The sequence below is a fragment of the Nitrospira sp. ND1 genome (genome assembly GCF_900170025.1).
GTDB lineage: Bacteria > Nitrospirota > Nitrospiria > Nitrospirales > Nitrospiraceae > Nitrospira_A.
On the sequence record NZ_FWEX01000005.1, the window covers coordinates 115,343 to 230,685 of the forward strand.

Here is a 115,343-nt window from a genome sequence, read left to right on the forward strand (position 1 = left end):
AGGACCCCGCCGTTCGACCAGCCCAGGAGATGATAAGGTCCCTGCCGTTGACGCTCACGAATCAGCCGGGCCTGTTGTTCGGCGAGCTGGTGAATGGAGACATCCTGCCAACGCATGGTGAAGAGATGGCTCAACGACAATCCATAGACGGGACGTTCATCCGCCATCGAGAGCGCGAGCGGGCGGTAGGCCTGAACATGCGTGCCGGTCGGGTCAAAGCAAAACAGCGGCGGCGCGTTGCGTCCTTTGCGCAGCACGAGGATCTCCGGCGAGGTGTCACGACGCTCCCCTTCGAGGTGCTCAGCCAAAGTCGCCAGCGTGGGAAACTGGAACAACTCCATCAAGGCCAGCGGTCGATCGACGACTTTCTGGATGCGGGCGATCAGCTGGACGGCGAGAAGGGAATGTCCGCCTAAATCGAAAAAATTATCATGGAGGCCGATCCGGCCGACAGCCAGCACCTCGCTCCACATCACGGCCAACTGGCGCTGCAACGGCGTTGCTGGAGCCACATACGATTGCCGGCTGACGCCCGACCAGTCCGGCGCAGGTAAGGCCCCTCGATCCACCTTGCCACCCGGTGTCCGCGGCAGCTCGGTCAGCGGGAGGATCAGGAAAGGGAGCATATAATCCGGCAGGGTCGAGGCGAGCCAGCGACGGAGGTCCGGCTCGTCGAACTGTGCGTCCTCTCGAACCACGACATAGGCCACAAGCCTGGTCCGTCCCTCGGCATCTTCCCGTGGAACGACGAGACCGTCTCGCACATCCGGGTGCCGGCGCAACCGCTCTTCGATCTCCCCCGGTTCGATACGGAACCCGCGCAGTTTGACTTGATCGTCAAAACGGCCATGGAATTCGATGGTGCCGTCGCTCCTGACCAATGCTCGATCTCCCGTCCTGTACAGTCTTGCGCCGGGCCGTCCCCCGAAGGGGTCGGGAATGAACAGGCCGGCGGTCCGTTCCGGATCGTCGAGATAGCCGCGGCCCAGCGTCTCGCCCCCGATATACACTTCGCCGGGCACGTCAAACGGCACCGGCTCGAGGTGCCGGTCGAGGACGTACATCGACCGGCCCGGCAACGGCCTTCCGATCGGAACCGTATGAAGGGCAAATTCTTCCACTGACAGCGGAGGCTCATACAGGCTCGCGGTAATGATCGTTTCCGTCGGACCATAGGCATTCAACCACCGTACATTCCTGCCGACCTGTCGTCGCCATCGATTCAGATCCGATGATGCCACCGGCTCGTTCCCCACGATCAGCAGGCGCACACGTGAGGGCACGGAGCAATCGGCTTGCTCGAACGCGTCCACCCACTGGTGCCAGTAAGAGGCCGGTAACCCTGCGACCGTGACGTGCCGGCGATCGAGAAAGTCCAGGAATGCCGGGATGGAATCGAAGAGACGACAGGGTTGCAGCACCACTGCAGCCCCCGAGATCAAGGTCGTCCACAATTCTTCTGAGGCCACGTCAAAGCTGACGGCCGCGAATTGCAGCACCCGGTCCGACGGGACGAACTCATAGGCAGCCCCAGCAGCAAGGATATGCTGAGACAGGGCTCCATGGGAGACCACGACGCCTTTCGGTTTGCCGGTCGAGCCGGATGTGTAGATCACATAGGCGGCTTGGTCCGCCGAAATCGGCCTGTCGAGGTTCTCCCCGCTCAGTGTTTCCAACTCTGCATTCAGTCGGTCGAGCGACAATACCGGAACAGGGAATGTATCGGGGTCAGGCGTGGCGGTCCCTTGCGTGAGGACCAGATCCACGCCCGCATCGACTGCCAGAGTGTGTTGCCGCCCGGCCGGGTACGTCGGATCGATCGGCACATAGGCACCGCCCGCCTTCATGATCCCGAGTAAGGCAACGACCATGTCGAACGAACGCTCCAGACAAATCCCGACCCGCCGTTCCGACTCCACGCCTCGACTGCGAAGCCATCGCGCCAGGCGGTTACTCTTGTCGTTCAGGTCCCGATAGGACACCACATGGTCTTGCAACACCAGGGCCGGCGCATCCGGCGTCTGCGCCGCCCGACGTTCGATGAGCGCCGGCAGGGACTGCGACGGACCACTCGACGCATGCGTCCGGTTCACCGTCAGCACCGCTTGTCGCTCCTGCGCGCTCAGCAGATGGATCGAGCCTACTCCGATTCGCATGTCCCCCGTCATTCCTGCCAACACCTGCTGATAGCGGTCCAACAGGCGTTCGATAGTCGACGCCACGAAGAGGTCGCTGTTGTATTCCATCGCGACGAGCAGCCGGCCGTCTTGATCCTGAACCGTCATCGATAGGTCAAACTTGGCAGTCGTGGTATCGATCTCGATCGGCTGAAACTCCAAGCCCTGGATGTTCAATTCTGAGACTGGGGCGTTCTGCAGGTCGAACATCACCTGAAAGACCGGCGACCGGCTGACATCGCGCTTCGGTTGCAATGCATCCACGAGCTTTTCGAACGGCATGTCTTGATGGGCGTAGGCGTCCAGACAGGCTTCACGCACGTTGGCCAGCACGTCGGCCATGCTGGAATGTCCGAACACCTTGGTTCGTATCGCCAGCGTGTTGACGAAGAACCCGATGAGGCCTTCGGTTTCCTTCCTGGTCCGGTTGGCGATGGGCGTCCCGACGATGAGGTCGGTCTGTCCTGTCATGCGGGCCAACAGGATGAAGAAGGCGCTCAACAGCGTCATATACAACGTGGCGCCCATTTTGCGGCTCAACGCCGAAACTTTCACCGAAAGCTCCGCCGGGATGGTGACGCTCGCCATCGCGCCTCGCGATGTTTGCAGGGCAGGTCTGGGCCTGTCAGTCGGCAATTCCATGACCGGCAGATCGCCACCCAGCGATGTCCGCCAAAACTCCAACTCCCGCTTGAGGACGGTCCCGCTCAACCAGGCACGTTGCCACTGGGAAAAATCTCCATACTGCAGAAGCAGGTCGGACAGTGACGAGGCCCGCCCGGCCGCAAAGGCGTCGTAGAGCGCCGTCACTTCCTTCACCAGCACATGGGCGGACCAGGCGTCCGACACGATATGGTGCAACGTGAGCAACAACACCTGTTCGTTCGGCTGGAGGCGGATGAGACTGACCCGCAGGAGCGGCCCGTATCGGAGATCGAATGGACGCTGAGACTCGACGCCGGCCAACCTGACGGCAGCCTGGTCACGCGCTTCGACAGGAAGATGTTGCAGGTCGATCACCGTCACGGTCAGCGTCAGAGAGGAAGCGACCACCTGCACCGGCACTCCATTGAGACTTTGAAACGTCGTACGCAACGATTCATGGCGCCGGACGACTTCGTTGAAACTCCGTTCCAGGGCTGCGACATCGAGCGGTCCGGTGACGCGCAAGGCGATGGGAATGTTGTAGGCCACGCCCTCCGGATCCAACTGCGCCAGCACCCACAAGCGTTCTTGTGCGAAGGAAAGCGGGAGCGAACCGGTTCGCGGCCGGGGCTGCATGGGAGGCGGTTGGTCGCCCCCCGCGATCCCCTTGGCCGCGTCGATCACCCGGGCTAATTGCGCGATGTTGGGCGCCTCAAAGACGGTCCGCAGAGGCAGATCCACGCGAAACGCCTGCCGCAGCCGCGACATGACCTGCGTGGCCAGGAGCGAATGGCCGCCCAAGTCGAAGAAATTGTCATGGATGCCGATCCCCTCTCGTTTCAACACCTCACTCCAGATGGCGGCCAGGATCTCTTCCGTGGCCGTTCCGGGAGCCACGAACCGTATCGTTTCGCTCCCCTCGCGGTCCGGCTCCGGTAGGGCGCGCCGATCGACCTTGCCGTTTGCCGTCAACGGCAACGCCGGCAGAGAGCTCACCGCCGTCGGAACCATGTAGTCCGGCAGGTGCGAGCGGAGAAAGTCCTGGATCGCCTGCCTGTCCGGCTCCGCCCCCCGCGCCACGAGGTATGCAGCCAGATACAGCTCCGCATTCCCGTCCTCCCGTGCCGTCACCACGGCATCCTGTACCGCAGGATGCTGTCGCAGCACCGATTCGATTTCGCCGAGTTCGATCCGAAACCCGCGGATCTTGACCTGGTGGTCCACCCGCCCCAGGAATTCGATCGAGCCGTCCGGCAAACGTCTCGCGAGGTCGCCGGTTCGGTACAGGCGTGCGCCGGGTTGCAACGCATGGGGGTTGGGCAGGAACCGTTCGGCCGTGCGATCCGGTTGCTCCCAGTAGCCGCGCGCGACACCCGCACCGCCCAGATACAGCTCTCCCGCTGCGCCGACGGGCACCGGCTCCTGCCGTGCGTCCAGGATGTAGGCTTCGAGGTTGTCGATGGGACGGCCGATGGGTACCGTGCGGGCGAGAGGCGCATGCTCGTTGTCGCTCACGACCGTGGTCAAGGCGCCGACGGTGGTCTCTGTCGGGCCATAATGGTTGATGACGATGCAGGCCGCTTGCCGCCGCACCTGCTCGACCAAGTCCCACGACAGCGCTTCACCGCCGAACAGGAGAAACTTTCGTGGCCACAAGGCCTGCCCGTCGGCAGTGGCCACGAGGGCCTTGAAATGCGACGGCACGATTTTCAACACGTCGATGGGATGCTCCGAGAGATAGGAGGCGAACAACCGACCATCCGTCGCGGTCTCGTAGTTGATGACATGGAGACAACCGCCGGAGGTCAGGGCGGGAAAAATCGCCGTATGTCCCAAATCGGCGCTCAAGGTGGAGACGGTGGCAAACTGCAAGGGTTCCCGAAGATCCAGCTGTCGCAATATGGCCAAGGTGTAGTTGGCGAGGTTACGATGGGAGACGGCAACACCCTTGGGCTGACCGGTCGAGCCGGACGTGTAGATAACGTAAGCCAGGTCGTCCGGCGAACGCGCCAGATTGAGATTGCCGTCAGGCTCGTTCGCAACAGCCTCGCCGACGTCCAAGATCACGCCGTCGAAGAGCGGCCGGGCCTGCTCGGATACACTCTGCGTCACGAGAAGCCTGGCGCCGCTTTGCGCCATTTGCGGCGCGAGCCGCACAGCCGCATGCGCCGGATCGATCGGCACATAGGCTGCACCGGCCTTCAGCACCCCCAACATGGCGACGATCATGTCGGCAGACCGATCGAGACAGAGGCCGACCCGGTCGCCGGGTTGCAGGCCGCGCCGCCTCAGCCCATGCGCCACCTGGTTCGCCTGCCGGTTCAGGTCGTCGTAGGACAACCGTCGCTCACCGGCGACGAGGGCGGGAGATGACGGCCGCCGCGCTGCCTGCGCTTCGATTAAACGGTGCATCGGAAAAGAAGGGCCTAGCGGTCTGGCCGTCTGGTTCAACTCTCGCGTCAGCCTGGTCCGCTCCCGAGTCCCTACGATGTCCAAGTCGTCGATCGCCGTCGCGAGACGGCCTGCAATGGCGCGCAACAACTCCACATAACGATCGGCCAGGGACTGGACCATCTGGGAGGGGATGCGTTCCCCGTCGATATGCCAGGTCAATGCGAGATCCGCCTCGTCTTCAAGACAGGCTAGCCTGAATTTGAACGGCTCCGCGCAGAATGTGCTCTCGGCGAGTGTGATGACGCCGGCGGCCGTCCGGCTGGGCTTCGCTCGACGACCATATTCGAATCCGATCCCCTCCCGCACAGCCGCCGCGTCCTCATCGTCCTGTTCCGCCGGGTAATAGTGTTGCCAATCCTCCGCTTGCCCCTGCTCCTGCGCAGCCAAGGACAACAGGTCCCGCAGCGCCATATTCCCCTCGATTCGAAGGTGCAGCGGCAACCAGCGCTCGAACAACCCGATGCCTCCCTGCAACTCCTCATAGGGGCGCCCATCGGCTCGCCACCAGCAGACCAGGTCGCGACGGCCCGTCAGCCGATAAAGAAGCGCCGACCAACAGGCATACAGAAGGACCGGTAGGGAAACCTGCGCCGCGGCGGCAGCGCCCCGCAATCGCTCCGTCTCCGTAGACGAGCAGATACGATGGACCGGGCGAGCCGCGGCCTGCCGGCCTTCCGGACGGCCCGCCTGTTCGAAGGGCAACGGCACGGCGTGGTCACCGGTTGGTCTTCGTCGAGCCCACCAGGCCTGTCCTTGTTTCGCCTCTTCTCCATCCAGCAGCTCATAATGCCACTCGGAAAATTGTCCATACTGAACAGGCCGCTCATCCTTCCAGTCGGCGCTCACTCCATCCAACAACTGACTCAGTTCTGCCGCCAGATTCGACAGGGACCAGGTGTCGGCGCAGAGACCGGGCAGGTCGAGAACCAACCGCGCGTGGTCGTCCGTCAATCGGCACAGGGTGGCCCGTACCAACGGCCTCGCCTCCCAATCCCGGTCGTCCGTTCGACGCGCCGCTTCACCGGCAGCCTGTTCGCGTTCGCCCTCGTCAGGCAGATGACGAAGGTCGACCCGTCGCCAGAGAACGTCGCTCTCCTCGTTGATCACCTGGAAGGGAACCTTCATGCCGGATTCCCGATAGAACGTCGTGCGAAGACTCTCGTGGCGGGCGATCGCGTGACGCAGCGCCTTCTGCACCGCCTCATCGTCAAAGACACCGTCCAGCCTGAACAAAGCTCGCGCCTGCCCGACATGACCGCGTGACTGCCACAACCAGAGTCGCTTCTGGTGCGGCGAGAGCCGGAGCCCTTCAATCTCAATGTCCTGATGCATGCCTCCCCCTATGACGTCATGGAGTGAACGGCCGATTGCGCGATCATGTCACCCATCGCCACCACGATCTTGCGGGGTCCCACGAAAGGATCGCGGGCATGGGCCACCAGCATGTTGTCGAGCATGATGAGATCCCCCTCCTGCCAGGGAAACCGCACGGCAGTCCGTTCGTACAACAGGCCGATCTCCTCGACGACCTCGTCTTCGAGCGGAGTGCCGTCACCGTAATAGACGTTTCGCGGGAGGGAATCGATACCGAGCATCGACAAGAGCGAGTCACGCACCGCCGGCTCCAAACAGGAAACATGGTGGAGCTGGATCTGGTTGAAGAAGACCGATTCGCCGGTGTCGGGATGTTCGATGATCGCCGGACAGACCTGCTTGGTGCGCAGGCCGCCTTTTTCGAGCCATTGCCAGTCCATGCCGTTCTTGGCACACAGGGCTTCCACTTCGGCCTTGCCGGAGGTGCGAAAGAAATCCTGCCAACTCACATCCACAGCCGGAACAAAGTTGCGGACGTACATCAGCTGCTTCTCGCGCAACCGCTCGCGCAGGTCCGGCCGGAGCCCCTTGAACATCAACCGGCCGTCCACGATCGGCGTCTGCCCCCCTTCCTGCGCGGCCTGCAGGCAAAAGAAAAACTGCTTCTGCGGCCAGCGATGCATGTGGGAGCTTTCGTTGTGGAAGAGAATCGGTTTGTCCGGCGGATAGGGTGTCGATCCGTAGACATGGCGCCCGCTCTTTTCCCGCGGCAGATCGCCGTAGTCACCGAACAACTCGCCGCAGAAGGCCTGCGCGACAGACTCGAAATCCTGCACGGTCTTCAGCGCGAACCCGCGGAACAGCAAGGCGCCGGACTGCAGCAGTTCGCGCTGCAGTCGCGAGCGCTGTTCCCGGACCCATCCGGCCAGGTCGACATCGTCCACCGCCGGTGTATAGAGCCACGGCATCGCACGGCCGTCCACGAGCGGCCGACCGCTCACCAACGTGCGCTGGGCCAGCGCAACCGGTTTCGGTTTGATGGCCTTGAACCGTTGCAGTCGCTCGTCGTTTCGCTGTTTCGTATCCATCCTGCGCGCCTCCTTGACATCCGCATCATCCATCTCAAGGGTCTCGATCCCGCATTCCGGCGAGAGACCGATCTGCTGCAACAATCGAAGAAACCGCTGCGTCCATCCGGCGATCGTCTGGGGCTCGAACAGGTCACGGCTGAACTTCCACAGCACGGCGCAGCCATCTTCCGTTTCTTCCATGAAGAGCCCCACGTCGAACCGCGACACCTCGTGCTCGAACTCCAGCGACTCGACATTCACGCCGGCCAACTGCAGCGAGGGCGGCGGCACGTTTTGCAGCACGAACAGAACCTGGACCAGCGGGTTCCGGCCGAGATCCCGCGTGAGCTTGAGCGAATCCACGATCTTTTCGAACGGCACATCCTGATGGGCGTAGGCGCCCAAGGCTGTCTCCCGCACCCGCCCCAGGAGCTGAACGAAGGACGGGTTGCCGCTGAGATCCGTGCGCAGGGGCAAGAGGTTGACGAAGAACCCCACGAGTTGTTCCGTCTCGGCGCGGTTCCGGTTGGCCACATCCGTACCGACCAGAATATCGGTCTGTCCCGAAAACTTGGACAAGAGCAGCTTGAAGGCAGCCAGCAGCGTCATAAACAGCGTCACACCCTGACGCCGGCTCAAACGCCGCAGCGGTTCAAGAATTTCTCCCGACAGGTGGAACGCGAGACGGCCGCCCCGATAACTCTGCCGCTCAGGCCGCGCATGGTCGGTCGGCAGCATCAATTGCGGCGGCGTGGAACCAAGCCGCTGCTTCCAGTAGCCGATCTCCCGTTCCAACAGGGCCCCCTGCAGCCATTGCCGCTGCCAGACCGCGAAGTCGCGATACTGGACCGGCAAGGCGGGCAGCAGGGTTTCCGGCTCATCCCCGGATTGAATGCCGGCTCCCTCGACCTCATTCGCCAGGGCGTTGTAGATCGTCGCCACCTCGTGAGTCACCACCGCGAGCGACCAGGCATCGGCCGCAATGTGGTGAACCGTCACGAGCAGGATATGGGCGTCGGCACTCACCCTGAGCAGGAGCGCGCGGATCGGCAGGTCACGATCCAGGTGAAACGGCCGCTGGGTTTGAGCTTCGGCATAGCGACCGATAGCCATGCCCCGCTCCGACTCCGACAGGGCCGTGAGGTCCTCCACCGGAATCGCAAAACGGTCGACCTCGACGACCACCTGCCTCGGCTCCCCCTCCACAGCCGGGAAGGTGGTTCGCAGGGATTCGTGCCGGCGCACGAGCGCGAGAAAACTTCGTTCCAGGATTCGATGATTGAGCGCTCCGCCAAGACGAAGGGCGAACGGCAGATTGTACGTCCCGCTCTCCGGGTCCATTTGCGTCAGGAACCAGAGGCGTTGCTGCGCGAAGGAGAGCGGCAGATGATCGGTCCGCGAGACCGGCATGAGCGGGGGAATCTGTCCGCCGTCCCCTTCGAGCCCGGCCCGGTCGATGGCCGAGGCAAAGGCCTCGACCGTCGGATGGTCGAACAGCGTTCGCAAGGGCAGTTCGATGCGAAACGCCGCGCGCACGCGGGACATGACTTGCGTGGCGAGAAGCGAATGGCCGCCGAGTTCAAAAAACTGATCCCGCCGCCCGATGCGTTCAATCCCCAGAATTTCCGACCAGATTCCGGCTACGAGGTCTTGCGTCGGCGTCGCGGGCGGTTCGAAATCATCGGCCAGCCGGTCCGCGTCCGGTGTGGCCAACGCCTTCCGGTCGATTTTTCCATTCGGTGTGAGCGGTAAGGAGGGAAGCAACAGGAAGGTGGCCGGCACCATGTACTCAGGCAGAGTCCGTCGCAGGAACAGCCGCAGCCGGTCGGCGTTCACGGTCGCCGTCGTCGCCACATAGGCCACTAACTGCTTATGTCCCGGTTGCCACTCGGCCACGACGACCACACAACGGTCCACGTCGGGATGCTGCGCCAGTCTCGCTTCGATCTCGCCCAGTTCGATGCGGAACCCGCGTATCTTGACCTGGTGATCACGACGTCCCACGAATTCGAGCGCCCCGTCCGGCCTGTGACGGACCAGATCTCCCGTCCGATAGAGCCGGCTCCCAGGCCGGGATGAAAATGGATCCGGGACGAACAGAGCGGCCGTCTTCGCCGGGTCACTCAGGTATCCACGACCCACCGCCACTCCGCCCACGCACAACTCTCCGGCCACTCCGGCCGGCATGAGGTCCAGACGGCGATCCAGGACATACAACCGCACCCCCTCGATCGGCCGCCCGATCGGCATCCTAAATTCAGCCTCGGCAGGCTGCTCGCGAATGCAGGCAAGCGCCACATCGTCGGAACATTCCGCCGGACCGTAGGCGTTCACGAGCGGCACGGTCGGGTAGCGGGCGAACCATCGACGCGACAGGTCCGGTGACAGCGTCTCTCCCGTGGGCAGCAACCACCGCAGTCGCGGCAGGGGCAACGACGGGCCCTCCAAGAGGCCGCCCAACAACGAAGGCACCACCTCAAGCACCGACACGCCGCGAGCCGAGACCTCAGCCAACAGGCGTTGCGGATCGCGCACCACCTCGTCGGGAATGATCTGGACCTTGGCGCCGCAGAGCAGCGGGGTCAGGAATTGCCACACGGAAATATCGAAACATTGTGAAGCGGTCTGAGCGACCACATCGGCGGGACCAAGCGCGAGTGTCGGAATCTTCGTCAAGAGGTGATTCATCATTCCCCGGGATTCGACCATCGCCCCCTTGGGCACCCCGGTCGATCCGGACGTGAAGATGACATAGGCGAGACGTTGCGGTGCCGTCACTGGACTAGGATTGCTCTCCCCTTGCGCATCCCTCTCGAGGTTTTCAACTGAAACGAACTCCGGTCCGACACCCGCCGGCAGCATGGTCGCGACCGTCTCAGCCAAGGCCGCCTGCCGGTTCCCGAATATCACAGCCTTCACGCAGGCGGACGCCAGGATCTGCGTCAGCCGCTCAGCCGGGTGATGCGGATCCAACGGCAGATACGCACCACCGGCCTTCAGCACGCCCACGATCATCGACAGCAGCGCCGGCCCCCGGTCGTCCAGCAGCGCAACGACGTTGTCCGTTCCCACACCGCGCCTGCGGAGTCCATGGGCAATCCGATTGGCGGAGCGGTTGAGTTCGTCGTAGGTGAGACGGTCGTCGCCGCATTCCACCACAACGGCCTCCGAGGTTCGTCGCACTTGGGCTTCGAACCGGGTGGAAAAATCCGCGGCCGCCGGCTCACTGCCATCTCGCCCGTTCCACTCCACCAGCAGACGTTGTCGCTCGGCGTCATCCAGCATCGGCAGGTCTTGGATCGCCGCCTCGGGAGACGCCGCCATGGCCTCGAGCAATCGCTTGAGATGGTCCAGCATGCGGGCCACATCCGCGCGCTCGAAGAGCCGTCGGTCATACGACAGGCGCACTCCCATGGACTCGCCCGGATACCCGACCACGGTCATTGGGTAATTCGTGTGAACGCGGTCCTGGTCGTACGAGAGGGACCGATCGTCCCGTTCTTCGCCGAGACGCGCGTCCTTCGGGGCATTCTCGAACACGAGCAGACTGCGGAAGAGCGCCTGTCCGGACGGAACCTCACTCCATTGTTGAATGCGCACCAGCGGCGCGTATTCGTACTGCCGGATGCGATAATTTTCCGCCAACAGGTGCTGAAGCCACGTCATCACCGACTGATCGGGCGACAGGGTCACGCGAAGCGGCAGGGTATTGATGAAGAGCCCTACGATGTCCTCGACACCGGGCAGGTCAGTCGGTCTCCCGGCGACGGTCACGCCGAACAACACCTGTGCCTCCCCGCTGTAGCGCGACAGCAGAATGGCCCAGGCTCCCTGTACGAAGGTGTTCGGGGTCAGGTGATGCTGCTGAGCCAAGGTTCGCAGCCGCTCGGACACCTCCGGTGATAACTCCATGAACTCGTCGCCCACTTCGGACCCGGTTGCGGAGGTATCGGGGTCGAGCCGTTCGATCCCAAGCGGGGTCGGCGTGGTGAAGCCGGTCAACTCCTGTTTCCAAAATTGCTTCGCCGCAGCCTGGTCCTGACGTTGCAGCCAGGCGATGTAGTCTCGATACGGGGCCGGGTCGGGCAGGTCCGGAATCTGTCCCTGCACACAGGCGTCGTAGTGGGTCAGAAAATCCATCATCAGCAGCGAGAAACACCAGTCGTCGGTGAGGATATGGTGGAAGCTCCGCACGATGGCGTACCGGTCCTGACCGCGGCGGACCAGTCGAATGCGCATGAGCGGCGCCTGTTCGAAATCCAGCCCTTGTTTCAATTCCTGCACCAGCAACTCCCCCATGCGGATGTGTTGCTGCTCGTCACTCATGTCCGCCCAATCCAGGTCTTGAATCACGTCCTCCGCAACGACACGTCGATGGACGACCTGAAGGGGCGCCTGCAGATCCTTCCACATGAAAGAAGTGCGGAGCATCGGGTGCCGGTCGATGACGCGCTGCCAGGCGCGGCCGAAGGCCTCCCGATCCAGACGCCCTTCCCATGCGTAAAACTGCTGCATGAGGTAGATGCCGGAAACGGGGTTCATCAACGTATGGAACAGCATGCCTTCCTGCATCGGCGACAGCGGGTAACAGTCTTCGATCTCCGCCCAATCCTCACGTCGACCCGCCAGCTCCTCCGGCGTCAGCCCGGTGAGCGGGAAGATCGGCATGACGGGCGCCGTGGCCTCCGGCGTCGCCTGTGGTGGGCTGTGAGCGCCTGCCGCCGGCCGGGCCTCGTCTTGCACGGGCGATTGCATGGCTTCGATCGGCGTGGCCGGTTTCACCTGCGCCACCGCCGCGGCGGCCGCCACGGTTTGATGTTCGAAGAGTTGCTTGGGCGTCAGTTTCACCCCTTGCCGGTTGGCTCGGGCAATGACCTGCAGCGTGCGGATCGAGTCGCCTCCCAGCGCGAAAAAGTTGTCGTGCACGCCCACTCGTTCGACCTGCAACACGGTTTGCCAGATGGCGGCGAGGATTTCCTCGGTCCTGTTGCGCGGCGCCACGTAGGTCGTCAGCGCGGCAGCACTCAGCTGTTCCGGATCGGGCAAGGCAGCCCGGTCGAGCTTGCCGTTCGCGGTCAGAGGAAAGGCGTCGAGAGGGACAAAGTGTTGCGGCACCATGTACTGAGGGAGGCGAAGCGCAAGCCTGGCCCGAATGCCGGCCACATCCAGCATCGAGGGTCCGGCCAGATAGGTTACGAGTTGCTGCGTGCCGTCGCCGGTCTCGCGGACCACCGTGACGGCATCGGCCACCCCCGGCTCCCGTCGCAGTTGCGCCTCGATGTCACCCAGTTCGATGCGAAACCCGCGCAGCTTGACCTGATGATCGATGCGTCCCAGAAATTCAACCGTGCCGTCGGCTCGCCGTTTCGCCCGGTCGCCTGTACGGTACAGCCTGGCTCCAGGCACATGGCTGAAGGGATCGGGAATGAATCGTTCCGCCGTCGCCTCGGGTCGGCCGAGATACCCACGCGTGACTTGCTGCCCGCCGATGTAAAGTTCTCCCGGCACACCGATCGGGACCGGCTGTCCATCGATGTCGAGCACATGGGCTTGGACCAATGAGAGTGGGCGGCCGACCGGCACGTCGCCCTCGGCATGGCCCTGTGATGCTTCAACCAGATGGGTCAACACGCCGACCGTCGTTTCGGTCGGGCCGTAGTGATTGACGATCGCGCAGCCGGGCGCGAGCCGCCGGATCTCTTGCACGAGGTCACCGCGCAGGGCTTCGCCCCCAAGGATGAGGCAACCGGTTGGCAAGACACGTTCGGGGTGGGCCGCGTGCAGAAGTCCCCGGAGGTGGCTCGGCACGATTTTCAGGACCTCGACCTGCCGCCCATGCATGGCGGCGGCCATCGCGTCGGGGTCGAAGCCGTCCTCCGTCGAAAGCAGATGGAGGGTACGCCCCGAACAGAGCGCCCCGAACAGGGCCGTGTTGCCGAGGTCGGCAGCCACCGTCGAGACGGCGGCCATGCTCGCACCGGCGGCCACCGGCTCAAGTTGCAGGATCGCGCGGACATAGGCCGTCACCTGCCGATGTTCCACGGCCACCCCTTTGGGACGACCGGTGGAACCGGAGGTATAGATCACATACGCAAGGTTCGACGGCGACAGCGGGACGGAGGCTGGCCCTTCGCAACATCCTGCGATCTCCTCCGCTTGACGATCGAGCAGGATCAGCCGTTCCGCAAAATCAGATAAGCCCTGCGCCTGGTCGCCCCGGGTGATGATGAGGCGAGCCTGGCTATCGGCGACCATCGCGGCCAGCCGCTCACGGGGATAGGTCGGGTCGAGCGGGACATAGGCGCCGCCGGCCTTGAGCACGGCAACGATCCCGACCACCAAATCCAACGAACGGTCCAGACAGAGGCCGATCCGGTCATCCGATCTCACACCCTGCGCCAGCAGATATCGCGCCAGAGCAGCCGCGCGCCGGTCAAGTTCCTGATAGGTCACCTGCTCCTGCTTGGTCACCACCGCCGTGACCTCCGGCCTTGCCTCCACTTGGGCGGCGATCAGGTCATGGATGCAGCGTTCCCCGCTCTCGTCGGACGTGAAGGCCCCGTTCCACTCGATCAGTTGATTTCGTTCGTCATCCGTCAACAGAGACAGGTCTGCCAACCTCGCCTCGAGTGCCTCCGCCATGGCTGCGAGCAAGCGATCGAGATGACCGAGCATGCGGGTGATCGCCGCATGCGCAAACCTCCGGTGGGCATAACAGACGATAAGGCGCAGATCCCGCCCCGGTTCCACCATCAACGAAAGGGGATAGTTGTTGCGTCCCGGCGTCAGCGTATAGACGTCGCCCGACCGAACGGCCAAGGGCTCGACGCTCAACGACGGCTGCTCACCGCCGTCCGCAGCCTCCGGATAACTTTCGAACACGACCAGGCTCCCAAAAAGAGGCGTCCCGTTAGGAACGTCGCTCCATCGTTGGATGTCGCTGAGCGGGGTCCATTCATATTGGCGCAACGCCGCGTTCCGCTCCTGCAAGTCACGCAGCCAGTCCCCGAGCGACTGGTCCGGTCGGAAGCTCACTCGAATCGGCAGGCTGTTGATGAACAACCCGACCATCTCCTCGACGCCGGTCAGCTCCGGGGGCCGCCCCGACACGGTCGCCCCGAACAGAATGTCCTGCTCTCCGCTGTAACGATGGAGCAAGAGGGCCCAGGCCCCCTGCAGCAGGGTATTCACCGTGACCTTCACCCGCTTCGCCAGGGATTGGAGCGCCTCCATCCTCTCCGCCGACAGCCTCAACGACTGCTCGGCAAAGGACAGGGTCTCCGCTGAAGCATTTTGCGACGGCGCTTCGAGCGCGAGGGGTGTCGGTCGCTGAAACCCTGCCAGCATCGTGCGCCAAAAGGTTTCGGCTTGGACCAGATCCTGCCGATTCACCCAGCTGATGTAGTCGCGGTAAGGCCGCGGCGACTCGACTGTCGGAGCGGCCCCCCGCACCAGCGCCTCGTAGGCCCTCAAGACATCGCGAAGCACGAGCGCCATGCTCCACCCATCCAGAAGGATGTGGTGATGACTGTTGACCAACAGCCATTCGCGCTCCGCCTTGCGAATGACGTGCAGTCGCATGAGGGGCGGCCGCAATAGATCGAGACCGGCGGCGCGATCGCAATCCAGGAGAGTCCCGAATCGCAACCGTTGCTCTTCCTCCGGCACGCCGCGCCAATCATGCCGCTCGATGGGCAGAGACGTCTGCCGACGCACGACTTGCAGCGGCTTCTCAACTCCCTCCCAGACGAACGCCGTGCGGAGCACCGCATGGCGCTCCACCACATGGCGCCAGGCTCCCTCGAAGGCGTCGAGCCGCAGGTCGCCCTGCAGCCGGTAGGCATATTGATAGAAGTAAGGATCGGCCGTTGCGTCGGCAAGACGGTGAAACAAGAGTCCCTGCTGCAGCGGGGACAGATAGTACATGGCTTCAATTTGCTGTTTATCGCGCATGATTCCGTTCCATGATCTCAAGAATGTTGTCGAGGGCACCCTGTTCGATTTCAACGTCCGGAAAATCAGACGGGGTATACCCGCCGGCGTCCGGCGCGCAGCAATGGGCGATCAGGTCGCGCAACCGCTGCCGATACGAGGCAGCAAGCATCTCGATCGTCGCCGGTTTGATCCGTGCGCGGCTGTGAGTCCAGCTCACGCTCAGCCGCCCCTCCGTGACATCCGCGTTGATGCTGAGTTCATATCGCATCCGATTCGAGGAACCGTGTTCCCGTCCCGTGGGCTCCGGCGCCAATGCAAATAGGGTCTGTTCGGCCCCGCCTTGATCGAGTTGGCCCAGATAGTTGAAGCAGACCTGCGCGGCGGTCTGACGTCGAAGGCGCTCCGTCTCAGGCGAACGGGTCAGATACCTCAAGACTCCATACCCTACCCCGCCGGAGGGTACGGCCCGCAGTTGCTCCTTGATGTCCTTTACGACCTCGCCTGTCGAGCCGCCCGGAAGCCGGAGCAGGAGTGGAAAGATGCTTGTGAACCATCCCACAGTGCGCGAGAGATCGGCCCCTGGAATCAACGGCTCACGGCCATGTCCTTCGAGATCCAGCAGCAACTCTTCCTTGCCCGTCCAGCGATGGAACGTTTGAAGCAAGGCCGCCAACAGGAGATCGTTTACCTGAGTCCGGTAGGCAGCCGGCGCTTGCCGCAACATGGCTTCCGTCTCTTCCCTACTGAACCCCACGTGACAGATCTCCGCCGAGGCTTCCGTCCGTTCTCCCGCCGGATCATCAAGCGGCAACGAACGATCCGTCGACCGGTCCTGTTTGGCCCAGAAGTCCAGCTCACCCAGGAGCGCTCCGGATTCAGCCAAGGCCTGTGCCGCTTCGGTCCACTGTTTGATCGAGGTGGTCTTCGGTGGAACGACCAAGGCACTCCCCTCCTCCGCCAGATAGGCCTGCTCAAGGTCCTCCAGGAGGATGCGCCACGACACCCCGTCAACCACGAGATGGTGGGCGATCAACAGGAGCCTGCCGGGCCGGTTCGGCCCGAGATCGAACAGCACCGCCCGAAATAGAGGCCCTTGCTCCAGATTGAGGCTCTGCTGGTACCGTTCGGCCTCGTTGGAGACGGCGGCCGCTAACTCTTGGTCGGAGACCTGACTGAGATCGACGGACAACAAGAGATCCTCACATGGGACGATAGCCTCGATACGTGCGGTCAGACCGTTCGAGAGGTCGAAGCGGGTGCGCAAGGCATCATGCCGCTCGATCACCGTCCGTAGCGCGCGGGCCAACCTGGCCTGATCCGGCGCTTCCGACATCGTGACCATGAGCGACTGGTTCCAGTGATGGGGTTCGGACAGCTGTTGTTCGAACAACCAGTGCTGGGCCGGAGTCAGCGGCAACACTCCCGACACCAAGCCCTGCTCCGCCTGGATTGCAGGCATGGCAGGCGACTCCAGATTCACCACCGCCGCGAGGCGCTCGACCGTTTGCTGCTGAAACAAATGTCGCGGCGTCAGCGACAGGCCGATTTCCTTCGCCTGCGTGATCACCTGCAGCCCGAGGATCGAATCCCCGCCGAGTTCGAAGAAGTTATCGTGGCGGCCGACCTGCGCGAGGCCGAGCACCTGGGCCCAGATGGCGGCCAGCTGCTGCTCGGTCGCCGTCGTCGGCTCGGCATAGGCCTGTGTGCGCGGCGCCTCGACCTCCGGCGCAGGCAGGGCCCGGCGGTCCACCTTCCCGTTCGGGCTCAGGGGCAGCCGCTCCAGCCGTACGATCACCGCCGGCACCAGATACTCCGGCAGCGTCTGCGCGAGCGCCTGCCGCAAGCCTGCCGCGTCGAACGGGGGCGTCGGGTCGGTCGTCACATAACCGACGAGCCGGGCCCCGCCGGGGCCGTCCCGGCGCGCCAGCACCACGGCCTCCCGGATCGCCGGCTGCTGCCGCAGGGCCGCCTCTACTTCGCCCAACTCGATGCGCACGCCCCGGATCTTGACTTGATGGTCCAGCCGCCCCAGGTATTCGATGGCGCCGTCGGGCCGGTACCGCACGAGATCGCCGGTCCGATAGAGCCGCTGCCCGGGCTGGTCACTGAAGGGATCCGGCACAAACCGCGCCGCCGTCAGGTCCGGCCGCCGGTGATAGCCCCGCCCCACGCCGATCCCGCCGATGTAGCATTCGCCCGGCACGCCGATCGGCACCGGCTCGCCCTGCGGATCCAGCACATAGATCTGCAGATTGGCGATGGGCCGCCCGATGGGCACGGTGGGCGCGGGCGGGGTCGGACAGGTCCAGGCGGTCACGTCGATGGCGGCTTCGGTGGGGCCATAGAGATTATGCAGGGCGACGCCCGGCAGCACCTGCTGCACCCGCGGCGGCAACGTGGCCGGCAGGGCTTCGCCGCTACAGAGGATCTGGCGGAGGCTCCGGCAGGTCTCGACGCCGGGCTGGTCCAAAAACGCCTGCAGCATGGGCGGGACAAAGTGCAGGGTGGTGATGCCCTGCTCCACGATGTGCTGGATCAGCCGGGCCGGGTCCTTGTGGGCGTCGGGCTCGGCCATGACCAGTTCGGCGCCGACGAGCAGCGGCCAGAAGAATTCCCACACGGAGACGTCGAAGCTGATCGGGGTCTTCTGGAGGACGCGGTCCGCCGGCGTCAGCCTATAGGCCTCTTGCATCCACTGGAGCCGGTTGCGGAGCCCCGCGTGGCTGTTGCCGGCGCCTTTCGGCTGCCCGGTGGAGCCGGAGGTGTAGAGGACGTAGGCCAGCTGCGTCTCGGTGGTCGCCAGCACCGGCGGGGTCGAAGGAGACCCGTCGAGGATGGCGCGGTCGCGATCCAGGCAGAGGGTCGGGCCGTCGTGCGCCAAGCGCGCGGCTTGCGCGGCGTCGGTCAGCAGCAGGGCGGCCTGGCTGTCCTGCAACATGTAGCGCAGTCGCTCGGTGGGATAGGTTGGATCGAGGGGCACGAAGGCGGCACCCGCGTACCAGGTGCCGAGCAGCGCCACGACCAAATCCACCGACCGTTCCAGCGCCACGGCCACCAGACATTCCGGCCCGATCTTGCGCGCCTGGAGCGCCTGGGCCAGTTGGGCGGCCTGCGCGAGTAAGGCCGCATAGGTCACCGTCGTCTGGCCGGCCCGCACGGCGACGGCCTCCGGCGTCCGCGCCGCCTGCGCCGCAATCAGCGCCGGCACCGCCACCGCCGGATACGCCCGCCCCGTCCGGTTCCACGCCCCCACCACCTGCGAACACTCCGCCGACGCCAGCAGGGGAAGGAGACCCAGGCGTGCATGAGGGTTCTGTGTCATGGCCGTGAGCAGCGTCTCGAGCTGCCGCACCATGCAGGCAGCAGTCTCGTCGCGGAACCGGTTCCGGTGATACCAGAGTGAGAGCGTCAGTTCCTTTCCGGGTAACACGTTGAGCGTCAGGGGATAATTCGTCTGTCCTTGCAGCGCGACGCCTTGAATGGTGAGCTCGGTCGCTTTCTCCAACGACTCATCCAGCGGGTGGTTGTCGAAGACGATCAGACTCTCGAAGAGGGCTTGCCCGCGAGGCACATCGCTCCAGCCTTGGATCTGCACCAGCGGCGTCTGCTCGAATTGCCGTAGTTCGCTATTGTGCTCCAGCAGAGCTCGCAGCCATTCGGAGAGGACGGCGTCTGGAGCCACCCGTACCCGCAGCGGAAGGGTGTTGATGAACAGACCGACCATCCGTTCGATCCCGGGTATGTCGGCGGACCGGCCGGACACGGTCGTACCGAACAGCACCTCCGATTCTCGACTGTACCGGCTTAACAACAGCGCCCACGCGCCCTGCACGAGGGTATTGAGCGTCACATGATGCCCCTGCGCGAACGTGCGCAACTGCGCACTGGCCTCGGGCGAAAGCGTGATGGCGGCCGTGCCGCTTGAGCGGTGTTGACCGGCCTCTTCAGGCGCGACCTCTTCGCCCAGGACCGTCGGCGTCGTCACTCCCTTCAGGGCCTTGCGCCAAAATCGCTCGGCCTCGGCCTGATCCTGTCCGAGGAGCCGAACGATGTGATGGCGATAGGGCGCGACCGGTTCGAACAACGGAGCCGCTCTTCGCCGCAGGGCTTGGTATGCGGTCAACACTTCCTGCAACAGAATCGGCAGACACCATCCGTCCATGAGGATGTGGTGGTGCGTCCAGAGCACGTCGTAGGTGTCCCGGCCGACGCGGAACAACAGGATCCGCATCAAGGGCGGCCGTTCGAAGTCGAAATCCGTCAGCCGATCTTCCTCCACTAACCGGCTGAACCGGGCCGCCTGTTCGCTTGACGCACAATCCCGCACATCCACCTCGCGCCAGGGCAATGCGGCAGCAGGCAGCACGATCTGAATCGGCGTCGATACTTCTCGCCACAGGAACCTCGTCCGCAACAGCGGGTGACGATCGACGACCTGCTGCCACGCCTCGCGGAACAGCGGCACGTCCAGTTCGCCCGCCATCCGCCAACTCATCTGCTCGATATAGACGCCGGAGGCCGGGGCATACAGACTGTGAAAGAGAAGCCCCTGCTGCAAAGGGCTCAGTGGATAGACATCCTCATGGTTCGGACAGGCGGCCTTCGCCGCCGCGGCGGTCGCAGCATCAGGCAGCTCAGCCAAGAGCTCTTCGTCAGTAATCACCGGAGAGACGTCGCTCGGCTGCGCCAACAGGGCCGCCAGTTCCGCGACAGTCTGATGTTGAAAGACCTGCCGCGGCGTCAGGCTGAAACCGGCCTGCCGGGCCCGGCTCACCACCTGCAGACTTAGAATGGAATCGCCGCCGAGCTCGAAAAAGTTGTCGTGGATTCCGACTCGCTCCCGTTGCAACGCCTCCGCCCAGATCAGCGCCACCTGCTCTTCGACTGAGTCACGGGGAGCTGCGTAACCCCCGTCGCCCGGGTCGTCGGGAACCGGCAACGACGCTCGATCCACCTTGCCGTTCGGCGTGCGGGGCAGGGTATCCAGTTGGACGAACCGCGACGGGATCATCACTTCAGGCAACTGTGACCGGAGTGTGGCGCGCCATGTCTCGACCGATGACGCCGCCTGCTCGCTTGTCACGACATAGGCCACCAAGCGTTTCTGGCCCGGCCGATCTTCTCGCACCACCGTGACGGCGTCCCGAATTCCCGCCAGCTCCCGAAGGCGCGCATCGATTTCTCCCGGTTCGATCCGCACCCCGCGCAATTTGATTTGATGGTCCACCCGGCCCAGAAATTCCAGGCTGCCATCTGTTCGACGGCGCACCAGGTCTCCGGTTCGGTAGAGGCGCGCACCAGGCTCCGTTCCGAAGGGATCGGGCACGAAGGCGGCAGCCGTGCGACCAGGATCCTGCAGATAGCCCCGTCCGACCCCGACGCCACCGATGCAGAGTTCACCGGAAACCCCGACCGGCACCGGCGCCAGCCATCGATCCACCACCACGAGCCGCATCCGTTGGATGGGCCGTCCGATCGGCATAGAGACCTCATCGGCGGCCGGAGGCGAGGCGATCGTCGCCGTCGCGACGTCATCGGCACATTCGGCCGGGCCATAGGCATTCACCAGCGGCACATGGGGATACCGTCGCAGCCACTCGCGGCAGAGCTGCGGCGGCAGCGCTTCACCCGTGGGCAACAGCCACCGTAACGATCGCAAGGGAACGTCGGCTGCTTGTGGGCCATCCACCATGCCCTTGAGCAGCGCCGGCACAGTTTCGGCGACGGTGACCGCATCGCGTTCGAGACAGGTCAAGAGCTGCACAGGATCACGGGCCTCGTCCTCCGGCACGATCAGGGTCCGCCCGCCGCAGATGAGCGCGGCCAGGTGTTGCCAGACGGAAATGTCGAAACAGGCCGAGGCCGTCTGCGCCACTACGTCATTCGGGCCCAATCCCAAGGAATCGCGCTTGCTCCAGAGGTGGTTCATCAAGCCCCGCTGCGTGACCATGGCGCCCTTGGGAATACCGGTCGAGCCGGACGTATAGATGACGTAGGCCAATTGGTCCGGCGAGCAGGTGTGAGGATGAGGCGGCGCATTGTCCGGCCTTCCGACGACGTCCTCCAGGGCGAGGAGAATCGCGTCGCCGGATGCGAACCGTGGAGAGGCCTCCCCCACACGAGCGCGATAGGACTCACTCGCCAGGACGACGGACGCCGTGCTCGAGTGAATCAATTCGCCCCAACGGGCCGGAGGGTGAGAGGGATCCAGCGGCAGGTACGTCCCGCCCGCCTTCAACACCCCCACGATGGCTGTGAGGAGACCAATGCCGCGGTCGAGCAGCAGGGCGACGATCTTGTCCGGGCCGATGCCGGAGGTGGTCAGTGCGCCGGCGATCCGGTCGGCCTCTCGGTTCAACTCGGCATACGTCCTGGTTTCCCTCCGGCATTCGACGGCGACGGCACCCGGACTGCATTCGACTTGGGCCGCGAATACGGCGGCGAAGTCGAAGCACTCGTCTGTGACGCGGTCATCAGGTCCGACCAGCAGAGCCTCTTGCCACTCTTCGACCGACAGAAGCGGTAACTCATGCAGTCTGCAGTCCGGCGTCGCGACGATGCCGGCCAACAGGGTCTGGAAATGTCCGGCCATGCGGGCAACGGTCGCCGCATCGAACAGGTCGGTGTTGTATTCGAAGGCTCCCTCCAGGCCCGCCTCCGTCTCGGCCATGTCCAGCGAGAGATCGAACTTCGCGGCTGCCGCATCGACCTCGGTGATCTCGACGTGCAACCCGGGCAAACGAACGGCTTCGGCCAGCGTGGTCTGCAGCGCAAACAGCACTTGAAAGAGCGGAGAGTGGCTCAGGGCCCGCGCGGGCTTCAGCGCGTCGACGAGTTCTTCGAACGGCAACTCCTGATGCTCCTGCCCGCCGAGAACGACTTCACGCACCCGTTCGAGCAACTGCCGGAAGGTCGGATTCTGCGAAAGGTCCGTACGCAGGACGAGGGTATTCGCGAAAAAGCCGATGAGATCTTCCGTCTCGCGTTTGGTCCGGCAGGCGATGGGGGTGCCGACACAGACATCGTCGATGCCCGTATAGCGCATGAGCCAGGTCTGGAACACGGCCAACAGGGTCATAAAGAGAGTCACGTTGTGGCGCCGGCTGAGTTCCCGCAACCCCCCGGCCAGGGCCTGCGGCAGAGTAAAGACATACCGGCTGCCCGACGACGTTTGGACGGCCCCGCGCGGGCGGTCTGTCGGCAGTTCGATCACCGGGAGGTCTCCAGCCAGTTGCCGAGTCCAATAGGTCAGGTGCCGATCAAGCACCTCTCCCTGCAACCACCCGCGTTGCCATTCCGCATAGTCCGCATATTGGATGGGGAGCGCAGGCAAGGCTGCATCGGTCCCCTCCACCGCCTCGACATACAGCTGCGCAAATTCCCGCGCCAGGATCTGCGCGGACCATCCGTCGCACACGATGTGGTGCAGGGTGACGACCAGCAGGTGGTCGTCGTCTGTGATGTCGAACAGACGCAACCGGAGCAGCGGCCCCCGCTGAAGATCGAAGGGACGTTGCGCTTCGTCACGCGCCGCGGCCAGGATGGCTTCCGGCTGATTCGTCACCAGGTCGGTCTCCAGTGTGACTCGACCGACGGTCGCGATGATCTGAACCGGCTCCCCGTTTTCGGTGCTGAAGCTCGTGCGCAGGACTTCGTGCCGTTCCACGATCCGGTTGAAAGAATTCACCAGGAGCCGGCGATCCACCCTCCCCTTCATCCGCACGGCGATGGCCGTGTTGTAGGAGGCGCTCTCCGGTTCCAACTGCGAGAGAAACCAGAGCCGCCGCTGCCCGAAACTCATAGGAAACAGGTACTGCGCCGGCTCCGATCCGAGGACATCGGCCGGCCTGTCTTGCGTCTGGTCGTGAGGCATCAGCATGGATGACCGGCTCTGCAAGGTTCCGCCATAGCCACCAGAATCTGCCGCCGGCCCTTAAAAGGCGTGCGGCCATGGGCGGCCAGCATGTTGTCGAGCATCATCACATCGCCCTCCTGCCAGGAGAATTGCACGGCCACGCTCCGGTAGACGTCGCGAATTTCATCCAGCAGATCAGACTCGATCGGGCTGCCGTCTCCGTAACAGGCATTTCGGGGCAGGTCTTCCTCCGCCACGACGGCCAGCAGGTCCTCACGCACCGCCGGCTCCAGATTCGAGACATGAAACAAATGCGCCTGATTGAACCAGACCGTTTCGCCCGTCAGAGGATGGACCGCGATCGCCTGCGCCACCTGCCTGGTGCGCAATTCGCCGTCGGCTTTCCACTCGTACAGAATTCCATTGGTCCGGCAGAATGCTTCCACCACTGCAGGGTCTTCCGTGTTGAACACCTTTTGCCAAGGCACATCCAGACCGTTGCCATAGTTGCGCATGTACATGACCTGCTTCCGGTTGAAGTGTTCCCGGATGCAGGCTGGAATCCGCCGATAGACCTCGCGGCTGTCCGCGATCGGGGTGTAGCCTCCCTCCTCGGGTGCCTGCCCGCAATAAAACCAGATCTTCATCGGCCATTCCCGCGTGTAGGCCTGCTCGTTGTGAAGCGGGATATGTTGATGCGGCGGGTATTCGGTCGAAGTGTAGACCTGTCGCTGCACACGCGACCGGGGGGTCGAGCCGAATTCGTAGGACACCAACGACGACGTGAACCCACCGACGAACGACTCGAAATCAGCGACCGATCCGATCGGCAGGCCGCGGAAGAGCAGGCCGCCGCTGGCCGGCAGAAATGCCTCGGCATAATGGCGCGCGGCGGCGAGATAGCCGTCCAAGGTTCTGCCCTCTACCGGTGTCACCACCAGGGGAAGGCTGCCGTCGGACGAGAGGGGCTCGATCATGAGGCCACCGTTCCGCGTCACTATGCCGTTCACTCCGGGACGCGTTCCGCAGGACGATCCTGATTCATGGTTCATCGAATACCTCCCACTCATGGTTGAATGCGTGTGTTCTACCGACCATCTGCATCACAGCCGCAGCGACATGTATGGTTGCAGGAGCAACATCACGGCCTCCACCACCGCCGCTTGAGCGGTGCGGACAAAAAAGTGATCGCCTTGGAACAGCCACAGTTGAAATCCCCCGGTCGTATGCGCGCTCCAGGGATTCAGCTTATCGACTCCGACAGCCCGGTCCGCCATGCCGCCGAATGCCGAGATCGCACAACCCAACGGCGATTCCGTGCGATGGCGGTAGGTATCGCGCAAGGAGAAATCTGCACGGAGCGTCGGCAGGACCAACTCCATCATTTCGGCATGCTCCAGGATTTCACGCGGCGTGCCGTTGAACCGTCGCATCCGTTCGAGAAACTCCCCGTCCGGCAACTCGCTGAGGCGTTCGTCGTCGGTCAACTCCGGTGCAGGACAGCCGGAGACGAAGAGGTGCACGGGTTCGATGCCATAGCGTCGACGCAGTTCACGCGCGAACTCGAAGGCGACCAGTCCCCCTACGCTATGACCGAAGAGGGCGAAAGGCCGGTCGAGAGACGGTTCGATCGCATCGGCCAACTCCACCACCAGCCGACGAAGGTCGCCGATCGGCGGCTCCTTCATCCGCGCCTCCCTGCCCGGCAGTTGCACGGCACAGACCTCGACCTGCTGAGAGAGCTCCAACGGCCAACCGCGGAACAGCGATGGCCCGCCCCCCGCATAGGGGAAGCAGATCAGCCGAAGACCATCACCGCGACGGCAGGTGACGATCCATGGCCGCCGATCCGCCGCCGTCAGCATGGGGCCGCCGTCTTGCCCGCCTGTTCGGCCTGCTCCGCCATCCATTTGCGTAAACTCAGCGGCCGCATGTCCGTCCAGACGTCTTTGATGTAGGACAGACACTCATCCTTCAGGCCGGTCTTGCCGGCGTCCTGCCATCCCAATGGATTTTCGCGATAAGAAGGCCAGATCGAATACTGTTCTTCGTGGTTCACCACGACCTTGTACACCGTCGTATCTTCCTGCTCGTCCTGTCCCATGATGCCTCCTTGTTGGTGAGAATGAACTGCGACGCTATGACGCCCCGCCACGATCCGACGGCTGCAACGTCAGGTTGTGGGTCGGCCTTCCTGCGAGCAACGGCGTTGGAACCCCCTCGCTCCAATTGCGCTGTTGATCCCGGTAATGTGCCGACATGGGATGCCCCGATTGGCCCCCCGGCATGTGAAAGATGGCATCAGAATGGTGCGAGGGCGACACCACCATCCGCTGACTGGCCGCAAGGCTTCCGCTGAGCACCCGCACGCATTGCCCGCAACCGGACGCTTCCTCATCCGTCATATCCAGCCAGCGCCCTAATCCGGGAATCGCCTCGCTCAAGGGATGGGTCATACGCACGCGATTCATGATTCCCCACGTCAGGTCGTCCGGACTGAGCAGGTCGTAGTCGGTCGTGAGTGTTTCCACGGTTTGCTTCAGCTGTTGGAGGAGGAACGTGTTCCAGTCCGCAAATCGAGCCGGGTCGGGCAGAACGGCAGGAGCCTGTTCCGTCAGCAATGTCCTCAGAGGGGTGTCGAGGTCGCCGTCATAGACGAACCCCGCGTCCTGTTCCCGGCAACTTTGTAAGAACGGTGCGAAGACGGACGCCGCTAACGTCCGGCGGAACGCCACCAGCAGGCCGAAGCCTTTGCTATCGCTATCGGCCCTGCCCTCCCAAGCCTCCACGGCACGGCGCACGTCGGCCAGATCGGGGGTTCCCTCGATGACGGACTCGTTCAGCAGACGTTTCACAAGGTCTCGATAAAATTCGTACAACTGGGCCGTCGTATCCAATTGCAGCGCCAGTAAATCCGTCTCATGGAAGCGGTCCTTGTCGCGCAATCGTTCCGTGATGCGATAGGCCCGGTAGCCGTTTGCGAAGGCATGACCGATGACATGGGGGTATTCTTCTCCCACCATGCGGTGGTTGGCACTCACGAGGTAACCCGATGGCGGATCGACGATCCGCGGCAGTTCGTCCGGCGCGATGAATCCATTCCAGCCCGTCCGTCCATCGGCCCAGGACACACTGACGGATCCGTCGAATCCGCGCCTGACCGGAATTTTTCCCATGAACGTCCAGGCAATGTGCCCATCGGCGTCCGCGAGCACCACATTGTTCGGAGGCCCGCCGGCGCGATTGGCGACCGCGATCGCATCCCTCACCGTGCGAGCCTGATCCATCTGCAGGAGGCCGAGGTCCACCGCATCAGGATCGAGGGCGATCCAACGTAGCGCGACGGGATGTCCCATCAATGGCTTCTCGGCCACGGGCCCCCAGAGCGTCTCTTTGATTTCCACCACCCGGTCTCGATCGCCCTTGACGGCAATGGTTTCGTTGCGGATCGTGAACCGACGCCAGCCGTCAGGGGTCGCATACTCGTCCGCATTGTTCGGATTGAGATCGAGGCGCACAAGGTCGAGAAAATCGCCCTCGACATTGGTCATGCCCCAGGAGACCAGGCCATTGGACCCGGCGATCACCACGGGAATCCCCGGCACGATCACGCCGGCCACTTCGACCCGTCCATATCTCAACTGAACCCGATACCAGATGTTCGGCACCCCGACGTCGAGGTGCATATCGTTGGCCAGAATGGCGCGACCGTCTTCGGTTTTCGCGCCGGCCACAGCCCAGGCATTCGAGCCCAGCTCCCGTTTCCGGCCTGGTACGACTGAGGTCTGAACGGCACGGCTTTGTCCGCCCGCTTGACGCAATGACGCCAAAGCTTCGACCGGCACGGAGGCAGGCGACCGTTGTGTCATGTTCCCCGTAAACAGCCGTGCGGTGTAGGAATCGAGCGGCGGCAGGAGGAAGGCCGCGACTTCCTCGGGAAGCGAAGCCTTCATTACCGTGCGCATCCGTTCGTCGTCCTCATATCCGTTCAACATCTGAAACATGGCCAACACCAGCAGGATGCTGTCCGTCGGGCTCCATCGAGCGGGCCGATACCCCAGCAACAGAAATTCAAAAGGAGGAACCGTCATCTGTTCCAGAAACGCATTCACGCCTTCCGCATAAGCCTCCAGGACGGCTCGTTGTTCCTCCGGCAACCGTCTGAGCACCGCCTCTGCGACCGGCGACAAGCCCAAATTCCGCTGCCTGAGATCGACCTGCAGTCCGGACTCCCCCAACACTTCGGCCAGTCGTCCCGCGCTGTTTCGCCGGAGCAGGTCCATTTGAAAGAGCCGGTCCTGGGCCGTCACATACCCGAGTGCTCGCATGGCATCGAGCCGATCCCCGGCCGCCACGACCGGGATTCCATACGCATCGAAGGCAACGGCCACCGGCGCCTGCAACCCCGGCAGCTTTAGGACGCCGTCTCTCATCGGCAGGGACGCGGAACCTGCAAACAGGAGGGAGACAACCCCGAACCCCAGAATGACCCCGACGGCTGCGAGGACACGTCCTCTGCTGATCATGCGACGCCCTGTTCCTCCGCTGCTTTGACCGCTTCCGAAAAAATGGTCGCGATCGTATCGATCTGTTCCGCCGTGACGATCAGCGGCGGCAGAAAGCGAACGACGCAGTTGTGTCGCCCGCCGAGTTCCAGGATCAGACCGCGACGCAGGGCCTCGTGCTGAATCCTGGACGCGAGTCGCGGCGCCGAGGGATGGCAGCCCGGCAGTTCGATCGGCGCATCCCGATCCACGATCTCGACGCCGATCATGAGGCCCCGTCCCCGCACATCCCCCAGGCTCCGGGCTTCCCCCTGGATCTGCCGAAGACAGGCAAGTAGCCGCTCACCCATCCGGGCCGCATGTTCGTCGATGCGCTCTGCGGTGATGAACTCCATGGTGGCCAGGCCCGTCGCCATCGCCAACTGGTTGCCCCTGAATGTTCCGGCATGCGCTCCCGCCGTCCACTGGTCCAACTCGGGACGGTAGACCACCACGCTGAGCGGCAGCCCGCCGCCGATGGCTTTCGACAACACCACGACGTCCGGCACGATGTCCGCATGTTCGAACGCAAACAACTTCCCGGTCCGGCCGAGCCCGGTCTGGACCTCATCGACGATCAGCGGAATGCCGCGCTCGTCGGTCATTCGCCGGATCTCCTGCAGCCAGGACTTGGCCGCCGGTATCACGCCCCCTTCTCCCTGCACTACCTCGAGAATCATGGCAGCCGGTTCCACCACGCCGCTGTTCGGATCATCGAGCAACCGTTCGATGTAGGCGGCGGACAGGCGACTGCCCTCCTCCCCCCCGACGCCGAAGGGGCAGCGATACTCATAGGGAAACGGCAGGAAGTGTACGTCTGGCATGAGCCCGCTCAGAGCCTGCTTCGGCGCCAGATGACCGGTGAGTCCCAGCGTCCCGTGCGTCATGCCGTGGTAGGCGCCGTGAAATGCCAGGATCGTGCGGCGTTCACGGGCGATTTTCACCAGCTTGATCGCCGCCTCCACCGCATCCGCCCCGGAGGGTCCGCAAAATTGGATCTTCGCGCCATCGGCAAACGCGGGCGGCAGACAGTCGAACAGCATGCCCACGAATCCGTCCTTGACCGGCGTCGTCAAATCCAGGGTTTGAAACGGAAGGCCGTCCCGCAACATCCGGTTGATCGCCTCGACGACGACCGGATGGTTATGCCCGAGCGCCAATGCGCCGGCGCAGGCCAGACAATCGATATAGGTACGCCCGTCGGTATCCTGAACGTAGATGCCCTTGCCCTTGCTCAACGCCAGAGGCAAACGCCGCGGATAACTCCGGGCATTCGACTCCCGAGCGACCTGCCTCTCCAGATAGGGATTCGCAAGCGACAGCTCTCTCGGGGGAACACATCCGGTCGGAATGGCTTGCCACATTTCATCGACATGAACCGTCATCAGATCTCCTCCTCGTGACAGACACACGTCCTCTCACTTGCCCGCTCCTGCAACTCGCGACGGCGCGGACAGGCCGCCGTTCGCTCCCGCCGCCCCGTCCTGTTCGCGACACTCGACCAGCCGGCCGAAGTCCATGCGAAGACAGCGATCGGCCATCGAAAAATACCGGTCGTCATGCGTGATCACCAACACCGCTTTTCCCCGCGCTTTCAAGTCGGGCAACAACTCCGAGTAAAACACCTTGCGGAAGAGAGGATCCTGGTCGGCTGCCCACTCGTCGAACAGATAGAATTGACGGTCTTCCACGTAGGCCGTCAGCAGGGCGAGCCGTTTACGCTGTCCCTGCGAGAGGGCCTGCGTCGAAAACAGTCCTCTTTCGATCCTGACTTTGGACTCGAGCTGCAATCGCTCCAGATAGACGCGCGCCACCCCGTCCAGATTCTCCTGTTCCAGGCCGAGCAGCGAATCGAAGAGATGAAAATCGCAGAAGACCGTGGAGAAGAGTTGCCGATAGGTGTCACGATTGGCGTCGTCGATCGGCACACCGTCCAGGAGAATGCTGCCGGATTCCTGCTGATAGAGCCCCAGCAGCAACAGGGCCAATGTGGTCTTGCCGCTCCCATTGCCGCCGACCAGAAAAGTCACCTCGCCGGGGCGGAAAGTCAGATCGATGGGACCAATTCGGAACGGCCTCTCATCTCCTTCGGGCGCATGGTGATGCGTAATGCCGATCAGGTCGAGCCGGCTCCACCGACGGATATCCAGCTCGGTCCCGGCCTGTCGCCCATCTGCTTCGCGACTCGGTGTCGATGCCGCGAGGGACAAGCCCAGCGCATCGATTTTGTTCAACGCCACATTGGCACGCCCGAGACCGGGCAGCAGCTCGACGATCTGAGAAAAAGGACCCATCATGTACAGCAGCACCAGCGTGGCGCCGACCACCGTATCGATGGACACCGGCCGCCACGACGGCCACAGGAACAACAGCGCCCCGATGGCGGCGTAAAACAGAAACAGGCCCCAGCTGGAAGCGATGGAGTACACCGTCATGCCGCCGACGAAATCCCGTTCGTACGCCTTCACCGTTCGATGGAGTAGCGTGGTGAGGAACGCATGCCGCCGCTCGCGGTGCAGCTTGAGCTCCTTGATCCCTGCCATGATCGAACGGAAATGCCGGAACAGCGCGTCACTGGTCTCCCGGGATTGTGTGAAGAGCCGGATGGCCTTCCGCTCCTGTAACTGAAAAGTGAGGGCACCGACCGCCATGAATCCCCCCACGAGCAGCAGCATCGGCCAGGATAACCAGCCCAGGTAAGCCAGGCACCCGATCGTGGTCGCCACATTGATGCCGATGAGCGGGAGCTGCACATATGCCTGCGCGATCACGTCGGTGTCCTCGCTCAGCGCAGCCAGCAAGCGATGATGGCCCAGTTGTTCGAGCTGACTCAGCGGCGCATCGAGGATGCGCCGGCTCAACTGAAATCGGAGTTCGGAAATGGTCGACTGCCCGAGCCTGGTCAGGAGAATCTCCGACAGGGCTTTGCAGGCGGCGACCGCCAGAGCCAAGACCAGAAAACTCCACGCCAGCGTGGACGACACCTGTGTCTCGTTCATCCCACGATGGATGACGGCGATGAGGCCTGCTCCGGCCAAACCGCTCACCAGTCCGGCAACGACCGAACAGAGCACGAGCCGCCAGGATTTTCGTAGTAAGAATCGAATCAGATCCATCGTCGTATTGTTCTTTCCAAGGACTCGGGCCTCGCCTAGGCCGAGACGCCCCGGAGACGTCTACCTTCCCGCGGGACCGGAACAATGCCTTGTTCTTTCCGTCGCCCTGCCGCCTGTGCCGTCCGGATCTGTCCTGCCAGTCCGTGGATGGTGGGCGCGGAGAGGAATTCCCGCAGCGACAGCTCCACGTGGTGCAGTTCCTGAATACGGTTTAAGATTTGCAGGGCACTCAGGGATTCGCCCCCCAGTTGAAAGAAATCTCCCTCAAGGCCCACGTGTTCCAGCCCTAAGACCTGTCGCCACAGTGTCGCGAGTTGCGCCTCCAGTCCCTCTATCTCCACCTCGCCGAAGGAGCCTGGGAGCAGTTCGTCGGGAGACTTGTCCTTCTGTGAGAAGCCTTCGCGATCGAGTTGACCGAGGTGTGGGACGGAGGCCATCACCGCAGGCAAGTCTCGAATCGATTGCACCACCTGTGCGAGATCCGGCCCCGCGATGATGCGGCGGAGGACCTCCTGCCCTTCCACCGCATCCATTCCATCCAAATCGAATTCAGCCGCGCCCAATGCCCGGAGCGTGGCCTCGGCCTGTCTGGCCATGCCGAGGTGACGCCAGCGATCGAAATTCACGGAGATGACCCGACGCGCTTCTCTCCGTCCTGCATGGGCAAGGGCATCCAGAAAGGCATTCGCCGCACAATAGGCACTTTGGCCGACTCCCCCGGCCACCGCCGTCAGTGAGGAACAGAACAGCAACAACTCCAACGGTTGATTGCGGAACAACGCGTCGATGACAGCCGCCCCCTGCACCTTCGCTCGAAACTCTTCCCACACCGCGTTCGGCGTCTTCAGGGCCAGGAGTCCGCCGCCTGCCACTCCGGCCGAATGAACCACCGCATGGATCCCACCGAACCGTTGATGTGCCTCATCGATCACCCTCTGCATCTGCGCGCGATCGGCCACGTCTGCCCGGCACACCAGCACCTCGCTCCCGAGACGCTCCAGGGCTGCCACGGACTCGCGCTGTTCCGCCGTCGGTTGCGATCGCCCTACCAGGACCAATCGCGCCCGCACGGTTCGTATGAGATGTTCCGCCACACGGAGGCCGACTCCGCCCAAGCCGCCGGTGATCAGGCAGACACCACCCTGACGAAACGGCAACCGGTCTCCATCCTTCGCATCAAGGCAAAGCGGCTCGAAGGTTCGCACCCACCGATGCTGTCCCCGGTACGCCACCACGCGATCGCCGCCGGAACGCCCGGCTTCCGTCACCAGCCGCTCACCCCAGTCATTCACGAACGGAGGCTGAAATGCCGTCCGGTCGAGATCGATCAGGCGGCAGGAGAGCCCGGCGTATTCCTGCGGTATCACCAGACAAGCGCCCAGCATGGTGGTCCATTCCGGACGCAACAACTCATCGCCGGTCACATCATGGAGTCCCTGGGCCAGCACCAGGATCGAACGCCGGCTGTCGCGCCGCGCTCCGAACGTTTGTGCCAGGATCACAAGGTGGAGGAACCCTCGTTCCTGAGCCGTACGCATCCGCGCATCGGCAGACGTGTCTGTCCCAGTCGATTCGAGCCCCCAGACATGCAGGAGGCAATGTGGAACCTGGCCCCTGGCCGCCAGCTCTTCGAGCAGCTTTGCATGATCCTCACGAGAGTGCGGACGCACTCGATAACTCCCATCCGCGTGACGTTCGAAGCCGGTTCCCGGGAATACGGTGGTCACGGAGGCCACGCGCGACTCGAGTTGGGAACGAAGCACGGATTCGGTCTCTCGATCGCCGACAAAGACCAACCAATGGTCATGGCTTCGACGGGACGATGTCGGGACGAGCGCCGACCGTTTCCAGGACGGTTCATAGAACCATTGCGAGAGATCGGCGCGGCGCCCACCGTCCGCGACGGAATCGGGCCGGTCCTCACGAGGGTCGAGCCAGTAGCGCTGCCGCTCGAACGGATAGGATGGCAAGGGCACCCGTCTGGGAGGACGCTCGCGTTGCAGCCCGTTCCACTCAACCGGCACTCCGGCCCCCCAGAGCGATCCCAACGTCATCAACAGGCCGGCCATTTCGTCCTGCTCCCTTCCACTGAAGGAGGCGAATGAGGAAACAGCCGTCGAACCGGAGTGGCGCTGGGCCAAGGCCTGTAACGTCCGCCCCGGCCCGACTTCCAAGAGCACCGGGGGCTGGTCATCGAGCAACGTGCGCAGTCCATCGGCGAACCGAACGGTGGCACGAACGTGACGGCTCCAATAGGCGGGATCGGTGGCGTCCCCGCGTCGGATCCAGGTGCCGGTCACATTCGAGACCCAGGGAATCTGCGGCTCCTGCGATGGCAGGCTCGCCAGAAAGGATTCGAAACGTGCGAGCATGGGTTCCATCATGGAGGAATGGAAGGCATGGGACGTCACGAGGCGACGCATCTTGATGCCCCTGGCGGCCAAGTGGGCCTCAAAGGATTCGAGCCGGTCGTGGGGCCCGGACACGACGCATTGGGCTGGAGCATTCACCGCCGCGAGATCGAGTCCGGCGGACAGCAGAGGAACTACTTCCGCCTCCGTCAGAGGAACAGCTGCCATTCCTCCCGCGGGCAGGGCTTGCATCAACCGCCCCCGCATGGCGACGATCGCCATCGCATCGTCCAATGAAAAGACACCCGACAGGCAGGCGGCGACATACTCCCCGATGCTGTGACCGATCATTGCGACGGGGGAGAGCCCCCAGGATATCCAGGTCTGCGCGAGGGCATATTCCAACACGAACAAGGCCGGCTGGGTCAGCGCCGTTCGATGGATCAATTCCGCATCCCCCGGCGAACGGGGAAACAACACCTGCCTGATATCCCGTCCGAGGTGCCGGGACAGGAGAGAGGCGCACTGATCGACATGCCGACGGAATGTCGGCTCCTGGTCGTAGAGCGACCGGCCCATCTGCGGATATTGCGAGCCTTGGCCGGAAAACATGAAGGCCACCTGACGGGCTTCGCCGGTCGGCCCGGCCGTGCCGGACATCAGAAACGGATGTGCCAGAGCCTGTCGAGCCTCCTCGATCGTTTTCGCTACCACCCACCGCCGATGCGCAAAGGCCTTGCGCCCGCACTGCAGCGTGAAGGCCACGTCGTCGAGATTAACTTTGGCCGGCGTGGCAAGATGTTCGGACAAACGCTCCGAAACCCGGTCGAGGGCGGCGTTCGAACGGGCCGACAGGATCAACAGGCGCCACCGTTCATCATCGGGAGACAGGCGATGTGTCGCTGCGGGAGCTTCCTCGATGACCACATGGGCATTCGTCCCCCCGAGGCCGAACGAACTCACGCCGGCCCGGCGCGGAGACGAGCCGCCGGCCCACTCCGTCAACGCTGTCTGCACATAAAAAGGCGTCGTCGAAAACTCGATGGCGGGATTGGGCGCCGCGTAGTGCAGGCTCGGGGGAATGCGTCGATGGACGAGTGCGAGCACCGTCTTGATCAGACCGGCGATGCCCGCCGCCGCATCGAGGTGACCGATATTGGTCTTCACCGACGCGATGGCACAAAACCCCGTCCTGGAGGTGGACGCACGAAAGGCCTGGGTCAAGGCCGCCACTTCGATGGGATCTCCCATCGGCGTGCCGGTCCCGTGAGCCTCGATGTAGGAAATCGTATCCGCCCGAACGCCGGCCGCCACGTGGGCGGCCTCGATGACCTGCGCCTGGCCCTCGATACTGGGTGCGGTATAACCCACCTTTGCAGCCCCATCGTTATTGACGGCGGACCCCTTGACGACGGCCAGGATGTGATCGCCCTCATCCAGCGCATCCTGCAGCCGCTTGAGAAGCACGAGCCCCACCCCGCTGCCGCCGACGGTGCCTTCCGCTTTTGCATCGAAGGTGCGGCAGTGTCCGTCCGGGGAGACGATGCCGCCTTCCTGATAGAGGTAACCGACTTTTTGCGGCACCGTCACGGACACGCCGCCCGCCAGCGCCATGTCGCATTCGCCGCTCAGCAGGGCCTGACAGGCCAGGTGCACGGCCACAAGCGATGTGGAGCAAGCCGTCTGTACAGCCAGGCTCGGTCCGCGCAAATTCAATTTGTAGGAGAGTCTGGTCGCCAGCGTGTCTTTTTCCACCCCGAGCATCGCCGACATCTCTGCGGGCGACTGCAACAACACCCGGCGCGGAAACAGGTGATAGAGATAGCCGCTCGTGCTCGAACCGGCATACACCCCGATCGACCCCTTGTAGCGGGACGGATCGTAGCCGGCATGTTCCAACGTCTCCCATGCGCATTCCAGCAAGAGACGTTGCTGTGGATCCGTCGTCTCCGCTTCTTTCGGCGTCATACTGAAAAAAGGCGCATCGAAGAGATCGATCCCCTCCAGCACGGCGCGCGCCCCTACGTAATTTGGACGCCCGGCCGTCTTCCGGTCGACGCCCGCCTCGGCCAATTCCTGCGGAGTCAGGCGCGACACCGACTCCACCCCGGCGCAGAGATTGCGCCAGAACGCTTCAAGGTCTGGAGCACCGGGAAAGCGCGCAGCCATGCCCACGATGGCGAGATCCAACCCATCGCGCGGCTCGGTCTGGTCGAATTCCAAGGGAGAATGGCTCATTCGTTCCTCGATGCGATCTGCTTGGTTCGCCGCTGCTTCATCCGACGCGCTCCCGCGTCGCGTGTCTCTTTCAATTGACGGCTGCCGACTCCATCGGCTTGTGTATCGTGAGATCCGGCGAGAGCGGCGGCCAGCGCATGGACGGTGGGATATCGAAACAGGTCCACCATCGACACCTCCCGGTCGGTCATTGCCCGCACCTTCGTCAACACCTTAGGCAACAGCAGGGAATGCCCTCCGAGGTCGAAAAAATTATCGTGGGCACCGACGCCGCGAACCCCCAGGACCTCTTCCCATATCGCCGCCACCGCCCGTTCGCGGTCGTTGCGCGGCGTTCCCGACGCCGACAAAGCTTCTGGTTTGGATCGCCCCGTCGCCCGCAACGCCTTCCGGTCGATCTTTCCACGAGACGTCATGGGAAAGGCCTCCAGGAAGACCCAGCTGCTCGGCACCATGTAGTCCGGGAGCCGTTGCGCGAGAAAGCCGCGAAGGTCCTGTCCCGTAACCCCGCCGGTCGTGCGGGGAACGATGTACCCCACCAACCGGGCTTCGGTCGCCCGCGCCTGTCGTCCCGCGCGCAGCCCCAGCAATCGGCGCTGGGCATCGCTCAACCGTTCGATCCGCTGGAACCGCTCCTCCATGTCACTTCACCGCCTTGACGACCGCCATGGAGTCGGCCCACCAGTAGTGGCAGTCGTCCGGAGGGAGAAGCGACCGGACGATGCTGAGGGTGAACGACCCGAAATGATCGAGCAGGAAGCGTTGATGTCGCCGGCTGAACGAATCGATCTCGTTGGTGTAGTACGTGAAGACGCCGCCCGGACGCAGAAGCTTGGCGGCCATCGGAATGAACCCTTCGGCGAAATTGATGCTGTTGATGACGTACTCTTCGAATTCGACCTCGCTAGCCGGGTAGGTATCGAAGAACACCCCGTCGAACAGGCCGATGTCCTCCACGACATCCTGCCACCGTCCCTGCACGAGCCTGATGTCGCGATCCGGGTACTTGTCCGTCCATTCCGCGAAGGCGCGCATGACATCCCGGTTACACTCGATGATGGTATGCGAGCGGGGCCGGCCCGCCTGAATGTACGACGCCGAAATCCCCATACCGAACCCCACCTCAAGCACATCGCCGTGCCCGTCGGTCACGATGTCGGCCATGGCCTTCATCAGCGGCGCTTCCCAATCCTGCATGACCTGCTGCCCTTCGATGATGAGTTCCGACGGGTTGTACTCCGCCCGGCTCTCGGCCCAGCCGCGTTCGATGTCGGCCCGATCCGATCCTGAGACGAAGCGTTTCGACGCCTCATCGAGGGCCAAAAGATCATCAGAGAACTCATCGAGGGCGCGGCGCAGCAGCCAATTCCGTTGGTTGGCGCGTGGAGGCGTCAAAAATTCTTCCTTGTTGATCTTGAGATACACCTCGAACTCCGGCTTCCGTTGAATCACCGTCTTCCTCCGTTGTTCTCCATCCGACTCCAGGTCGTACAACCAGCGCGCTTCCGCAGCCGACAGGGCTTCCACCTCCCGCACCAGCCGGTCTTGCTCCTCGTCACCGAGACTGGCCAGGACCGCGGTCCAATCGCCGGGAGCGTCGGATTCCAGAAATACGCGCGCGTCTTTGACCTCGGGATGGGCGCGCACGTGGCATTCGATCTCTTGTGGTTCCACGCGGAACCCACGAATCTTGACCTGCTCATCGACACGCCCGAGAAATTCAAGATTTCCGTCCGAACGGCGGCGGGCCACATCGCCGGTGCGATACAGGCGCGCCCCCCTGTCATGACTAAAAGGATGGGGAATAAATTGTGCGGCTGTCAGCGCCGGTTGCCGATGATAGCCTCGCGCAAGGCCTGGACCGCCGATGTACAGGTCGCCGGGAACCCCGGCCGGCACCGGGTGGAGATGGCGATCCAGGACATACATCTCCACGTTGGCGATCGGCCGCCCGATCGGAATGGTCTGCAAGACAGTGCCATCCTGAGCCGGTCCGGGCCGGTAGGTACTCGCGGTGATCGTGGCTTCAGTCGGCCCATAGGAGTTACACCAATCAACCTGCTCTCCAGCCGCCCGTCGCCACCGCCGGAGGTCGTCCGGCAACGCTTTTTCGCTTCCTACGATGACCAGTCTGACCGATGATGGAATGGCCGCAGCCGTGCGCTCACTCTCCTCGGCCCAGCCGGCCCAATAGGGAGTTGGCAGGTTCAGCACCGTCACCCCCTGGGCATGTAAGAAAGCCTGGAAATCGCCATAGGCTGGAACCGGCTCATTAGGGCGCAGGACGACTGTCGCCCCGGCCAGCCAGGTGGGGAAACATTCTTCTGCCGCGACGTCAAAACTCACAGAGGCAAACTGCAACACGCGATCCGCCGGGGACAGGTCATAGGCCTGAACCATCGCAAGGCCGTGGTTCACCAAGGCCCGATGAGTAATCCCGATGCCCTTGGGATTCCCTGTGGTGCCGGACGTATAGAGCAAATACGCAAGGTGGTCCGGATTCGGGCCGGTGACAAGATTATCGTCAGGCAAACCGGCGACAGCCGGCCATCCGGCATCAAGCGCCAAGACAGGCGCTGTGTGCTCGGGAAGGCTTTCGAGATGTCTTCCCTGAGTCAACAAGAGGTGAGGCTGCGCATCCCTGAAAATGGCCGCCTGCCGTTCAGCAGGATAGGAGGGATCGACCGGTACATAGGTCGCGCCGGCCTTGAGACAGCCCAGGATGCCGACGGCCATCTCCAGCGAGCGGTCCACGCAAAGCACGACAGGCGCCTCAGGGACGATCCCCTGCACTCGCAGATAACGGGCGAGTTGGTTGCCCAGGCGGTTCAACGAATCATAGGTGATGGGGCCTCGGTCGCATTGCAGCGCAACCGCATCCGGTGTCTTGCTCGCCTGCGCTTCTATCAAGCGATGGAGCGAGGCTTCCTGCGGATAGGCCTCCCGTGGACTGCGACTATCGGCAAGCTCCAAGGCCTGCTCGCCGGGCGAGAGGATCGACAACTCACTCACCGATGCCTCCGGCGAGGCGACGATCTGTCGCAGCAGTGCTTGCAGATGCCCGGCCATCCGCGCGATTGTGTCCGCGGCAAAGAGATCCGTACTGTATTCGAAGACCGCATCCAGGCTTCCATCGGTCTTCTGCGCCATCTCCAGCGTGAGATCGAAGACGGAGGTCCCCGTGCCGACGTTCAGCCGGGAAGCCTCAAGGTCCGCGAACCGACGGACGTCCGAGGGGCTATCCTCCAGCACGAACATCACCTGAAAGAGGGGCGTGTGGCCGAGATCCCGCACCACACCCAGTTCGTCGACCAAACGCTCAAAGGACAGGTCCTGATGGCTCTGCGCCCCGAGCACCATCACGCGAACGCGATCCAGCAGAGCCGGCAACGAGGGATTGCCGGACACATCCATCCGGAGCGCGACGGTGTTGACAAAACAGCCCACCAGTTGTTCCGCTTCGCATCCCGCGCGGTTGGCCACCGGGGTGCCGATGCAGAAATCGGTCTGGCGGCTATACCGAGACAAGAGGAGACCGAGGGCAGAGACCAACAACATGAACGGCGTGGCGCGGTAGCGGGCCCCCACTTCATACAGGCGACGCGCGAGCTCCGGTTCCAGCGTCCACGGATGACGGGCGCCTCGATGACCTTGGATGGCCGGTCGCGGATAGTCCCAGGGCAGGTTCAGCAACGGAGGCGCCCCCTCCAATTGATTCGCCCAATATTCAAGCAACCTTCGATCAGCTGCGCCCTTGGGTCTCTCTCGCTGAGCGGCGATCAGATCGACATATTGAATCGAGAGAACCGGCAGCGGTGACGGGCGACAGTCCTTGAAGGCCTCATACAAGGAGGCCAATTCCCGCCTGAGCACATCCATCGACCAACCGTCCGCCACGATGTGATGCAAGGTCAGCGAGAGCACGTGATTCATATCGTCGAGCCGGAAGAGGCAGCCACGAATGAGCGGCCCATTGGCAAGGTCGAACGGGCGACAGGCTTCTTCTCCGGCCAAGCGCAGGATCTGCGCCTCCCTGTCAGGCTCAACCGATGTGCGCAGGTCTTCGATATCCAGAGCGAGGATAAGTTGGGGCACGATGATGTGTGAGGGACGGCCGTTGCGCAACGCGAAACATGCGCGAAGGATCTCGTGGCGCTGAATGATCTCATCCAGCGACCGGCGTAACGCCTCCACGTCAAGGGCACCGACAAGCCGCAAGGCGACCGGAATGTTGTTGATCGAACTGCCTGAAGACAACTGGTCCAGAAACCAAAACCGTTCTTGCGCGAAAGACAGCGGCAGTGTTTCGTCGCGTGACACCCGCCGGATCGATTCGATCGGGGCACCTGGATCGGCCGGCAAACAGGTCTCGACATGAGCCGAGAAAGCGGCAAGCGTCGGGTGATCGAACAGCGCGTCCAAGGGAACATCGAGTCCGCGGACCTCCCGCACCCGCGCCACCACCTGAAGCCCGCGCAAGGAGTCGCCGCCCAGGGCGAAGAAGTCGTCACCCGACTCGACGTTGGGCCGGTTCAACACCTGCGACCAGATGTCCGCCAGCACCTGCTCGAGGCCGTCCTCGTCCCCGACTGTTGCAGGCTCCTCCTCCACAACGACTGCTGCGGAGGAATCCCTCAGCACCGACTCTTCGACCGCGATCAATTCCCGGGCGAGAAATTTGTCACGGCACAGACTTCGCTGAACCTTTCCGCTCGAGGTTTTTGGAAGCGTCCCTGCCTTGATGAGCACCACTGCAAAAACCGACACCTCATGCGCCTGCGCCACCGTCTGTCGGATGGCAGTGGTGACCGCTTGCAGATCGAGGGCCTGGGAGCGCGGCTCCATCTCCTGCACCACCACAAGTTGCTCTTCATCCCCTTCAGTGATCGCGAATGCCGCTCCGGCTCCAGGCCTGAGCGCCGGATGGCACTCCTCGACTGTCCGTTCGATGTCGTGCGGATAGTGATTGCGGCCCCGGATGATGATGAGGTCTTTCAATCTGCCGGTGACGAACAGTTCCCCGTTTTTGAGGAACCCGAGATCTCCGGTCCTGAGGAAGGGCCTCTCTCCTGTCCCGGCAAGTGATGCCTGAAAGGTCTCCCGGGATTCTGCTTCCCTCTGCCAATAACCCTGAGCGACGCAAGGTCCACCCACCCAAATCTCCCCCTCCTGACCATCCGCACAGGCGATTCCGGAGTCGGGATGGACGATGCGGATCTGACGCCCTGATCGGTCGACACCGCAGCTCACCAGGAGATGGCTTGCCGAGCCGGATGCAGACGCCGTCGGCTCAGACCGGAGTCGGGAGCGCTCGAACGGCTGCACGAGGGGTCCCGCTCCACGGGTTCCACCCGAGACCAGCAGCGTCGCCTCGGCCAATCCATAACAGGGATAAAAAGCCTCCTTGCGGAATCCACGGGCTCGAAACCTGCCGGAGAACCGTTCGATCGTCGCGGCGCGAACGGGTTCGGCACCGTTGAAGGCCAGGGTCCACGAACTCAAATCCAGCAATTCCCGCTGCACCTCGGTAATCTGCCGCACACAGAGGTCATACGAGAAATTCGGCCCCCCGCTGGTCGTCGCGCGGTACCGCGTGATCGCCGACAGCCACCGTACCGGCTTCTGAAGAAAATGCACCGGAGACATCAAGATGCAGGAGGCGCCGAGGTAGAGGGGTTGCAACACATTGCCGATCAACCCCATGTCGTGATACAGCGGCAGCCACCCGACGATGACGTCTTGCGACGTATGGCCGAAGGCCTCCTGAATCAGGCGCTGGTTATGCAACAGATTGGCATGACTGACCATCACGCCCTTCGGAAGGCCGGTTGAGCCGGAGGTGTATTGCAGAAAAGCCAGCGTCTCCGCTGTAATGTCCGGCTCACTCCAATCTTCGTCGACACCCGACGGCACGTTGTCGGTATTGAGCCACTGGAGCGTCGCCAGACTCCCGTACCCGTCCTCCTTGACGGAGAGCCGGTCGATCACCCGCGCGATGCCGCTCGTCGTTAATGCGTAGGCCGCTTGCGAATCTGCAAGTATCGCTCGAACTCTCGGCCAGCCGCGTTGCCGCTGCGGCGGATAGGCCGGCACGGCCACCACTCCGGCATAGAGACAACCGAAAAACGCGGCCAGATAGTCGAGCCCCGGCGGGTACAGCAACAGCGCCCGCTCTCCTGCCGCGCCACACGACTGCAACCACGCCGCGATGGCCCTGGCGCGGCGATCCAACTCGCCATAGTCCCACGTCAGCGCATCCGTCTCACCGTCGCGAAGATACGTATACGCATGTTTGGATGGGGCGTCCGACATCCGCACACGAAGGAGTTCGACGAGTGTCTGGTATTGACAAGCGTTGCGCAGCATCTCGAATCCACCCTGCCTTCCCGACCGTTGCGTGAATTTGTGTCTACTCTACAAGACGCACCTCATCGAAAATCTTGCATGTTCACATTCCGGATCCTGCTGCTCGATCACCAGATCCGCCCCATCGATGGAAACAATTCGTGTTGGACGTCGAAGAAGAAGGGCCTATGGACGATGACGGAAAGATGGGGAGGGCCCGCGAATAATCCAGTGCAGGAGGTTGGGAAATCGGTCTGCAGCCGCTGGTTGAATCATCACGCGGCTGCGAGTGCAGTCGTCATGAGTTGCTCACAATTCACGGCAGCCCCCCATTCGAGGGACACCTCTCGCGGAATGACATCGTTCGATCCCGGCATATACTTGGACCATAACGAGACATGAGGGGCTCACCTAACCAGGAGGCATTGTGAAACAGCGATACACCAAGCGCGAACCGGTCCAGAGCACTTGTATCCTCTCCTGTGAAGGAATGATGGGGCAGGGACAGCTGCTGAATCTCTCCGTGCCGGGTTGCCTGCTGAAAACCAGTATGAAACTCAAGGTGGGGCAGTATGTGGACCTGCGCCTATCCTTCCCGACCAGTGCGACGGCCCTGCAAGTCAAATTGGCGGCTGTTCGATGGGCGAAGAACGGGCAGGTCGGGCTCGAATTTATCCGGATGTCCGAGACCGACCAGACCCGGCTCCGTTTCCTCTCCGGCCATATCGAGAAACGGACGCCTCAACAGGCTTGGAGTGAGCGGGTTGTCTGCGTGGGCACCACCGCGGGATAGCCGGTTGGAGCCCGATCAGCATCCGCCATGGGCATGGTCTCCACTCTAACCGTCCCGCATCAAGAGGCTCCTCTCCACGATGGGAATGCGCCCCGGAGGTGCATTCCCATCTCCCCCCATATCTCCACCTCCGAACAACTACGGACTTGCACGACCACCTGACGGCATGGTTGACTGAAAAAGGGTGAAGGTGTCTGCTTTGGTTGTGCCCACCCAGGGCGGCAAGAGGTCTCGACATCCTCCTGGCGGGATCTGCCTTCACCCCCGAATTTATCTTCCTATTCTCTCTGCGGTCCCGGCGTATTCAGAGCCATCCCTTATCTTCAGCTTCCTGACCCTGAAAATATCTCTCAAATCACATCATCTATATCTCATATGTATTTGATATTTAAATATTACTAGATACAGGCACAAAGGCAATATTTCCGCTTCACCGCACCCCCTCCTTAGATCACAACCCCTCCCCTCCTCCACGGTATTCTCAGCATCCCGCTTGCTGGGTATTGTTGAGCATGCACGAGTCATTACAAACCCTGCCCCAATCCCCCGGCAGGCTCCCCCAAATGACTCTCCCCTTTCACCGGAGGCACTATGCATAAACAAGTCGGAAGAATCGGATCCGTGCGCCGAGAACTTCATGGCAAGGCCTGCCCGTTCTGCGGAGGACACAAGTATCAATTGGTACTCCGTTCTCAGACCTCACCCGGCACCGACGGCCTCTTCGCCCGCTGCAGCCAATGCCAACGAGCCAAGGAACTCGACGAAGATCTGGGCCGTATTCTGTGGATGTAGCGATCTTCGTCCACCCGGTGTCACGACCCACACATACTGCACCACGAGGATTCATGGCCAGTTCGAAAAAGGTGATACGCAAATCATCCCAACAGAAAGCGCATGCGCTGCGAATGCTTCTGACCAGCGGGGTGATCCGATCCGCCGAGATCGATCCCCCGGGCATGGGAACTTCACACGCACAGATGAGTCCGTCTCGGACCTTGTCTCCGGGGAGATCAGTGTATGGAAAGCGCGTTCACACCACAGACCACAAGCGACACATGGGCCTGCTCGCCCAGTGGCAGACCACTTTTCTCGATATCCTGAAGGAATTCGGAAAAAGATAGTTGAAGATCGCGGCACGTCCCCACGTCCACCTCACTCCGCTAAAAGCCGGCCGCTCCGGCGTCAAAATCATTCGCGAGAATTACTTGAGTGCGCTCCATGCTCTGGGGTATGATCCCACCTCTTCTTCGAGAGGGTTCGTATTCGAAGGATCTAGGCGGGGGAACTCAATACAAATTCTGCGGGTAGCGACTTGCGGAGAGGTGGCCGAGTGGCCGAAGGCACCGGTTTGCTAAACCGGCACAGGTCAAAAGCCTGTCGCGGGTTCAAATCCCGCCCTCTCCGCCACGTCGAACATCAAGAGTTGATTTTTCTTCGGTGATCCTGTAGACAGAAACCCCTCCAGCATCCTGCCGAAATGCCGAGGTAGCTCAGTTGGTAGAGCACAGCCCTGAAAAGGCTGGTGTCGACAGTTCGATTCTGTCCCTCGGCACCACATTTCGCATACTTAGAGATTGTTCTACGTAGGATGGTGGCACCTGAGTGGCAGTAAGTGGCACCTGAGCCGTTGTTTCGGCATTCAGGAGAGCCCGAGTGAACGCCTCCAAGCGCGTCACCGCATCTCGTAATCGTCCATCCCAGTTGTGAATGTAGTACTTTGCTGAGCCGGGAAGCGGTTCGCCTTTCAGTGTCTGGATCACAGCATAGTCAACGCCACACTGCGTCAGCCAGGTGGTGAAGGTATGCCGGAGATCGTGGAAATGCAGATCCTGGACTCCTGCCCGTTCGCAGGTTTTTGTCCAGGTATGTTTGATTGAATTCCCATTCTTCCATTGACTGAAGAATCGCCCCCCAATCCGTGAAAGCCTACCAAACAAAGCTTCATGAGCCAGCGTATTGAGTGGAATCGTCTTGGGAACGCCCTTGATCTTTGTCTGGCCTGGAGCCGGCGCCATCCACCACCCATCTCCACGCTGCATCAGCCATTCTTCATGAGTCTCGATGAGCTTGTTCTCTCGTAGACCGATCTGAAGCGCCGCCATGATAAGTCGCCATACATTCGGGGAGGCGGCTTCGCGAAGCTTCACTAGTTCCCACCCTTCCAGTACTCGTTCACGTTTCACATACTCCGGCACAGGTAGACGCTTCAGCCGATTCTTGTCCAGTCGGTCCATGTCCACAGCCAGGTTGAGCACCGCCATGATGACTGCACATTCTCGTTCGATCGTCCCCTCCGCAACCTGTCGTTGCTTGTCCTGTGGCCCAGTGACATCGCCTCGGCGTTTCGCTAAATAAGCAAGTCCGTCCTCAAGACGAATATCTAAGAGCCTCATATTCCCGAAGTACGGAGCGATGTGCTTGGTGAGGATTACTTCGTTTCGACCGTCATTATTGGGGCGTTTAGCTTTGAGATACTGAAGATAGATTGGAATAAATGCCGAAAATGTGGAATCGGTCGGAGCAGGAGATAGGGGTGCCTCGCTGAGGGACCTCGGTCGCTGCGCAGTGTTCGCATGAATGGCTGTGATGATCTGGAGGGCGGCTTCACGCTCCTGATCGGTGGTGAGATTATAGCCCAGCACCGGACGATATCGAATGCCTTGATACCAATACGTGAGAATGGATTTCGTTTTCGCTGACTTGAAGACGCGTCGAATGTTCATGGCGCGCTACTTATGCCGAACCGACACAAAAAGTGGATTTCGATGGTAGACGTTGAAAGGAGCGGCGTCAACTGGCGCACGAGAGATTTCTTGCTGATCACTGCTACTCACCATAGGCCCCTCGCAGCGCATTCTAATCCATTTCTCAAGATCCTCCTTCACGTACATGACTCGATGCCCATATCGTACACGAGGAATATCATTGCGTTTGTAAAGAGTTCGTTTCGTTAACCGCAAAAACTTAGCAGCCTCGGTGATTGTAAGAAGCGTCATACCTTCCCCTATCTATGCCCACCAAGTAAATCGGATACCTCTGAGCGTCCGGAATCCGTGAATTAACCAGAGAAATCGCACGACACCCCATTCCCCCCACTGCGTGCCCGCACCTTCTCTCCGCGAGGAGTAAATCCCTCAATGGGTGCGGCCCGGTGCTGGGGAGCAGCGGAGCAGGCCTTCCCACCTCTCCCCGATTCGGTCTCCGCCCCTCCAGGCCTGCCCGCTGCGAGAGCCCCCGTGCCGCCACTTCTTCTACGCCCCACCCTTGGTTTGTGAAGGGTGGGGCTACATAGAAATGAAGAAGGAGGCGGACATGCCTGTTGATGGTTCTCACGGTTCCTCGAACAGTTCACGGCAATCGAACCCGAAATTGCGATACGGAATCCCTCGGTACCGTGTCACCCTCGTGCGCGAGGGCCGTGCCATTCCAGCTACGGAGTCGATCCAAACTTCGGAGGGAGCCGCGCGGCTCCTTCGGCCCTTGTTTGCAGGTTTGGACCGGGAACAGTTCCTGATCTGTGGCCTGGACGCGAAGCATGGGCTCATCGGCATCAATGTCGTCTCGACTGGATCGCTCACGTTGGCCATCGTCCATCCCCGCGAAGTCTTTAAGCCCCTGATCCTCATGAATGCCGGCGCGTGGCTCTGTGCCCATAATCATCCCTCTGGCGATAGCACCCCGAGCCCAGAAGATCGCGTCTTGACCAAACGACTGCGAGAAGCTGCCGATCTGTTCGGTATTCCGCTGCTCGATCATCTCATCCTGGCTGAAGAACGCTACTACAGCTTCGCCGACCACGGCTGGGCCGGCGCTTAGCGGAGAAGCCGCAACACCCAGGCCGCTCCTGCGGCCACGAGCGCGAGCCCGATTGCCGCCGTCCCCCAGGCGACCAGGTCAGTCGCGAGCGCATTGCCGATGGTTTGAATCTGTTGCCCCGTCATCCTTAAACTCCTTTGCATCACACTCCTCGTGCTATCACGTGCTGCGAGAAAGGAGGCAGGCTGCTGCCAGCCTGCCTCGATGGGCCCTACCCGCCCACAATCGCCTTCACGCGTTTAAACGCATAGATGGCCAACGCCACCCCAATCAGGGCCGCCGCCCATAAGAGCAGATCGGCCCGCACCGTGGCCACATCTGCGGAGACTGGAAACAACTGCGCGAATGACAACGCCGGTACCCCCAACGCGAAGACCAACGCTGTCAGGAACCCCGTGAGTCCCTTCACCCATCCCACACCCTTCATAGAGCACCTCCTTGTGCTAGTGGTGGATCGTCCACCCACGCCGTCGAAATCCTCGCCGACGGTCGAGCGCCTCAGTGACTCTGAGGCAGAATCAGTTTAATAATCAGCCCCACGGCAAACCCGCCGAGCCAGAAGATCGCCGTGAAATACGTCATCGCCTCAATCGCCGGCAGGTCCATAGAACACTCCTTCGCCAATCACCCGCATCGATCCATCCTCGTAGACTTCTGAGACCGCTATTCCATAGCGTCCGGTAATTTGTGCCGCCGTCAGAATCTCGCCGCTGTCCAACAAGTAGCGCCAGCCTTGACGGTTCGCCGATGAGCCCGCCCCACCAAGAATGCGCACCGGGCGTTTAGGAGTTGGCGGCATGGCAACTGACGAGACCGGCGCACTCGATGGATTCACCAGGCTTCCCGGCGCCGATGCAGGCAGGGACAGGGATAGAGTCGTGGTCGCGTTAGCTGCAGTCGCCGGAGTTCCCTTCGTGTTGCTCAATGACGACCAGGGCCGCCAGGCCATGAGGATAATGGCGAACAGGCCCGCTGCAATCCCGATCGCGATTCGCGCTGATTTGAAGATCGTATGACTTCGCTTCTCTTCCTGGATCGCCGCCGAGGCATAACTGGAATAGTAGGCGTAGATCGCAGGCGAGTACGTCCCGACGAAGGCGCGGATAGTCTCATGATCTTCCGGGTTCCCTCGCACCTTGCCCTGGTACTTCTTCGACAAGCCGACAAAGGCCAATTTCCGAAACTTCACCGTCGCTTCGATCAGTCGCGTCACGCCTTGCGACATTTGCCGAAAATCCTGACTCATGAGCAAAATATCCACGCCGTAATGCCGATGGGTTTCGAGCCAGCGCAACAGGCCGGCTTCCACCTTTTGCATCGAACGGAAGACGGTTTGGGCCTCGTCGATAATGACGGCTGAACCGGGCTCGACATGGGGAAAGGCCTGGAGGACTTCGGCCGAGTCTTTCCAGATAGTGATCTGTTGTTGGAGGGTTTCCAGGTCGATGCCCGTAAAGAGGGCGAGCCGATCCAGATAAATCCCATCCACCGAGATATAGAGTCGTCGTCCTTGCCGGACCCAGGGTAAGAACTTCTCGCAGATCGCGTGATACGACTTTCCGGAGCCCGGCACGCCTTCATACAACTCGATCATCGCACACGCCTCCAGAGTAGCCAGATCGTGCCGGCCAGGATCGCCGTCCATCCATAGGCTAAATTCGACGGTATCGTTTTCATGAGCCCCACCGGACAAACGGAATGGTTTGCAGTATGAAGCGGGTTCCCATGGCGCTCGCCACAATGGCCAGCGCCTGACTCATGCCCGTCGCGCCCAGCACCCACGCATATTGATCGGGGATCACCGGCAGGGTGAGACCTGCCGTGCCAAGGGTAGCGAGCGTGCTGTCCGCCACGGAAAGCAGGGAATCCCAGATGCCGAGGCCCCAATCGGTCAGCAAGAAGAAGAACTCCTGCAGCCAGCAATAGATGAGGGTCAGGATGGCGGTCATGTGGTCTGTGCTCCTCCCACAAAGATGATGCGATAGGCGGCGAAGGAGGCAATGGCAATCACGAGTGTGCGGAGCACGGTGAAGAACCAAGCCCATTGATTGAAGTCCACCTGCTGATTTCCGAACAAGGCCGAGGGGAGCGCAATCACCGGCAACGTCGACGGCCAGGTCAAGGACTTGAGCAGGTTTAAAGTACTGAGCAGACCACTCGTCGCCCAAATGGTCTGATGCGCCTGCAAGACCGTCCCAAACGTCCGGTTCTCATGCGTGCCTGCCGTACACGACGTGGTGGCTTCCGTCTCCTCTTGTTTCGTCGTCGAGCCGTCTGGATTCTGAGTGGTTGTCGTCGTCGTGGTCGTCGTCTGCTGTTGCGTGTTCTGCTGCGGTGTACTAGCCGGAGGCGGAACGCTGTCAACGACGACGATGTCTCCGGCGGGCACGGGCTTCGGCTTGACCGTCGTCGGCATATCACTCGGGGACACAGGCTGCGAGACGGTATTGTCCGCCGGTTGCGTGGTGCCGGTCGTCCCGACGGGATTCGTATGGGCTTCGATCGATTTGGGATCACTCGCCGGCAGTCCCGTTACATAGTTGGCCGCTTGCTGGGCAGTCGGTGGGATGAGGGCGTCTTGTAAGGGAGCCGTTGATCCAGGAATGCCTTTGCGGTGGCAGACATAGAGGCTCTGGCCTCCGATTGCCGGACCATTCACGAAGAAGTTGCCGCTAAAAAACACCGCCGTGCTGACACTCTGAAAGGGCCCGACGACCCAATCATGCAGATACTCGGTATCGACCGCGCACAGCGGCACATTCGTGGCGCTGAATTGAATGGAGGCATTGGGGTAATTCGCATTGGCCGGGGTGTTGGTCCCGAGCCCCGGAAAGGTCTGGGTGCCGGCATTGGTACTCTCCACTTGCCAGCCGCCCGGCGTGGAGGAGGCGGTTTTGATAGCTGCAAGATCGGGCTGCGAATAATACATCTGGGCCAGGACCAATCCCGCGCCGACACCCAGCGCCGCCCACCCGACTGGACCGGCCACCAACCGGATAGCAAATGAACTGGCGGAAGGGGCGAGCGCGGCCGTGGCAACTTGAGATGCGAGTGTCGACCGTTGCGCAGCGAGATAGGCAATCCGTTCGGCTTGGGCCACCACACGCGCATATTGCGTGGTCTCCAGAGCGAGAGACTCGGCTGGTGCGAGACAAAACGACACGAACAGGAGCCAGATCAACCCGAGATAACTCATGAGAGAACACAGTTTCATAACCGTCCGACTCCGAGGCCGGTGAGGAAGGCCAGTAACAAGACCGCCACGAGAATAATGGTGAGATCCACTGACCTTCCTCCCTCTGCCGTTATTTCAACACTTCCAATCCATAGAGGTCGAAGAAGACTCGTCCGGTCTGCTCGAATTTCCGCACTTCGATCGAGACTTTCGCTTGCTTGCCTTCGGCTTGCTTGCAGGCTTCGATCAAGGGCATCTGATCGTCCGGAATCCCCAATCGAAGCACCCCCGGATCTCGGCCCTTCACATAGAGATCCACCGATCGGTACACTTTCCCCTCTCGGCTTCTCCGTTCCACATACCCCTGTACCGCTCCCTCCGCTTTGACTTGCATCGTCGTCCCTCCTCCAGTGATGAACACAATCCGGGTCAGCCAAGCGCCTGACCCACACGCCCCAGTCTTCAGACCGGGTATCTGGTCGCATACAAAAGGTCGAATCACAGGCTTTGCAGCTCAGATACAACGCGCCCGCGTTCCACTTGCATCGACAGCCACGCGTGCCACAGCCGGGACACATCCGTTGCCATCCTCCGTCACGAAACTCCAAGGACATAGGGCGTCCCTCTCCTCCGTTCCTTCAGCAGGGCGTAGTGCTTCTGCTTCCATTTTTTGGTCCCGGCATAGATCAGCTCGGTCAAAAATTGATCGCCTCGACAGGCCACCACGACCGCGAGCATCGACGCGACGGATTGTGCGAGCCAGGCCGCCACGTCATCCAGCCGTTGCTGAATCCGTTCGACCACGAGCCGGCATCGCCTGAAGCCTTCCGTCAGGGCTTCCCACCAACCCAACAGAGGAGCCCGATACTTTTCGTACGATTCCGCCTCTCGGGTGGTCTCTCGGAAATCGACATAGGAGCGGAGTACGCCCACCAGAAAAGCGCGCCAATCTTCCGCATCGAGTGTGAGGAGTGCTTTCGCGCAGGCTTGGGCCCGATCCTGTTTGAATTCCATTTCCCACCGGACGCCGTATGAGGCCGCGTCTTCCCGGCCTTTGGCCTGCAACTCCAGTCGTTTGTCATAGACCCGCAGCATGCTTTGGCTTTCGCGACTGCCGAAATACAGGGTCTCGCCGGTACGGACGCCTTCACGATGATTGGAAGCCTGAATCACTTTGAATTGCTTGGATCGGCTCACGAGTTGTCCGGCTTCCACGGCCAGCCGAACGGTCTCGACTGCGACAGTCGCCTCCCGGTCATCCAGGGCCACATCAATGCGAGTGACATGGCCCTTCTGCGTGAAAATCCAGGTCAGGACCGTCTTGAGCTTGGTCTCATCCCACTGGGAGACAATCCCAGCGGACAGATCCACATGCACTTCTTTCGGATTGCGAGGAGCACCCGTCCCCAATTTGCCGACGCCAGTCTTACCCTGCGTCATAAGTCTCGCGACGGGATACCCACGAAACCCTGTCTCACTCTGGAACCAGTCCCCACCAATCGTCTTGATGACCTCGTCCACGTCAGCCTTCGGGAGTGTGAAGGCCAGCCAATCGATGGTCTGGGTGAATCCTCCAGAAGCCGTCATTTCTTCCTCCTTGGCGTCCGTGCGATAGACGCCCCCGTCTTACCAAGTCGGGGGCTGGTCGGCTGCGCGCGCCGCCGGCTTTCACCGCCGGTCGCGCGCAAGCCGTCATCGGTCCCGGCGAGAGTGAATCCGTTACGGCGCATTGCATCTCGTACTTTTTCGAGGTCAAACAAATACATTTTGCAGAGGCGTTCATACGGAATCCGCCCCGTACGATACGCCCGTCGAACTGTCGAGATATGCACATCCAACTCATGAGCTAACTCTTTGGCCGTGAGTAACATCCGTCGGACCGCTCCTTTCTCAATCACCCAACATGCTGGAGACACTACGCGAGCACCGTGACCTTGGGAACTATGCATATTTATGCTTATGTGCGCTTTTGAGCGCTTTCCTGTGCTTTCGTGCGCATCGACGCCTAAGAAATGTCATTGGGTCGGCACGACAGAGGGCGGCATTTAACGTGAGTGGAGAGAAAGAACACCAATAGGCCGCACTGATCGGAACAATAGGCCGCGATTATCGGTGTAGAAGGACGGACACCAATGCGAACAAACCAAGAGGAATGGTGAGCATTGAATATGGCTTCAATATTGAGGGCTGGGAGAGATAAAATGGCTCCGTACAATAAACGGAGGCATAGTAGGGCCAGGTGGCCCTGAAGCCAATCGCTGAAGCAAAACTTAACCCAATTACGTTCGTCCCAAAAACCAGGCTGATGTATCACGGACGATTCGCTGACACACCGACGCTGTCCGCATTACACAAAGATCGCTGTCGTGTTATTTTGTGCGAAGATGGCTGAAGATTTATGAGATGAGAGAACTTTAAATTTGCGAAGTGGATAGCAAATAGCAGAAGGTCCAAACGAGTGACCTTCGCTCGTTGCGATGATTGTGGGACCACCCTGGTGAACTTGAGAGGATCTTGATTTAAGTTACATGGGTACGCGCCTCAAATGTGTTTACTGCCCGGATAAGGCAACAACCAATGACCATGTCATACCTCGATGTTTGCTGGAGAAACCTTACTCGCCCAATCTTCTGACTGTCCCGAGCTGCCGCAATTGTAATGTGGGGTTCAAAAAAGATGAGGAGTACTTTCTCGCTGTTATGGCACAGTCAGGGTGCGTGCCCTCGTTGATAACAAAAATCGAGGAGCAAGGCATAGTTGATCGAATGCTCAAGAAAAGCATCGGTCTAGACGTGCGCCTTCAAAACTCCATGCACGTCTCTAAAGACGGTGGTGTGTATATCGCACCAGATGAACCTCGAATAGCTAGTATAACCCGCAAGGTGGCGTTCGGCCTTTACAATCACCGGTACACTCCCAAAATCCTGCCGTCTCTGGATGACTTTTTCCCATTCAAGCCGGTTCACAATCTCGACAACACAAACTTCATTGTTATAATGGCGCACAACGAGAAATTCCAACCGCGCCGGTGGAAACACATTCAGACAATAATTGTACCAGGTCACGGCAAGGTGCAGGTGTTCGACTACATGTTCGTACGTAACTGGATCTGGGGAGATTTCGGCCGCTTATTCTGCATCATGCGGTTCCATGAGACCATCTGGGCCGCTGTCCGGTGCCCTCACCCACCCAACCGTAAACACCGCAAACGTCGCATAGCTCCTTTATACTCAGGCCATCAACAGCCTCTTCCCTTCTGATCGTGCTTCCTTCCTCACCAATCAAAACTGAAAGCAAGGACGTATTGGCCATCTGGGAATCGCAGCTGTGGCCACCAGACCTCGGCCTCGCCGGCCGCATTAGCATTCGCCTGATACATGAACAATGTCGGCGCGTCGGTCGGTGCCAAAGTCGCTTCGCTGCTTTGAATAATCCCGTGACGCTCCGTGCGAACGGCCTTCAGTTCACGGTTCCGTTTCACCACGAGGTACGCCTTATCGGTCTTGTTTTTGTCCTCCAGAACAGTGAGAGCGGCACGAATGGCTTTGATATCCCAAAGCTGCGCCCCATGCTCGGGGTCCACATCAACCTTCTCGATCAACTGCAGCAAGCGCGCGACTGTGATGATCACGCACGGCGGAGAGTCATTCACGGTCTTCAATTGCTCACTAACCCAATCCGTGTTTTTCTTCGACTCCTTCGTCCGCAATGGGTGCCGGGGAGTATAGCTACTCCCCTCAACGTAGTAGCCAATCGTGTTCGGATCCAGCACATTGCTTCTCGTGGCGGTCCACGTCCCCGAGATGTACAGCCCTTCGAAACAACCGTCCGCATATTTCTTCAGGAGATCACGGAGCGACTTTTCCATCTCGTGGATCGACGTGAAATGATCGGCAAGCCGCTGAGGGAGAAACAGCCTCGTAACACCAAGGTCTTCGCTTCGGTAGCCATACATGCGCGCATGCTGAAGGACAGTGTCCGCCCGTGGCGTCCTTGGATTTCTGCCATAATAACTGACCAGGAGATTCTTGATCGTAACCCCTCGCCCTAGCTTGTTCCCACCCACAAAAATATTGAAAACTGAGTCTAGCTTGATCTCATCGCTGGTTGTGGCGTTGATCAGCTTTATATTGCTGCCAGGAATATAAAATTCAATCTTCGCGACGATGTCGGCGAACGACGGTATAGACTGCTCCGTGGATGCCAAGTCGGCATAGGCCTCTTTAAGTCCCTTCTGCAACGCCGTATAGGGTGCAGAAGTTTTGCTTTTGAAGGCGCTTATGGTCGCCGCCTTAAAATCGTCTAAGATCTGTCTGGTGTATTCATGATCTCTCGTGATCATGCTGACATGACAGAGAAAGGCGAAGTTATCCGCGGGCCGCGCTATAACCTTTGCGGCTGCTCCAACAAGAAACGTGTAGAGCGCCTTTTTGAGACCCGCTGGTATGGCACCGGTTGGCCTTGGCTGATTGGAGGCCCTCAGTCGTGCGACTTCGTTGATGTCGACCTGGCGAAGCATCCGTGCGGTACCGGATCCAAAGAATTCATCGCCTCCGACGTATCCGGGTCCCGGCTCTGTCAGCACGGTAAATGTCGGGCGATAACGATGTCCAGGGCGCTGCAGAAAAAGCGCCTGTGGCGTTGCAGTCACTTGCAAATACGTAGTGGTCGGAAAGTAATTACGGAAATCAGTGATCACTTGGTTGATCGTGCTGACTTTGCCGCTTGGCTTCCCGGTGAACGTATTCAAACTCGCCTGATCCGCCTCGTCGTCGATAATTAAAACCGAAAGCCCCTTCGCTTTTGCTTTCCGAAATGCCTCCAGGAGACTTTTTAGCATGCTGCCGTTCTTTGAGCAGACAATGCCGAAAGGCTTCATTTTTACCTGATTCCCGAACCGGTCAGGATCCTTCCAATCCTTCTTGCCCAGGATAGTCAGAGCGCGCAAGGCCGCCTTTACCCGGTCGAGAGTTTGCTCGTAAAGCGGATCGTTGTCTGTCGTGAGCACGAGAATGCAATCGAAGCCGTTGTCTACCGCCATTGCCGCGGTAACCGTCAGGATGCTGGTCTTGCCGCTCTGAATTAATCCATAGAGCAGACCGTCAGACGGTTCCGGAGGAGGACCGTCATCAGGGTTCACCGAAAGCTCTATGATCTTCGAGGCCTTTTGGACGGCTGCATTAATACCATTTTCACCTAAATCCTTAACGAGGACCTTGAGCACCTCAGTAGTATGGGGGCCGTCAACCTTAATCGAACGTTGGGCTTTTGCTGAGCTCAATTAGTCTCCTTCCCGTCGAATACAATGCCTGGCCATCTGTTCATAGCGATTTTCCCCTTCAGTGTGCCCGCAGGGCCACTCACGCCGTAGCAGCCCGCAAATCCACGTTTCGCGGAAATCCCGCCGGGTGCGTTTCCCAGCAAATCCGCCACTGTTGCCCAAGAAAGAGCGCAAACACCGTCACCGCCGCATACGAATGCAATTAGGCAGCCGCCGAATTCGTACTCAGCCCCCTGAAGCCGTTCGATGTCATCCCGTGAAAAAGTGAAACCCCATGGCGAAATGGCTCTCGTCGAGTACTTGATCGCCACAAGCCGCTCCTGATTAACGCGATATCCATACGCGTGCTTGCCGATCGTTTCACAGCGAGGGTCCTCGATCAGACGCACAAGCGCGGCGCCATGGTAGAATTCGAGTTTATCGATCATTGACCAGTCCTGACTTTCGTGGGAGGAGGTTACACGGGCAGCCACCTAGCAGGCATTAGTCGCGGGTCTCTTTAAGGATGGTGTATGATCGAGCAGCGCTCTCTTCATTCATCCTCCAGAAAATTCTTTATCCTGAAACCGATCATGCGGCTGTCCTTTAGCTCACATTCCCACAGTATCAGGACTCGCCAGCCTAGCGTTCTCAAAGATGCCTGGGTCGCTTTATCGCGCTCCTGGTTGCGAGCAACTTTGTTGGTCCAGTAAGCATTATTATGGATCGGCACTCGCGCACCTCGCGAGCAGTCGTGGCCGTGCCAGAAACAGCCATGCACGAAAAGTGTCTTGTGAAGCCTGGGAAACACGAGATCTGGTTTCCCGGGAAGGTCACTGCGGTGCAGCCGAAACCGGTACCCCATGCCGTGCACCAGGCGGCGCACCGTCCATTCCGGTGCGGTGTCTTTGCTTTTCACCGCCTGCATGGTCCGCCGCCTGACTACAGGAGATTCCATTATGATCTTCTGATAGCCGTTAACTTAGATTCCCGAACAATTGCGCCACCACGCCAAATCCGCGTTTTTCGCATCGTTTCAATGCCACGGTGCTCGACCTCGAAATCAACGTAATTCACTTCCTCTTCTTTCCCGACAAAACACTCATGAAAGGCTTTCAACAATTGAACGTCATTCAGACTTTGCGCAACGGGATTCGGATTGTTTCTTGGACTTGCAATAGTGGCCGGCAGCACGTAGATGCACGGTGGGGGCAGCATGTAATGGGCGACCGTGGTCGCACGATCCGTCATCCCTCCTAGCTTTGGACATGGCCTGCCGATGGTCCCGCACGCCATATCCCAGATTATGACTCCATCAACTCTTTGTTGCCGCGAGATAATTTCTGCACTCAGCCGCGTGTGGATCCCAGACCAGGCATTCAACCTGGGATTTGCGCCGGGATTCGTGCAAATACTCCAGATCAAAAATTCCTGCGCATTCGCCGGTCGCTCAAAAATGTTCGTATTATTGCCGTCAAGACAGCCCTTGAGCTCGATTGCGGCCACCCGCCCGGTCTTCAGTCTGACTATATAATCATGACGATTGGCTTCCCCCGCCGATTCCCAATCCTGAATGAAACCCTGATCCTGCATGTAGTTCAATATATGACGCCCGAATTCGCGCTTTTCTCGCATCGTCGCGGAGAACTGCCCACGTGTTCTTTCAATCGCTCCCCGAAATAGCCCACTATTGTAGAACTCCTCCTCACTGAGCCCGTGCGTTCCAAGCTTGTGAGCCTCAGTTTTTAGCACTTCTACGTAATCTAGAATTAACTTCTGAAGTTCTTTATTTTGTTGGCAGGGAAGAATACTCATGCGGCAACTATTGTGCGGCCTTCAAGGTCACTTAACAAGGGCTGGAAGATATGCTTTGCCAAATGTCGCACCACAGGAACTACCACGCCGTCGCCCGTCAAATGGTATGCCTCGTTGTAGTTTTCCGGAAGTCTATATTCATCCGGCAATCCCATAAGTCGTGCCGTCTCTCTGCTCGAAATTAACCGGGCTTTCACAGATTTTCCCTCTACCACCACTACCAATTGTCGACTCGACCCGCCCGCTGGTGTCCGCAAACATCCTGAGACATCATCGAAACGTATTTCCGCGCGCTGCACTTTCTGTCCTTTTTCATCCGGCCGCGTCCGCTTGTAGACGCCCCCGACAATTTGGCGCCCCTGCCGCTTCGCATTCAGAACCTTCTCCCGGTTAATATCGCTCATCATGGCAAGCAACTGGCGCGTTTCGTCCGCCGAGAACCAAGTCGCGCTCTGCGGACTTTCTTCGATAATATCCGCAAACCCGATAGAGCGTTTCGGCGGAAGAGGGAGCTTCCACCATAGCCATCCGGCCTTCGTTTTTGCTGAAAGCTTTTCGTAGGCTGTTTTAAGCGTCCCAGTGTGCCACGGCGACAAAGGCCCGTCAGTTGTCATGCCCGCCGGAATTCTAATGTCCTGATGGACGCCAATGACGAACAGTCGGGGCCGCGACTGCGGTACGAACAACGCGGCGTCTACTACCACTGCACCAACAGCGTATCCCGCGTGCTGAAAGCCACCGCAAATCGTCGCGAAATCTTTTCCGTCATGGGACGTGAGAGTTCCGCATACATTCTCGAGCACGATTAGACTCGGAGCACGCTTCTCTTTAACCAAGCCCTTCATCAGGTTCCAGAACGGCCAGAACGTACCCGATCTATCTCCCTTCAGACCAGCTCCACCCCCCGCAAGCGAAAGATCCTGGCAGGGAAACGACGCCCATGCCATGTTTGCTATGCCCGGAATATCCTTGGTCGTCAGCGATCCGATATCCGCAGTCTTCAACTCCGCGCTACCCCAATTTTCCCGGTAAATTCGCCCCTTTTTATGGTCGAAATCATTCGCAAAGATGCAGCGCCATCCTTCATCCAATCCGGCACGCACCATCCCGCCTCCCGCAAAAAACTCATAGAATGTCAGCATCACTCATTCCTGCCTTTGAAAAAGCGGCCATTGATCCGCCACATATTTTTCAGCGGCCTCCCTCACCACCCACGCCAGAGACACCTTCTTCTGCTTCGCCATCTTTTCCAGTGTGCGATAAAGCTCTGGCGGAAACCCCACAGACGCACGTAGGGCACACTTGCTTTCCATCTTCATGCTTCCTTTTATTTTACTCGCCATCATCCGTTATCTTGATTTGCACCACTTTACACCAGTTCGATGCAACAAGGAATAGGTTTTGTTGGACGCCCAATGCATGCAGATCCGCCTGAACGGCCTCAGGACGATCCTGTTGGAATTCTAACCCCCGTTCCAAGAAGATCTTCGACAGTACTCAAGAAAACCTTGCTGCCGCCTTGCTACTGCAATGTACCAGACCGTCCCAAATAACATGACCTATTCGGCACCGAGGGTTCTTTGTTTTGCACTGGATACATCACCTTGGTTGGTTATGTCGCGAGCTTGTAAACAGCAAGTTGGAGGTTGATTTCCCTTCACTAGCTCTCAGGTTTCTGAGACTATCCGCACTGAGGGTTCAAACAAATTAATGAGACGCGGTTATTGCTAGCCGGGATTGTCGGCACCAGCCACGCAGTCAAGGGAAACGAATTGGAGTCAAGTGCCACTAGTGGCACCTGACACTGTAACTCCTTGAATTTTTATGGCACAGAATGTTATTTTCTGCATCGTATTTTTCTCGCAACTGCTTGATTCTGTTGATTTTGAGTCTCCCCTGAAAAGGCTGGTGTCGACAGTTCGATTCTGTCCCTCGGCACCATAAAATCGATACTCTAGAAACTCACGGTATGAACGACTGTGCGCGGCCCTCAACTGCTCACGCACTTCCCGGTTTCCCTCCCGACTTCAAATGGTTTCCGCAGCAAGACAGTGACAAGTCTTCATGTGGGCCACTCGGTCGAGATTCTCTGCTCCTAACACCCCCCGCCATTCCCTGTGGACGCGAAACGTTTCAAGTACGGCACGGTCAATTCCCATTCAAGCATAGAGACCGCACCAACAGTACTTAGATTTGACAATGGCACGATCGAATGCGCGACCCGGCCGACACACACCTTAGCCTCAATCAGTGATCACAATTTGCTAGCGCGACAGGCGACGCGAGACACTGACCTCACGAAGACCCATCGGTTGCTTCTGGTCTAACGGATGGGACACGGTTGAGGGGACCTGACAATTTCTCCGAGACTGTTCTCAGAAACCGGAAAGAGCGGGCGCCCACCATTTCCCGGCAGAAATGAACCAGGCACACGAGAGAGAGAGAGAGAGAGAGAGCATGTATCGGCGTTCTGCGATTAATCCGAAAGTGGATCCGACGGGAGGAGTTTTCACACTCGCAAGGTTGGGGAGAACTTGGAGGAACGCAAATGGGGCCGGTCGTGGAGGAAAAGCGTTGGCGTTTTGGTGCGGGAGGCGGGACTTGAACCCGCACACCTTTTACAGTACAGGATTTTAAGTCCTGGGCGTCTGCCGATTCCGCCACTCCCGCAGTAGAAACTGCCGGGGCGAAATCTAACATCGGGCTCCCGGGGGGTCAAGCTGCCCGGACGAACATCTGCTCACATGCAAACGGCCTGTCCCTCAGGAGACAGGCCGCTGCAGTATGCCTCTTTTGTCAGAACCGGTGCCGGCAAACCACCAGGCTTACGCGGCTTCTTTATGATCGTCCCTCTTCACCAATGCCTTGCTACGTTCCACCATGGTGGAAACGCCACTCTTCACGGAACGACTGAAACGGGTGGCCTGGACTTGCGCCCGCTTGGCATATCGCGCAACATCCCGCCTCGTTTCCGCCCCGGTCTTCGGAGCCAGGAGTAATCCCAGCGCCGCCCCCACAACTGCGCCCCCTCCGATGATGGCTGCAATCTTCGCTGCTTCACGCCCCTTGGTAGACATCGTGACATCCTCCCTTTAGCACCACAAGGTTTACTGTCCACTGACTTCCGGCGAGAGCTACCGATGAGTACAGCATCAACCGTGCCACAGCCGCACGATGCGGATTCGTTGGGATTTCTGCGCTACGGCGACACCGGGTTAACGACTTCTCATAAAGGGTGCTGTTTTGTGAACAACGGAAGGAGACAACCGTTTCAGAAAAGCGACAGATGTGCGTAGGGAAAACAGCTGAACCGGCTGCAGGCCTTGCCAGGCGCCGCTTCGCGCCCTGCCTTGCATTGCAGAACAGGCTCACATAAGATCGCGAAACTATGTGGAGTCCTACTATGCTGTCCTGGTTGCACGCCATCCCCTATCCCGACATCGACCCGGTCTTCCTGCGCGTAGGGCCGCTTCAGTTCCGGTGGTACGGCCTGATGTATCTCATCGGCCTCACGCTGGCCTATTTCATCATCGCGGCCCGGGCCAGGGCGCAGAAGCTGCCGATGAACAACGATCAGGTCTACGACATGATCGTCTATGCAGCAGTCGGCGTCTTCGCCGGGGGCCGGTTGGGTTACGTGCTGTTCTATAACCTGTCTTACTACCTGGAGAATCCGCTCAAGATTTTTGCCGTCTGGGAAGGCGGCATGTCGTTTCATGGCGGGCTGATCGGCACCATTGTGGCGTTGATACTGTTTGCCAGGCGGCAAAGTATGACGGTTCTGACCATTGCCGACCTCGCCGCCGGTGTGACCCCGGTGGGTCTCGGACTGGGGCGAATTGGTAACTTTATCAACGGCGAACTCTACGGCCGCCCCACAGATGTGGACTGGTGCATGGTGTTCCCGGCCGGCGGTATGGCCTGCCGCCACCCGTCACAGCTCTATGAAGCGTTCCTGGAAGGGCTCCTGCTCTTTACCGTACTCTGGCTGATCACCCGACGCCTGCCGCCATCGGGCACCGTCTTCGGCGCCTTCCTGATGGGCTATGGGATCTGCCGGATTGTGGTGGAGTTCTTTCGCGAGCCGGATGCGCAGATTGGATTCCTCGTCGGTACGATTTCGATGGGACAGATGCTCAGCATTCCCATGATCGTGGCGGGAGCGGTGATCCTGGCGATCGCGGCCCAGCGGAAACGTCCGCTTCAGCCGGACTCAGGTACAGCCGCCCCGCTCTGAAGCGTGGGCGGCCGTTACGGCACTGCTACTTGGGATTGGCATCCATCCAGGATTTTCTGTCCAATCCGATCTCGCGGTCATATTTCCGAAGAGGCGGCGCATCCCAAATCACCTTGTTCCCGGGAGCCAGGTTGGCCGCGGCGACATAGTGTTTCCTGGCTTCCGCTTTCCCTCCCAATCGCTCCAGCGTCAACGCAAGATTGTAGTGGGCTTCCGCCAGCGTCTGGTCTGCCTGGATCGTCGCCAGATACACCTGCTGAGCCCCAGCCCAGTCCTGTTGTGCAAACAACTGATTGCCCTGCTCCAACTGCTGACTCACCACCGCGCTGGTCCCGGCCGCCGCATGCAGCGGCCGCACCTCCACCTTATGTTGACTCGCACAGCCGACGACCGCCATCATGACCAACACCGCCCATCGAAACGCCCTCATGCCACCCTCCTTTGCACTCAGACCGTGACCGCCACTCCATGTCGCAGGAAAATGAAGTCAAAACCCGCCACCGGTTCGCCCGACGACTGTTCGACCGCCGCCCGATACAGGCGCGCCTGTTCCCGATAGAGCTCAGCCCTTGCCGCCACCTGGTCGGCCGGGATCATATCCGTCTTATAATCGGCAATCCAGAGCGCGCCGTCGATCCGGTACAGCAGATCGATGACCCCTTCCATGATCTGACGACCGCCGTTCCATGGCACGAGAAACGGGACCTCGCGCCCGATCACCGTCGCCCGCCGCAGTCGATCGTAGGCCGCAGATTGGGCGAAGGTTCGCAACAGGTCCCGTACCTCCTCGATCACAGCCTCCTGCATCGCCGTATCCGGTTCATCGAGCGCCAGCGAAGTGTGGTCGATCGACGCTACCTGTGACGCCACATCGGCGGTGAAATCCCAGTATTGCAGAAGCCGGTGGACGATGGTCCCCACGGTCTTCCCCGGCGTCACCCGTCTCACCTGCCCTGGTTCCCTCTCGGATGCCGGGGCCGGTTTCTGAATGAAGTCCGACGGAGAGACCAGCCATGGTTCCGATTGCTGCGCCTGCCAGTTCCGGTCGCGCTGCATCCAACGTTCGGAGAACGCCCGGTCCATGACCGCACCTTCTAATGTGACGGGCCGTTCGCGCTGCCTGGCGGGCGGACGATCATCGCCCTGCAGAACGATCTGACGCAATCCGACAGCACCGACCGGAATGTCCTGCTGTTCGGCCAGGCCGAGTTCCGCTCCGGCCGCTTCCTCCAACAATTCCAACAATGCCCCTCGCACCCGTCGCCGCGGCAGGGCTCCGGACAACACCAGACACTCCCGTGCGCGCGTCATCCCGACATAGAACAGCCGACGCCGTTCCGCCTGTTCACGAGTACGCGCTTTCTCGGCCACCAGCACCGCACCCAGGCTACAGCGATCCCCCAAGTCGAGACCCTGCACGCCCGTCGACCAGTCATGCCAGATAAGCGGTCGCGCAGGACCACGTCCCGCGCCATCTCCATGGTGTAACCCGGCCAGAATCACCAGCGGGAACTCCAAGCCCTTTGCCTTATGGATGGTGAGCACACGCACCGCATCCAACGTGTCCTCCGAGAGCGCACTCTCCGCTTCTTCCGGTTGCTCCGTGAGCCGGTCCAGCATGAGCGAGACAAAGCCGTTCAACGTGAGATTCGGACGATCCGCCAGATCCGCCGCCATCTGGCGAACCTTGAAAAGATTGGCCACGGCCTGTTCTCCGTGCAGGGATGCCGCCGCGAGTTCGAGTACCGGGAGCTGCGCAAAAATGAGGTCCAGCACCTCAGCCAACGGACAGCGGGGCGCCTGCTCATGCAGCTGCGCCAACAGGCCGTACAGCCGACGGAGCGGCTCGGCATGCGGACTGCTCCAGTCTGTCAGGCGCTCGACTTCGCGGTAATCCAGCGCCTGTCGTTCCTGCAGGCCGACCAGCGCGGAATCAGGCAGCCCCCCCACTGCCGACCGGAGCAACCCTACCAGGGCGATGCGGTCGTGAGGATTGTCGACGCACCGGAGAATGTTGACCAGGTCGATCACCTCCTGCCGGCGGTAAAAATGTTTCTCTCCATCGATGATGTAGGCAATGCCATGCCGCCGGAGGGCTTCCAGATAGTGCTCGGCCTGAGTCAATTTTCGAAAGAGGAGCGCGATATGCCCGGGTCGAAGCCCGCTTTCCGGCCCCCCCGCTTCGCCCCCTTGCCCGGCTGGCCGCAGCAAGCCCGACACCATCAGTGCAATCTGTTCCGCCTCCACTCGCGTGGCCGCTGCCGAATCCAAGTCGCCGTCGTCTTCCGATGCGACCAACCGGAGTTCCACACCGGGATTGCGAAACTGACTCGATCGATTGGGCTGCACCGTCAGCGGAACGTTCGGCGGCTGAATAGCAGGTTGCGCCACCAGGAGCCGGTTGAATACGCCGTTGACCAGATCGAGCACCTGCGCATGGCTGCGAAAGTTCGTGGCCAGTTCGCAGCGCAACGCCCCGCTGCCTTCCAGCCGATCGACGACGTGGTCGAACGCTTCGATATCGGCCCGACGGAAGGCATAGATCGATTGCTTCGGGTCACCGACGATGAACAGTTTTCCCGATTCGAGTTCCGTCTCCCGCCATGAACCGGCTTGTGTGCCGGGGCGCTCCGCCAGATAGAGCACAATCTCGTACTGCACGGGGTCCGTATCCTGAAATTCATCGACCAACAGCGCGCGATAGTCCCGTTTCAACTGCTCACGGATGGGCGGATGATCGCGAAGCAGGGTCCGGGCCTTGCCGACCAAGCCGTCGAAGGTGAGCCAGCCGGAATCCAGGAACGACTTTCGCACTGACTGCACGAAGGGCGCGAGCAGGGCCAGAAGATTCTGCAGTAGTTCATGATCGACCCTGAGCAACCGTTTGGCGATCCGCTGCAATGACTCGACCGCCTCGTAGTCGTCTTCCTTCCAACCGGTCGGGGCGGCGCCGAGATCTTTGGCCAACAATTCCTGCGACTCGCGTGGGAAAGAGCGCACCGCGCCCAACCCCTCGGCAAGCAGGAGGGCGAACAGGTCCGCGGCAGCGGCGAGCATCAGTTCGATTTTGCGTCGCTTCGGGCGGTCATATCGTGCGAGCAGACGTTCCGCCTGCGCCTTACGGAGGGAGAACCAGTCACGCAATCCCTTATTCAGGCCGGTCCCGGCCACCTGTTGCATCAGCCCATTCAGATCGATCAAGTCACTGTGCAGGCTGTAGGCCAACTCGCGCAGTTCGTCCAGGCTGAACGTATCCAGGAGTATCCGCCAGCGACCGTGATCACTCCCCGCCGCCCCCAGCTCACCATCCAGCCACAACTCCCACTCGCTGGTGAAGTGTTCCTCAAACCGTGAACCGTCTTCGTCCGTTTGAAACGTCGGTGTGACTCCGGCTTCAATCGGGTACAGGCGCAAGAGATGCGCGGCAAAACTATGCAGCGTTCCGATCTGCGCTTTCTCGACGTCACGGAGTGCGGCATCGGCCCGGGCCACGATCTCATCGGTCGTCCAGCCATACCGCATGCGCAGGTCGGCGATCGAAACCGTGCCACTACCGGCCGCAGGATTGTCGCGGCCTTCCACATTCACCAACGAGCGAAGCCGCTCTCGTAAACGGAGTTTCATCTCAGTGGCGGCTTTGTTGGTGAAGGTCAGGGCCACGATGCGCGACAGATCCAACGGATCGGTCCGGCGCATGAGCAGGTACAACAACCGGTTCACCAGCAGTGTGGTTTTCCCGGTTCCTGCCCCGGCGATCACGACGACATTCCTGTCGAACGTGGTGGCGGCTGCTTCTCTGGCCGCCTGATCCGGAATCTGCGCCGGTTCAGTCACGCGCCACCTTCTGCGATCGCACGTCCCGTAACGCCCTGGCCTGCGAGGACCGATAGGCCCGCCACCAGCTCGGTTGATGGGCGCGGCGGCAGGCGGTTGAGAATTCACAATGGGTGCAGTGGGCGTCCGGGACGATGAAATATTGTGCGGCGCGTATGCCATCGAGCAGCACCTGCATCGTCCTGCTCAACATCGGACCGGAGGGTCCCTGCCAGGCCGAAGCGGCAAAGGACACACGCTCAACCGCAGGATCGGCATGCGGGAGCAAATAGAGAAACTCGACCTGCTCCGGTAGAGCTTTCTCCCGGTCACCGGACGACCCGGCAGGGGTCATTAAGGCATAGAGCGCAGGCTGCAGCCGTTGAGCACGCAGGGCCGCTTGTAGGAGATTGCGATCCTTGGCCTCCACGCGGTCGTTCGCTCGATACTTATAATCGATGACCCTCACCGCGCCAGACTCCGGATGCCGATCCACCCGGTCCCATCGTCCACGCAACGGAATGTCCTCCCCGCCGGAACCATCCGGCAAAAGTCCGTTGGCATCCAATTCGAATTCAGCGGGATGGAACCCCGAGGCCAACGCCGTTTCACGATCGAGTGTGACCGTCGCTTCGATCAACCGCCGGACCGACTCTTGTGCCAACTCCCAGGTCAGGGCGTACCCGGTTCCATGCGTCAGGGCATAGGCTTCAAAGGCCTGCGCGACAGTCCGATTCACCTCCGCAGTGATGACGGAGGCAGGCAACGCCGTCGCCGGCCAGCCCTGTTGGATCAGCGCCAAATAACAGAATCGCAACGCGTCATGGCAGAGTTGCCCCATCGCCGGAGGCGTGAGTTCCATGGAGGGGACGTGGCGCACCGATTCAAGCTTGAGCACCTGTCCGGAAAAATATTGAAAGGGACAACGAGCATACGTTTCCAGCGCCGTCGGCGAAAACCCGCGTTCCGTGACCGTATTCCAATGGGCGCCTGCATGTTCAAGCATCCCGTCGTACGCGCTCAGCGCCGGATGACCGCTTTCAATCACTCCTTGCGCCCCCAGTCCATGGGAAAATAACAACCCGTCACGTCCGACCACCTCCAACAGGGCTGTCACGTCGCGCCCCTGCAGTACCGTGCTCACGGCCAGTTCCTCTCTCGTCTGCAGGTGGGGCGTGAAGAGCGGAAGATCGACACGATCCGGCCACCGACGTGGGAGGGCGAACAGAGACTCAGGGTCCGACGGGTGTGGCACCACCCCGACCGCATCCAGATAACCGGACGGCGCCAACGGGCGACCGGCGGCATCCGCCCGTTGATAGGAGAGATACAGGCGTTCCCCGGCCGACGCTCGCAACAGCTCGAACAGCAGCGCCTCCTCCCCATATCCCTGCAGCTTCTGGTCGATCTTGTAGCCCAGGGTTTCGCTCAGCACCAGGCGGTGCCGATCACGGAGAAATCCATCCTCATGGATATACCGGGGAAACAGTTTTTCGTTCATTCCGACAAGAAAGAGGGCACGGAATCCCACGCCGCGGGCCGCCATCGCATCCAACACCTGCACGCCGTGATGGGAGGACGGCGCCAGGGCACGGGACGTTCGCGCCAATATCTCCGCAAACGTTTCTGTCCATTCGTCCCAGGTGAGGTTGATGTCGAGGCGATCGAGCGCCCGCAGCTGGGCGAAGACCCGGGAGAGCGCCTCATTCACATCCGGGGCATCGTCCCAGTGCGCCGTCGCGTCAATGGACGTGGAGACTCCGAGGGGAACGGTCAGATGGGTCTCAGCGAGGGAGCAGAAGGCATCGGTCAGGGTGCCATACCCGCCCTGCTCAGGAAGGCGCTTCACATCGTCGATCAGCGGCGAGAGACAGCCCCACAGCAGACGCAGCTGCACGCCATCGATCGAGAGCGACTCGAGCTCTTCCGTCACGGGGTCGTCGGCATCGGACGACCAGGATTCCAGACGACCCAATTGCGCCAGCCGTCGCCACTCCTCCTCGCCGCGGGTAATCCCAAGTGCCAGCACCGCCAATCGCCAGAGGTCCGGGCGCGGTTCAACCCCGGCGCGGTTGGCCGTCAGGCGGCGATTCCACGGGGAGGTAATCACGTCCAACATGGCCGGTCGATGCAGCCCGCTTCCCTTGAGCCGAGCCAGGTGAAGCAGCGTCTTCACGGACGGTTCCTGTAACAGCGGCACCGTCGCGCTGGAGAGAAACGGAATGCGATGCTGGTCGAAAGTTCGTTTCAGGGACGCCTGGTACGGCACAAGGGTGCGACCCACCACACCGATTTCGTCGAACGCGAAGCCGTTGGTTTCCACCAGCGATAGGATTTGTTTGCAGACCAGCGTCAGCTCATCGTCAATCCCGGCGGCATTTCGTACCTCAACCGATACATTTACTTCCTGAGAAGCATGCGCACCATCACCGGAGGGAGCCCCCGCTCGCTCGTCGCCCCCTCCGGCAATCGGGTAGAGGTGCCGCTCCAGAAACTGTCGCGCAAAACCGTAGGCCGGTCGTTCGCTGAGCGGGAAATATACCGTGACCGGCAGGGAGATGCTGAGCGATTCCAGGAGAGTCAGCTGGGTTTGCGTCAGGTCGTACGACCCATAGTACCAGAGACCGTTGAGACTACGAAGAAACGGAGAAGCGGGTACAAAATCGGTGACGAGCGCGGCCAAGTCATCCGGAGATCCCACACCCAGTGCGGCACTGCCGTTCCGCAGCGCGGCATATAAGGTAAACAATCCCTTAAGCTTCTCACCGTCTTCAGGCGGAAATTGGCCTTCCTCCACTGCGCGTAACGCCAGGGCAGAATCCACCGTGGCATCCTTGAGGTCTCGCACGCTGGCCCACAGAGCCGGCCAGGCTCCGGCCGGCAGCTGTGGCAAACGAAGCGCCCCGGTCTGAGGCACGTTGCGTTGCCCGAGGTGCTGAAGCAGGCGCTCGAAAAACGTGTCGGTGACGAGTTCGAGCTGCCGCACCGCACCAGCCGCTCCTGCTGTAGTGCGGCGCTCGCGCAGCAACTGCAACGCCAACTGGTGAAACGAGAGAATGTGGACGTTCAGTAGTGCCAGCCCCCGCTTGACGACCAGCAGCCGCTTGAGCGAGCGACGCAACTGATCCGAGGGCACCACCAGCGCGACTGCGGCTTGGGGGTCGCCGGACTTGAGAACACGCAGATCGTGAACAAGTTGCGATTCGAGTGTGGGATGAAACGGACCGGTGACGAGGCGGAGCATGGAGACCGTGGGCCGTTAATCGTAAAGCGCGGAGCGGAAGGCCGCAGAGAGTATCTCGGCAACCCTCCGCTCTTCACGCGTGAGAGGCGAAGAACGCCGTTGACTGCTAGCCGGTTTCCGGACCGAGCAGCTCACCGTTGCAATCGACGCAGGCCCAATCGCCATCGATGAACTTCATCGGGTCTCCGCACGTCCCGCATTCAGGCGGCGGTCCCTTATCGATCATGGGAAGAATCGGCAGTTCGAAATCGTCATCATCGGGAACGGTCATATCTCTCCAATCTCACGCGCCCTGCGGTTTCATCTTCAGCTGCAACGCCTTCTCGGCGCTTTGACGAGGCGGCACCCCCACGAACGTCAGACGGCCGTCGATAATCGTCGCGGGCACGGCCCGGACCGAATGCCGATTCGCCAATTCCTGACCATCCGGGGTCGTAATATCGACCTCGCGATAGCTAAAGCTATACTTTACCCTAAGTTCCTTCCACAAGCGTTTCGCTGATGGACAGGCTCCGCAGGTCGGTGAGTGCAATAAGGTAATATTCGGCATGGACAACCCCTCTCCTTAACGTAAGCGGATCTTAACACCCGCGCAGAGGACCGCGCAAGCAAACGCATGCCTGACATTGCTCATCGAGCCGTATATACTGAGCGAGGCATCATTCAGAACCGCCTCATCCACCCATCATCGTTTGCTGAGGAATCTATGGCTCTCCACCCTCGTGCCGGACAACCGGCACAACCGGAACAACTGGTCAATCTCGAGAAACTTGAACAGGCCTATTATGGCGAAGTACCGGACCCGTCCGATCCCCGGCAGCAGGTGAGTTTCGGCACCAGCGGACATCGCGGTTCCTCCCTTCGCCGCACCTTCAATGAAGCCCACATTCTTGCGATCACCCAGGCCATCTGCGAATACCGGGCTCAGGCCGGAACCACCGGACCCCTGTTCATCGGCAAGGATACCCACGCCCTCTCCGCACCGGCTCAACGCAGTGCACTGGAGGTACTGGCCGCAAATGGTATTCAGGTCCGCATGGATCAGGCTGACGGGTATACCCCCACTCCGGTCATTTCGCACGCAATTCTGACCACGAATCAGGGCCGCACGTCGGGTCTTGCGGATGGCATCGTCATCACCCCTTCACACAACCCTCCGGAGGACGGCGGCTTCAAGTACAACCCGCCGCACGGCGGTCCGGCCGACACGGAGGTCACGAAGGCGATTGAGACGCGCGCCAATGCATTGCTGGCGACCAAACTACACGGCGTCAAACGCGTCCCTTATAACCAGGCGTTGAAGGCCGCGTCCACGACGCGACACGATTTCGTCGGCCACTATCTCGCCGATCTGGCCAACGTCGTGGATCTCGAACGCATCAAAGCGGCGAAGTTGCGTCTGGGCGTCGATCCGTTGGGTGGCGCCGCCGTGGCCTACTGGCGTCCACTGGCAGAACGGTATGGATTGGACCTGCACATCGTCAACGAGTCCGTCGATCCGACCTTTCGTTTCATGACGCTGGATTGGGACGGCAAGATCCGCATGGACTGCTCTTCCCCCCACGCCATGGCCTCGCTCATCAAACTCAAAGACCGCTTCGATCTTGCCTTCGGCAACGACACCGATACCGATCGCCATGGCATTGTGACACCCGGGGGCGGTCTGATGAACCCCAATCACTACCTCGCTGCCGCGATCTCGTATCTGTTTACCCATCGCCCAGGATGGAACGCCGGCGCAGGAATCGGCAAGACCGTCGTCAGCAGCAGCATGATCGACCGGGTAGCGAATGACTTACAACGTCGTATGGTCGAGGTGCCGGTCGGCTTCAAGTGGTTCGTCGCAGGTCTTCGAGACGGTTCGTTAGGATTCGGCGGTGAAGAAAGTGCGGGGGCGGCATTTCTCCGTCGTGACGGCGCCACATGGGTCACCGACAAAGACGGCATCATCATGGATCTGCTCGCGGCGGAAATGCTGGCGGTCACCGGAAAAGATCCGGCGCAACTCTATGCGGACTTGACGGCCCGCCTCGGCGAGCCGGTCTACGAACGGATCGATGCCCCGGCCACCAGAGCGCAAAAGGCCGCGCTCCAGAAATTCTCCCCGCAGCAGGTGCAGAGTCGGGAACTCGCGGGAGAACCGATTACCGCCATGTTGACGGCAGCGCCCGGCAACATGGCTTCGATCGGAGGGTTGAAAGTGACGACGGCCAACGGCTGGTTTGCCGCGCGCCCCAGCGGAACGGAAGACGTCTATAAACTCTATGCGGAAAGCTTCAACGGCCAGGCCCATCTCAGGCGGATTCAGGAAGATGCGCAAGCGTTGATCAAACAGGTCTTCTCCAGCGCCGGAGCCTGACCGGATGCCGGAATGTTCCGTAGAAAAGTTCACATGAGTCGTCAAACGTGAGACGTGGGACGACAGAACGCTCTTTTTAGACACCTGCAACACGCGACGTTTCACGTCTTACGGATTTCTGGACGGTCATTTCCAGCCTGCAGTGAGTTGTTGCTATCGGGCATGATTCTGAAGACCAGCTATACTTAAGTCAGTATGTCCAGATTCTCTCACACGCTGTGCACCCTGCTTGTCGGCGCCGCCCTGAGCGCCTGCGCCGCACCGGCATCCCAGGGTCTCCGCCAGGCGGTTACCCCGCTTCCTGACTGCTGCCGCACAACCCAAGCCGACCTTCGCAAACGGGCGATCGTACAAACCGCCGTCAACCTGGTCGGCGCGAAAACGATCGAGAGCCAGGGCCGCCGCATCTCTTACGATTGTGCCGGAGTGACCCGAGCCATCTACCTCGCCCACGGCATCGACCTCTTTGAAGGAGGTGCTGCAGACGGCAAGGCCAACGGCGTGGGTCTGATCTATAACCATCTTCGCAAGCATGGCCAACTCCATCGCGGTCCGGTCGTACAAGCCGGCGATCTGGTGTTTTTCGATAATACCTGGGACTACAATGGGGACGGTCTCGTCAACGATCCCTTGACCCATGTGGGAATCGTGGAGAGGGTGGAGAGCAACGGCACGATTGTCTTTATCAGCCGCGTGGCCGGAGCGATCGAGCGCTACCGGATGAATGTGGCGCATCCTCACATTCACCGCACCGCCGACGGCCGCTTGCTCAATGACTACATGCGGCGGAAGCATTGGCGGGATGGCGAACAGACGCCCTACCTGACCGGGGAGTTATTTGCCGCCTTCGGCACGAGGGTGGTAGAGTCAGCCTCATCACCAGACAGACGGTAAACACCTTGTCCCCTGCTCCGTTGCGTACCACCCGCTGCCCCGAATGCCACCAGCCCACTACGTGGCAGGACAATCCCTGGCGTCCATTCTGTTCGGAGCGGTGTCAAACGATCGACTTGGGGGCTTGGGCAGGAGAGCAGTACAGAGTCGCAGGACCCAGCCTGACGGTGGGCGGATCGGAATCATCTTCACCGGACAACGAGTGACCGGGTCGGTCTACTCGCAGCGACAGTTCGCCTTGTAGTCCATACACATCGGGCCGAAGCTCCGCTCGCAGTCACAACTGCACTTGGGCGTCTTATCGGCCGGACAGGTGATCTGACAGGTCTGCTTGATCCCCATGCCACAGGACACGATCTCGCAGGAATTGGAGCCTTCGGCGAACAGCAGCGGCAATGACGGCGCCACCGGAGCCTGGGTCTGCTGAAGGACGCCGCCACGACTCTCCGGTATCTGGGTGATCGCTGGAATGCTCCCTGCTCCAGCCTCCTCTGCCCAAACCGGCGCAGTAACCCCGATCAGCAGGACGACCAGCAGAACCACTGCACTCCCCGCCATGCGTCGCGATGGATAACGTGTCATACCCTCACCTTCCTTTCAGACGGCAGCAGAATAGGAAGAATGGCCTGTAAAATCAAGTCTCGACTCACTAAGTAAGACAGTCGAGCGCCGGATAGCGCCCGGTTCCGAAAGAAACGGCAGGCAATCCCCACCATTTCTCAATGACGGTCGCATACACAGCCCGATAGTCGAGCGTATGCTTCAGATCCCCGTCCTGGAGATCTCTCAGTGAGGGAGATACTCCATAGAGGCCGCCCTTCACGCGCCCGCCCATGAAAAAGTGCGGGGCCGCCGTGCCATGGTCGGTTCCATGGCTGGCATTCTCTCCTACTCGGCGACCGAACTCCGAATAGGTCATGACCAGCACATCCTTCCAGGCGCCCAGCTTCTCCATTGCCGCGCGGAAGGTCGTCAGGCCCTGCGCCAGTTCCTCTAACAACCGGTGATGTGTCGCCGACTGGCCGGCATGGGTATCGAAACTTCCTTGCGTCACTTTGATGACTGCGACCGGCACCTGCGCGGCGATGAGCTTGGCTGCGACCTCCAGCTGTTTGCCGATCTTATTCGCCGGAAAGTCGCTCGTGAGTGGCGGCGCCTGCCGAATACGGCCCTGTAGATCGGAAGCGGCCTGGGAGATTTCCCGCTGGACCTCCAGAATATGGGCCAGAGCAGGGTTGCTCGTCGAGAGGGAAGCCGGTCGAACGGACCCGGCCTGCTGCAGAAACTGCCCCGGATCATGCAGGGCAATGGTGCGTGCCTTCCCTCCACTCAATGGACCGCTATCGCCCTTGCCAAGCACAATCCCCTCAGCGGTGAATCGCGCCGGCAGCGGATGTTGCTCAAACACACGCGAGAGCCAGCCGGTGTCCAGCACCTGCTCGCTGTCTGACGCCGTCTCCCAAATCTCGATGGATCGGAAATGGGAACGATTCGGTCGGGGATACCCGACCCCATGCAGGCAAGCCAGCTCCTTGTTCTTCCAGAAGGGCATCAGCGGGGCCAACGCCGGATGGAGTCCGAACTGAGGGGTGAGTTGGCGGACCTGGTCACGCGAAATCGCTAATTGCGGTCGAGCCTGATAATAGGCCGCCTCTGCGTAGGGAATGAGCGTGTTGAGCCCGTCGTTCCCGCCATGCAACTCAACCAACAGCAACAGCCGTTCCCGGTTGCCCGCTCCGGCACCAACCCCGTTCTTCTCCGCTGCCCGGAGTTCCGGCAACCACTGTGGACGCAACAGAACGAGCGGCAGAGCCACTGCGGCTTTCAGCAACGTTCTTCGATCCAACCCCTTCCCGTTCATGGCGGCCTCACTTGAGTTGATACACCGGATCCAATACCAGTTGGTGCACGGCCTGGCCGCGCTCTTCCCCTTCCATCAAGGGCTGCACCGGGGGGAGCGGGAGCAGCGTAGCCTGCACGACCTCGATGGGCTCCGTCGCGAGCCACAGCCAGCCGGGCACGTGGCCCATATCGGCCATCCCGTGCGAATGACCGGTCTCGTGGCCGCGAATCGCACGATGCAGCATCTGCGTGCGGTCCAGCAGGCTCGAAGTTGTGATCCACCGTGTACCACCTGGCCAACCCTTCACGTTGGGAGGGTCGAAGAGATCCTGCCCGAGCCGGCGGGCCAACCCGATCTGTTGCACGGTGTCTTCGATCGGCAGACTGAAGAGTCTTGCGGTGCCCACAATGAGCTCGACCGGAGACTTGATCAGTACACCACGGTTCTCGGGTGCCCAGAACTGCGGGCTCAGGAGCAGGTCCTGGAGCAATCCGGCGATCTCATAGTTCTTCTTTCTCAATGAGTCGGCCAGACGATCCACTTCCAACGAGTCGGGCCGGTCTGAAATAAATTCACGCCAGAGCTTCCCGACGATGTACCGGGCCACCTGAGGCTGCTCCAGCGTCAGCGAGAGAATATCATCGCCCTCGAAGGGACCGGACTTTCCGAATACGACTTTGCGTCCGTCGTCATGATGACGCAGATCGACACGGAACGCGCCGGTATGGCAATCGAGATGCCACCCGGTAAATGCCCGTGCAGCCTCCTTGATGTCCTGTTCGGTATAGTGGCCTTCTCCCAACGTGAAGAGCTCGAACAACTCACGGGCAAAATTTTCATTGGGATGTTCTTTGCGGTTGCTCTGTGTATCGAGATACAGAAGCATCGCCGGATTCCTGGCGATGGTGGTGAGCAGCGTGCGAAACGACCCCAGAGCATAGAGCCGCAGCAGAACATTCTGCTGATACAAAAACGGCGGCCACTTCACCTTGTGCAAACTGGACGTAAAGTGGTTGTGCCACCATAACGTCATGCGCTCCAGCAGCGGGCACCGCGAAGTGAGGAGTTCCCGATACCACCAAGCCTTGAGTTCCTGCCCATCCGCCTTCAGTCCCTCGCGGAACGTCTTCCTCTGCGCCTCGCTCCAGTGCTTACGCACCTTCGGCAACGGAGGGAGACGATGGATCCAGGCAGGCGGCGTGGTCTGAGCCTTGTTCGTGGGAATCGCCAACGCCTGCGCCACCGCGGCGGCGCGATCCAGCTGCATCACACGCCGGATTTCTTCAGGCGTTCCACCGAACGCCGTGCGGGAGAGAAAGTGGCGGGCCTCGTCGAAGGTCAGACTCATGCATGAACTCTCGGAACAATGAACGCGGCGCTCTCTCTGACAACGACCCTGTCGGAACCAGGTTGACAGGGTTTCTTCTCGTCGCCCTACCTGGTAACAATCCTAGTAGCCAACGCGCGGCGTAGTTCTGTAGTATCGCGCATGCTTCGAACGCTGTCGCTTCTGATTTTACTCGGCCTGCTCGTCGCCGAGGCCGGTTGCAGCACCCCATCCGGCCCGCGCCTCACCGGTGCGGTCCGCTATTTCAATATCCGCTCGGAGGTCGCGCCTCGTCATTTGATCGTGCAAGTCGGCGATGAAATCCGATGGCAGAACCTGAATTCCCAGGCAGTCCGGTTACGGATGCTCGAAGAAACCAACCCCGAGTTGATCTCCTGTCACAAAGGGTTTTCCCAATTTGGAGTCCTACAGGACTCGGTGACCATCGCTCCCATGCAATCCGTCAGCCTCTGCTTCTCGAAACCCACCACCGTGCGCTTCAATGTCTGGCTCGAGGCCGACAATCCACAAGGCGCCATGACTCCCACCGGAAGCATCCGGATCGAACCATCCGCCTCGAAACGCAGCTCCTAAAACCAGCCATCACGCAGCCACGTGCGCCGGCCGAAGACTGGCTATCCGCAACGGTTCGTCAGCAGGGAATATTGATGGACGGATCGCAGAAGAGCGGAGGAATCACGGTAGGCCGCATGTAGCGTGAGGACGGATCTTGCGACCCCATCGGCGCGGTGAGCGCCGGTCCACCCGTCATGCCGGGCAGCCCCTTGCCGATCGTGCCGAACGACTTGCCCTGACTGGAGGGAGTGGTGTTACTTTGCGGCGCGCTGGCGCCGGAAGCCGTGGCCGTAATCGACGACTGCTGCGCGAGGGGATTTTGGAGCGGGAGGGTTCCCAGTGATTGCGGGTTTTGTCCGGGCTGATTCTGTGGGGTCGATGCCGGTGGCGAAGTCTGGGCCGTCACGAACGACGGGGCCAGCATCATGGCCACACTGAGGCCGAGGGCACAGATATTTACGTGACCGAGTCTTCGATACGATCTGCCGTGCCGACTCACCGAGACTCCCCTTCTTCAATTACACCAGCTGCCTGCAAGGCCAGCTGAATACCGTAATGGAGGGCTTCTGTCCACCGGGACGTTGGAGCACCTCATCACGCCACGCCTGAACGGCTCGTTCAACCCGCTCGGCATGCGCATCGTCCACGGCGACCATGATCACCTTGTTGACCCCCGGATAGAAGGAGACACCGTCAGCAGGTCCCGTCTGTCCGGCTCCGGTCGTCTCGGGCATTTCGGTGTAGGCGCGAACATCGCACTGTTCGAGTAACACATGCACCCGTTCCTTCAATGACGACCGGAAGGCCAACATCAGCATATTCATATCGTGACTCCAGGAACGTAACGATGCTCGTTCGACGCGAGGCCCGGTTGGAGGCAATGCGGAGCCCCTCCGCTAATCCAACCAGTCCTTTTCCTTCAGCTTGCGCGGCAGATACTTCTTGGTCAGGTATTGAAAGTCTTTGTTCGCGAGCGCGTCGAGTTCGTACTTCAGCCCGTTCGCGAGCATCCGTTTGATTTCCTGCTGCCAGGCCGGCTTCTGGAACCATTGATAGTTCAGCAGTTCCTTGGCGCGGGTGATGTCTTTCTCGTTCAGCTTGATGCCCACATTCCGCGGCAACTCGTAGCGCTCCGGATCGGCGCTGGAAAGCCCGATGAATTTCGCTTTCGGAATCGCCATACGCTGGCTCTCGAAGGCCAGATTGATCGAGCCCTGCTTCACCACGGAATAAATATAGTATCCCCAGGGATCGTTGTCGACCAGCACATACACGGGGAGCTTGTGCTCCTCATGGAGGCGGCGCGCCAGCCGCCGCACCCCGCGCGGTGGCTGCCCGTTCCCCGTCAGAAGCACACAGTTGTATCGCCGCCAGAACTTATCTTCCGAGAGCCGGTTCCACTGCGTGCCTTTTTCAACCAGCAGGAGAAAATCGGCGGTACAGCGGCGGATCTCCAGATATTCCGGTTCGACGATCGAGGGCACAGAATATCCGCCCTTGCCCAGCTTGGCACAATCCACCCGGTCACCGTCGTCCCCGAACACCACCGGCCCGACGATGCTGCCGCTGTTTTCCGCGCGCACGTGGAGTTCTTCCCGGAGCGCGACCAGCGAGACTTCGAGATCCTCGATAATGGGATCGGATTCGTCCTGTGTATCGAAGGTATTCTCATGGGAGTCCTGAATCGTATGTTTCGTACGATAATAGATTTCCCTGAGCGAGGTGGTCAGATCGGCTTGTTGCAACTCCGCCAGCGCATCGGCCACCAGCATCGTCTGCATGAATTTCTTCGCCATCCCGACGTTAAAAAACGAGCGGGATTGCTTCTTCTCGCCCATCTCGATCAGCCCCCTGCGGGGATTGAACGACACGTTCGACAACGCGCGGATCGGAATCTCAAACGTCGGGTCTTTGGCCCGTTGCGCCGCCGCAATGACCACATCGGCCATCCCGACAAGCTTTTTCCCCACGGCCCCGTTCTTCTTCGTCTTTGCCTGTGCCATACCCTGTCCTATTTCCTTTTCCGGGTGGCGGATACCTGCGCGGGTTTTTTCTTGAGCGGTGCCGACTGTTTCGTAGACGGCTGCTCATCGGCAAACAAGGCTTGCTGCCCGACTTTCGCCTTCGTTGCCCCGACAGACTTGCCCTTCCCGACCTTCGGTGTCTCCTTCGAGCCGCGCTTCGCCTTCACCGGATTTTTCGTCTCGGTGATCGGCTCAGCCTCCGCCGTTTTGGTCGCAGGCGCAGGCGATCCAGGAGTCTGCTGAGCCATCTCGGTCTCTCCCTCGATCCCCTCGGCCGTCACGATGATCGAATGCGGCAGCCCTTCCGGTCCCGCGCCGGTCTTTCCCAGGGCCTCATCGGTCTTGAGGCCCCCCGTCCGTGAACTGGCAATCTTGTGCAACTGTTCCTTCAATTTCTCCGTGGGAAGGTTTCCGCCTTTCAGGCGATTGCAGGCGGCCACAACCTCCTCGATATAGAGATCGAAGATATTGCGGCGACGGAACTCACTGGCAGCCCGCTCTCTTCTTCGCAGAAAAATCCCCAGCCGCCGGCCGGCTTCACGAAGCGCGAGCGTGATTTCCTTCTGAATTTCGTCGTAGTCGGCAATAGCTTCTTTCGACTCGCTGGTGAACGGCACCCACACGGATGCCATGTGCACGAAGATCACCATCGGCCCGGCAGGCAGCGCGCCACGGGACTGCGACACCCCATAGTTTCGCCAGGTGGTGCTGAGCACCGCTTTGAACGTAGCACACGCCGATTGTTGATAGAGCAACGGCACCCGATTCGCGTAGCGGATCACCCGCGCCTGTTCGGTATCGTTCCCCTGGTCTTCACCCTCGGCCAACGGCACGGCGGCCTGCTGCGGCTTGGCCGCTTCGTCCGGTCCTTTCCCGAAGGCCAGCCCTGCCTCGATGATAAAGGGATAGCCGCGATAGACGGCCGGTGGACGACTCACGGCCGTATAAAACTCACCTTTGATTTGCTTATAGAGGCCCGAGAGGATCGCCTTCTCCCCGATCGGCGAGATGCAGTTCGTCGGCGGCGCCATGATCTTGGTGGTCTGAATCGTCTTGTAGAGCGTTTCGGCCGCCTGATGCTTCACATCGCGAGGCTTGGTTGCGGGCGACACTTTCGCCGCCTTGCAGATCTCCTCGGCCAACGCAGGCGAAACCCGGCAGAAGTCGCTCGCGAGGAAACCGGCTACCGTATGGCTCTTCGTGTCCTGCAACATCTTGAGCAGGGCCCCGAACTCGATGCCATAGGGATGCGGCTTGATTTCTTTCGGGGAAGGCGGCAGTTCGTGATAGGTCCGGGGATACTCTTTCGTTTCCCCTTCCGGCGTGTGATAGACCAGCCGCACATGCGGGTTGGCGATCGACGTCTGCTCCAGCCACTCATCGACGGACGCGCGGCCCTTCTGGTAACGCCCTTCGACCTCGAGCGCCACTTCGGTGCCCTGCGGCTGAGCCCAGTCGATCTGCTTGTTCTCGTGCACCAACGGCTCGTTCTTCTTCGTGTCGATTTGCACTTCGAAATAGTGCGCCGCCGCGCGAGGCCCCGTGCGGGAAATCACTTTCACCGGCTTGCCGGTCGTCAATTGCCCATACATGCCGGCCGCTGAAATGCCGATGCCCTGTTGCCCTCGGCTCATCCGCATGCGATGGAATTTCGAGCCGTACAGCAATTTGGCGAACACACGGGGGATCTGTTGGCGCACAATGCCCGGCCCGTTGTCGGTCACCGTGATCCGGAAGCGTGTCGCCTGGCTGGGAGTAACCGGCGCCTGCCCGTTCGCGACCATTTCAAGCCTCACCGTCACCTCGGGCAGGATGCCTGCTTCTTCGCACGCATCCAACGAGTTGTCTACGGCCTCTTTCACGCAGGTCAGCAGCGCTTTGCGGGGATTGTCGAAACCCAGGAGGTGCCGATTTTTCGTAAAAAATTCGGAGACGGAAATTTCCCGCTGCCGCGCCCCCATTTCGACCGCGGTCACCGCAGCGGACGATTCATCTCGGGAGGTGGATTTTTTTCGTGACGCGACTGATTCAGACACGGTGGTTTCGGACTGGGGCGCAGGAGCGGAGGACTGAGCACGTGGCGATGATGTCTTGGTGGCCATTCAACCTCTCACGCAAGGAATTCACACTGGAACGGCTCGCTTAGATTCACTTGACGAATACGTACGCTCTTCGTCGTTTACAGGGAACGACCAGGAGAGTCAAGCCTTGAGCGTATTCTCGTCGGCATCTCGATGCAGGAAAACACGGTGCAACGAGTGGACGAAATGCGGGGTGATCGAACCGGGAGTGATGAGGAGCGACGATGCAGGGTGGTGACGGAGGTTTGGGTGGGAGGAGGACGCACCTACCGAGGAGAGGTAGATACGGCGGAGATCTCGGGAGGATTTCAGGCTTCCCAGTACAAGCTGGGCATGCACACCACCCTCAACACTCAATCCCCTTTTTGTACATATTCCCCCGGGGCGTTAACTCCCCCCACCCGGTTACGATAGGCCTCCTCACGTCGATGAGTCAAGAGCATGGGCAGGCGATTTACGGACCGTCCGTGTCGGCCTGTCGATGTGTGATGGTCGGGTGATGGAGCCAGGCCGCCTCGATCCGGACCTCCGCCCCGATCGGACAGTACAACGGCACTGATGTGTTGTTACTCTCGACCAGCGCTCTCAAGGAACCGCGTTCGTTGTCGAGCTCCAACACACCCAGATGCTCATGGAGATCCACCACGCAGGTGATGCTCCGGGACTCGCGATCACTCACGATCGTCCTTGCCACCACCGGCTCTTGCAGCGTGAGCAGGTCATTCGGCCGGAAGGTCGGTTGATCCTTCATCTCGATGGCAATCAACACGCCTGCCCCGGCCAGGAGCAGACACACCCCGAACAAAACAGCATTGGCCCGCTGCGGATAATGGATCTTCAACCAACGAACAGCCGTGCGGATGCCAATGACCAACAGCAGAACGATGAAACCCAGCGCGACGACGGTCAACACAAGCCGAAAGTTCATGCGATCCCTTGTGCCTGGTTGACGGCAACCACTGAATACAGTCCGTTCGTCGTCATCAACGGAGTCAGCGTCATCGTGAATGGAAACTCCGTGCCGTCTTTCCGTAAGCCGACGCATTCACAAACAGGGCTCACCGATCGGTCGTCCGGGCGGATCAAAAAAACGCCAGCGTGGTCTGAGCCTTGCGGGCGCAGTCTCGCCGGCATGAGCCGTTCAACAGGCTGGCCGGGCAGTTCGCCTCGCTCATAGCCGAACTGCGTGTCCACATGGGGATTCGTCAACAGAATCATCCCTTCGGCATCCACCACGATGATGCCATTCGAGGCCGATTCCATCACCAGGCGAAGGCAATCCGCGCTCTCACGCAACGCCTCTTCGGTCCGTTTCCGTTCAGTGATGTCCTGCGCGAACACCAAGACCCCGAGCACATTCCCCTGCGAGTCCAGGTACGGCACCTTGTCGGTTTGCACCCAGCGTTTTTCACCGTCCCCTGTCTGATAGGGCTCGATGATCCCGAGCTTCGGCCGCCCTGAAACGATCACCTCCAGATCATCCTGATGATACCGCTCGGCCTCTTCCGGATAAAATTCATCGGTTGACCGGCCCTCGATTTCCGCCACGGTTTTCTTGATGGATGCCGCCGCCCGGCGATTCGCGCGCAGGATCCGATTGTGCGCGTCCTTGTACCAGACCATGGCCGGGATCAAATCCAACAGCGCCTGCTGCTCAATCTGCTGTCGCAACAGTCGCGCTTCCGCCTCTTTCCGCGCCGTGATGTCCCGCACAATGCCGCAGTGCACGCGCTGACCGTCGGAGATCCAACTGCTCAGCGACATCTCAATCGGAAATTCACGGCCATCCTTGTGCAACCCGTGCATGGTCACGACCGTGCCCTTCAGGCGTAAATCGCCCGTGGTACGTACTCGCGCTAAGGCCTGTACGTGCCTGGCACGGTACCGTTCGGGCATGATCATCGTCAGGGACTCTCCTAACACCTCCCCGGCCAGATACCCGAACAGACGCTCGGCGGCGCTGTTCCAGGACAGGATTTTTCCCTCCCCATCCGCGAGCACAATCGCGTCGGGCGCGGTCTGCACAACTTCCCGAAACCGGTCTTCGCTGGCCGTCAACGCCTGCTTGGTCGCCGCAGCTTCGATGGAGAGATGCTTCACTCCCACGGCACGCCGGATCAGCGCTTTTAATTCTTCGGCATCGTAAGGCTTCGTCAAATACCCGAACGCTCCTTCGGTGAGGGAGCTGTGCTTTTTCGCCACCTCGACAAACGCCGTCAGCATGATGACCGGAAGCACCGGGTCGATTTGTTTCAGGAGGGCGAGAACCGAGAGTCCGTCCATATCAGGCAGCATCAGGTCCAGCACCACCGCGGACAGAGATTCCGCCTTTGCCTTGGAAAGGGCCTCGGCACCGGTGCCGGCGACTGACACACGGTAGCCGACGTGCTCCAGGAGATCATGCAGTACGAGTGCAATATCGGGGTCGTCGTCTACGATCAGGATTTTGGGAGGTGGAAGCTCGGTCACGCTGGGCGGGGTCTTTGACATGGCGGTCAACGAAACCATGGGTATCGTCATACGACCGGTCTGACGCTTCGGCTGTCATTGTCCTCTTTTCGATGACAAGAATCCAGGTGTCTATCGAGCCGCTGCTGAATGGCTCATCGGATAGGCACAGGAAAGACCTCGCCCGGCCTTCACTGGTCGATTACCCGATGAACCATTTCACCTCAGAGCGCCTCACTTCTTCCGGTAGACATTCAGGCCGATTTTCTCCTCTCGCCCCGGAATGGTGACATTTCCCTCCGTCGAGGCAATAATCGTGGTTTTCCCCGAGGCTGATGGCCCGAACTCTTTCGACAAATCCACCTTGATGGTCAGCACGGTCCCCTCGACGGTCATCTCTACATTCTTCATGTTGCTCCCCTAATCCTTCAGGACGAATGTGACCTTCAACGCCACACGATACTGGGTGATCTTTCCGTCTTCGATATCCACTTTCTGATCCTCGATCCAGGCGCTTTTCACATTCTGTAACGTCTTGTTCGCGCGAGCGATTCCAAGATGAATGGCATCGTCAAAACTCTTGGGGGATGCAGCAATGATTTCCGTCACACGTGCGACAGACATGATAGCCTCCCTGATTTGAATGGTGGATACCACACTCGGCACCTCAGGCTAGGCCGACCATACAGCCCTGTCAAGCCTGCATCTCATTGAACGGCCCGCCGGCAGTGACGGGTGAAGACGACGGCTGAATCTCAGTAGCCTGGGAAAACACCCAGGTTGACTTGTTGCCCCTCGGAGGATAGCGTGCCCCACATCGACGGTCGTAACACCCGTATGGGCTCCCCTCCATGCCGACCGAGATCGAGATCCAAATCACGCATCTTTTCTCCACGCCTCTGCTGGTGTTCACGCCTGCGCATCACGAACGCATCAATGCCGAGCTCTCTCAACTGATTCTGGCGCGCGAGGCTTCCGTCCCGAGACACCGAAGTGATCCGGTGGTCCTCGCCTCACGACCTGTCGATGATGGATTGGGCAGGAAGCCCCCTGCGCGAGTTGTTTGCGCCCGTCATCGAAGTAGCCAAACAAGTCACAACCCTCTCCGACCGATGCCGCCATGCTGCCCGTGGACCCGATTGGGAAGTCGTCGAGGTGTGGGCCAACGTTCAACGAAACGGCGGGACCAATGCAGCCCACTCTCACCCCGGAAGTTTTTGGGCAGGCGTCTATTATGTCGATGTGGGCGAGGTCTGCCCGACCCTAGGAAAGGGAGGCGAATTGCAGATTTACGACCCACGAGGCTGTCTGCCGCGTATGCTGGCGCCCTATCTCCAGTACAGCATGACCGAATTACATGATGCCGGAACCAGCATTTCCTACTCCCCTGCGGCCGGACAATGCCTGCTGTTCCCTGGCTGGTTGTTCCATGCCGTGAATACGTATCGTGGAACGGCGCCCCGAATCAGTGTGGCGTTCAATCTCGATCCCGTCTTACAGCAGGGCCCCCTGAGCAGCGCTCACGCGGATGCCGTCGGCGGATCACGCCGGTGAGAGACCCCTCGCCGCAGCCTGCGCAGCTCGCACTCAGGCGATGCGCATCGTGGCCTCCGGCTCTCGCTATGGCAGCGCGTTCGCCTGAATGAAGAGAGCCTGCTCGAGCGCGCGAAAGAATTGCTGATACGGCTCCGGGGACTCGATGGCCTTGAGGTAATACTGCGCACTGGCACGCACGATCAGCTGCCTGTTTCCGCGTGGCCGGACGGTGACCGTGAGGCGGACAAGATTGCTGCGGTGATAAAACGGCCCCCAGCTCCGGAACTGCCGGGTAAGGATCAGGAGTCCGTCGTCCCGATACAGGTGATAGGAAGGATCACCCCATGGCGAGGATTCGTAGTCATCAAATTTCTTGCCCGAGACAATGCCCAGAGTTTCATCCAATACCTCCACCGCAAAACCTAAGTCCTGACAAGTGGCAACAACCCCCTGAATCGTCTTGAGACGATCAGCGGTATCGAAGACGCGGCTTTGAGCCGCCCGCACCTTGACCTGGCTGGCCTCGGCAAGCCAGATCTGGTCGCGCGACTCCCATTGGTTCTCATGTCGCCACTCATAGGGCGAACAGCCGGCAGTCAAGGCCATCAAGGCGAGGCCAACCACGACCATGCAGTTGTTCGACCGGCGGCATCGATACATGGCGGGGCGAGCCACCGACTAGTCCTTCACCAGAAATAACGAACGTTCCACCGCCGCGAAGAAGTTCTGATACACCTTGGGATCTTCGATCGGCTTGTTGTTGTAGATCGCATTGGCACGGATCATCGTCTTGCCGTCCTGTTGTGAGCGCACGGTCACGGTCACGCCGAGCACATCGTAATAGTTCGGTTCGGCAAACCGGGCCGCCGTCACCAGCCCGAGCGGTTCGTTCGCGCGTTCGATGATAAATCCCAGGTCTTGCAGAGCCGCGATGACGCCGCGCATGGCGACGGTCTGTTCCTTGACCTCGAACGTGCGGGTCTGCGCGCTGCGGATCTTCATCTGCGCATCGGTCGGCGCAAAGAGCTCCTGCCTCGGCTCCGGCGCAACGCAGCCTTGCAAGATGACACTTCCCATCACGACCACCACTGCGCCGACGGCCTGTGTCCAGTTCATGAATCCTCGTAATTAAATCGAATGCGGCTCCAGGAACACAGCCTTAGAGAGCTTCGCAAAAAATTGCTGATAGATCTCAGGGTCCCGGATCATTTCCATTTTCTGTTCACCGGGTGGAATGTAGTTGCGGTCGGCCTGCCCGTCCCCCTTCCATACCGCCCGATAGAAGACAATCCGGACTTCCTGCCGCGATTGTGCCTCGTTGAGCGGCCGCGTCACGAGGCTGGCCGCAATTTTTTGGTGCAGGTCGATCGGGATGACGACGTGCCCGAGTGACAGCAGCCAGATAAAGAACCGGTTTCGGTACTGACCGTACTCACGAGCGCTACGTTCCTTCGCGGCTCGCAGGAGCCCGACTTCCCGCACACTTTCCTCGACTTGAAACCCGAGATCCTGCAGCGCGGCAGCCGAGGCGGACAACAATTCCTGATCGTTCTCCGTGTCGAAGAAACGGGTCTGCATGGCCCGATTGGCGCTGCTCTCCGGCGTGAGTTGAAACAATTCCGCCGGCTGCGTCTGTTGCACGCAGCCCTGGGGCAAGACCAACAGCCCCATGAGCAGAAGAACGGCCGCAGGGAGCCGCTGCATCAATCGACCGGCTCTCTCAGAATTGGGTGGAGTTGTAGGCAAAGTCCCGGACCTTCTTGTCTTCATCGTACTTGATGATAATGGTGAGGGTGCGCTGACGCTGCGAACTGGACCGATCGCTGGAGTTGGCTCCGAGGATGATCAATCCGGCATAGGAAGAACTGGCCGTATCGACACGATCCGTGGACACCTTGTCGTAAATCCACACTTCACGGCGCTTGTCGTCGGTCGTGACGATATTCGGCGAACCCAGCAGTTCCGCCACCTGCGCCGCCGACATGCCGACTTTCACCTCGCCCTGGACCCGCCCGACCGTCAACCGGTCTTCCTTGATCTCCGCTTGCCTACCGCCGCACCCGGTTACGCCCGTCAGCACACAGAGCCCGAGCACTGCCACTCCCCATCGCATGTGTCTCATCGTATACGTCTCCCTTCCTGACATGACCATGTCTGCACCACACCGTTGGGCCATCTTATCCTGCCGACAACCTCGTGGCAAAGGACGATCTGTGCGACGGAATCACATCGCTCCCCTCAGATTGCTGGACAATTCACCGGAGGCCGCTACAATTGGCTGATCAGGAGGTACTGCGATGCCGATACCGGATGCCATAGCGAATGATGATGTTGAAGCAGCGTGGAGAACGTTGGTCGAACAGACACGAACAGGCGTGTTACTGACACTCCGGAACGGGCATCCCTTCGGCTCCCATGTACCCTACCTGCTCGGAGACGACTGGGCTCGCGTGTATCTTCACCTCAGCCGGCTGGCCTTACATACCCAGCATCTCCTTGAAGACGCCCGTGTCAGCCTGTTTCTCGCCGAGCCGGACAAGCCAGGCAAAAACCCGCTGGCTCTGCAACGCATCAACCTGCAGGGAACGGCCTCAATCCTCCCCCAGACCGACATGGCCTATGAATCGGTGAAGCAGCGTTATCTCGCAAAGTTCCCACAGTCACACATGATGTTCAGTTTCGGCGACTTTGCCTTGTGGGAGCTACGGATGCAGGATGCCCACCTCGTGCTCGGATTCGGCCAGGCCTATCAGGCCCGTTCAAGCGCCCCCGGACAGTGGCAACATCAGAAACCCGACAAAAAGTCCTGACCCGGTTCATTCGCGACACCCGTCGATCAACGGCCAATCCCTCTGCCGAACACTCCTCGCCCCTCCAAAGCATTAGTCCCTTCGTCGAAGGACCGATGGTGATTCACGCACCCTGCACAGTACCCTGCGCAAGGTCACGTGAACTCATCGAAAGGACGTCCGTCCATGTTGCTTGTCGTCGCCGTCATCGCCGGCTATATGTTGTTGCTGGCGGGTCTTGCCGTCGCTTCGCCCGGCATCGGATTCACCGGTTCGCTCCTGCACCTTGTCCCGGGTGACTGGCGTGATGCGGCGCACGTACCGGCCTACGGCCTCCTGGCCTGGTTGGCTATGGTTGGGTTCCGCCTGCGTGGCTGGCCTATTCGCTACGCCCTGCTCGTTGGAATCGCGTTTGCCGGGGTCTTTGGCTTATGGACGGAGGTGGTCCAGGGGAAGGCCCCGGGACGCGAAGCCTCCCTCTCTGATCTCTTGAACGATCTCACGGGTGCCATGATGGCCGGCGCCCTGATGCTGTGGCTGCACAGCACCTCCAGACAAACTGACCGGTTCGTACCGGCTCTGAGAGCGAACGTACACCCCCTGAGGAAAGGAACGTCGTCGAAATGAACACTGCCCATCGTGAACGCGGGGCCAGACGTATTCCCGTGCAGTACCCCATTTATTATTCAAACGGCACATTTCAAACCATCGGCGTCACTGAGGACTTCAACGCCTCAGGCGGGCGCATTCGCGGGAAAGAGCAAGTCAGCGTGGGAATGGAACTGGTGGTGATCGTCATCCAGCCGACCCCCGAGACGCCCATGCTCATCCGCCGGGCCACGGTCCGCTGGTCGAAGGGCCACAACTTCGGTATCGCGCTCTCGGGCGTTCCCCCACAGTCTGAGTCCGAGCTCAAGGCCATGGCCAAAGTGATGCTCCCCGGCCTCTGGTCCTGTCTCAACTAGAAGGGGCTTCACCAGCTCGGGAGGTCCTCCGAACCGAATGGGAGCGCCACGCCGCTCCCTCGCTTCGAGACGGACTCCTCCGCGGCCTCATTTTCTTCGCACATGATCCAGTGGCTGCCGCGGACCGGCAAAGAACAACTCCATCAACACAAAAAACATCATGAGGAGTGCGCCCAGCCCGATGGCGACGGCCCAGTTTTCCCACGACATGTCTGACCTCCTCTTGCCCATGAAAATCGTCGAACGATTCCCAGGGGGCAGCGTTACCTGCCTGAACGGTGCAACTGCAACAACGTCTCCAGCTTCCACAGCGGAATACTGTCCACCTCCCTCTTGCTGCTGAACGCCAAACCGCCCACGAACAATGCAATCAGCCCCAGACAGGCCAGCACCAAGGCCCCGCGTGAAATATCCGCAGTGGCAGTCGAGTGGTATGCGACTATCGGACGGCCGGCCGGCATCTCCTTGAGCAGAGCCAACCGATCCACCGATGCATCCGTGCGAACGGCCGCACTCATCGCACTGGCGAGTTGAATCTGCCCGGCCGCCTTCGCCTCCGCATACCCTTCTTGCGCCTGCGTCACCTGAATGACGGCCCGCCCGATTCGCTCCTGGACCGCCGCCGCCATACCATCCTCCTCCTGAATCGCCTCGACTATCGAGCGGCCAAGTGTCGCCTGCCTGGTCGATTCAAACTGATCGTGCATGCGCTGCCCGATCGATTCGGCCCGCTGAATCAGGTTCGTGTTGAATTCGCCGGCATACTGATCGGCAGAGAGGACTCCGCTTGCAAGACCGCGGCGAGTCTGGTTGACGACGGACTTGCCCATGACATACTGCATGCGCGCACGATGATCGGCTTCCTGTCCAAACGTGCGCAACTCTGCCAACACCAGCGGACTCAGCAACGTCGTCGAGATCAGCTGAGACTCACTCACCGCCCGGTTTAACTCCATGGCTGAAGCAGAGAGGGCGGCACCGGCCTCCCGGTCGAGCAAGACATCGTGAAGAATCGCCTGGCCTAAAACCGGCTGCAGATACTGCATTCCGGTGGAGGGGTCGTGAGTCACGATGGTCATATTGGCAACGGGAGCGACCGGCGCCTGCCAGAAACCATCGGCAGCCGTCACCAATAGGTACCCGCCGAACAGCGTCGCCACCAATCCGACGGCGACCACCACATCAACGAGGTCATATTTTCGTCCCATGATATCCTCCTATCCTGCCTCGGGTAGTTCGGCGCGTGGCAAACAGGCAGGACGCCGGCGCGCCGGAATCTGAGCCGCACCAGATCGCTGTCGTTTAAGCATAGAGACCTCCTCCTTGGTGTGATGGAGCACTTGCAGAATGGAAATATATTCCCGGCCTGGCGAGGCACAAAGCGCGGGCTGCAGATCTTGATGTGGAACGTCGTTGATGAAGGATACCGGCCGGAGGAGACGGGACAAGGCTGGCTTGGTCAGAGCGGCGGTCATGTTCGCCACGGAAGACCATGCGACCACCTGCAGAAAGGGTGGCATTGAATGACTCAGTTAGTCTATGCCTCGCTCAAAAAGCAGTCAATACGGCAAGAACTAAGAGCCGGCGCGGGTTGCCGGGCATGTGCTCTCCCGCATCATTCAACATTTGAATAGCGTGATTCACCTCTCAGGAATAGACATGCAGTACAATGTGGAAAGAGATCCCTATGCGTATCTTCGAGAGGGAGTGTCCTATGCCAACCACCAGCCTGCTGATGCTACTTACCGCATGGACGCTATTAGGCCCGGTTTCCATCGCCGGCTCCCAGCCATCGATCCTTCCACAGCGAGACGGGACCACCAGCACCCTGACCCCGCTGGGGGAGCGGGACGCCATCTATTCCGACGCGCATGGAGGCAAGGGCGTCACTCATCTCGGGTCCGGCATTCCGTCACACACCTTCAGTTCTCCCCATGGCGCAGTGCCCGGATCAGTCACACCATTCGGAACACCGACACCGCCGAATCTCGTCACACCGGCGCCGTTACTGCCGCTCCAACCAAGAGATATGGCGACTCCATACCCTCAGCCCCCCGCATCATCCGATAGTCCAGGCGGATACAGCAGGTTCGGCGGGCGATCGGGGCGCTAGCCGGTCGAACGACCAGTCTGGGATGATCCTCCCCCAAGCCCATCCGCCAAAGAGCACGGTTGAATCTCTTCAGGTCTTTCGTTAAGTTACAGGCAATGACCATCTCCCGCGCACGCCTCATTCTGCTTGCCTGCGCGAGCGGTCTTCTCTATCCCCTCTCCTTCCCCGCGTTCGACCTCGGCATAGTGGCCTGGTTCGCGCTGGTCCCGCTGCATATCGCGGTCGAATACCTGTCGCCGGGTCGCGCGTTCCGTATCGGCTGGCTTTCCGGCACGCTGGCCTTCACGGGCTCGATGTTTTGGGTCATTACCGCCATGAACGTCTACGGTAAGGTCCCGTTCCCGATTGCCACCCTGGTGATGTTGTTGCTCACGGTCTACCTCGGACTCTACATGGCCGTCTACGCAGGCGGACTTTCGTGGATCCGGACAGCGTTCCCGACTCTGGGCTTCCTACCCGCGCCTTTTCTCTGGGTGACATTGGAACTGATCCGTACCTACTTTCTCTCCGGCTTACCCTGGGCACTATTCGGATATTCCCAATACCAATGGCTCCCGATCATTCAGCTGGCCGACCATTTCGGGGTATACGGCGTCTCCTTCCTCCTCGTGTTGGTCAACTCTGCGCTGGCTGAAACAATTATCTGGGGCTTCAAGGCCTATCGCGGATTTCAGATTCGTTCGTTTCCCTGGCCCTCGTCGGTGGCGGCTACCGCCGGATTCAGCGTCGCCCTGTTTTATGGCACCACCCTCTTGTCGTCCGTCCAGCATGTCCCGACCCGAACGTTGTCGGTGGGAGTCGTACAACCGAATGTGGAACAGGCGCAGAAATGGGATGTGGCATTTCGCCAGGAGACGATGGCACGCTACGATCGGCTCACGGCGGGACTGGGCGACAATCTGGATCTCATCGTCTGGCCGGAAGCCGCCACACCCTTTGTATTTGAAATGGAACCGCAGTACCGCGCAGTTGTGAACGACATGGCTCGCCGTTCCGGCGCCCCACTGCTGTTCGGCAGCCCGGCTTTGCGACGTCATCCGGACGGTCGCCCGTTCTTGCTCAACAGCGCGTACCTGCTCGCCACCGACGGCCAGATCCTCGGTCGCTACGACAAGCAACATCTGGTTCCCTTCGGCGAATACATTCCGTTTCACAATTCATTCTTGTTCTTCCTGGACAAACTCGTCGAAGGCATCGGCGACTTCGAGGCCGGACCGGGATCGACGTTATTGATGTTCAAGCCTCGCGGGAAGAACCCGCCCGCGGTGACCGCAGCCACCCTCACCGATTTCCACGTGAAGTTCGGCGTCGTCATTTGTTACGAAGTGATCTTCCCCAACCTCGTGCGGCAGTTTGCGGCGAACGGAGCCGATTTCATGGTCACGGTCACGAACGATGCCTGGTTCGGTCCGTCGTCGGCACCCTATCAACATTTCGGCATGGTGGTCTTTCGTGCCGTGGAAAATCATGTCGCCTTCGCGCGGGCGGCCAACACCGGCATCTCCGGCTTCATCGACCCCTACGGGCGTGTCGTGCAACAGTCACCGATCTTCACGCAGGAAGCGCTCAGAGGAACGATTGCCGTCAGCCATCAGCAGACCTTTTACTCGCAATACGGTGATCTCTTCGCGTATGCCTGTGCTATACTCATCGCGCTTTTGTGCCTGACCGGCTACTTCTCACACGACACAGAACCCGCCGGTGGTGAACCAGCCGGGCGACCAGCCTGAGCGAGAAAGGACCGTGCTATGTTAGATGATGTCCGAACCCGTGTGCGTACCCTCGGCGAACAGTTGGCTCAACTACGGGGGCATCTTTGACCTGGCTCGAATGACCGCTGAACTCAACGACATCGAAGTCAAAACCTCTCAGCCGGATTTCTGGAAAGATACGCAGGCAGCCGCCAAGGTGAACCGCCGCAAGGCCGCCCTCGATCGGGAACTGTCCCGCTGGCGGGAGACCGAACGCCGGCAGAACGACATCGAGGCACTTCTCGAACTGGCGCTGGAATCCGGCGATGCCGGGCTGGAGCAGGAACTCCTGGCCGAACTCGAACCATTCGAAAAAGCCGTCGCCCAATTCCGCATCGAGTTGCTGCTCTCAGGCGAATTGGACTCGAGCAACGCCATCTTCGCGATCCATCCAGGAGCCGGCGGAACCGAGTCGCAGGACTGGGCGCAGATGCTGCTGCGCATGTATGTGCGATGGGCCGAGCAAAAGGGATTTAAGGTAGAGACGTTGGATCTGCTGGCGGGGGACGAGGCCGGCATTAAGAGCGCCACGCTGTCCGTCAGCGGACCCTATGCCTACGGCTATCTCAAAGCCGAAGCCGGCGTGCATCGCCTTGTGCGGATCTCCCCGTTCGACGCCAACAAACGACGGCATACGTCCTTCGCGTCGGTGTTTGTCTACCCCGAGCTCGATGACGATGTGCAAGTGGTGATCGACGACAAAGACCTGCGGGTCGATACGTTTCGAGCCGGTGGCGCCGGCGGTCAGAATGTGAACAAGGTCGAAACCGCCATCCGTATCACCCACATTCCGACCGGCATTGTGGTGCAATGTCAGAACGAACGGTCTCAATTGCAAAATCGCAACGGCGCCATGAAAATTTTGAAGGCGCGCCTCTTTGAAGTGGAGCAGCGGAAGAAGGAAGCCGAGTTCAATGCCATCGTCGGTGAAAAGAAAGACATCGCCTGGGGCAGCCAGATCCGGTCCTATGTGTTCCAACCCTACCAGATGGTCAAAGACCATCGGACCGGATACGAAGTCGGCCAGGTCTCCGCTGTCATGGATGGTGAGCTGGACGGTTTCATCGAAGCCTATCTCCAAAGAAAACTGACCGGCGGGAAAGCCCCGGAGCCGGTCGCCATGAAGGATGATGACCTGTAAAGAAAGGGAGCTGATAGCCTATGGCCTATAGCAGATAGCAGAAAACGGAACCTGTTCCGGACCATCAGCTATTCGCCAGTAGCCATACGCTCCGTGTGATCATGGATGAACTGAACGATCAACGCCAACAACGCATCAAGAAACTCGACCAACTTCGGCAACTCGGGGTGGCTCCATATGGCACGCGCTTTGAGGTGAAGGACCGGGCCGGACAACTCACGCGTCTGCACGGTGAAAAAACCAAGGACGTGCTCGAGCAGGAGCAGATCAGCTGCACCATCGCCGGCCGCATCGTCGGACTACGCCGGTTCGGTAAGGCCGCCTTCGCAGTACTGCAAGATGGGGCGGACCGCCTGCAGGTGTATCTGAAAAAGGACACATTGGGCGAGCAGGCTCACCAGATTTCCGAAGGACTGGATCTCGGCGACTGGATCGGAGTCACGGGTGTCTTGTTCCGCACCAAGACCAACGAATTTACCGTCGAAGTGAGGACCCTCACGTTTCTGAGCAAAGCGCTACGCCCGTTACCGGAAAAGTGGCATGGGCTCACCGATGTCGAAACCCGGTATCGGCAGCGCTACGTCGATCTCATTGCCAATCCCCAGGTACACCAGATATTCGCGCTGCGCAGCCGCATCGTGTCCGGGATCCGCGCGTTTCTGATCGAACGCGGCTTTCTCGAAGTCGAAACGCCGATGATGCACCCGATTCCCGGCGGCGCCGCCGCAAAACCCTTCGTCACCCATCACAATGCCCTGGGCGCCGAGCTCTATCTTCGCATTGCACCGGAACTCTATCTCAAGCGGCTGATCGTCGGCGGCTTCCCGCGCGTGTTCGAGATCAACCGGAATTTCCGGAACGAAGGCATCTCGACGATTCACAATCCTGAATTCACCATGTTAGAGTTTTACGTCTCCTACGCCGACTACCACGACTTGATCGTGCTGACCGAAGAACTCTTCGGCCGGTTGGCCCAGGACATTCTCGGCACCACCACCATCGACTATCAAGGCACACAGATCAATCTGGGATCGCCGTGGCGCCGATGGTCGTATCACCAATCGATTCTGGAAGTGAATAGCCTGCCGACCTCCGTCCTCACGAATCGCGATGAGGCCCTTGCGGCGGCCCAACGCCTCGGTGTCGAAGTCTCTCCCAAAGAATCACTGGTGAATATCCTCAACGAGATCTTCGAAGAGACCGTCGAGCCGCGCCTCCAACAGCCGACCTTCATCACCGACTACCCGATCGAAATTTCCCCGCTCGCGCGAAGGAAAGACTCCGATCCGTCGCTCACCGACCGGTTCGAGCTCTACATCGCGGGGCGTGAAATCGCCAACGCCTTCTCCGAGTTGAACGATCCGCTCGATCAGCGCGAGCGCTTCGAGACTCAGGCGGCGAAACATGCGGCCGGAGACGAGGAAGCCCACCGCGTCGATGAAGACTTCCTGCGCGCCCTCGAATACGGCATGCCGCCTACTGCGGGCGAAGGGATCGGCATCGATCGGCTGGTCATGCTCTTCACCAATCAGTCCTCTATCCGGGATGTCGTCCTTTTCCCGCAGCTGAGGCCTGAAAAGTAGACATGGCGCTGCCCTACGAAATCTTCATCGGATTGCGGTACCTGCGCGCGAAGCGACGCAACCGCACCATCTCCTTCAATACGATCGTCTCGATCGCCGGGATTACGCTCGGCGTCGCCGCCTTGATCGGCACGGTCGGGATCATGACCGGGTTCAAGGAGGATGTGCAGGCCAAGATTCTCGGCACCACTGCGCACATCCTGGTGAACGACCGCATGAAGGAATCGATGGTCGACTACGAGGAACAGGTGAAGAAGGTGGCAGCCGTCCCGGACGTCGTCGCCGCCACCCCGTTCATTTTCCGCCAGGTCCTGCTCACTTCTCCGTCCGGCGTCCAGGGCATTATTCTTCGCGGGATCGACCCTGCACGCGAAGGCACGGTCACCGAGTTGGCCCACAACCTCGTCAACAGCAACCTCGACGACCTCGCGCGTCAGAATAAAGTCGTCATTCCCGAAAAAGAACGGGAACCGAACGGTCCCGACACAGCCATGCGGCCGGGAATCATTCTGGGGAAAGAACTCTCAATGCGACTCGGCGCCTTCCCCGGCGACACCCTGAATGTGGTCTCCCCCGTCGGCCCGGTCACGGGCGCCAGCATGACGCCGAAAATCCGGCAATTCGTCGTCGTCGGCATCTTTCAGTCCGGCATGTACGAATACGATTCCTCCCTCGCCTACATCGAACTGGGAGAGGCGCAGAAGTTTTTCAACATGGGCGCCAGCGTGACGGGTATCGAAGTCAAAGTGACCGATGTGTTCCGCGCGGCGGACATTGCCCGCGCGATCGAGCACCATCTCGGATTCGCCTTCTGGGCCAGAGACTGGATGCAGATGAACCGCAATCTGTTTTCGGCGCTCAAACTGGAAAAGACGATGATGTTCCTCCTGCTGGTCTTGATCACCATCGTGGCCTCCTTCAATATCGTCAGTACCCTCACCATGATCGTGACGGAAAAGCAGCGCGAGATCGCGATCCTCAAAGCGATGGGCGCGACGCGTAAGGGCATCATGCGTATTTTCATGCTCAATGGTCTGATCATCGGCTGTTCCGGTGCCGCCATCGGCGTCCCGCTGGGGTATACATTTCTGTGGCTGATCCAGACTTTTTGGACCTTCGACCCGACCGTGTACTACATCTCCCGCATTCCGGTCCATGTGCTCGGTTCAGATGTGTTGCTGGTTGCCGGTTCGGCGATTCTGATCAGCTTCGTCGCCACGCTCTATCCGTCACTCCAGGCGGCCAAACTCGATCCGGCGGCGGCCTTGCGCTATGAATAAGAGAGTCGGGGCATTCCGGGCAGTACGATTGAACGTGAACCATTACAGATCGCAGCACCGACATGATTGACGTCGTCGATCTCTACAAATCGTTTCCGATGGGCGGGCGGGAACTCGTCGTGTTGAATAACATCAACCTGCACATCAAACGCGGGGAATTGATCGCGATCATGGGCGCCTCCGGAGCCGGCAAGAGCACCCTGCTGCAAATCCTCGGAACCCTGGATCGCCCGACCAAAGGCACCGTGTCGTTCGACGGCCAGAATCTTTTTACGCTCACCGAGCAAGAGCAGGCGGAATTCCGCAACAAACGTGTCGGGTTCGTGTTTCAATTCCACCATCTGTTGCCGGAATTTTCCGCCCTCGAAAATGCCTGTCTCCCGGCGATGATTCAAAAACGCGATATGGCCGATGTCGTCGGCGAAGCGACGAAACTTCTCGGCGAGGTCGGTCTGGCCGATCGACTCCACCACAAACCGGGCGAACTCTCAGGCGGCGAGCAACAACGTGTCTCCGTCGCGCGCGCCTTGATGCAGCAGCCCGATCTGGTGCTGGCCGATGAACCGACAGGCAACCTTGACTCTCACACCGGCGACGCCCTCTTCACCTTGCTCCGTCAATTGAACCGCTCACGGGGAACTACGTTCGTCATCGTCACCCACAACGACAAGCTCTCATCGCAGGCCGATCGTATCGTCTCCATGCAGGACGGGATGATCGTGTCCTCATAGGCCGATACCATCAGCGATGGCCCGCGCCGGCTCACGCGGCACGGCTGAGTCGTCCGACCTTGATTGGGATTTCTTGACGGCGTCAGCATCTTTTCGTAGACTGACCCATCCTCGCACTGAAGTGGGAGTTCGACCTGGTTTATGAAGACATCGTTCGCACCGTACGTCCGGCTCACGACCCTATGTCTGGCCATCCTCCTGCCTCTTCAGGCGGCGGCAGTGGAATTTGTGTTTGTCGGATCGCGCCAAATGGGCATGGGCGGAGCCGGAGTGGCCACGACATCCGACTCCCTCGCCACCTATTGGAATCCGGCCGGCATGGCGATGAGCAAGAAATTCGATATCCGTTTTCAGGGCAGCGGTCAGGTCGTCGATCGAGGCGACGTGTTCGATTCCCTGAAAGACATCAACAACCTGAATTTGAACGATACGTCGGCCGGCAACATCGCCCGCCTCCAGCAACAGATCGATCGCATCAACCGTCCCGGCACCAACCTCACCGCAGCTGCCTCCGGCGGATTGTACGTCAAAGGCAACTTCGGCGAACATGCACTGGGGTTCAACGTCTCCGACGTCGCCACCGCAGGCGGCTTCCTGCGCGGCCCGGTCGGATTTACGAATAACGGCACCAATCTCAGCGTGAACGGGCAGTTCGCCATGAACGGGCTGGAAGTCCGCCAAGCCGCCCTCTCCTACGCCTACGCCTTCATGGACCGGATGTTTTCGATCGGCGTCACCGGTAAGGTGATCCAGGGCGCGGCCTATACGGGGTCTACCAACATCCGTGGCGCCAGCGACGACGTGAGAGTGTTCGAAGACATCGGGCGCGCGAAGATCTCGACCGCCATCGGGATCGACGTGGGAGCGATGTTCCGGCCTTCGTCCTGGTTACGGATGGGGATCGTGGCGAAGGACATTAACGCGCCGACCTTCGATGCGCCGAACGGAGACAAATTCAAATTGCTCCCGCAGGTCCGCACCGGCGTGGCCGTCAACCCCTATAACTCGTTGACCTTGTCTGCCGATGTGGATATTACGAAGAACAATACGCTCACCCCGGGCGTGTACAGTCAGGTCCTGAGCCTGGGCGCGGAGCAGACGATCCTGTCCGAACTCCTGTCTTTCAGGGTCGGCGCATTTAAGAATATGCAGGATGCCAAGACACCGTTCATTCCGACGGCAGGCTTCGGACTTCGCATCCTTGCCTTGCGCATCGATATTGCCGGCGGGTATGATTTCAGAGACCAGGCTGCCCTGGCATCCGGGTCCGTAGCCTTGACCTTCTAAGGTTACGTTCGCACTGAATCAATCTGCTACACTTGCTATATCAACCATGACACGACACACAGTACGCACTATCAGTGTTGTTTTCTGCCTCGTGATGACCGGCCTCCTGACCGGCTGCGGAGGCTTGCAAGAAATGTGGGAAGGGCCGGCCGCGCGCGGGTTCTACCCCAAGACCATGGCCATTCTCCCGATTTCCGGCACCTACGATAGCGCCCGGGAAGACGTCGAAGAAGTGGTGGCGAAAGTGCTGATCAAGAGCCGTCGCGTAGAGAAGGTCGTCCCCCCCGATCAGGTCACCGATACCTTCCAGACCACGAAAGATGCGTTCGATGCGCTCGTGACCTACTTCTCACGGATGGAAACGACAGGCCAATCGGACAAGAATTCCGCGATCAAGATCGGGCACGCGTTGGGTGCCGACTCTCTGCTGGTGGTCAAGGTGAATGCCTGGGAATATACGAGGGAAGAAGGCGATAACATCGCCCGCGTGGGCCTGAGCATGCGGCTGGTCGATGCCGTGAACGGCGCCATTGTCTGGAAAGCGCGCCACCAGGTGCAGGAAAGTTACCTCTTCATCCGTCCGGATATGCGGGATCTTGCCACGAAGCTGGCAACGGACATGATCAAGTACATGCCGCCGGAAAAACGGTAGCCTTAGCCGACCCGTTTCGGCCCGCCCTCCCCGACGGTTCCTCTGCGCAAATTGTCGATCGCCAATCCGAACTGATTCGAGAGACTCGCCAGTTCCAGCACATCCCAGTTGCTGAACGGCTTGCCGCTTCGTCTATTCACCACCTCCAACACACCCACGGCCTGCGTTCCCATGCGGACAGGCACAGAGACGAGGGACGCCACCGGCAAGGCGGCTTGCCATCCCTGACCGGCAACCAATCGGGCATCCTGCTCTCCTCGCGTGATCAATACCGCCTGACCTGTGCGATGCACGCCAGTCGCGATGGACGAGTGAAGGGCCGAGAGACCCGTTACGCGCTCGCCGGCGACCGTGCAGAGTGTCAATGCTCCATCACCGGCACTGAGGAACAACGCCCCGGCCTCCGCTTCCACCAAGCGAACCGCGGCATCCAACGCCCGGCGTAACTTCTCCTCTTCGGCCAGCGACGAATTCAAAAGATCGCTCACCTGCTCCATATGCTGAATCCGAAGAATCTTCGCCGCGTACTTGACGGTCAGTCGCGCATGGTCCAGCAGGACCGCCAGCCAGGGCTCGACTGCCGTCAACACAGTCAGCAACTTCCGCGAGGGCAACCGCTGGGACTTCCCGGTCTGAAACATCACGACGCCGTCCATCCGGCCGATCCGGTGCAATCGTAAACCATACAAGTCGCCGCTGCTCACCTGTGCATTCTGTTCCGCCCTGGCCAGGCCCTCCCGCCATTTCCCGGCCACAGAGGCATCGCTGCTCCCGGCCTCCGCCAGACAGGTCATCTCGCGGGTCTGCTCATCACGCACGTACACGGCGATCGCCTGAACCTTCGTCAGCTGCAGGAACGATTGGACAAATGCCGCCGAGACGCTGATGGGTGAACGGCCCTCCCCTTCGGAACCGGACAGGGTATCGAACAATCCCTGTTGCAGGGTGCGGATGATGCGCTCTTCACCCATTGCCGCAGGCACACGCGCCGTAGCTTTGCGGCGTGGAGCGACCGATGCGGTTTTCGATGTCGTCTTGCGGTTGGTTCGGCTGACCTTACGACGAGCTACGGCCATGGCGTCTCCTCATGTGAAGCGTCAAACGTTGCACGGCAGGGAACATCTCCGCTGCCACGAATTCCTTGGATCAGGACAATACGCAACCAGGAGCCGCCGTCCCGGTCGGAACGACCGGGCGGACAGGACTCCACAGGAATCATGTACGAAGATGTTGGCTGAAAAGTTGAACAGAATACGGAGGGGGGAGAAGAGCTGCCGGCTAGCCCGGCTGCATCGCCTCCTTGAGGGATCGCACGAACGCACCCACTTCCTGAACGAGTCGGCCATCCTGCCCATGCTCTCCAACACGACGCACAATTGCGCTGCCCACGATCACGCCATCGGCGACCTGAGCAACCCGCGCGGCATCCTCCGGAGTCGCCACGCCGAATCCCACAGCCACCGGGGTCTTGGTGTGCTTTCTGATCTTGGCGACGTTCTCGCGTACGCCCGCCACGTCCTGTAGTTTAGCCCCAGTAATGCCCGTGATGGAAACATAATAGACAAATCCGCCGGACTCCTTCGCCACATAGGCCCGCCTCGACGCAGTGCTGGTCGGAGCCAACAGAAAGATCAGATGGAGTCCGGCCTCACCAGCCGGACCACGCAACGGCCCCGCCTCATCCGGCGGCATATCCGGCACGATCAATCCATCTACACCCGCATCCGCAGCGATCCGGCAGAATTCCGCCTCACCGAACGCGTGGATGTTGTTGTAATAGGCCATCAATACGATAGGGATCTGGGTCGAGGTCCGAAGATGCCGCACCGATTCCAGAATCCTTCGAAGCGACGTACCGCTTTGGAGACCACGCTCGGCTGCTTTCTGAATCACCGGTCCATCGGCGATGGGATCGGAAAAGGGCACCCCCAATTCGATGACGTCGGCGCCGGCCCGCTCCAATTCGAGCACCAACTGCTCCGTCTCCTGCAACGACGGGTCCCCCGCCATGATGTAGGTGATCAGCGCCTTCTCCCCCTTCGCCTTCAACTGCCCCAATGTGTGATCCAAACGATTCATATGGATATACCTATGCCTCTCGCTCGTCCTTCCAATCAATTGCAGGAGGTTCAAAACGGTCATCCAGCGCGGCCGCAGCAAGCGCGGAGGTGAGGCGTACTCCTGCAGTACGTCGAACCTGTGCGCGCCGCGAGAACAAAGCTGGAGGCCGTTCTCAACCTCCTGCTACAGCGTCACGCCTTTGATTCTCGCCACCTGCTGCACATCCTTGTCGCCGCGCCCGGAAAGGTTCACGATCAGGATCTGGCTCTTCTTCATTGTGGGCGCGCACTTCACCACTTCGGCGATGGCATGGGCGCTTTCCAGCGCGGGCATGATGCCCTCCTCCCGCGCGAGCAGATCGAACGCCTCCAACGCCTCGTCATCCGTGACCGACGTATACTGGGCACGATTCGTTTCCTTGTAGTAGCTGTGCTCCGGCCCCACGGCCGCATAGTCCAAGCCTGCCGAGACGGAATGGGTGAGATTCACCTGACCGTTCTCGTCCTGCAGCAGATAGGTCATGGTCCCTTGCAACACGCCGGGGCGACCGCCCGCAAACCGGGCCGCATGTTTGCCGCTCTCGACACCCAGCCCCCCAGCTTCCACTCCCACCATCCTGACCTTCTTATCCGGAACGAAAGCGTGGAACAGCCCCATCGCATTACTGCCGCCGCCGACACAGGCGATCAGACAATCGGGCAGACGCCCTTCCGCGGCCAGAATCTGTTTGCGGGCTTCACGGCCGATGACGGACTGAAAATCCCGGATCATCATGGGATAGGGATGCGCGCCGAGGACGGAACCCAGCACATAGTGGGTCGTCCGCACGTTGGTCGTCCAATCCCGCATCGCTTCACTGATGGCGTCCTTCAACGTCCGGCTGCCGGCATCCACGCCTGTGACCGTCGAACCCAGGAGCCGCATCCGGAACACATTCAGCGCCTGCCGCTGCATGTCTTCCGTGCCCATGTAGATTTCACATTCCAGGCCGAACATGGCAGCCACGGTGGCCGTCGCCACGCCGTGCTGACCCGCGCCGGTCTCTGCAATGAGGCGCGGTTTCTTCATGCGCCGGGCGAGCAGCGCCTGCCCGATCGCATTGTTGATCTTATGGGCGCCGGTATGGCACAGGTCTTCGCGCTTGAGGTAAATCTTCGCGCCGCCCAATCGTTTCGTAAGGCGCTGGGCAAAATACAGCGGCGTCGGCCGCCCGACATATTCTTTCAAATAGTGCTTGAGTTCGGCTTGAAACCCCTTATCCCGTCGTGTGCGTTGGTACACCTCTTCCAACTCCAGCAAGGCCGGCATGAGAGTTTCAGGGACATACCGTCCGCCGTAAGGGCCGAACCGCCCATGTCGATCTGGTATCGCCATGTGAATTCCTTCAGCTAGTCGTGAAAAATGAAAGTATAGACGCTGACCTAGCGGGAGACAAGCCTGACGGCTTGCACAAAAGCCCGGACCTTGTCATGGTCTTTCCTGCCTGGCGAGGCCTCGACTCCGCTGCTGACATCGACGCCGTAGGGCCGCACCTGTTCGATGGCTTGCGCGACATTCCCCGGAGTCAGTCCTCCGGCCAGCAGAATACGCGCCACCGTGGCCGCTTCAGCAGCCAGCGCCCAATCGGCCACCTGTCCCGTACCGCCATAGGCGTCGGGAGAAAAGGCATCCACCAGAAATCCCCGCACGCCGGCGCGCCCTTGAAACTCGGCAAGCGCCAGAAATGAACATCGATCCCGGAGACGAATCGCCTTCAGCACCGGCCGCCCCAGCATCTCGCAATAGGCCGCCGTCTCATCGCCATGAAGCTGCGCAAGGGCAAGACCGCAACTGTCCATGATGTCCCGCACCACCTTCGCATCCTCATTCACAAACACGCCGATCGGCAACACAAACGGCGGCAGTTCCTTCACGATGGCCTTGACCGCCGCCGGTTCCGCGCACCGAGGGCTCTTTTTATGAAACACGAACCCGACCGCATCCGCGCCGGCTTCCACCGCCACGGCCGCGTCCTCGGCATTCGTTAGACCGCAGATCTTAACCTTTACAGCCATGGCGTCAGCAGCTCTGCTTGCTCTTCTGCATGCCGTAGAACCCGCGATAGGACCACTGGCAGGCCTGCCCCTTGGCGTTGAAGGTCAGGCCGATCAAGTCCTGCCGCCCGTCCTGCTGGGGAACAGACCACTCGCACACTTCGCCGCCGTCCTTGAACGAATGGCACTTCGTGGGGATGCCCATGTCCTTGATGCGGTCGTCTTTGCTGCTGCCCATCCAGGCATCCCACTTCGGGGAATATTCATGGATCTCCTGATTCATACAACCGGCCAAGGTCAGCAACGCCGCCATCACACCGAGAGAAAGTCGCGTCTTCATGGCTTCTCCTTGTTGGATTCATCGCCCAGCAACTCACGAATCTTCACGCCGATATCCTGAGCCCGGATCAGCGACTCGCCGATCAGCATGGCATGGACACCGGCCTCCACCAATCGCGTGACATCCTCCCGCTTGTGAATCCCGCTTTCACTCACGATCAGCTTATCGCCGGGAATGCGCTTCGCCAGTCGCAGGGTCACGCCCAGATCCGTCGAGAAGGTTTTGAGGTCACGATTGTTGATACCGATCAGACGGACATCCGGGAGCCATTCCAACACGGTATCGAGTTCACGCTCATGATGCGTCTCCACCAGCACATCGAGCGACAACTCTTTCGCCAATGCGGAAAAGTCGATCAATTGGCGCTTCTCCAACCCGGCCACGATCAACAGGACCGCGTCCGCGCCATAAGCCCTGGCTTCATAGAACTGAATATCCGCCACCATGAACTCTTTGTTCAGCGCAGGCAGGCCGACTTTCCGCTTCACATCGGAGAGATACTCCAGGCTGCCCTGAAAAAATTCCTTATCCGTCAATACGGAGACAGCCGCGGCCCCATGCTCCCGATAGGCTTCGGCGATGGCCACCGGCTCGAAGCGCTGCTCGAACTCCGGCCGCAACAGACCGAGACTCGGAGAGGCCTTCTTGACCTCCGCGATGAGCGCGGGCCTGGTCCGAGTCCGGCGCGCGTCCAGGTTCACGGCAAACCCCAGTGTCGGGCCGGCATCGCGAATTCTGGTTTTCAGATCCGCGAGATAGCCACGGCTGTTCTTGTGGCGAATTTCCGCTTTTTTATGTTCGAGAATCCGATCGAGAATCACGATGTCACGACGCCTTCTTCGTAAATGCGATGAGCTGATCCAGTTTCTCCATCGCCGCACCCGAGTCGATCGTCTGCTGGGCGAGTTGAAACCCTTCCTGCAGCGTCTTCGCCTTGCGTCCGGCCACGAGCGCCGGTGCGGCATTCAGACACACAATGTCGCGCTTCGGTCCTTTCCGTCCCCGGAAAATATCGCGCGTGATGGCGGCATTGTCTTCCGCACTCCCACCGACCAGTTCTTTCGGCCTGACACGTGTGAGGCCGAATTCGGTCGGATCGATGGTATAACTCGACACCACGCCGGCTTTGCCCTCTGAAATCCGGGTCCGGTCCGTGACGGTGATCTCATCCAATCCGTCCATGCCGTGCACGACAAAACAATGTTGCGCGCCTAGGTGGAGCAGCACCTTCGCCAACAACTCCGTCAAGCCGGCATCGAATACCCCGACGACCTGTATGCGGGCACCGGCCGGATTGGTCAGGGGGCCGAGAATATTCAGCAGCGTCCGAATCCCCAGTTCCTGCCGCGGCTGGGCACAGTGTTTCATCGCACTATGATAGAGCGGCGCGAAGAGAAAGCCGATCCCTACCTCGTTCACACAGTCGGCGACCCGCTCAGGCGGGAGATCGATCGCCACACCCAGCGCGGCCAACACATCGGCACTGCCTGACTTGGACGAGACCGACCGGTTGCCATGCTTCGCCACCGTCAGCCCGGCGCCCGCCGCCACGAACGCCGCAGTAGTCGAAATATTGAAGGTATGCGCCCGATCACCGCCGGTCCCACAGGTATCTACGACCTGAGAATCCCGCACCCGGATTTTGGTCGCGCGAGCTCGCATGGCCTGTACGGAGCCGGCGATCTCGGCCACGGTCTCCCCCTTCATCCGAAGCCCCATGAGATATCCGGCGATCTGGGCGGAGGTCGCCGCGCCGTCCATGATCTCGCCCATCACGGTCTCAGCCTCTTGTTCGGTGAGGTCCGACCGTTCGGCCAATGTATTGATTGCGTCTTTGATCATGAGGGGCGCGATCAGCGATCCGCGGTCGGTAATCAGTCGGAAGGCCTCATAGAGAGCACTGATTGCCGGTGGCCGACAGCCGTGGATTAGAGTTTCAAGAAATTCCTGAGCAGCTCCTTGCCGGCGGTGGTGAGAATCGACTCCGGATGGAATTGCACCCCTTCGATGCCCAACATCTTGTGGCGCATCCCCATGATCTCGCCTTCGGCGGTCTCGGCGCTGATCTCGAAACAGTCCGGGAGATTCTTGCGATTCACGATGAGAGAGTGATAGCGGGTGGCCTCGAACGGATTCGGCAGATTGCGGAAAATGGTGCGACCGTCGTGGCGAACCATGGACGTCTTGCCGTGCATGAGACGCTCGGCGCGGATCACTTCGCCGCCGAACGCAACTGCCAGCGATTGGTGACCGAGACAGACGCCCAGCAGCGGTAATTTGCCGCCGAAATGCCGAATCGCTTCCACCGAGATTCCCGCCTCGTTCGGCGTGCAGGGGCCGGGCGAAATGACGAGCCGGCGCGGCTTCAACGCCTCGATCTCCTGGATGGAAATCTTGTCGTTTCTGTAGACGACCACATCTTCCCCCAACTCGCCGAAATATTGCACGAGGTTGTAGGTGAAGGAATCGTAATTATCGATCATCAACAACATATGGACCACTCGTCGCTCGTCGTTCGTGAATCGTATCTCGTGGGGTCGCCGTTCCTGCGTTTCACGTCTGACCTTTCACGTTTCACGCGCTCATTCCAAACCCTGCTCGGCGAGTTCGATGGCTTTCATCATTGCCCGCGCCTTGTTGCAGGTTTCTTCGTATTCATGTTCAGGAATCGAATCGGCGACGATACCGGCTCCCGCTTGAATATAGGCCTGCCGCCCCTTGATCACGACGGTCCGGATGTTGATGCACATGTCCATGTTGCCGGAAAATCCGAAATAGCCCACCGCGCCCGCATAGGGACCACGGCGTGTCGGCTCCAACTCTTCGATGATTTCCATCGCGCGAATCTTCGGCGCACCCGACACGGTCCCCGCCGGGAAACAGGCTCGCATGACGTCGTACACGGATTTCCCCTTCTCCAGCTGTCCCGTCACCTGCGACACGATATGCATGACGTGCGAATACCGCTCGACCTGCATCAGCGACTCCACCTTCACCGAGCCTCTGGCAGCCACCCGTCCCACGTCGTTGCGTCCAAGGTCCACCAGCATCACATGTTCCGCTCGCTCTTTTTCATCTGCCAACAGCTGTCGCGCCAGGTCCTGATCTTCTTCCGGCGTCTGCCCGCGGCGACGCGTCCCGGCAATGGGACGCAACGAAATCTGGCCATCCTCACACCGCACCAGGGTCTCCGGCGAGGACCCCACCAACTCCACTCCGGCCACCCGCAGGTAATACATGTAGGGCGAGGGATTGATGACACGGAGGGCACGGTATAACTGGAACGGAGTCGTATGGATCTGTGTTTCCCATCGTTGAGACAGGACCGCCTGCACGATATCGCCCGAACGGATGTACTCCTTGGTCCGCGTGACCATCTTCTCGAAATCGGCCTTGTTCATGTTGGACGTAAAGGTGATCGGCTTCCGGCGGCGTCTCTGCCGCGGTTGCCGCACCGGCCGCTTCAACCGCGCGATCATCTTTTCGATCCGCGCGGTCGCATGGCGATAGGCGTCACGGATGTCCCGTTCCTTGGTCGATTCCAGGTAGGCGTTCGCGACCACTTTGATTTTCTGCGAGACGTTGTCGAAGATCAGCAGCGTGTCGGTGAGCAGAAAGGCGAAGTCCGGCATCCCGAGGCTGTCTTTACGCAGCGCCGGCAGGTCCTCGAACGTGCGCACCATATCGTAACTGAAGTAGCCGACCGCGCCGCCCACGAACCGGGGCAGGCCGGGCACCGTCACCGGACGATATTCTTCCATCAATTCGCGCAATCGCTCCAGCGGATTGCCGCGACTCTGAATCCGCAGGTTCTTCTTCCCTCGGATCAACACCAGATCGCCCTTCTCCTCCCGGATCACCGCCGAGGAGCCGCTTCCCAAAAACGAATACCGCGCCCAATTTTCACCGCCGGCCACACTCTCCAGCAGATAGGCCGTCGGCCCATGGTCGATTTTGGCAAACGCCGACACCGGCGTCTCATAGTCCGCCAGAATCTCCCGATAGAGCGGAATCAGATTGCCTTCCGCCGCCAGGGCTCGAAACTCATCCAAGGTGAGAGAGTATTGCTGTCTGCTCATACAATACGACGATCGCTACACTAGGGCCGGCTGACAATCAACTTCTGCCCGACCACAACCGTGTTATTGTCCAAATTGTTCCACTTCCGCAATTGATCCACACCAACGTGGTACTTCTGCCCGATGCGATACAGGGTTTCACCGGATCGCACCGTGTGAGTGTTGCCGGTTGCCGATGCCGAAGCTGCACCGAGGGCATCCACTGCCGCCTGCTCGTGACCGAATGTATCCTTGGCCGCGTCCTTCGCCGACTCCAGGCTCAACTCCGACGACACATCCGTCTTCAACGCCTCATCAACGGCGGCCGTAAAGTCTTTCTTCGCCGCCGCTGCCGCCTTTTTCGTTTTGGATGGAATCGTCGTCAGGCGCTTCATATCTTCATGCGCCCGCTTCTCAAGCAAACTGGCTTCCTTCATCGCCTGAGCCTCTTCCTGAATCTGTGCCGCCTGCTGACGCACCGCTTCCACCTGAGCGCCGAGTTCCCGATTGCGCGCCTCATACTCACTCAGTTCGCGTTTGCTCCGTTTGACTTCGCTGTCCAATTCGGCGCTTCGCTTTTCTTCCTGCGCCAGGAGCCGCTGGAAGTTCAGGCTGCGCGCTTTCTCGGCCTCGTACTTCTCCGACATCACGCATCCGCCCAGATTCAGGCCGCTCAATACGAGCAACCCGATCGGAACTACTACCGCGCGTCTCATCCGTGAGTTTCGCTGACTCATCATGTCGCTCCTTCGTTGCTGTCTTCTCCAGGGGGCTTCCGAATGCCATCAAAACAACCCGCTCGTGGCGCATCCGCTTCCGATTCGTAGCCTTCGAAAGTGGGTAGAATACGGTGCAAGGCAGCGAAAGTCAAAGTGAAATGGGCCGCTCAGACGTTTGACCCCCTCCCCACCCCTATGCTACCGTTCGCACGAGATTGCTGTTCCGCCTATTCTATCCAATCGCCGGCACGAAAGACCATGTCACCTAACACACAACCGGGCACCTCCCGCACCGTCACCATCGAGGGCATCACCCTGCACCTGGCACAACCCATGACCATGGACCAGGAATGGATCGGGAACCGGGAGATTCTCAAACAGTTGCTGGCCTGCTGGCTGGTGATCGACGAGCGTGACCTGCCGCTGTCTCCCCGCATCACCGGCCAACCGGGGATCGGCAAGACCACACTGGCCATGGCTGGAGCCCGCGAACGCAAGCAGGACCTCTACGTATTCCAGTGCACGGCCGACACCCGGCCGGAAGACCTGCTGATCACGCCCGTCCTGGCAGAATCCGGCACCATCAGTTACCACGCCTCGCCGCTGATCACTGCGGTGCTCACAGGCAGCATCTGCGTGCTGGACGAAGGCAACCGCATGAACGAGAAAAGCTGGGCCTCGCTGGCTCCGCTTCTGGATCACCGGCGCTGCGTGGAATCCATCATCGCCGGCATTCTGATCAACGCCCATGCCGAATTCCGCTGCTGCGTGACCATGAACGAAGACGCGTCCACGTATGAGGTGCCCGACTATATTCTCTCGCGCTTGCAGCCGACGCTGGGCATGGGGTTCCCTGCGCGCGAAGACGAACTGGCGATCCTCCGGTATCACCTGCCCTTCGCGCCCGCAGAGATGCTGGCCATGACCGTCGACTTTCTCCAGGAGGCCCACCAGCTCAGTCTCGAATATTCCGTGCGCGACGGCATTCATCTCCTGCAGTACGCGCTGAAGCGTCGCGCGCAGGACCCGACGCACCCGCTGTCGGCCGATGCCGCCTGGCGGGAATCACTGATGAAAGTCCTCGGCGAAGAAGCGCTCGATCTGCCGACTCAGTCACGCCGGCGAAAGCGCGCCCTGGGCGACCAGGCCCTGCCGCAGGGCCTCGGCGATTTCTTTTTCGAAAGCGACGACCCTCTACATCCCGGCCGATAATGGCAGTGTCATCCTCCACCGCCGACTCCGTCTTCCGCCTGTCGCCACGCATCGAACTGTTCCCGCTCCTGCACGGCAGCGGCGATGTCGCTCAGGAAGTGCGCGAGAGGCTCACCGACCGCCGATTCGATTGCCTCGCGGTTCCGCTTCCGCCTTCCTTCGAGCATCCGCTGGAAGAAGCCGTGATGGACCTGCCGACGATCAGCGTGATCGTCCAACCGGAACGCGATCAGGAAGGCGCCGCCACGGTGAACTACGTGCCGGTCGATCCCTGCCAGGCAGTCGTCATGGGGATTCGCGTCGCCATGGGAGAAGGCATCCCCAGGGCCTATATCGATCGCGAAACGGCCGTCGTGGAACCGGTGCCCTTCGTCTCTCCCGATGCCTACGCACTCAAACGCCTCTCCTACGCCACCTTTGCCGCCGCGATGGTACCCACGCTCACGCCGCCTGCGGAGGGCAGTCAACAGCAGGCCCGCATCGCCTGGATGGCGTTTCAACTCCACCAACTCGAAATGGAGTACGAGCAGATTCTCTGCTTGTGCCACTTCGCAGACTGGCCCTGGATTCGTCAGGCCTATCAGCAACGAACCGACTATCAAATCCCGGCGCTCGACTTCGGACGCCCCGAACGGTACCTCGTCGAGCCGGCCTCACTCTATTTTGTCTTGGGTGAACTGCCGTTCCTCACAGAGCTGTATGAGCGACGTCGCGCGACCGTCCATTCGGACCGCCACCTCTCCATCGACGGGATCAAAGAACTCCTGCTCGAAACACGCACAAGGTGGCAGACCGGCCATGACGCGGAGGGGCAAACCGTCCCCACCTGGGTGACACCGCAGTTGCTGCAAGCCTACTTGCAGTATGTGCGGAACCACGCGCTGTTGGATCGGCGATTGACGCCCGACCTCTACACGCTGGTCCTCGCGGCAAAACAGATGGCAGGTGACGACTTCGCGGTTCGCCTCCTCGAAACCGCCAAAAGTTACTCCTATCAAGAGATCGAACAGAGCCACGTCCCTCATCTCTCGGCCGGGCTCGGCCGGTTCGCCCTGCCGGATGAGCAGATCGTGCGGGCGAAGAACCGGCTCCAGGGTACGCCCCTGGCCTGGCGTTCGCTCTCGCTCCGGCCCCGCCCGCCGCGGCGCACGAGCCGGCAGTGGTCCTATCTGTGGAATCCGCATCGACAATGTTCCTGGCCGCCGGAAGATTCCAAGATCGAAAGTTTCCACACCCATGTCCGCGAGCAGGCCAAGGCCATCATCGGGGCCGATCTCGTCAAGAGCGAGAAGTTCACCACCTCGATGAAAGACGGGATCGACATCCGGGAGAGTCTGCGCCATTGGCATCAGCGGCAAAAGCCGGGTCGTCCGCAACGGATGGAGATTTACGTCAAAGAGATTCCCCCCGCGCGCGGGAATGTGGATACGGTGATCTTTCTGTTCGACACCCCCGGCGATCCGGAGCAATACAGCTGGCAGGCCACCTGGTATGCCGAACATGCGCAGGAGTCCACGCTCTGTTTCTATGCGACACCCTTCCTGAACAACATGATCGCACCGGGTATCGGGCAATCGCGCTACGGCGGCGCCCTGTTTATGTTCCCGCCCCGCCCGATCCCCGACATCTGGACCGACGAAGCACTGGGATTTGCCAGGACCCTCGAAGAACGTTTGATTGCGGCCGGAGCAGTCCATTCACGTGAAACGCACGTGGCCCTGGTGACACCGGTTCCACCCAAGGCGCGTTGGAGGCAGATCGCCAGACAATTCGACCGGCGTCTGGTGCCGATTCCGTTGAGCCGGTTTTCAGGACAGATGATCGACCGTCTGCGGCGGTTCCATGTATTGAATGGACACGAGATCCGCAGCTTCGCGGCCCAATTTATTCGTGAGTAACCAGTCCATGCCTCATCAGACAGCCGAGCAACGAATCGCCGATCTTCGTCGTCAAATCCGCCATCACGATCACCTCTATTACACGAAGGACCGGCCGGAGATTTCCGACGCGGAATACGACCGGCTCTTTCGCGAGCTCGTCGACCTCGAAACCGCCCATCCCGACCTGGTCACCGGCGACTCGCCCACCCAACGAGTCGGCGCACCACCGCTGGAGGAACTCACCAAGGTTTCCCACGAGAAACCGATGCTGAGTCTCGATTCGATTACCGATCAGGATGATGTGCGCGCCTTTGATGCGCGGATGAAGCGGGAGCTGGAAACCGACCAGATCGTCTACACGGCGGAACCGAAATTCGATGGCCTGTCGGTGGAACTGGTTTACGACCGGGGCGCCTTCGTTCGTGGCGCGACTCGTGGAGACGGCATGGTCGGCGAAGACGTGACGATCAATTTGCGAACGATCCGCGCGTTGCCGCTACAGCTCGATCCCCAGCCCTCCCTGCCCGCACACCTGGTCGTGCGCGGCGAAGTCTACATGCGTTTGGATGAGTTTCAGGTCCTGAACCGCCGCATGACGGAACGGGGCGAGGAAGCCTTTGCGAACCCGCGCAATGCCGCAGCAGGATCGTTGCGGCAACTGGACAGCCGCATCACCGCGTCGCGACCCTTGACCCTGACCTGTTACGACATCATGGCACTATCCGGCACAGCCCCACCCACCCACTGGGAGGAGTTGGACGCCTTGGCCGCCTGGGGCCTTCCTGTTCCCGAACACCGGCAACGCTGCCGCTCGATCGAGGAAGTCCTCTCGTTCCATGCCGGCACCGATGGGATGCGGGACTCTCTGCCGTTTGAAATCGACGGCATCGTCGTCAAACTCGACCGCCGGACGTGGCAAGACCAGCTTGGCAGCAAATCCCGCAGCCCCCGTTGGGCCATCGCTTACAAGTTTGCACCCCGAAAAGAAATCACGGTCATTCAGGACATCGCCGTCTCGGTCGGTCGCACCGGTACCCTGACGCCGCTGGCCCTGCTGAAGCCGGTGGAGGTCGGAGGTGTCACGATCAGCCGGGCCACCCTCCACAATGCGGATGAGGTCGCGCGAAAAGACGTGCGCGTGGGGGACACCGTCAAGGTGGAACGCGCCGGCGACGTGATCCCCGCCATCGCCGAACGGGTCCCCGTTCCCGGGGAAACGAGACAGGCTCCGTTCGTCATGCCGGACCACTGCCCGGTGTGCGGATCGGCTGTGGCCCGCGAAGGGGCTTACTACTACTGTACCGGCCAGACCGTGTGCGTCGCCCAACTGAAGGGCGCCATTGAACACTTCGCATCCAAGAGCGCGCTGGATATGGACGGGATGGGAAAGAAGACGATCGCCCAACTGGTCGACGTAGGATTGGTCCGCGACCTGGCCGACCTCTACAGCCTCACCAAAGAGCAGCTGCTCAGCCTGGAAGGGTTCGCCGACCGGTCGGCCACTCTGCTGATGGAATCCATAGAACGAAGCAAATCCACCTCTCTCGACCGGCTGTTGATGGGACTGGGAATCAGGCAGGTGGGGCAGCACATCGCCCGCGTCCTGGCCAAACAGTTCGGCACGTTGGCGAAGCTGATGTCGGCGACGCAGGAGGAATTGCTGCAGGTGCGCGAAATCGGCCCGGAGATTTCTACCAGCCTGGCCTCGTTCTTCAGCGAAGAACGGAACCGGGCGGTGATTGCCCGCTTGATCGAACGGGGTCTGACCATCGCTCCACCGTCGTCTGAAATCGCAGCCGGCAGCCAGAGCCTGGCCGGCAAGACGTTCGTCTTTACCGGTGGGCTGGCCAACTACACCCGCGACCAGGCCAAACAATTGGTGGAACAACAGGGGGGACAGGTCTCGTCGAGTGTCAGCAAGAAGACATCGTTTGTGGTGGCAGGGACCGATCCGGGGTCGAAACTGGACCAGGCCCGGAAACTGGGGGTGCGGGTTCTGACGGAAACGGAATTTACCGCTCTAGTGACGCCTGAGTGACCGAGACATGCTCATCGACGATGGGCTCATGCGTGATGGGGTGTTTTTCTTCCTTGTAGATATTGACGCTCTTGATGACCCGCGGGTCCGCCTCATGAATGACCAGGCGACAATTGGCGATATGCACTTCTTCACCGACCTTGGGAATCCTGCCCAGTTCATGCTGCACAAGACCGCTGATCGTCACGGCATCGTCGCCTAAATCCACCTTGAGGAAATCGTTGACCTTCCGAACCTCGGTGCGTCCATGCACCAGGATCTGGTTCTTGCCGATACGCTTGATCAACTCTTCGGTGATATCCGTCTCATCGACGATCTCGCCGACCACCTCTTCCAGCAGGTCTTCCAACGTGACGAGTCCCATCACACCCCCGAACTCGTTGACCACAATCGCCATGTGGCGTTTGTCCAACTGAAACTGCTTCATCAGGTCGTCCGCGGATTTCGTATGCGGGATGAACAGGGCCGGTTGCGCGATGTCGCGAAGCTTCATCTCCGTATGACCCTGGGCCAACGCCGTCAGCGCCTTGGTCTTGTAAAGAATCCCGATAATGTTATCCAGCGTGCCTTCGTATAACGGGATACGCGAATACTTGGACTTGAACAGGAGTTCCTTCGCTTCGCGCAGATACTGATTGCAGTCGAGCGAGAACATGTAGATGCGCGGGGTCATGCAGTCTTCGGCCGTGATGTCCTTCAGCTGGAAGACGTTCTTGATCATCTTCACTTCCTGTGCCTCGATGGCGCCGCTCTTGCTGCTCTGATCCAGCATGATCTTCAGCTCTTCTTCCGTAACGAAGGGCACGTTGAGCCCTTTCCCACCGGTCAGTTTATAGATGAGCGGCACCACGAAGAACATGATCGGCGTGAGCACCTGCTGGGCCGCATAGGCCGGATAGGCCATGTTCAACACCACAGGGACCGAGTATTTGGCCGCCAGGGTCTTGGGCACGAGATCGGCAAACACCAACAGAACAAAGGTCAGAATACCGACCAGCACCGCGAAGGCTTCGCCGAGCACACCTTCCAATCCCTGCCCTCCGAATCGGTTCAGCGCAATAATCGTAGCCAGCGATGCGGTGGCGGTGTCGATCAGTCGATCTCCGACCAGGATGGTCAGCAGGAGGCGTTGCGGATCGGTTCGAAGATGGAGGGCCATCTCCGCCCGCTTGCTGCCCGTATCGGCCAGCGCCCTGAGCTTGGTATCGTTGACGGAGTAGAATCCGACTTCAACAACAGAAATCACCGCGGACAACAGAATGAGGACTATCAGAACGATAATGTCCATACAACCTATCGAGGTTAGAGGTGCAGACTCACGTTGAAGGAGTGATTGGTGGAACCTTGGATCAGTCCGAAGCCTTGGGTTCGAACTGCAAGACTTGCCCTCTGTCGTGAGAAGACGACCAGACCGGGTCCTCTCGGGTCACTTTCATCCATTGCGTATTACAATTAGCACAGGCAGACAGACGCATCAAGCATTACGACACTTCCATGCCGAGCACAATTATTTAGCATATCAGTCATTTAGACCATTTGCCATGCTCCCGCACCCTCAAGGATTCCCCGTAGTCGCCCCCGGCGCATCGTCGCGCACGATGAATGGATCGGTCTCCAATGCCCGTCTCAGATGTGCGGCAGCCTGCTCGGCTGCGGCCTCCGTTTGAAATTGTCCCGCATACACCCGATACCGGCGACCATCCGGAAGATCGACGCCGACGATCTTTGAACCAGGATAGGCACTCCTCAACCGTTCGACCAACGCTCGTGCGTTGGCCGGATCGGCAAAGGAACCGACCTGCACGCGCAACACCCCCATCCCCCCGGCTCGTCCCTCGTAACTGATCACCCGGAGTTCGATCTCATCGGTGCCGCGCCCGACCATCCCTACAGCCTGGGCTCCGGCCAAAGACAGGTCCAGAATTCTCCCGCGCGCAAACGGCCCCCGATCGTTGATCCGCACGGTCACCTGCCGGCCGGTGCTCAGAGATCGCACGACCGCCACCGACCCCAGCGGCAACGTCCGGTGCGCCGCCGTCAATTTATGCATGTCGTAGACTTCACCGTTCGCCGTGCGGTTGCCGTGGAAGCCGGGCCCATACCAGGACGCGCTGCCCCGTTCGATAAACCCCAACGGATAGCCGGGCGGATAAGAAGGACGCGCCGGACTCCAGCCGGAGCAGCCGCTGAGCCATGTGGTGAGGAGAAACGCGAACAGGGGGAGAAGAAGACGGCTGGTGCTTGTCCTCTTCTCCCCCGGCATAAGGCGGATTAGAATTCGTCGAGTGAATGGGTGCGCAGCACCCCGAGGGCTTTGGTCGTGTTCGAAACGGTCAGCACCACGATCGCGCGTTTGCCTTCCCGCGACGGGGTGCAATAGCCGCACTTCACATTGATGCGAGCCCTGGTGAGCGAATCGGCCACCTGTTTCAAGGCGCCGGGCTTATTCTCCAGACTCAAAATCAGGGCGGTCTCTTCACGGAACTTGATCTTGGATTTTCTGAGTGCAATACGAGCCGTATCCACATCCGCCACGATCAATCGCAGCTTCCCGGGGCCGGTGACCTCGGGCGCGGAGAAGGCCTTGATGTTGACTCCCGCAGCCCCGAGCACGGCCGCCACTTCAGCCAGCACTCCAGGCTTACTCTGTCCACTCACCACAAATTGCGTCGTTGTCGGCATGGGCTCCTCTCCCTCTGCTGAGTCAGTTCGTCTCGGATGTTAGCGACTGTATCCATACAGCCACTTCACGCTGGTGCCGCCGATGTTTCTGACGGTATGGGACACTCCGGCCGGAATCAGGATTTCCTCGCCCGGTTCGGGCCTGACACACCGGCCCCCGAATTCCAGTTCCAACCGGCCCTCGACCGGCATCACCAACTCGTCGGCCGCGTGGCGGTAATCCTCCCACACTTGCCCGGGCGGATCAACCCAAAGATCACAACTGAAGCCCCGCGCCCGCCATTCCCGGGCGACTGCCTCCTGATCGACCGTGACCTTGTTGTCCCGCATCCTGCTACACCTTCGCCCAGCGACCTTCCAACTTCTTCATGATCTGCGGCATCGTCGTGTACTCCATGTCGTCGAGGGGCAACCGGTGCGGTTCAAAGGGACCGTGCATCCGTAACACATCGGCGATCCGGTTCGCATCCCGGCGCGCTTCATCATACGACGGATCGTCGAACATATCCCGCGGCCCGACGAGTTTGCCGTCAGCCAATTGAAATCCCAAACAGGCGACGCGCGGAGGCCCATCGAAGCGGGTCGGCGTCGCCTGCTTCACCGAGACCGGCATGAGCGGACCGTAATGCGAACCACGCATCCAGCCCTCGATGATCCAGGGATACCGGAACGGATCGAGCACTTCGCCCACCGCCGGAAAGTTCTGCTGCGCGCGGACGATCATCACGGGATCGTCTTTCCCG

The 115,343-nt window shown here is 60.4% G+C and carries 88 protein-coding genes, 3 tRNA genes and 1 pseudogene (2 of these 92 running past the window's edge); 25 read left to right on the top strand and 67 right to left on the bottom strand.

Going from position 1 to position 115,343, the window contains the following annotated elements; translation table 11 throughout:
- The 12 genes from NSND_RS00750 to NSND_RS00805 all read right to left on the bottom strand — a co-directional run.
- On the bottom strand, positions 1–6,608 hold the 5' portion of the coding sequence (locus tag NSND_RS00750; RefSeq protein ID WP_080877152.1) for a non-ribosomal peptide synthetase. It extends 571 nt beyond the left edge of the window; the window shows 6,608 of its 7,179 coding nt (coding positions 1–6,608); the start codon lies at positions 6,606–6,608; its stop codon lies beyond the left edge, outside the window.
- Positions 6,609–6,616: 8 nt separating this feature from the next.
- The gene (locus tag NSND_RS00755; protein WP_080877153.1) at positions 6,617–15,613 is read right to left on the bottom strand and encodes a non-ribosomal peptide synthetase; all 8,997 of its coding nucleotides are present in this window, start codon (positions 15,611–15,613) and stop codon (positions 6,617–6,619) included.
- Positions 15,603–23,474 (bottom strand): non-ribosomal peptide synthetase, encoded by a 7,872-nt coding sequence (locus tag NSND_RS00760; protein ID WP_080877154.1) that lies wholly within the window; start codon positions 23,472–23,474, stop codon positions 15,603–15,605. The genes NSND_RS00755 and NSND_RS00760 overlap by 11 nt, the downstream gene beginning before the upstream one ends.
- Positions 23,468–24,448, bottom strand: a complete 981-nt coding sequence (locus NSND_RS00765) for a TauD/TfdA family dioxygenase (RefSeq protein ID WP_369974231.1) — start codon at positions 24,446–24,448, stop codon at positions 23,468–23,470. The genes NSND_RS00760 and NSND_RS00765 overlap by 7 nt, the downstream gene beginning before the upstream one ends.
- 105 nt (positions 24,449–24,553) lie before the next feature.
- Positions 24,554–25,315, bottom strand: coding sequence for a thioesterase II family protein (locus NSND_RS00770; protein ID WP_080877155.1), 762 nt, complete (start codon positions 25,313–25,315; stop codon positions 24,554–24,556).
- Complete coding sequence (locus tag NSND_RS00775; protein WP_080877156.1) at positions 25,309–25,554, bottom strand: MbtH family protein; 246 nt, start codon at positions 25,552–25,554, stop codon at positions 25,309–25,311. The genes NSND_RS00770 and NSND_RS00775 overlap by 7 nt, the downstream gene beginning before the upstream one ends.
- A 34-nt stretch (positions 25,555–25,588) precedes the next feature.
- Positions 25,589–27,976 (bottom strand): penicillin acylase family protein, encoded by a 2,388-nt coding sequence (locus NSND_RS00780; RefSeq protein WP_080877157.1) that lies wholly within the window; start codon positions 27,974–27,976, stop codon positions 25,589–25,591.
- Positions 27,973–29,358 (bottom strand): diaminobutyrate--2-oxoglutarate transaminase, encoded by a 1,386-nt coding sequence (locus NSND_RS00785; protein WP_369974232.1) that lies wholly within the window; start codon positions 29,356–29,358, stop codon positions 27,973–27,975. The genes NSND_RS00780 and NSND_RS00785 overlap by 4 nt, the downstream gene beginning before the upstream one ends.
- Before the next feature lie 54 nt (positions 29,359–29,412).
- The gene (locus NSND_RS00790) at positions 29,413–31,110 is read right to left on the bottom strand and encodes a cyclic peptide export ABC transporter (protein WP_080877158.1); all 1,698 of its coding nucleotides are present in this window, start codon (positions 31,108–31,110) and stop codon (positions 29,413–29,415) included.
- A gap of 35 nt (positions 31,111–31,145) precedes the next feature.
- Positions 31,146–35,699: a type I polyketide synthase gene (locus tag NSND_RS00795; protein WP_080877159.1), complete on the bottom strand. Its 4,554-nt coding sequence runs from the start codon at positions 35,697–35,699 to the stop codon at positions 31,146–31,148.
- On the bottom strand, positions 35,696–36,340 hold the full coding sequence (locus tag NSND_RS00800) for a phosphopantetheine-binding protein (protein ID WP_080877160.1): 645 nt from the start codon (positions 36,338–36,340) through the stop codon (positions 35,696–35,698). Before NSND_RS00800 ends, NSND_RS00795 begins: the two co-directional genes overlap by 4 nt.
- A gap of 1 nt (position 36,341) precedes the next feature.
- On the bottom strand, positions 36,342–42,065 hold the full coding sequence (locus tag NSND_RS00805; protein ID WP_080877161.1) for a non-ribosomal peptide synthetase: 5,724 nt from the start codon (positions 42,063–42,065) through the stop codon (positions 36,342–36,344).
- 406 nt (positions 42,066–42,471) lie between these two features.
- On the opposite strand from NSND_RS00805, the gene NSND_RS00810 reads away from it, so the two are divergent.
- The 4 genes from NSND_RS00810 (at position 42,472) to NSND_RS00830 (ending at position 44,392) form a co-directional block, all read left to right on the top strand.
- Positions 42,472–42,837 carry a PilZ domain-containing protein gene (locus NSND_RS00810; RefSeq protein WP_159450560.1) on the top strand — a complete coding sequence of 122 codons (366 nt, stop codon included), beginning with the start codon at positions 42,472–42,474 and terminating at the stop codon, positions 42,835–42,837.
- Between the two features lie 591 nt (positions 42,838–43,428).
- The gene (locus NSND_RS00815) at positions 43,429–43,629 is read left to right on the top strand and encodes a hypothetical protein (protein ID WP_013248689.1); all 201 of its coding nucleotides are present in this window, start codon (positions 43,429–43,431) and stop codon (positions 43,627–43,629) included.
- 524 nt (positions 43,630–44,153) lie between these two features.
- Positions 44,154–44,244: transfer RNA gene (locus tag NSND_RS00825), tRNA-Ser, on the top strand.
- Between the two features lie 72 nt (positions 44,245–44,316).
- A tRNA-Phe gene (locus NSND_RS00830) sits at positions 44,317–44,392 on the top strand.
- A gap of 157 nt (positions 44,393–44,549) precedes the next feature.
- On the opposite strand, the pseudogene NSND_RS21970 reads toward NSND_RS00830, so the two are convergent.
- A pseudogene (locus tag NSND_RS21970) lies at positions 44,550–45,560 on the bottom strand (tyrosine-type recombinase/integrase); the annotation flags it as partial.
- 6 nt (positions 45,561–45,566) lie between these two features.
- On the bottom strand, positions 45,567–45,833 hold the full coding sequence (locus NSND_RS21975; RefSeq protein ID WP_080877164.1) for a helix-turn-helix domain-containing protein: 267 nt from the start codon (positions 45,831–45,833) through the stop codon (positions 45,567–45,569).
- Positions 45,834–46,149: 316 nt separating this feature from the next.
- On the opposite strand from NSND_RS21975, the gene NSND_RS00845 reads away from it, so the two are divergent.
- Entirely contained in the window at positions 46,150–46,653 is a 504-nt protein-coding gene (locus tag NSND_RS00845; RefSeq protein ID WP_159450561.1) for a JAB domain-containing protein, read from the top strand.
- Here NSND_RS00845 and NSND_RS21780 read toward each other — a convergent pair.
- The 16 genes from NSND_RS21780 to NSND_RS00925 form a co-directional block, all read right to left on the bottom strand.
- Positions 46,650–46,778 carry a hypothetical protein gene (locus NSND_RS21780; protein ID WP_255373806.1) on the bottom strand — a complete coding sequence of 43 codons (129 nt, stop codon included), beginning with the start codon at positions 46,776–46,778 and terminating at the stop codon, positions 46,650–46,652. The genes NSND_RS00845 and NSND_RS21780 overlap by 4 nt on opposite strands.
- A gap of 86 nt (positions 46,779–46,864) precedes the next feature.
- Positions 46,865–47,080, bottom strand: a complete 216-nt coding sequence (locus tag NSND_RS00850; protein WP_080877166.1) for a hypothetical protein — start codon at positions 47,078–47,080, stop codon at positions 46,865–46,867.
- Positions 47,081–47,239: 159 nt separating this feature from the next.
- On the bottom strand, positions 47,240–48,247 hold the full coding sequence (locus NSND_RS00855; RefSeq protein ID WP_159450562.1) for a zonular occludens toxin domain-containing protein: 1,008 nt from the start codon (positions 48,245–48,247) through the stop codon (positions 47,240–47,242).
- Between the two features lie 79 nt (positions 48,248–48,326).
- Complete coding sequence (locus tag NSND_RS00860) at positions 48,327–48,602, bottom strand: DUF2523 family protein (RefSeq protein ID WP_080877168.1); 276 nt, start codon at positions 48,600–48,602, stop codon at positions 48,327–48,329.
- On the bottom strand, positions 48,599–49,867 hold the full coding sequence (locus tag NSND_RS00865; protein ID WP_080877169.1) for a hypothetical protein: 1,269 nt from the start codon (positions 49,865–49,867) through the stop codon (positions 48,599–48,601). The genes NSND_RS00860 and NSND_RS00865 overlap by 4 nt, the downstream gene beginning before the upstream one ends.
- 91 nt (positions 49,868–49,958) lie before the next feature.
- Positions 49,959–50,222 (bottom strand): hypothetical protein, encoded by a 264-nt coding sequence (locus NSND_RS00870; RefSeq protein WP_080877170.1) that lies wholly within the window; start codon positions 50,220–50,222, stop codon positions 49,959–49,961.
- 200 nt (positions 50,223–50,422) lie between these two features.
- Complete coding sequence (locus NSND_RS00875; RefSeq protein ID WP_080877171.1) at positions 50,423–51,415, bottom strand: replication initiation factor domain-containing protein; 993 nt, start codon at positions 51,413–51,415, stop codon at positions 50,423–50,425.
- Positions 51,412–51,699 carry a helix-turn-helix domain-containing protein gene (locus NSND_RS00880; protein ID WP_080877172.1) on the bottom strand — a complete coding sequence of 96 codons (288 nt, stop codon included), beginning with the start codon at positions 51,697–51,699 and terminating at the stop codon, positions 51,412–51,414. Before NSND_RS00880 ends, NSND_RS00875 begins: the two co-directional genes overlap by 4 nt.
- Positions 51,700–53,102: 1,403 nt before the next feature.
- On the bottom strand, positions 53,103–55,109 hold the full coding sequence (locus NSND_RS00890; RefSeq protein ID WP_080877174.1) for a Z1 domain-containing protein: 2,007 nt from the start codon (positions 55,107–55,109) through the stop codon (positions 53,103–53,105).
- Positions 55,106–55,537 (bottom strand): hypothetical protein, encoded by a 432-nt coding sequence (locus NSND_RS00895; protein WP_080877175.1) that lies wholly within the window; start codon positions 55,535–55,537, stop codon positions 55,106–55,108. Before NSND_RS00895 ends, NSND_RS00890 begins: the two co-directional genes overlap by 4 nt.
- 104 nt (positions 55,538–55,641) lie before the next feature.
- Positions 55,642–56,046 (bottom strand): very short patch repair endonuclease, encoded by a 405-nt coding sequence (locus NSND_RS00900; protein WP_080877176.1) that lies wholly within the window; start codon positions 56,044–56,046, stop codon positions 55,642–55,644.
- Positions 56,046–56,903 (bottom strand): hypothetical protein, encoded by an 858-nt coding sequence (locus NSND_RS00905; protein WP_080877177.1) that lies wholly within the window; start codon positions 56,901–56,903, stop codon positions 56,046–56,048. Before NSND_RS00905 ends, NSND_RS00900 begins: the two co-directional genes overlap by 1 nt.
- Positions 56,900–58,045, bottom strand: coding sequence for a DNA cytosine methyltransferase (locus NSND_RS00910; protein WP_080877178.1), 1,146 nt, complete (start codon positions 58,043–58,045; stop codon positions 56,900–56,902). The genes NSND_RS00905 and NSND_RS00910 overlap by 4 nt, the downstream gene beginning before the upstream one ends.
- Positions 58,046–58,048: 3 nt before the next feature.
- Positions 58,049–58,249: a ribbon-helix-helix domain-containing protein gene (locus tag NSND_RS00915; protein WP_200810450.1), complete on the bottom strand. Its 201-nt coding sequence runs from the start codon at positions 58,247–58,249 to the stop codon at positions 58,049–58,051.
- Positions 58,250–59,486: 1,237 nt separating this feature from the next.
- A tRNA-Leu gene (locus tag NSND_RS00920) sits at positions 59,487–59,573 on the bottom strand.
- A gap of 155 nt (positions 59,574–59,728) precedes the next feature.
- On the bottom strand, positions 59,729–59,980 hold the full coding sequence (locus NSND_RS00925) for a YtxH domain-containing protein (protein WP_080877179.1): 252 nt from the start codon (positions 59,978–59,980) through the stop codon (positions 59,729–59,731).
- A 347-nt stretch (positions 59,981–60,327) separates the two neighbouring features.
- Between NSND_RS00925 and lgt the strand changes: the two genes are divergently transcribed.
- The gene (gene lgt / locus NSND_RS00930) at positions 60,328–61,140 is read left to right on the top strand and encodes a prolipoprotein diacylglyceryl transferase (protein ID WP_369974233.1); all 813 of its coding nucleotides are present in this window, start codon (positions 60,328–60,330) and stop codon (positions 61,138–61,140) included.
- A 25-nt stretch (positions 61,141–61,165) separates the two neighbouring features.
- Here lgt and NSND_RS00935 read toward each other — a convergent pair whose 3' ends face one another.
- The 5 genes from NSND_RS00935 to NSND_RS00950 all read right to left on the bottom strand — a co-directional run bounded on the left by NSND_RS00935 (position 61,166) and on the right by NSND_RS00950 (position 68,747).
- A complete protein-coding gene (locus NSND_RS00935) occupies positions 61,166–61,570 on the bottom strand; it encodes a tetratricopeptide repeat protein (RefSeq protein WP_080877181.1) in 405 nt (134 codons plus the stop codon).
- Between the two features lie 17 nt (positions 61,571–61,587).
- Complete coding sequence (locus NSND_RS00940; protein ID WP_159450564.1) at positions 61,588–64,974, bottom strand: UvrD-helicase domain-containing protein; 3,387 nt, start codon at positions 64,972–64,974, stop codon at positions 61,588–61,590.
- The gene (locus NSND_RS00945; RefSeq protein ID WP_080877183.1) at positions 64,967–68,197 is read right to left on the bottom strand and encodes a PD-(D/E)XK nuclease family protein; all 3,231 of its coding nucleotides are present in this window, start codon (positions 68,195–68,197) and stop codon (positions 64,967–64,969) included. The genes NSND_RS00940 and NSND_RS00945 overlap by 8 nt, the downstream gene beginning before the upstream one ends.
- Before the next feature lie 106 nt (positions 68,198–68,303).
- Positions 68,304–68,468, bottom strand: coding sequence for a hypothetical protein (locus tag NSND_RS21430; RefSeq protein WP_200810451.1), 165 nt, complete (start codon positions 68,466–68,468; stop codon positions 68,304–68,306).
- Between the two features lie 12 nt (positions 68,469–68,480).
- Positions 68,481–68,747 (bottom strand): glutaredoxin family protein, encoded by a 267-nt coding sequence (locus tag NSND_RS00950; RefSeq protein WP_080877184.1) that lies wholly within the window; start codon positions 68,745–68,747, stop codon positions 68,481–68,483.
- A gap of 156 nt (positions 68,748–68,903) precedes the next feature.
- Here NSND_RS00950 and pgm point away from each other — a divergent pair, with 156 nt between their 5' ends.
- The 3 genes from pgm (at position 68,904) to NSND_RS21980 (ending at position 71,656) form a co-directional block, all read left to right on the top strand.
- Positions 68,904–70,556, top strand: coding sequence for a phosphoglucomutase (alpha-D-glucose-1,6-bisphosphate-dependent) (pgm, locus tag NSND_RS00955; protein WP_080877185.1), 1,653 nt, complete (start codon positions 68,904–68,906; stop codon positions 70,554–70,556).
- 195 nt (positions 70,557–70,751) lie between these two features.
- Positions 70,752–71,450, top strand: a complete 699-nt coding sequence (locus NSND_RS00960; protein WP_080877186.1) for a C40 family peptidase — start codon at positions 70,752–70,754, stop codon at positions 71,448–71,450.
- A gap of 20 nt (positions 71,451–71,470) precedes the next feature.
- The gene (locus NSND_RS21980) at positions 71,471–71,656 is read left to right on the top strand and encodes a DNA gyrase inhibitor YacG (protein ID WP_200810490.1); all 186 of its coding nucleotides are present in this window, start codon (positions 71,471–71,473) and stop codon (positions 71,654–71,656) included.
- Between the two features lie 10 nt (positions 71,657–71,666).
- On the opposite strand, the gene NSND_RS00970 is transcribed toward NSND_RS21980, so the two are convergent.
- The 3 genes from NSND_RS00970 to NSND_RS00980 all read right to left on the bottom strand — a co-directional run bounded on the left by NSND_RS00970 (position 71,667) and on the right by NSND_RS00980 (position 74,641).
- Positions 71,667–72,032, bottom strand: a complete 366-nt coding sequence (locus tag NSND_RS00970) for a hypothetical protein (protein ID WP_080877188.1) — start codon at positions 72,030–72,032, stop codon at positions 71,667–71,669.
- Between the two features lie 67 nt (positions 72,033–72,099).
- Positions 72,100–73,311, bottom strand: coding sequence for a DUF1501 domain-containing protein (locus NSND_RS00975; RefSeq protein ID WP_080877189.1), 1,212 nt, complete (start codon positions 73,309–73,311; stop codon positions 72,100–72,102).
- Positions 73,312–73,318: 7 nt separating this feature from the next.
- Positions 73,319–74,641: a DUF1800 domain-containing protein gene (locus NSND_RS00980; protein ID WP_080877190.1), complete on the bottom strand. Its 1,323-nt coding sequence runs from the start codon at positions 74,639–74,641 to the stop codon at positions 73,319–73,321.
- Between the two features lie 141 nt (positions 74,642–74,782).
- Between NSND_RS00980 and NSND_RS00985 the strand changes: the two genes are divergently transcribed.
- Entirely contained in the window at positions 74,783–75,214 is a 432-nt protein-coding gene (locus tag NSND_RS00985) for a hypothetical protein (RefSeq protein ID WP_080877191.1), read from the top strand.
- Between the two features lie 58 nt (positions 75,215–75,272).
- On the opposite strand, the gene NSND_RS00990 is transcribed toward NSND_RS00985, so the two are convergent.
- The 8 genes from NSND_RS00990 to NSND_RS01020 form a co-directional block, all read right to left on the bottom strand.
- Entirely contained in the window at positions 75,273–75,695 is a 423-nt protein-coding gene (locus NSND_RS00990; protein ID WP_080877192.1) for a hypothetical protein, read from the bottom strand.
- Positions 75,696–75,714: 19 nt separating this feature from the next.
- Positions 75,715–76,020 (bottom strand): hypothetical protein, encoded by a 306-nt coding sequence (locus NSND_RS00995; protein WP_080877193.1) that lies wholly within the window; start codon positions 76,018–76,020, stop codon positions 75,715–75,717.
- Between the two features lie 72 nt (positions 76,021–76,092).
- Positions 76,093–77,199 carry a DNA topoisomerase IV subunit A gene (locus tag NSND_RS01000; RefSeq protein WP_080877194.1) on the bottom strand — a complete coding sequence of 369 codons (1,107 nt, stop codon included), beginning with the start codon at positions 77,197–77,199 and terminating at the stop codon, positions 76,093–76,095.
- Between the two features lie 8 nt (positions 77,200–77,207).
- On the bottom strand, positions 77,208–79,322 hold the full coding sequence (locus NSND_RS01005; protein WP_235000126.1) for a DNA topoisomerase VI subunit B: 2,115 nt from the start codon (positions 79,320–79,322) through the stop codon (positions 77,208–77,210).
- Positions 79,323–79,755: 433 nt separating this feature from the next.
- The gene (locus NSND_RS01010) at positions 79,756–80,229 is read right to left on the bottom strand and encodes a hypothetical protein (protein WP_080877195.1); all 474 of its coding nucleotides are present in this window, start codon (positions 80,227–80,229) and stop codon (positions 79,756–79,758) included.
- Positions 80,226–81,809 (bottom strand): PAS domain S-box protein, encoded by a 1,584-nt coding sequence (locus NSND_RS01015; protein WP_159450565.1) that lies wholly within the window; start codon positions 81,807–81,809, stop codon positions 80,226–80,228. The genes NSND_RS01010 and NSND_RS01015 overlap by 4 nt, the downstream gene beginning before the upstream one ends.
- Positions 81,810–81,983: 174 nt before the next feature.
- On the bottom strand, positions 81,984–82,160 hold the full coding sequence (locus NSND_RS21435) for a hypothetical protein (protein WP_013248611.1): 177 nt from the start codon (positions 82,158–82,160) through the stop codon (positions 81,984–81,986).
- 9 nt (positions 82,161–82,169) lie between these two features.
- The gene (locus tag NSND_RS01020; RefSeq protein WP_080877197.1) at positions 82,170–82,373 is read right to left on the bottom strand and encodes a dodecin family protein; all 204 of its coding nucleotides are present in this window, start codon (positions 82,371–82,373) and stop codon (positions 82,170–82,172) included.
- A gap of 402 nt (positions 82,374–82,775) precedes the next feature.
- On the opposite strand from NSND_RS01020, the gene NSND_RS01025 reads away from it, so the two are divergent.
- A complete protein-coding gene (locus NSND_RS01025; protein WP_080877198.1) occupies positions 82,776–83,303 on the top strand; it encodes a TIGR02466 family protein in 528 nt (175 codons plus the stop codon).
- 66 nt (positions 83,304–83,369) lie between these two features.
- Here NSND_RS01025 and NSND_RS01030 read toward each other — a convergent pair whose 3' ends face one another.
- From NSND_RS01030 to bamE, 4 genes are read right to left on the bottom strand one after another with little or no spacing between them, the layout of a single operon-like run.
- Positions 83,370–83,960 carry a hypothetical protein gene (locus NSND_RS01030; RefSeq protein WP_143833336.1) on the bottom strand — a complete coding sequence of 197 codons (591 nt, stop codon included), beginning with the start codon at positions 83,958–83,960 and terminating at the stop codon, positions 83,370–83,372.
- Between the two features lie 3 nt (positions 83,961–83,963).
- On the bottom strand, positions 83,964–84,401 hold the full coding sequence (locus tag NSND_RS01035) for a hypothetical protein (protein ID WP_080877200.1): 438 nt from the start codon (positions 84,399–84,401) through the stop codon (positions 83,964–83,966).
- 12 nt (positions 84,402–84,413) lie between these two features.
- Entirely contained in the window at positions 84,414–84,989 is a 576-nt protein-coding gene (locus tag NSND_RS01040) for a hypothetical protein (protein ID WP_080877201.1), read from the bottom strand.
- Positions 84,990–85,005: 16 nt separating this feature from the next.
- Positions 85,006–85,407 carry an outer membrane protein assembly factor BamE domain-containing protein gene (gene bamE / locus NSND_RS01045; protein WP_080877202.1) on the bottom strand — a complete coding sequence of 134 codons (402 nt, stop codon included), beginning with the start codon at positions 85,405–85,407 and terminating at the stop codon, positions 85,006–85,008.
- Between the two features lie 175 nt (positions 85,408–85,582).
- Between bamE and NSND_RS01050 the strand changes: the two genes are divergently transcribed.
- The 3 genes from NSND_RS01050 to NSND_RS01060 all read left to right on the top strand — a co-directional run bounded on the left by NSND_RS01050 (position 85,583) and on the right by NSND_RS01060 (position 87,039).
- Positions 85,583–86,095 carry a HugZ family pyridoxamine 5'-phosphate oxidase gene (locus tag NSND_RS01050; protein WP_080877203.1) on the top strand — a complete coding sequence of 171 codons (513 nt, stop codon included), beginning with the start codon at positions 85,583–85,585 and terminating at the stop codon, positions 86,093–86,095.
- Positions 86,096–86,260: 165 nt separating this feature from the next.
- Positions 86,261–86,701 carry a VanZ family protein gene (locus NSND_RS01055; protein ID WP_080877204.1) on the top strand — a complete coding sequence of 147 codons (441 nt, stop codon included), beginning with the start codon at positions 86,261–86,263 and terminating at the stop codon, positions 86,699–86,701.
- Entirely contained in the window at positions 86,698–87,039 is a 342-nt protein-coding gene (locus NSND_RS01060) for a PilZ domain-containing protein (protein WP_080877205.1), read from the top strand. The genes NSND_RS01055 and NSND_RS01060 overlap by 4 nt, the downstream gene beginning before the upstream one ends.
- Before the next feature lie 87 nt (positions 87,040–87,126).
- On the opposite strand, the gene NSND_RS21785 is transcribed toward NSND_RS01060, so the two are convergent.
- Positions 87,127–87,249, bottom strand: a complete 123-nt coding sequence (locus NSND_RS21785; protein ID WP_255373811.1) for a hypothetical protein — start codon at positions 87,247–87,249, stop codon at positions 87,127–87,129.
- A 53-nt stretch (positions 87,250–87,302) separates the two neighbouring features.
- Entirely contained in the window at positions 87,303–88,247 is a 945-nt protein-coding gene (locus NSND_RS01065) for a hypothetical protein (protein WP_080877206.1), read from the bottom strand.
- A 506-nt stretch (positions 88,248–88,753) separates the two neighbouring features.
- Between NSND_RS01065 and NSND_RS20810 the strand changes: the two genes are divergently transcribed.
- The 8 genes from NSND_RS20810 (at position 88,754) to NSND_RS01110 (ending at position 97,577) form a co-directional block, all read left to right on the top strand.
- A complete protein-coding gene (locus NSND_RS20810) occupies positions 88,754–89,152 on the top strand; it encodes a hypothetical protein (protein WP_143833337.1) in 399 nt (132 codons plus the stop codon).
- Between the two features lie 95 nt (positions 89,153–89,247).
- On the top strand, positions 89,248–90,882 hold the full coding sequence (gene lnt, locus NSND_RS01080) for an apolipoprotein N-acyltransferase (RefSeq protein WP_080877209.1): 1,635 nt from the start codon (positions 89,248–89,250) through the stop codon (positions 90,880–90,882).
- A gap of 18 nt (positions 90,883–90,900) precedes the next feature.
- Positions 90,901–92,044 (top strand): peptide chain release factor 2 gene (gene prfB, locus NSND_RS01085; protein ID WP_143833338.1). Its coding sequence is split into 2 segments (ribosomal slippage): positions 90,901–90,969 and positions 90,971–92,044, totalling 1,143 coding nucleotides; the frame shifts between segments, so codons are not numbered across the junction.
- Positions 92,045–92,145: 101 nt separating this feature from the next.
- A complete protein-coding gene (lysS, locus tag NSND_RS01090) occupies positions 92,146–93,627 on the top strand; it encodes a lysine--tRNA ligase (protein WP_080877826.1) in 1,482 nt (493 codons plus the stop codon).
- A 2-nt stretch (positions 93,628–93,629) separates the two neighbouring features.
- Positions 93,630–94,907: an FtsX-like permease family protein gene (locus NSND_RS01095; RefSeq protein WP_143833339.1), complete on the top strand. Its 1,278-nt coding sequence runs from the start codon at positions 93,630–93,632 to the stop codon at positions 94,905–94,907.
- 62 nt (positions 94,908–94,969) lie between these two features.
- The gene (locus NSND_RS01100; protein ID WP_080877210.1) at positions 94,970–95,638 is read left to right on the top strand and encodes an ABC transporter ATP-binding protein; all 669 of its coding nucleotides are present in this window, start codon (positions 94,970–94,972) and stop codon (positions 95,636–95,638) included.
- A 141-nt stretch (positions 95,639–95,779) separates the two neighbouring features.
- Positions 95,780–96,925, top strand: coding sequence for a conjugal transfer protein TraF (gene traF / locus NSND_RS01105; protein WP_080877211.1), 1,146 nt, complete (start codon positions 95,780–95,782; stop codon positions 96,923–96,925).
- 46 nt (positions 96,926–96,971) lie between these two features.
- Positions 96,972–97,577, top strand: a complete 606-nt coding sequence (locus tag NSND_RS01110; RefSeq protein WP_143833340.1) for a hypothetical protein — start codon at positions 96,972–96,974, stop codon at positions 97,575–97,577.
- Positions 97,578–97,579: 2 nt separating this feature from the next.
- On the opposite strand, the gene NSND_RS01115 is transcribed toward NSND_RS01110, so the two are convergent.
- The 10 genes from NSND_RS01115 to NSND_RS01160 all read right to left on the bottom strand — a co-directional run bounded on the left by NSND_RS01115 (position 97,580) and on the right by NSND_RS01160 (position 106,809).
- Entirely contained in the window at positions 97,580–98,653 is a 1,074-nt protein-coding gene (locus NSND_RS01115) for a GAF domain-containing protein (RefSeq protein ID WP_080877213.1), read from the bottom strand.
- 202 nt (positions 98,654–98,855) lie between these two features.
- Complete coding sequence (trpA, locus tag NSND_RS01120) at positions 98,856–99,656, bottom strand: tryptophan synthase subunit alpha (RefSeq protein WP_080877214.1); 801 nt, start codon at positions 99,654–99,656, stop codon at positions 98,856–98,858.
- Positions 99,657–99,821: 165 nt separating this feature from the next.
- Positions 99,822–101,012 (bottom strand): tryptophan synthase subunit beta, encoded by a 1,191-nt coding sequence (trpB, locus tag NSND_RS01125; RefSeq protein ID WP_080877215.1) that lies wholly within the window; start codon positions 101,010–101,012, stop codon positions 99,822–99,824.
- A gap of 47 nt (positions 101,013–101,059) precedes the next feature.
- The gene (locus NSND_RS01130) at positions 101,060–101,692 is read right to left on the bottom strand and encodes a phosphoribosylanthranilate isomerase (protein WP_080877216.1); all 633 of its coding nucleotides are present in this window, start codon (positions 101,690–101,692) and stop codon (positions 101,060–101,062) included.
- 4 nt (positions 101,693–101,696) lie between these two features.
- On the bottom strand, positions 101,697–102,011 hold the full coding sequence (locus NSND_RS01135; RefSeq protein WP_080877217.1) for a hypothetical protein: 315 nt from the start codon (positions 102,009–102,011) through the stop codon (positions 101,697–101,699).
- Complete coding sequence (gene trpC, locus NSND_RS01140) at positions 102,008–102,832, bottom strand: indole-3-glycerol phosphate synthase TrpC (RefSeq protein ID WP_080877218.1); 825 nt, start codon at positions 102,830–102,832, stop codon at positions 102,008–102,010. Before trpC ends, NSND_RS01135 begins: the two co-directional genes overlap by 4 nt.
- A 4-nt stretch (positions 102,833–102,836) precedes the next feature.
- Positions 102,837–103,853, bottom strand: coding sequence for an anthranilate phosphoribosyltransferase (gene trpD, locus NSND_RS01145; RefSeq protein ID WP_080877219.1), 1,017 nt, complete (start codon positions 103,851–103,853; stop codon positions 102,837–102,839).
- 86 nt (positions 103,854–103,939) lie between these two features.
- Entirely contained in the window at positions 103,940–104,503 is a 564-nt protein-coding gene (pabA, locus tag NSND_RS01150) for an aminodeoxychorismate/anthranilate synthase component II (RefSeq protein ID WP_080877220.1), read from the bottom strand.
- A 90-nt stretch (positions 104,504–104,593) separates the two neighbouring features.
- The gene (gene trpE / locus NSND_RS01155) at positions 104,594–106,090 is read right to left on the bottom strand and encodes an anthranilate synthase component I (protein ID WP_080877221.1); all 1,497 of its coding nucleotides are present in this window, start codon (positions 106,088–106,090) and stop codon (positions 104,594–104,596) included.
- 20 nt (positions 106,091–106,110) lie between these two features.
- Entirely contained in the window at positions 106,111–106,809 is a 699-nt protein-coding gene (locus tag NSND_RS01160) for a LysM peptidoglycan-binding domain-containing protein (RefSeq protein ID WP_080877222.1), read from the bottom strand.
- 237 nt (positions 106,810–107,046) lie between these two features.
- On the opposite strand from NSND_RS01160, the gene NSND_RS01165 reads away from it, so the two are divergent.
- The 3 genes from NSND_RS01165 to ligA are packed head-to-tail and all read left to right on the top strand — an operon-like array spanning position 107,047 to position 111,918.
- Positions 107,047–108,000, top strand: coding sequence for an AAA family ATPase (locus NSND_RS01165; RefSeq protein ID WP_080877223.1), 954 nt, complete (start codon positions 107,047–107,049; stop codon positions 107,998–108,000).
- Entirely contained in the window at positions 108,000–109,898 is a 1,899-nt protein-coding gene (locus NSND_RS01170) for a hypothetical protein (protein ID WP_080877224.1), read from the top strand. Before NSND_RS01165 ends, NSND_RS01170 begins: the two co-directional genes overlap by 1 nt.
- A 7-nt stretch (positions 109,899–109,905) precedes the next feature.
- Positions 109,906–111,918, top strand: a complete 2,013-nt coding sequence (gene ligA / locus NSND_RS01175; RefSeq protein WP_080877225.1) for an NAD-dependent DNA ligase LigA — start codon at positions 109,906–109,908, stop codon at positions 111,916–111,918.
- Here ligA and NSND_RS01180 read toward each other — a convergent pair.
- The 5 genes from NSND_RS01180 to fbp all read right to left on the bottom strand — a co-directional run.
- Entirely contained in the window at positions 111,893–113,206 is a 1,314-nt protein-coding gene (locus tag NSND_RS01180; protein WP_080877226.1) for a hemolysin family protein, read from the bottom strand. The two genes, ligA and NSND_RS01180, sit on opposite strands and share 26 nt — an antisense overlap.
- Before the next feature lie 267 nt (positions 113,207–113,473).
- Positions 113,474–114,181, bottom strand: coding sequence for an SPOR domain-containing protein (locus NSND_RS01185; protein WP_080877227.1), 708 nt, complete (start codon positions 114,179–114,181; stop codon positions 113,474–113,476).
- Positions 114,182–114,189: 8 nt separating this feature from the next.
- Complete coding sequence (locus NSND_RS01190; RefSeq protein ID WP_080877228.1) at positions 114,190–114,600, bottom strand: ACT domain-containing protein; 411 nt, start codon at positions 114,598–114,600, stop codon at positions 114,190–114,192.
- 39 nt (positions 114,601–114,639) lie between these two features.
- Positions 114,640–114,930, bottom strand: coding sequence for a cupin domain-containing protein (locus NSND_RS01195; RefSeq protein WP_080877229.1), 291 nt, complete (start codon positions 114,928–114,930; stop codon positions 114,640–114,642).
- A 4-nt stretch (positions 114,931–114,934) separates the two neighbouring features.
- Positions 114,935–115,343, bottom strand: the 3' portion of a protein-coding gene (fbp, locus tag NSND_RS01200; RefSeq protein ID WP_080877230.1) for a fructose-1,6-bisphosphate aldolase/phosphatase. Its footprint extends 719 nt past the window's final position; 409 of the gene's 1,128 nt are visible here — the last part of the coding sequence; its start codon lies off the right edge, out of view; it ends in the stop codon at positions 114,935–114,937.

Bases quoted from the DNA above. Each gene is read 5' to 3' on its own strand.
- NSND_RS00865 (WP_080877169.1), bottom strand. From the start codon at position 49,867: ATGAAACTGTGTTCTCTCATGAGTTATCTCGGGTTGATCTGGCTCCTG.
- NSND_RS00995 (WP_080877193.1), bottom strand. From the start codon at position 76,020: ATGAATATGCTGATGTTGGCCTTCCGGTCGTCATTGAAGGAACGGGTG.
- NSND_RS01170 (WP_080877224.1), top strand. From the start codon at position 108,000: ATGGCAGTGTCATCCTCCACCGCCGACTCCGTCTTCCGCCTGTCGCCA.
- pgm (WP_080877185.1), top strand. From the start codon at position 68,904: ATGGCTCTCCACCCTCGTGCCGGACAACCGGCACAACCGGAACAACTG.
- NSND_RS00975 (WP_080877189.1), bottom strand. From the start codon at position 73,311: ATGAACGGGAAGGGGTTGGATCGAAGAACGTTGCTGAAAGCCGCAGTG.
- NSND_RS00915 (WP_200810450.1), bottom strand. From the start codon at position 58,249: ATGATGGCGAGTAAAATAAAAGGAAGCATGAAGATGGAAAGCAAGTGT.
- NSND_RS01180 (WP_080877226.1), bottom strand. From the start codon at position 113,206: ATGGACATTATCGTTCTGATAGTCCTCATTCTGTTGTCCGCGGTGATT.
- NSND_RS00905 (WP_080877177.1), bottom strand. From the start codon at position 56,903: ATGAGTATTCTTCCCTGCCAACAAAATAAAGAACTTCAGAAGTTAATT.
- ligA (WP_080877225.1), top strand. From the start codon at position 109,906: ATGCCTCATCAGACAGCCGAGCAACGAATCGCCGATCTTCGTCGTCAA.
- trpD (WP_080877219.1), bottom strand. From the start codon at position 103,853: ATGATCAAAGACGCAATCAATACATTGGCCGAACGGTCGGACCTCACC.
- NSND_RS21435 (WP_013248611.1), bottom strand. From the start codon at position 82,160: ATGAAGAATGTAGAGATGACCGTCGAGGGGACCGTGCTGACCATCAAG.
- NSND_RS00960 (WP_080877186.1), top strand. From the start codon at position 70,752: ATGTCCAGATTCTCTCACACGCTGTGCACCCTGCTTGTCGGCGCCGCC.
- NSND_RS01115 (WP_080877213.1), bottom strand. From the start codon at position 98,653: ATGGCCGTAGCTCGTCGTAAGGTCAGCCGAACCAACCGCAAGACGACA.
- NSND_RS00785 (WP_369974232.1), bottom strand. From the start codon at position 29,358: ATGTGGCAAGCCATTCCGACCGGATGTGTTCCCCCGAGAGAGCTGTCG.
- NSND_RS00855 (WP_159450562.1), bottom strand. From the start codon at position 48,247: ATGATCGAGTTGTATGAAGGCGTGCCGGGCTCCGGAAAGTCGTATCAC.
- trpB (WP_080877215.1), bottom strand. From the start codon at position 101,012: ATGGCGATACCAGATCGACATGGGCGGTTCGGCCCTTACGGCGGACGG.
- NSND_RS01040 (WP_080877201.1), bottom strand. From the start codon at position 84,989: ATGCAGCGGCTCCCTGCGGCCGTTCTTCTGCTCATGGGGCTGTTGGTC.
- NSND_RS00755 (WP_080877153.1), bottom strand. From the start codon at position 15,613: ATGCGCGATAAACAGCAAATTGAAGCCATGTACTATCTGTCCCCGCTG.
- NSND_RS00945 (WP_080877183.1), bottom strand. From the start codon at position 68,197: ATGCTCCGCCTCGTCACCGGTCCGTTTCATCCCACACTCGAATCGCAA.
- NSND_RS01015 (WP_159450565.1), bottom strand. From the start codon at position 81,809: ATGGTTTCGTTGACCGCCATGTCAAAGACCCCGCCCAGCGTGACCGAG.
- NSND_RS00860 (WP_080877168.1), bottom strand. From the start codon at position 48,602: ATGACCGCCATCCTGACCCTCATCTATTGCTGGCTGCAGGAGTTCTTC.
- NSND_RS00845 (WP_159450561.1), top strand. From the start codon at position 46,150: ATGCCTGTTGATGGTTCTCACGGTTCCTCGAACAGTTCACGGCAATCG.
- NSND_RS00925 (WP_080877179.1), bottom strand. From the start codon at position 59,980: ATGTCTACCAAGGGGCGTGAAGCAGCGAAGATTGCAGCCATCATCGGA.
- NSND_RS01195 (WP_080877229.1), bottom strand. From the start codon at position 114,930: ATGCGGGACAACAAGGTCACGGTCGATCAGGAGGCAGTCGCCCGGGAA.
- NSND_RS01160 (WP_080877222.1), bottom strand. From the start codon at position 106,809: ATGATGAGTCAGCGAAACTCACGGATGAGACGCGCGGTAGTAGTTCCG.
- NSND_RS00935 (WP_080877181.1), bottom strand. From the start codon at position 61,570: ATGAGGGCGTTTCGATGGGCGGTGTTGGTCATGATGGCGGTCGTCGGC.
- NSND_RS01110 (WP_143833340.1), top strand. From the start codon at position 96,972: ATGACACGACACACAGTACGCACTATCAGTGTTGTTTTCTGCCTCGTG.
- NSND_RS00800 (WP_080877160.1), bottom strand. From the start codon at position 36,340: ATGGAGGAGCGGTTCCAGCGGATCGAACGGTTGAGCGATGCCCAGCGC.
- NSND_RS00795 (WP_080877159.1), bottom strand. From the start codon at position 35,699: ATGAGCCATTCTCCCTTGGAATTCGACCAGACCGAGCCGCGCGATGGG.
- NSND_RS00775 (WP_080877156.1), bottom strand. From the start codon at position 25,554: ATGGGACAGGACGAGCAGGAAGATACGACGGTGTACAAGGTCGTGGTG.
- NSND_RS00985 (WP_080877191.1), top strand. From the start codon at position 74,783: ATGCTTCGAACGCTGTCGCTTCTGATTTTACTCGGCCTGCTCGTCGCC.
- NSND_RS00760 (WP_080877154.1), bottom strand. From the start codon at position 23,474: ATGCTGATGCCTCACGACCAGACGCAAGACAGGCCGGCCGATGTCCTC.
- NSND_RS00850 (WP_080877166.1), bottom strand. From the start codon at position 47,080: ATGAAGGGTGTGGGATGGGTGAAGGGACTCACGGGGTTCCTGACAGCG.
- NSND_RS21430 (WP_200810451.1), bottom strand. From the start codon at position 68,468: ATGACCGTTCCCGATGATGACGATTTCGAACTGCCGATTCTTCCCATG.
- NSND_RS21785 (WP_255373811.1), bottom strand. From the start codon at position 87,249: ATGTCGTGGGAAAACTGGGCCGTCGCCATCGGGCTGGGCGCACTCCTC.
- NSND_RS01100 (WP_080877210.1), top strand. From the start codon at position 94,970: ATGATTGACGTCGTCGATCTCTACAAATCGTTTCCGATGGGCGGGCGG.
- NSND_RS01010 (WP_080877195.1), bottom strand. From the start codon at position 80,229: ATGAACTTTCGGCTTGTGTTGACCGTCGTCGCGCTGGGTTTCATCGTT.
- NSND_RS00970 (WP_080877188.1), bottom strand. From the start codon at position 72,032: ATGACACGTTATCCATCGCGACGCATGGCGGGGAGTGCAGTGGTTCTG.
- NSND_RS01185 (WP_080877227.1), bottom strand. From the start codon at position 114,181: ATGCCGGGGGAGAAGAGGACAAGCACCAGCCGTCTTCTTCTCCCCCTG.
- NSND_RS00910 (WP_080877178.1), bottom strand. From the start codon at position 58,045: ATGCTGACATTCTATGAGTTTTTTGCGGGAGGCGGGATGGTGCGTGCC.
- NSND_RS01190 (WP_080877228.1), bottom strand. From the start codon at position 114,600: ATGCCGACAACGACGCAATTTGTGGTGAGTGGACAGAGTAAGCCTGGA.
- NSND_RS01020 (WP_080877197.1), bottom strand. From the start codon at position 82,373: ATGTCTGTCGCACGTGTGACGGAAATCATTGCTGCATCCCCCAAGAGT.
- trpA (WP_080877214.1), bottom strand. From the start codon at position 99,656: ATGAATCGTTTGGATCACACATTGGGGCAGTTGAAGGCGAAGGGGGAG.
- NSND_RS01135 (WP_080877217.1), bottom strand. From the start codon at position 102,011: ATGAAGACGCGACTTTCTCTCGGTGTGATGGCGGCGTTGCTGACCTTG.
- NSND_RS20810 (WP_143833337.1), top strand. From the start codon at position 88,754: ATGCCAACCACCAGCCTGCTGATGCTACTTACCGCATGGACGCTATTA.
- NSND_RS21975 (WP_080877164.1), bottom strand. From the start codon at position 45,833: ATGACGCTTCTTACAATCACCGAGGCTGCTAAGTTTTTGCGGTTAACG.
- NSND_RS00900 (WP_080877176.1), bottom strand. From the start codon at position 56,046: ATGGAATCTCCTGTAGTCAGGCGGCGGACCATGCAGGCGGTGAAAAGC.
- NSND_RS01005 (WP_235000126.1), bottom strand. From the start codon at position 79,322: ATGGCCACCAAGACATCATCGCCACGTGCTCAGTCCTCCGCTCCTGCG.
- NSND_RS00875 (WP_080877171.1), bottom strand. From the start codon at position 51,415: ATGACGGCTTCTGGAGGATTCACCCAGACCATCGATTGGCTGGCCTTC.
- NSND_RS00805 (WP_080877161.1), bottom strand. From the start codon at position 42,065: ATGCTGCGCAACGCTTGTCAATACCAGACACTCGTCGAACTCCTTCGT.
- traF (WP_080877211.1), top strand. From the start codon at position 95,780: ATGAAGACATCGTTCGCACCGTACGTCCGGCTCACGACCCTATGTCTG.
- NSND_RS01055 (WP_080877204.1), top strand. From the start codon at position 86,261: ATGTTGCTTGTCGTCGCCGTCATCGCCGGCTATATGTTGTTGCTGGCG.
- NSND_RS00895 (WP_080877175.1), bottom strand. From the start codon at position 55,537: ATGATCGATAAACTCGAATTCTACCATGGCGCCGCGCTTGTGCGTCTG.
- NSND_RS01065 (WP_080877206.1), bottom strand. From the start codon at position 88,247: ATGGGACGAAAATATGACCTCGTTGATGTGGTGGTCGCCGTCGGATTG.
- NSND_RS00880 (WP_080877172.1), bottom strand. From the start codon at position 51,699: ATGTTACTCACGGCCAAAGAGTTAGCTCATGAGTTGGATGTGCATATC.
- NSND_RS00870 (WP_080877170.1), bottom strand. From the start codon at position 50,222: ATGCAAGTCAAAGCGGAGGGAGCGGTACAGGGGTATGTGGAACGGAGA.
- NSND_RS00770 (WP_080877155.1), bottom strand. From the start codon at position 25,315: ATGCTGACGGCGGCGGATCGGCGGCCATGGATCGTCACCTGCCGTCGC.
- NSND_RS01165 (WP_080877223.1), top strand. From the start codon at position 107,047: ATGTCACCTAACACACAACCGGGCACCTCCCGCACCGTCACCATCGAG.
- NSND_RS00980 (WP_080877190.1), bottom strand. From the start codon at position 74,641: ATGAGTCTGACCTTCGACGAGGCCCGCCACTTTCTCTCCCGCACGGCG.
- NSND_RS00790 (WP_080877158.1), bottom strand. From the start codon at position 31,110: ATGGATCTGATTCGATTCTTACTACGAAAATCCTGGCGGCTCGTGCTC.
- trpE (WP_080877221.1), bottom strand. From the start codon at position 106,090: ATGAGCAGACAGCAATACTCTCTCACCTTGGATGAGTTTCGAGCCCTG.
- lnt (WP_080877209.1), top strand. From the start codon at position 89,248: ATGACCATCTCCCGCGCACGCCTCATTCTGCTTGCCTGCGCGAGCGGT.
- NSND_RS00950 (WP_080877184.1), bottom strand. From the start codon at position 68,747: ATGCCGAATATTACCTTATTGCACTCACCGACCTGCGGAGCCTGTCCA.
- lysS (WP_080877826.1), top strand. From the start codon at position 92,146: ATGGATGAACTGAACGATCAACGCCAACAACGCATCAAGAAACTCGAC.
- bamE (WP_080877202.1), bottom strand. From the start codon at position 85,407: ATGAGACACATGCGATGGGGAGTGGCAGTGCTCGGGCTCTGTGTGCTG.
- NSND_RS00815 (WP_013248689.1), top strand. From the start codon at position 43,429: ATGCATAAACAAGTCGGAAGAATCGGATCCGTGCGCCGAGAACTTCAT.
- NSND_RS01035 (WP_080877200.1), bottom strand. From the start codon at position 84,401: ATGAACTGGACACAGGCCGTCGGCGCAGTGGTGGTCGTGATGGGAAGT.
- NSND_RS01095 (WP_143833339.1), top strand. From the start codon at position 93,630: ATGGCGCTGCCCTACGAAATCTTCATCGGATTGCGGTACCTGCGCGCG.
- NSND_RS00780 (WP_080877157.1), bottom strand. From the start codon at position 27,976: ATGATCAGCAGAGGACGTGTCCTCGCAGCCGTCGGGGTCATTCTGGGG.
- NSND_RS01000 (WP_080877194.1), bottom strand. From the start codon at position 77,199: ATGGCACAGGCAAAGACGAAGAAGAACGGGGCCGTGGGGAAAAAGCTT.
- NSND_RS01060 (WP_080877205.1), top strand. From the start codon at position 86,698: ATGAACACTGCCCATCGTGAACGCGGGGCCAGACGTATTCCCGTGCAG.
- pabA (WP_080877220.1), bottom strand. From the start codon at position 104,503: ATGTTGTTGATGATCGATAATTACGATTCCTTCACCTACAACCTCGTG.
- NSND_RS21780 (WP_255373806.1), bottom strand. From the start codon at position 46,778: ATGACGGGGCAACAGATTCAAACCATCGGCAATGCGCTCGCGACTGAC.
- NSND_RS01025 (WP_080877198.1), top strand. From the start codon at position 82,776: ATGATGGATTGGGCAGGAAGCCCCCTGCGCGAGTTGTTTGCGCCCGTC.
- NSND_RS01130 (WP_080877216.1), bottom strand. From the start codon at position 101,692: ATGGCTGTAAAGGTTAAGATCTGCGGTCTAACGAATGCCGAGGACGCG.
- NSND_RS01050 (WP_080877203.1), top strand. From the start codon at position 85,583: ATGCCGATACCGGATGCCATAGCGAATGATGATGTTGAAGCAGCGTGG.